Here is a 115,343-nt window from a genome sequence, read left to right as displayed (position 1 = left end):
GTAAGGCGTGATCATGCCGGCGGCAACATGTTATTGAAGCGACTTGATAATCCTCAACTTTCAATGGATCAATACAAGATCACGCGCGTTACCGTCTTATTCCAGGTGGCTAAAAAACACTGGCATAAAGCGCAGAAGGTAAATGTCGTGATGTTGACGCGTAAAGAACCGACGGTCCTGGTTGTAGAAGATGATGTTCTGCTGCGCATGGATATCGTGATGTCGCTAGAGGACCAGGGATTTACCGTTTTCCAGGCGTCAAACGCTGACCAGGCCATCGAAATTCTGGACGTCAACAAGGACATTGTCTTGATGTTCACCGACATCGACATGCCAGGCAGCATGGACGGCCTGAAGCTCGCGATTGCAGTCAGAGACCGTTGGCCGCCGATCAAAATTATCGTAACATCCGGCCACAGCAACCTGAGTGACACACTTTTACCGATCGAGGGCCGGTTTTTCAGCAAACCGTACGATCACGCTCGTGTGGCAAATACAATGCTTGAAATGTTGGCCGCATGACACGGTCGAAAGCGTGCCCAGCATCAAGGATGGTTTCACAGGACGAGATCTCGATCATCGTCTAAGCCAAGTGCACATTACTTGTTCACCCCACGAGTAGGCCCAGTCTCTCTCACGCTTCCGCTGCAGCACCGTTCGATACGACATTGCGACTGCCTAGAGGTTCGAGGGAACAGGCTTGCCCGCTGTCCTTGCAAAATACCTGCGGCCCATCCAGAGCGCCATCTGCACCAGCAAGATCAGGACCGGCACCTCGACCAGCGGACCGATCACGGCGGCGAACGCGACCGGTGAAGCCAGACCAAACGCCGCGATCGCGACCGCAATCGCCAGCTCGAAATTATTGCCGGCAGCGGTGAAGGCAACGGCTGTTGTGCGTGGGTAATCGGTGCCGACAGACTTTGCCATCCAGAAGCTGACGAGGAACATGACGAGAAAATAGATCGTCAGCGGTATGGCGATCATCACTACATCGCCCGGAAGCCGCACCACATCGCCCCCCTTGAGGCTGAACATGGCAACGATCGTGAAAAGCAAGGCCGCCAGTGTGATCGGGCTGATCTTCGGCAGGAAAACGTTCTCGTACCAGTCCCGACCTTTGGTCGCCGTCAGGATGCGGCGCGACAGATAGCCGGCCAGGAACGGAATGCCGAGATAGATCAGAACGGCTTCGGCAATGGTCCAGACCGATACGTCGATGACGCTGCCTTCGAGGCCCAACAGCGGCGGCAGGAAGGTCAGGAAGAACCAGGCGTAGACGCTGAAAAACAGGATCTGGAAAATGGAATTGAAGGCGACCAGCCCGGCGACATATTGGTTGTCGCCTCTGGCGAGCTGGTTCCACACAAGAACCATGGCGATACAGCGCGCAAGGCCGATCAGGATCAGGCCGGTCATGTATTCAGGATAGTCGCGCAGAAAAATGACGGCGAGGGCAAACATCAGCACCGGGCCGATGATCCAGTTCTGCAGCAGCGATATGGCCAGAACGCGCTTGTCGGCAAACACCTGTGGCAGTTCATCGAAGCGGACTTTGGCCAGAGGTGGATACATCATCAGGATCAGGCCGATGGCGATCGGGATATTGGTCGATCCGACCGAAAGGCTGTTCAGCGCTGCAGGCAGACCGGTGAATACGGTGCCCAGTAGTACGCCAATGGCCATGGCTGCAAATATCCACAGCGTCAGGTATCGATCGAGGAAGGACAGACGCAGGATTGGTTCTTCGGGACGCATGGCGCTCTCCTTGGCAAAGACACATCGTCCGCAGTCGTGTCGTAAAGACTGCGGTGACACGGATGCCTTTTGTAAACGTTCGACTAGATGATGCGGCGACCGGCTTGATCGACAACGGCCTCGCCATCTTCCTTGGTGAAGGCCGCCTGTTGTTCCGACGGCAGGATATCGAGCACGGCCTCCGACGGCCGGCACAGCTTGACGCCGAGGGGGGTGACGACGATCGGGCGATTGATCAGGATCGGATGCTCCATCATCGCATCCAGCAATTGGCCATCGCTCAGGGATGCCTCGCCGAGGCCAAGTTCGCCAAAGGGAGTACCCTTTTCGCGAAGAAGGTCGCGCACTGGCATGTCCATGCGAACAATCAACTGCTCCAGCAACGCTCGCGACGGCGGCGTCTTGAGATATTCCACAACATGCGGCTCAATGCCGGCGTTGCGGATCATCGCCAGCGTATTGCGCGAGGTTCCGCATTCGGGATTGTGATAAATGACGATATCGATGGGATGGCTCATGCGACGTCCGGCCTCCGGTTCGTCGAGCCTTCCATCTGACCGATATCGTGAAGTTTGGCCGTCAGGCTGAGGCGCTCAAGGCTTTCGACAGGCAGGGCAGCAAAAGCGGCGATACGAAGCTTCATGTAGCGCAGTGTCGTGGCAAATGCGACGCGCTTCTCGGCGTCGCTGCCCTCAACCGCAGCCGGGTCCTCGACGCCCCAATGCGCCGTCATCGGCTGCCCCGGCCAGACCGGGCATGCTTCACCCGCGGCGTTGTCGCAAACCGTAAAGACGAAATCGAGCTCGGGCGCACCAGGGGCTGCAAATTCATCCCAGCTTTTCGAGCGCAGCCCATCGACCGGATAGCCGTGACCTGACAGCGTCTCAAGCGCGAACGGATTGACCTCGCCCTTGGGATAGCTGCCCGCCGAGAATGCATTGAATTTACCGCCACCATCCTTACGCAGCACACTTTCGGCAATGATCGATCGGGCAGAGTTTCCGGTGCAGAGAAACATCACGCTGAACGTCGTCTTGGTCATGGCAAACCTTTTCAGCCTAACAGCAGGGTTCAAGCTCGGCGATCAGCGGAGCACATAATTCAGCATTTCCACCGCAGCAATCCTTGATCAGGAACAGCGTGAGGTCACTGACACGGGTAATTTCCGCACGATAGACAACAACGCGACTGCGACGTTCGGAGGTGACGAGACCGGCGCGAGACAGAATGTTCAGATGCGTGGACATCGTGTTCTGCGGCACATCAATCGCACGCGCGATATCGCCCGAGGGAAGTCCGTCGGGCGCATGGCGAACAAGCAGGCGGAACGTCTCCAGGCGAGTAGACTGCGCAAGAGCGGACAGGGCGAGGATGGCGTTTTCTTGATCCATAAATCTAGATTACTGGAAATATAGAAATCGTCAAGCACGCTTGTTGCACTTGCCTTTCACTCCATTACGTCACGGGGACCGAGGCATTGTACTGCGCTTCGGAGATGGCCTGCGCTGCCACCACCGATTTGCCCCGAATACGGGCGGCCATACGGTAGGAACGCGGCGTCAGCCCGGTTTCCAGCCTGAAGTAGCGGTTGAAATTTGACAGGTTGTTGAACCCGGCCTCGAAGCAGATATCGGTAATAGAGATCTCGGATTCCGCAAGCAGCGTGCGTGCGCGCCACACCCTGACCGAGCGGCTATAGCTGGAAAAATTCATTCCCGTCATTCTGCGAAAAGCCCTGGAAAATGCCGATGGCTCCAGCCCTACAAGCTGGGCTACCTCGTGCATCTGGGTGCCGGGGCTGGACTGCATGATCTGGATTGCCTTGTCGATGCGCCGATGACGCCGGTCGGAAACCTGATTGTATGAGGAAATGAAGTGCTCGCTGGCAAGGAGCCGCTTCTGCGGTGCGGTTTCGATGTCTTCGAGAATCTCGATAAAGCGGCCGAGACCGCCAGCACTCTTTTGATTGTGCAGGTCCAGGATCTTGCGACCGATCTCGAGTGCCTCCGGGCCCAATATTTCAACGCCGCGCTGGGCAAGATCTTTGAGACGGTGAAGAACGTCAAATTCCCGGCAGACGGCTCGCACGCCGATCAAAGCCTCGGCATCGAACTGCAGTACAAGATCACGGCCTTTGAGTTGGGGCGCGCCCGGCGTGATCCAATTATGGGGCAGGTTTGTGCCGGTCAGCACCAGGTGCCCCGGCTTGAAGGGGCCAATGAAATCGCCGACATAAGCGAAACCCTGAGCGTCCGGAATAAAATGGATTTCCCATTCCGGATGATAGTTCCAGATACAGATGGGATTGGGGTAGTCATCCCGCCTGATGAGGTAGGACATCCCCCCCGGCAGAATAATCTGCTCGCGAGTGGCCGTGTAGGTGTCGGAAATCGATTGCGGAAAATCCGATGCAATTCGCATAGCTATCTCCATCCCAAGGATCAGTTTTGTCAAAATAGTATCAGTTCTGTGTCGATGGCAATCTAGTTCTTACCGGGTCGGCGCGCAGAATGGTGTCCGTAGACGGCAAGGGAGTTTTGCCGTTCGAGGGAGGAAATCATGACAAATTACACGCTCCGCGCTGGCTGCGCGGTGATCGCATTGCTTGCAGCATCCAATGCATTTGCGGCTGCCCAATGCAGCGAAGACCTGCGCATCTTGGCGCAGCCCCGAGACGGGCTGACCCTGCTCGAAGGCTATGTCGACGAGTTCGAAAAACTGTCCGGCGCAGGTTTTGAAATCAGCTATCTGAATGAAAACGATCGCCGGGCAAAATCTCAGGCAGATGCATCCACGGTGGGCAGTTTTCAGGTCTATTACGTCGACGAGGCCAATCTTGCCCTGTTCGCCTCCTCCGGCTGGATCGTTCCGCTGGATAGTTATTACCCGGCCGACTACGACTACGATGACTTTGATGCCGGCATGCGTGCCGCAGCCACCTATGATGGGAAGCAGTGGTTCGCACCGGTCCAGGGCGGCGGCGATCTTATGGTCTACAGAACGGATCTTCTTGAAAAGGCGGGCATCGCGCCACCGAAGACATGGGATGAGTATCTGGAGGCCGTCAAGAAGCTGCATGACCCTGACAACGGCGTCTACGGCACAGCTTTGCGCGGCCAACGCGGATCTGGCGCCAATGTCTGGCGTTGGATGCCGCTGTTCAAGGCAAATGGCGGAGAATGGTTCAAGGACGGTCAACCCGCCTTCAATTCAGAGGCGGCAGTAAAGGCGACCCAGGCCTATCTTGACCTGTTCAAATACTCCGCTCCGGGCACGCAGACCGGATCGTGGGATGAATCGACCGGCGCCTTCCGGGCTGGCAAGGTTGCGATCATCGTCGAATCCGCGCCGCTTGGCGGCATGTCTGTCGACAAGGCGCAGAGCCAGGTGGCTGACAAGGTCGCCTTCTCCGTTCCGCCGACGCCCCTGCCAGGTGGTGGTTATGCCCACGGCTTCGCCATTGCAGCCAAGGCAAATGCAACGGAGGAAGACAAGGCCTGCGCTGGTCTGTTCGTCGCCTGGGCAACCTCGAAAGAGCAGGAAGCCCGTCGTCTCGCCGCTGGCCAGCCCGGCGAATTGACCCGTACCAGCACCTACCAGAGCCCCGAATATGCCGCGACATTCGGCCAGAATCTGGCCGATGCGATGGCAGCCACCGGTAGCCACACCCAGGTGACCTTCTGGCAGGATCCGCGCTGGCAGGAACTGGGCAACCAGTGGGGCATCATGCTGGAAGAACTGATCACCGGCAGCCGCACGGACATCAAGGCGACGCTCGGCGAGCTCGAGGCTTTCGCCCGCAAGCTCTGAATCCCGTCAGTGATCACCGGGCGCGCCTGCGGGCGCGCCCATCCTACCATTTGAGGAACTTGCCATGCGCCGCGGACGCTCGCTTCCATACGTCTTTCTCGGCCCCACTCTGGGGATCCTGATTGTTCTGGCACTGGTCCCGACGATCTATGCGATCAACATATCGCTACAGAACCGAACGCTGTCACAACCAGCCGCGGACTATGTCTGGTTCGCAAACTACGCTGCCCTGTTGACCGATGCCCGATTTTTGAACGCTCTATGGGTCTCTTTCAAATGGGAAATCCTCAGCGTCACAGCCACAATGCTGACCGGGATCGGGCTCGGGATTGCGATGTTCGAAGCTGCCGGTACAAGACTGCGCAACATTCTGTGCGTGTTGTTTATCATCCCGGTCCTGCTGCCGCGCGTCTGCGCTGCCTTCGTCTGGAAGTTTTCATTCCATCCACTGTATGGAACCTTGACCTGGCCTGTGCGGGAACTGACCGGCAGCACACCCGATATATTGTCCACGCCCCTTGGAGCCCTCTTCGCCGTTGCTTTCGTCGACGTCTGGCAATGGGGCCTGTTCTTCGCGGTGATCATCCTGAAACTGCTGGAATCATTGCCGCCCCAGCCGCTCGAGGCAGCTCGGATCGACCGCGCCACGCGCTTCGAAGTCCATCGATATGTCACGCTTCCAATGTTGAAGGCACCGCTGATCAGCCTGCTCCTGGTCAAGGCTATCGAAAGCCTGCGATCCTTCGATCTGGTCTATGTGATGACCCGTGGGGGACCAGGCATCTCAACTGAGACCCTCGACATGTATGCCTATTCTCAAGGCTTCATCGAATCCGGGAAGATCTCCTATGCCTCGTCCATGGCCGTCATCATGATGGTGCTGACCATCGTGACCTTCACCTTCACCTGGAAGAGGCTGAACCGATGAAAGTCTCCACTCTGTTGCTTCGGTGCATCCTGGTGCTTGCCGCCGCGCTTGTGGTATTGCCCCTGCTGTGGACCTTGCTCAATGCCTTCAAGACCAATGCCGATCTCCTGGTCAGCACTCCAAAGCTGTTTTTCCAGCCGGTCTGGGACAATATGAGCTATGTGCTCAACCGAAGATCGGTTGCCCGCGCGCTGACCAATTCAATCATCATCTGCACGTGTGCGGTGGTTATCGGTGCCGTCATCGGCGTTCCCGCCGCCTATGTCATAGCCAGATTCAAGAACCGGCTGACGGCTGAGGCACAGTTCTTCGTCCTTTCGCTGCGCTTCCTGCCACCGGTCGCGATCGCCATACCGATGCTGGTCATCTGGCTCGGGCTGGATCTTTACGACACCCGCCTCTCGCTGATCGTCACTTATCTGATCGTGACCGCCTCGATCACCATCTGGCTTTCGGTACCCGCCTTTGAACGGGTCAGCCTTCATGTTGAAGAAGCGGCCCGCGTCGACGGCCTGGGACCCTATGCAACCTTCTTCCGCATCGCGCTGCCGATCGCCCGATTTCAGATCTTTGGTGCCATTGCCTTCTCCTTCGTCCTCGTCTGGAACGAGTTCCTCCTGGCGATGATGCTCACCACATCCAAGGCAAAGACATTGCCGATCATCGCATCTGAAATGTCCCAGCTGGGCATGAACGTCCCCTGGGGCATTCTCAACGCCGCCGTCGTTCTGCTTTCGTTGCCTCCGCTGATCCTGCTCGGCGTCATGGCGGGAGGTCTCAATGCCGCATTCTCAAAGAAAACTGATCAAGGTTGAACCCATGAAAGCACTAGTCCTGGAACGCGTCGGCGATTTGAAGCTGCGTGATATCGATTTACCGCAGCACATTGGCCCGGATGATGTGCGCATCCGGCTCCATACCGTGGGCGTCTGCGGCAGCGATGTTCACTATTATACCCACGGCCGCATTGGTGATTTCGTTCTCAACGCGCCAATGGTGCTCGGCCACGAGGGTGCTGGCACGATCGTCGAAGTCGGCACAAACGTGATGCATCTCAAAGCGGGCGACCGGGTATGCATGGAACCTGGCATTCCCGACCCGCTGTCACGGGCTTCGCGACTGGGCATTTACAATGTCGATCCGGCTGTCAGCTTTTGGGCGACGCCACCTGTGCATGGCATCCTTTGCCCCGAGACCGTGCATCCCGCCGGCTTCACCTACAAACTGCCCGACAATGTGTCGTTCGCCGAAGGCGCAATGGTCGAACCGTTCGCAGTCGGCATGCAGGCCGCGGCCCGCGCCCGCATCACGCCCGGAGATACAGCGGTTGTTACGGGCTGCGGCACCATCGGCATCATGGTGGCGCTAGCGGCACTTGCCGGTGGGTGTTCTCGTGTGCTGATTTCGGATCTATCAGAGACGAAGCTGAAGCTGGCCGAGACCTATGATGGCATAACCGGTGTAAATCTGCGCCAGACCGACATCGTCAGCGCAGTCACTGAAGCAACCAATGGCTGGGGTGCAGATATCGTGTTCGAATGCTCCGGCGCGCCAGCAGCGGTGCGGGACCTGTTCAAAGTGGTCCGCCCCGGTGGCACTGTGGTGCTGGTCGGTTTGCCGCCGGAACCGGTGCCAGTCGACATCGCCGCTGCCTGCTCGCGCGAGTGCCGCATTGAGACAGTATTCCGTTACGCCAACGTCTTCGATCGTGCTCTGGCACTGATCGCGGCGGGTAAGGTCGACCTGAAGCCGCTGGTCTCGAAGACATACAAATTCGATGATTCCATCGCCGCGTTCGAACGAGCCGCTGAGGGTCGACCTGAGGACGTGAAACTGCAGATCACGATGGTCGGGGAGGATAACTGATGGCAACTGTAGAATGCCGCTCCATCCGGAAGGTGTATGGCGCGCTTGAGGTCATGCGCGATTTCAATCTTCAGGTCGACAATCATGAGTTCGTCGTTTTTCTCGGACCGTCGGGCTGCGGAAAGTCGACAATGCTGCGCATGATCGCAGGCCTGGAAGACATTTCGGGCGGCGATCTGCTGATTGGCGGCCAGCGCGTGAACGAACGCGACCCCGGTGATCGCGGCATTGCCATGGTCTTTCAGAACTACGCCCTATATCCCCATATGACTGTGCGGGAAAACATCACCTTCGGACTTGAGCGGGCTGGTATTGCAAAGGCCGCGATCGCTGATCGACTTGCGCCGGTCGTCGAGGCGCTTGGCCTCGGTGTCTACCTGTCTCGCAAGCCGACAGAACTTTCCGGCGGCCAGCAGCAGCGCGTTGCAATCGCCCGAGCCATGATCAAAACTCCGGAAGTCTTCCTGTTCGATGAACCGCTTTCAAACCTCGACGCCAAGCTTCGAGGTAATCTGCGTGTCGAGATTGCGCGTCTGCACCGGGACCTGAAGACGACGAGCATCTATGTCACGCACGATCAGCTCGAAGCCATGACACTGGCAGATCGAATTGTGCTGATGAAGGAGGGCCGGATCGAGCAGATGGGAACACCGGAGGAAATTTACCAGGAGCCGGCCACTCTGTTTGCGGCAGGATTCATTGGTACACCCAACATGAATTTTATCGAACTCGACGCTTCCGACGGCATGCTCCAGGACCACTCGATCAAGCTCGCCGCCCCGTTTGCCTTAAAATCGGGACCTGTCACGGTCGGAATTCGCCCCGGCGCCATGAGGCTAAACCAGACCGGGGGTGCGTTGCGCGGCCAAGTCGAACGAAACGAGTTTCATGGCGAAACGCGGCTTGTAACGATCCGAACTGTCAAACACGAGATCAATGTGGCCGTGCCTGCGTCAACGAGGGTACATGAGGGTGAAACCATCGGCATCGACGTCGACAGCTGCAACCTCCACCTGTTTGATCCCAAATTGGAAACCCGCCTGAGGCAATGAGCAATCCCATGGGGGCAGAATGCCTTAGTCTAGGCATGCGGCGATCAGGTAATGACTAAGCGAAGAAGCGCCGGACGCAAAACGTCCGGCGCTTCTTCGACATTAAGGTTTTAGATCGTCGGGCAACCTCTTACATTTGCGAACGTCACTCGTTCGATACGACCGCGGCGGTTGACACCCTCGACGGTGATGCGTCGTGGAGTTTCCCGGATAATTTCGGCTTGACGAAGCCCCTCATCGCGGGCTGCCGCCCGAGCTTCACGTGAACTGCAGCCGCGCTGCCGATCGCGCTCGTGAGCACGGGGGTCTCGAATGACAGGACGTACGCCATCGGGACCGAGCCTGAGCTCAAGTTCCTGCGCTGCGACCGGCACGACGCCGCCAGTGAAAACAGTAGCTGCAATAGCCAGCACTAACGATGTAGCAATAAGTCGGGACATTAAACCTCCGGGATCGTTGTGAACGGCATTTGCCGTTGGTCCCCTACAACGAAGAGCGGCTCGTTAAGTTCCGTAGGGTCTGAGGTGCTGCTCCTTTGATCGATACAGACCCGACGTTCAATCGGCATGACGATCCGCAAAGCCTCCGCCAACCTGCCCGCATTCAGCGGTATCCACCACATCAACGGGCAGGAAGCGGGATCGTAAAAGCCTGGGCTTTTAGACTACACCGGACACCACAAATACCAGCCAGGCGATAATTGGGCCGATGATGGCGATCAGAGCGCTATAGATGAGCAACTGCCGTAACACCTGTTCACGACGGTCATCCGGCGCATTGGCGACGACAAGAGCACCATTGGTGGAAAACGGACTGGTATCGACGATGGTCGTCGAGATCGCAATCGCCGCCACCACGCCGATGGCGCTGACATGCCCTTGCTGGAGGAATGGTACAGCCAGGGGGATAATCGCCCCGAGCAATGCTGTCGAGGACGCAAAAGCCGAAACGATCGCACCGGTAAAGCAAAGCAGGAGCGCCACCAACAGCGGCATGCCGAGGCTTGATATCGCATCCGCCACATAAGTGACCGTACCAGCCTTCTCCATGACGCCAACATAGGTGATGATGCCGGCGATCAGCAAAACAGTCGACCAGCTTACCTTGTCGATCGCGGCCTTCTGCGTCTTCGGGGACAGCAAGGCGAGGGCGACAGCCACGGTCATTGCAACAAGCCCGACGTTGAACTTGAAAACGAGGGCACCAATTCCGAGCGCTGTAAGGCCGACCAGGGTGACAATCCTCTCGTTGTTCAGGCGAAGCGTGGAAGCGGTATCCGCGGCCGTGCCGTAAGCGTGCTGCCTGATTGCTTTTGCCGGCGTCCCACCATGACCTCGGATCGACTCGGTCACGCCCTCGGGATGAAGTTCGGGCAATGGCCCGAAGGAGGCGGCTTCCTGCTTCCCTACCTTTGCGCCGCCAAAAACAAAGAATACCAAGACGGAAATCGCCAGGTTGAAGAAGAAGCTTGAGAGAAAAAGGGATGTCGGTGCAAAAGGCAGGCCTGCCTTCTCGACGATTTGGTTGGTTATGCCGCCATAGACGCTGATTGGCGAAAATCCCCCTGCCTGCGCACCATGGATCACCATCAGGCCCATCATGACCGGGTGAATCCGGTATTGCACGGCGAAGCTCAATGCGACCGGTGCAAGAATTGCGACCGCAGCAGGCCCGAGTGCACCAAAACCTGTGATAACTGCGGCCACCAGGAACATGACCCAGGGGATCAAACCGATGCGTCCGCGCACCAGACGGACTGCACACTCGACGAGCCAGTCGATCGTCCCATTGATCTGCGCTATGGCGAAGAGGTAGGTCACGGCGACAAGCGTCAGGAACAGATCGCTCGGAAATCCGGCAAATATGTCGCTGGTTTTCATCCCGATGATCAGAGACCCGAGCACGAAGGCGCCAGCAAACGCCAAAGCCCCCATGTTAATTGGCTGGATCGTCGCAATGATGAACATGGCAACGAGCAGCCCGATGGACAGCAGTTCAATAGACATGATTCCCCTCCCTCCGACGCCTCCAGCGCCGTAGTTGTTGTCAAACTCGATTTAGGAAGTGCGCGCCTCCTCCCAGAGGGCACGGTTGATTTAACTCGTGGTGTAGAGGTCGGCATACTGCTGGCGAAGGACGTTCTTCTGAACCTTGCCCATCGTATTGCGCGGCAAATCATCGACGAAAATTATGCGTTTGGGTTGTTTGTAGCGCGCGAGGCGATCCTGGAGTGCGTCGACAATGGTCTTTTCATTCAGTGCGGCGCCCGTCTTACGCACGACGATGGCCGTCACACCTTCTCCGAAATCGGGATGCTGCACACCGATGACCGCACTCTCGACGACACCCTCGATCTGGTCGATCTCACCCTCGACCTCCTTCGGATAGATGTTGTATCCACCCGAAATCACAAGGTCCTTACCGCGACCGACGATATGCACATAGCCGTCGCAGTCGATTTTCCCGAGATCACCGCTGATGAAAAAACCGTCGGCGGTGAATTCCGCCAAGGTCTTTTCCGGCATTCTCCAGTAGCCCTTGAAGACATTTGGTCCCTTGATTTCAATCATTCCGGTCTCGTCAGGCGCAAGTGCAAGCCCGGTCACTGGATCGGTAACGCGTATGGTCACACCCGGCAGCGGAAAACCTACCGTTCCGGCAACCCGCTGGCCTTCATAAGGATTAGACGTGTTCATATTGGTTTCCGTCATACCGTATCGCTCGAGGATCGCATGACCTGTGCGGGCCTGGAACTGGGTGTGCGTTTCGGCAAGCAGGGGAGCCGAACCGGAGATGAACAGGCGGATGTTGGCAACGGCTTCTCGGTTTAGGCGTGCACTTTGCAGGAGGCGCACATAGAAGGTCGGCACGCCCATCAACATCGTTGCCTGCGGCATCAACGAAATCACCTCTTCGGCGTCAAATCTCGACAGCAGGAACATCGAGGCGCCGGCGAGCATTGTGACATTGGTGGCAACAAAAAGCCCATGCGTGTGGAAGATCGGCAAAGCATGGATCAGTCGGTCACCGGCCTCAACACGCCAATAGTCGCGCAAGGTGAGCGCGTTCGAGAGCAGGTTTCCATGTGTGAGCATTGCCCCCTTGGAACGCCCCGTGGTGCCCGATGTATAGAGGATCGCGGCAAGATCGTCTGCGCTGCGAGAGGCATCAACAAAGTCGGCAGGCTCGTCACGGGCAAGCTCCAGGAGCGACCCTCCACCGTCCACATCAAGCGTTTCGACGATAGCACCATGAGGCTTCGCTATCTTCTCTATCCCTTCGCGCGCACTCGGCGCGACGATCACCAGACGCGGCTCGGCATCGCCGATGAAATAGTCGAGTTCTGCCAGCGTGTAAGCGGTATTGAGCGGCAGATACACCGCTCCGCTTCGCAGACAGGCGAGGTAGAGTATCAAAGCCTCCGCGCTTTTCTCGACCTGCACCGCCACCCTGTCGCCCGGACGAATACCGAGCGTATCCATCGCGCTCGCTATCCGGCCGGAAAGCGCGAATGCGTCATTGTATGTCAAGATTCGGCTGCCATCGATCCGCAGAAAAGCTGCGTCACCCGATGCGGCAGCCTTTATCGCGTCAAAAAGATGATTGCTCATTTGCGCCCTCCTCCAAGCGTTGAACTGATAATCTGCCCGAACTTCCGTGAGCCATCTGGTCGATGGCCGCGGCTTTCGTCTTTCTTCTTCAGAAGGCTCCGGACACCGGTCGAGGCGATCACCTCGCCGCGCTGCGCCAGTGCCTCGTGGTTCGCAATGATATCTTCGAGTTCGTAGAGATAGTTGACCATCAAACCATGCGCCTGATGCATTGCCTTGCTGGACCGATCGCCACGGAAATTCAGTCTTTCGAGGCGTGCGCCATTGCCGAGATGGAAGCGCGCGACCGGATCGAGCGGGCGACCTTCCGGCGTTCGTTCGACAAGAAAGTAACGCGCTGCAAGCGGCAACAGTATGCGCTCGACTTCGGTCGCCGCATCCTCGTTCGCAGCCCAGTCCGGATCGTCCAGCAGTCGTAGCGTTTCGAGTTCCTCGTCTCCCAATGCCCCGTCTGCACCAACACCGCGCACTCTGGAAAGCCAACGGGCGAATCCCGGTACTGGAGACAGCGTGACGAAATTTTTAAGACCGGGAAAATCTCGGCGCAGATCATCGACAACCTGCTTGATCAGGAAGTTGCCAAATGAAATTCCGCGCAAGCCATCCTGGCAGTTGGAAATTGAATAGAAGACAGCGGTGGTCGCTTGGTCAGCACTGATCTGCTCCCTGCCCTCATCCAGGACATCAGCAATCGCTCGCGGCATAGATCGTGTCAGCGCCACCTCGACGAACACCAATGGCTCGTCGGCCAAGCGCGGATGGAAGAACGCAAAGCAACGCCGGTCGGCCGGGGCCAAGCGACGGCGCAGTTCCTCCCAACCGGCGATCTCATGCACGGCCTCGTATTGAATGATCTTTTCAAGGATGGATGCCGGCGTCGACCAATCGATTGGACGCAGCGTCAGGAAACCGCGATTAAACCACGAGCCGAATAAATGGGTGAAATCGGCATCAAGCGCGTGATAACCTTCGGACCGATCTGACGAGGCAAGCAAATGCTCGCGCATGCGGACAAGTTTCGCGGTGCCGTTGGGGGCGTGGTTCAATCGGCGCAGAAGTTCCTGGCGGCGTGATTCCGCTGCCTGATGGAGCTTAATGATGGAAGCGGAGCTTTTGTCAGACCTATATATCTCGATCGCCTGGTCAAGTCGGCCAGTGTCAGGACCGAATTTCTCATGAAGCATGCGGAAAAATGCCTGTTGGCCATCGCCGCCGAGGGTGCTCCAGCGATCGAAGATTTCGGCAGCGAGCGCCATGCCCGAGGCTTCGCCCCGGCTTGATAGCAGCATTTCACAGAGAGTGTGGAGATCCGCTTCGGCTGCAATCTGCGGCATGCGCGAGCCGGAAAACAGAAGTTGGCGTCCGCGATCTGTGATGCTCTGAAGCATGTCGGTAAAGTACGAAACGTCTGATATGCCCTTTCCTCCCCTGATCTCTCGCACGCGGTGCGCGATCGAATTCGGCCGGTGCTTCCCTTTAATGCGCCTCAGCTATAGCATAGAGAATGACATCTTTCGTACACGTGGTCAACTTTCGTGTATACAAGATCAACAACTACGTATGCTATAGGTGGCGGATATGTCTGACAATGTTGGCCGATGGCTTCGAGATGAAATAGAAAACTCCATTCTTTCCAACGAGTTCTTGCCGGGAGAGCGGCTGGATGAAATGGCGCTCGCAACGCGATTTGGGGTTTCTCGCACGCCAGTGCGCGAAGCATTGATGCAGCTTGATGCGATTGGTCTTATCGAAATCAGACCGCGCAGAGGCGCCATCGTCATCGACCCAGGGCCGCATCGGGTCTATGAGATGTTCGAAGTCATGGCGGAACTTGAGGGGTTAGCGGGGTCTCTCGCCGCACGTCGGCTCGACGGGGCTTCCCGGGAGGCAATTACGGAGACGCACAGCCGCTGCGAACATTCCGCCAGCGCCGGTGACAGCGATGCCTATTATTATGACAACGAAGATTTTCACAAAGCGATCTATGCGGCCAGCCGTAGCGAATTTCTTCAGGAACAATGCGCCCAGCTGCATCGGCGCCTGCGCCCCTATCGTCGGCTGCAACTGCGCGTGCGCAACCGTTTGTCGACATCCTTCTCAGAACATTGCGCAATCGTCGACGCAATCTTTGCTGGAGACGGTGACGAAGCGCGTCGGCTATTGCGGGGACATGTCGGCATTCAGGGCGAAAGGTTCAGCGATCTCGTTGCGAACATGGCGGCCAGATGATTTCAGGTGCAGGAAGAAAAGGGATCAGCCTCGAAACCGCTGTGCGCGACGAGCGCCACGGGTACCTTTTCGACAAAAAGCACCACGCGAGCAGACTTTTTTCATGCATGCGTGTATCGGCGGCGGTGGAGATATCCCGACATACGCTTTGCTACACCCATCGGCCTTTCCGGATCAGCGATGCTCGACTCTGCGAGTAGTTCCTCATCCGCGGTTAGCTCCCGCATTGCCACCGCCACCAGACCACGTCCATGCGCATTGTTGAGCACTTCAATGGCCTTGATCAGCGAACCATGCTTTTCGACTTCACTCTCTATGTCGGATGGCTCACAGCCGAGGTGTTCGGCAATCAATGCGTTTCGATGCGCCAGGATAGCTTGGGATATGGCGTCTCCCTTGTGCAGCGCCTCGATCACGATATCGCATTCCGTATCATAGCCCATCGAGCGGTTGTTCAGATTTGCCGAGCCCAGCTTGAGAATACGGTCGTCGGCGATCATGATCTTGGCATGCACATAAATTGATGTACGTGCGGAATTGACCGGATAAAAAATCCTGAAGCGTCCATCCCGATCCGCGTCTCGCACGAGTTTCATCAGCCGGATGCGCGCCGAGTCCATGAATTTTGCTTCAAGCCATCCGTCTGCCCCCTCGGGATTGATCAACACGACCTCGGGTCCGTCCTTCTCGGCCAGCCTCTCGGCGATCGCTTCAGCAATCACCCTCGTGGCGAAATACTGGCTTTCAATGTAGATCGTCTCTCGGGCTGCCGCGATCATGGCCAGTTTTGCGGCCTGGATTTCACAAACTTGACGTTGCTCCAGATATTCCGGCTGGGTCCGTGCGATACCGATCCTTATATTCCTGAAATCCACGTCCAGTTCGTCGGGCCAAGGATCGGACGGAATGTCGACAGGATCGAGCACCTCGCCAGTCGCTGCCTGCCAGCGCATACGGGCAAGCGCACCGATCGCCGCCGCCGCGGGTCCAGACACGCAGGTTGTCGCATCGTGCCACGGACCTTGCGCAAAGCCCATCGGCGAGCGCCGCCGCTTGTCTTTTTCAACATGGTCGCGAGTATCCCAGCGTCCGACTGTCATGTCGATACCCCCGCAGAAGGCGAGGTGGTCGTCGATCACCAGAAGTTTCATATGATGGGCGGAAAGCGAAGGATGCGCACCATCAAGCTTCAAATGCACGCGCTTTGAAAACATCCACGACAAAATGTAGAACGGCGTTTCACCCCGAGTGACCGAGTTAATCAGCCCAATGTCCCATTTGAGAATTCGCACATCGATTTCATTTCGACGATTTGAAAGCCAGTTGAGAAAGTCGCCGAGCTTTTCCGGCGCGCCATCGTTCGCGTCGCCAGGCACAAGATCAATTCGCGTATCGAAATCCCAGCCAACCATAAAGATGGAGCGCTTCGCCTTCAACATCGCGCTCCGGGCATGCTTGAAGAAGTCAGCCGCATCGACAATAACGGCCGCCCGATCGGCCTCTTCAATGCGCCAGCACGTTTCGCCCTCGACAAGTATCGACTTCACCGGATCACCTCGCATTTTACTAAGTGCGATATAGGGCATCGCCAGGCTGGATCGAGATGTCATCGAAAGCCGATTTGACGAAAGGCTCAGACGTCTGGCAGCTGATCGAAAGCACCAACGCCGACATTCGGCGCCACCTCTCGATACAATCGCAATCCGTGGACAGGCCTGGCGGCCAGCGCCACGACACGTGCGACGCAGCCCCCCCGCTGCGACACGTTTCAGCTCTGAAATCCGCTACTCAAAGGGTGGCAAACCCCTGTCTTATCGAACAGCGGCCTTAAGCCCGCCCTGAAGCTCCGCCTCATCGGCCACAATTGCGGCTGCTTCATTCTTCAGGACATCCTTGGCCTGCTCGCGGGTCTTCTCAAGCGCGATATCAGCGCCAAGGCTGCGTTCATTGGCCTGAAGCCCGTCATCTTCGCCACCAATAAAGGCGCCATTTGTCTGCGGCCGATTCTTGAGGCGGTCCGCAAGCGCAGTAAGTTCGTTTCGCCTTTCCTTTTCATTCAGGGAGATAGACGTTTTGTCCCGCTGCGCCTTCAGCGCCGCCACATCTTCTTCGAAACGTTGGTAATCCGGATCGGATGTTACTCGAGCCTTATGGCGGCTCTGCAACTGCGGCAGCAACTCATCTCTGTGTCCGACAACCGCATACTTCGCCGGCTTGATTTTGTCCCAGGGCAAGGCATTGTCGTAGCTCGCCTCGCCAAGGGTCTTGGGGTCCGACAGGCCAGGCAAGGCGATGTCCGGCGTGACACCGCGGAGCTGGGTCGTCCCGCCGTCGATACGAAAGAACTGGGCAATCGTCAGCTTAAGTTGGCCAAATTTCGGTTTGCTGTTGCGAGCCACTTCATCAAGGTCGACGACTGTTTGTACGGTACCTTTGCCGAAGCTCGGTTCACCGACGATCACGCCGCGTCCATAGTCCTGTATGGCCGCGGCAAAAATCTCGGACGCTGACGCTGAACCGCGATTGATCAATACGCCGACAGGGCCCGACCAGGCTGGCTTGGAGAGGTCGTCACTTTCAATCCTGATCTTGCCTTTGGCATTGCGTTGCTGAACCACCGGGCCTTTCCCGACGAACAGACCGGTCAGATCAATTGCCTCGTCCAGCGATCCGCCACCATTGTCGCGCAAATCCATCAGCACGCCATCAACATCCTCAGCTTTAAGTTCGCCGAGAAGCGCCGCAACGTCACGACTTGCGCTCCGGTAATCCTTTTCGCCCTTTCGACGCGCGTTGAAGTCCTCGTAGAACGCTGGAAGCGCAATGACACCGATCTTGCGCGCCGTCTCCCCGCTTCCGACTGTCACTATGGTCTTTTTGGCAGCCTGCTTCTCGAGGCTAATTTTATCCCGCACCAAACTGATGACGCGATTGCCTGCGCTTTCTCCCGCGTCTTTAGGCATGATGTTCAAGCGCACCACGGAATTTTTCTCGCCGCGGATCAACTGCACGACTTCATCCAAACGATTGCCAACGACGTCCTTGACCGAGCCATCATCACCTTGACCGACACCAATGATGCGATCGCCAACCGTCAACTTTCCGGAGAGTTGCGCCGGGCCGCCGGGCACGAGCTCCCGGATCGTCGTGTAACCATCGCGTTCCTGCAGAACCGCACCGATACCAACGAGCGATAGCTTCATCGAAATGTCGAAGTCTGCGGATGCCGCTGCGCCAAAATAGTCGGTGTGCGGGTCAACTGATGTCGTGTAGGCAGCCATGAATGACTGGAAAACGTCGTCACTCTTGTATTTGTAGACACGATCCAGGACTGCCTTATAGCGCTTGTCGAGTGTCACGCGAATTTCCGCGTCCGCCTGCCCCGCCAGCTTCAACCGCAACCAGTCGCTTTTGACGCGCTTTCGCCAAAGGTCTTCAACCTCCGGCTCGGATTGCGGCCAAGGCTCCGTGTCACGCGCCAGGGAATAATTCTCCTGGACATCGAAACTGAAATTTTGCTTGAGCAGCGCGCGCGCATACGCAATGCGGTCCACTGCGCGCTGCGAATAAGTGTTGAATACGGCGAACGGCAGCTCCAGATCTTTCTGGAGTATCGCATCATCAATCTTGGCGCTGTCCGCCATGAACGTGTCGATATCGGCCTTCAAAAAGAAAATCCGGTCCGGATCAAGCGACTCAATGAACCGCGTCATGATCTTCTCAGACAATACATCATCAAGCGGTACAGGCTTGTAAGCAAATTCGGTCAGCAACTGGGCACTTAGATTGGCAGCTTGCTCCTGCTGCTGCAACGGCGACAAGACCGGGGGCCGGAGTTCCAGCGAATAAGCCGAAGGGGCAACGGCAAGAAAAATACCCAAGACACTGTAGCGGATGCGCATTTTGACTCTGATCCCATTTGCTTCTTCCAACACTGCGTAACGTTGGTGGAGCAATTATGGCCACATGGCAACGAGATGTATACTTTTCCCGGACGATCACTCCATCACGTTACTGTAGGGCGCGCTACAATCCACGTGGCGGGACGCGGCGATCGCCGATTTGGCCGCAGCGGATGATCGACATCCATTCGAGTTTCGCGAAAACGGCACTCCACGGACCGTCAAAGCAAGGGACATCCCAAAGAGCTTTCAGGTCTCTTTTCCTTCAGAAGCCACGCGGACAAGCCTGCCTTCCTCGGCCTTGTAAAAATACTGGCTTGCGACCAGCAGGCCCTTAATCGGCCGCAGCGGCGGAATGCATGTGAGCGCCATGAATGGCAGCGTCGTCAAAAAATGAACCCACCATGCCGGCTGGAAAGCAACTTCGATCCATACGCCGAGCAGAAAGCTTGGCACGCAAGCAAAACACATGACGAAGAAAGCGGGGCCATCTGCTGGATCAGCAAATGAGTAGTCGAGACCACAGGCCTCGCATTTCGGCTTGAGCGTCAGAAAGCCATTAAAAAGGTGTCCTCTTCCGCATCTGGGGCAACGGCCCCGCAGACCGGTCTGGAAAGGAGTGAGGGAAGGCCATTGCTCGTTCATGCCGGTATCCTTACGATAGATACAATCCGATCATTGATTGCATTCAACATGTAAAGAAATCCGATCAATTCGTCGATCAGCCAGAATGACGCAGGTACGGCCATTATAAAAGCGGCGCCACGAAAGCCTGTCAGAAGAATGACGCCGATAACTCAGGCGGACCTTCTAGCGCATGGCCCATGAATTCCAGGGCTCCTTGCAGTTTCGCGCGGCCGATCGGTCCGCCCAAACACACCCGCACCGCCTCCTCCGCCGGACCGTCGACAGTGAAGGCATCGCTTGCCACAACTCCGATGCCAGAGCTTTGCATGTGACTGCCGAAGGTCGAGCGCGTCCAGCCTTGCCTTAAGGGCAGCCAGATGTTGAAACTGATCGGATCACCGCGATAACTTCCAGTGGGCAAAATCCTCGCCACCATCTCCTGACGCGCCGTCGCTTCCTTGCGGATAAAACGCAGGATGGAATCGGCCGTGCCGTCCTCGATCCAGCGGGTCGCCAGCGCCATATTCAGGGGCGACGCCATGACATTATTTGCTCGCATCGCGCTGACAAACGGCCATATCGCCTTGGTATCGGGTGCGACGACATAGGCAAGCCGAAGTCCGGCACCGATGCACTTGGCAAGACCGCCAATATGCCAGGTCAAATCGGGAGCCATTGCCGCAAACGGGGCCGGTCCATCCAGAGGAATGAAACCATATGCATCGTCCTCGACGATCGGCACATGATATTTGCGGGCAACAGCACAAATCTCTTCCCGGCGCTGTGCTGGGATGGTCAAGGTCATCGGATTTTGCAAGGTTGGATTGAGGTAAAGACCTTTGGGTTTAAGGCGCTCGCAGGCCGCCGCAAAGGCGTCGGGAAGAATTCCGTCATCATCCAACGGCAGGCCTGAAAGATTGAGCCTCAACTGCGCGGCAATGGACCGGATACCTGGATAGGTGATATTTTCAGACAGTATCGTTTCGCCGGGTTTGGCCAGCAAGCCGCATATCGCCAAAAGCGCGGGGTGGGCGCCGGGGGTAACGAACACGCGCTCCAGCGAGGGCACAACCCCCCGTCGGCTAAGCCAAGCGGCAGCCGCCTCCTTATCGATCACCGACCCACCGAAAGCCTGGTACCTCAGCAGCGGAATAAGATTTGATGCGACCGCTGACATACCTTCACGCATCCGCGCGATCAAATCCGCGTCTTCGGGTTCAGGCGGCATATTCATCGACAAGTCGATTGCGGCAACACGGCGCGGATCTGATGCCGCGTCGGAGACAATGCCCCGCGGCTCGCGATCAAGACCACCTGTTACAAATGTGCCCCGCCCGACATGAGAAACGACCAGCCCGCGCTTCTGGGCCTCGACATAGCCTCGAGCGACGGTGGTAAAATCCACATTCAGCCGCTTGGCCAGCTCTCGCTGCGGCGGCAATCGATCGCCCACCACGAGGTGGCCACTGCGCAGGTCCATTTCGATCAAGTCGGCAATCGCCATGTAGCGAGGGCTGCTGCTGCGGCTAAGATCAGGGTGCCAGTTATTCATTCCGCTCTTTCAGTTGGTCCGAATTCTCCCGATTGACTGTATATTGTTGCAAATCGGAGCTGTCATCCGGAAAGCAACCCACCTGCCTCCATCTACGGTCGGCGTCAGACCGTGGCGCGCGATCGCGAAGGGCCCCCGCGCGCTGTTTCGGTGACACACTGGACGCACACGATCCACGGTTCGGCAAGCCGCGTGCAAATACCTGACAGCCGAGGAAACTTGCAGCCAGCGCGAGCAACACGCCTTCCGTTCCCTCGATGGACGTATCGTTTCCTTTTTTGAAAACCATTTGACTAAATAGAATGGCGCTGTCACTCTTCTGTCATACGGAGGCGTTGGCATGGCATTGCGCGGCACCAATCAGGAATCGGGAAGGCCTTACAACAGGCGTATTGTCCTGGAATCGATCCGTCTGCATGGTCCGACCACGCGCGGCGAGATTGCCGAACGCGTACACCTCACCGTGCAAACTGTCTCCACAATCGTCCGGGAACTCGAAGACCAAGGGCTCATACTGTCGGTGCGAGAAGAGCCCCGGGGCCGAGGTATTCCACCATCAATGCTGACCGTCAATCCGGAGGGTGGACATGCCGTCGGCATTCACCTGACACCGCTTGGTATCGAGGTTGCGCTGGTCAACCTTCGCGGGGACGTGGTGGAAAGCCGTCACCGATATACGTCGAACCCGATGCCGGACCAAGCATTTGCGCTGATCCGCGAGATGGTTGAGGAACTGAAATCCAGCCCCCGCTGCGGCCGACTTCTGGGTGCTGGCCTGGCACTTCCGGGGCCATTCGACATCGAATCCATGAGCTTCGTCGGCCCGACCACCATGACGGGTTGGAAGAATGTCGACATCAGCGCACGCCTCGCTGACGCAACGGGCCTTCCTGCCTTCATGGAAAACGACATGGCTGCCGCCGCACTCGGCGAACAGCTTTACGGCCTCGGGCAGCAGTTGTCCGACTATTACTACCTCTTCTTCAGCGTCGGCCTCGGCGGCACGATGATGACAGACGGCGTGGTCATGAGCGGAGCCTGGGGCAATGCCGGGGAAATCGGCCATATCCCCGCCGTTCCGGACGGAGAATTTTGCCCTTGCGGAAACCGCGGCTGCCTTGAGCGGTATCTTTCTCTTGATGCCTTCAGACGGCGCGGCCTATCGGAAGCCAATTGGGTACGTGAGATCACGCCGATATTCTGCAACGCCATCCGCACAATCGAGAACCTTTTCGATCCCGAGACTGTCGTGCTCGGTGGGTTGGCGCCACAGTCTTTGATCGAGCAGCTTGCCACACTTGCCGACGGTCTGAGCAATTCGGTGTCCGCCCGCGCCAACCGCACCCATCCACGTGTTGTCGTCGCCAGTGACTGCCAGCATTCGGCACTCCGCGGCGCGGCAGCGCTGGCAGTCTTCGGTGTCTTGTCGCCACGCTTCGGCCAGATGTTCGAAACTTCAGAGAAAGGGACTGTGGAATGACCGAGAAATTGCTTGTCCTGGATGACATCCGTAAGAATTTCGGCGCGATCGAGGCGCTCAAGGGCATCAGTTTCTCGATCGGAAAGGGCGAAGTCGTCGCCCTTCTCGGCGACAATGGCGCAGGAAAATCTACGCTTGTGAAGATCATCTCCGGCGGTCTGCAGCCCACGTCGGGCCAGATGATCTTCGAAGGCGAAGCGTTCGAGGCTAAGACACCTGCCGAGGCCAAGGCAGCCGGCATCGAGACCGTCTACCAGGATCTGTCGCTCTGCACCAATGTCGACGTGGTCGGAAATTTTTTCATGGGCCGCGAAATCACTCGAAAGGTCGCGGGCATCCCCTTCCTCGACGAGCGCGCGATGGAGGAAATCACGACCAAGGCGCTGACCAGCGCCGGAACCCGCATTCCCTCGATGCGCACCAAGGTCGAGCATCTGTCCGGCGGCCAACGCCAGGCGATCGAACTCAACCGGTTCGCTCATTGGGGCGGAAAACTGCTTTTGCTTGACGAGCCGTTCGCCGCCCTCGGCGTCGAGCAGACGCGACGCGGACTGGATATGATCCGCCATGTCGCCAGCCAAGGCATCGGCGTCGTCATCATCACGCATATCATGCAGCAGGCCTTTCAGGTCGCAGATCGCATCGTCGTCATCCGCCATGGCGTTGTCGCCGGCGATGTCGAGAGAGCCAAGACAAGCCCGGATGCAGTGATCGAAATGATCACAGGGCAAACCCTCACCGGAGCCGGAGCGGTGGGCAAATAATGACAAGGGGTCCGGCTTAAACTGGAGAGAACGACCATGAAACGATTAATGCTAAGCTTGCTGAGCGTTCTAGTGCTCGGCCTTTCGATGCTGACAACGGCGGCCGCACAGTCCAAGGGCACGGTTTATTATCTCGTGCCGACACTGCTCGACGAGTTCCAGACCGGCTCGGTCAGTGCCCTGGAAATGTTCCTGAAGCAGACCGGCTACGAGATGAAGACACTCAACGCCGACAACAAAACGGACGCACAGCAGTCGCAGATGAACGACGTCATCGCCTTGAAGCCGGCTGCGATCATCCTGGCGGCCGTCGACTTCAACGCGCTGAAGCCATCTATCGAGGCCGCCCGTGCTGCCGGCATTCCGGTCGTCGAGTTCGACCGCCAGGTCACCTCGACCATGTCCGACTTCACCTCGGTCGCCGGAACGATCGAGATCGGTTATGTCGCCGCAGAGCAGGCTGAAGCCATGCTCAAGGCCAAGCATGGCGATGTGAAGGGCAAGATCCTGCAGGTTCTCGGCGACCCGGGCGATCCCTACACGCTCGATATCCAGAAGGGTTTCGAGGAGAAGATGAAGGCCTTCCCGGGCGTCACCATCGTCTCTGTGCCCGCCATGCAGTGGGAAGCCAGCAATGCCGGAACGATTGTTTCCGACCAAATGCTCGCCAACCCCGATATCGACCTCATCTTCCTGCACGCCGCCCATCTTTCGGTCGCAGCCGTCGCCTCGCTCGAGGCCGCCGGCAAGAAGCCGGGCGACGTGATGATGATGAGCTCGAACGGCGCCCCCGTCGGCCTCGACTTGATCCGCAAGGGTTGGCTCAACACCGAAGTCGAGCAGCCGCTCTATGCCCAGGCAGCAGCGGTTGCCATGTTCATGGACAAGATCGCCGGCAAGCAGGAAATAAAGGCTGGCGAATATGACATCCTCGGCCTGAAGGGTGTGGTGACGATCGAAGCCTGGGGTCCGAACATCAAGATCCCGGGTGCCGCGATCACCAAGGAGAATGTCGACGACCCGGCATTCTGGGGCAATCTGAAGCCGCCGACGGCATCGGTCGAATCCATCAAGTAATCGGGTTTTCCTCCGGGGCCTGCGGGCCCCGGTTTCCTCCCTCAAATCCGGATTTGCCGCATGACGCCCCGTACGCGCAAAACTCTCGAATTCGTGCTCGACAATCTCGTCTGGTTCATGCTCATCGTCGTGCTCGCCCTGTTTTCAGCGCTGATCCCGAACTATTTCCAGTTGGGTATCTTCACCAACATCATCGAGGCGTCGAGCGTGCTCGGCGTCATGTCGATCGGCCTTGCTCTGGTGATCATCGCCGGCCACATGGACCTCTCGGTTGAATCCGTTGCCGCTTTGTCGGCCATGGCTGTCGGCATCCTATTCTGCTCGGCAGGGATCGGCCTGGGAATCAAGCTTTCACCGGAATGGCTGATGATACCCGCGTCATTGCTCGTTGCATGCGCCATCGGAGGGTTGATTGGCCTCTTCAATGGCTTCCTCGTCGTGAAACTGAAGATGAGCGCTTTCATCATCACGCTTGCCTCCTTCATCTGGGTGCGCGGCATCGTGCTTGCCGTCTCCGGCGGGCGCTCTGCGCAGGATCTCGCACCGGCCATCCGGTGGTTTGCGATCGAGCGCTTTCTCGGCATCCCGCTGTCGGCTTGGATTGCGATTGCCTGCTTCCTGGTCTTCTCCATCATGATGGCAAAGACGCCCTTCGGGCGGCACCTGGTGATGATTGGCGGCAACGAAACCGCGACGTTCCGTGCCGGCATCCGTGTCACCCGCAACCTGATCATCGCCTTCGTACTGGCCGGCGCCATAGCCGGACTTGCCGGCTGGCTTCTGGCGATCCGCACGTCGGGCGCAACAGCAAACCTCGGCGTTGGACTGTTGTTCAATGCCTTTGCGGCAGTCGTGATCGGCGGTGTCAGCCTCAAGGGCGGTGTCGGGGCGCTGCCGGGCGTCTATGCCGGCGTGCTGCTGCTGTCTTCCATCAACACAGCGATCAACCTGATGGGTCTGCCTGCGAACTATACCCAGGTCATCCATGGCTTCCTGGTGCTCGCAGCCGTCCTTCTCGACACGTTCAAACAAAGGCTCCGCCAGAGGCTCGCATGACAGACAGATTGAAAGACAAAGTTGCGCTGGTGATCGGTGCATCGCGCGGCATCGGTAAAGCGATTGCGGTCCGCTTCAAGGAGGAAGGGGCAAAACTGGTCCTCGCCGATTTCGACGCAGACGAAGGCAAGGCGTCGGCCGATGAACTCGGTATCGACTTCGTCCATACCGACATCTCGAAGATGGAGGACGCGGTCGCGGCCGTCGCACTCACCCTCGAACGCTACGGCCGGCTCGACATCATCGTCCAGAATGCCGGCATCTATCCGTGGCAGCTGATCGAGAATACGTCCCCGGAAGACTGGGACAACGTGATGGCGGTCAATCTGCGCGGCTGCTTCAATGCCGCACGCGCCGCTCTGACGCCAATGAAACAGCAGGGCTCGGGGCGTATCCTCTTCACCTCGTCCATCACCGGGCCGCATGTCACCAGTCCGGGTCATGGCCATTATGCGGCGAGCAAGGCCGGGATCAACGGCTTCATCCGCTCCGCGGCACTGGAATTCTCGTCCTACGGCATCAATGTCAATGGTGTCGAGCCAGGCAATATTCTGACCGAGGCGATCCAGTTGCATCGCAGCGCCGCCTTCATCAAGAACATGGAAGACGCGATCCCGCTGGCGCGCCTTGGATCACCGCGCGACGTCGCCAATGCCTTCCTGTTTCTCGCCTCCGACGATGCGAGCTATGTGACCGGCACCACCATCATCGTCGATGGAGGGCAACTTCTTCCCGAAGGTGCCGATTTCAGATTGTTGCCGACCTGAGCTTGACGTCGGCAACGTGTACTTCTGATCGAGAACGTGGACACGACTGAAGTTCCTAAGTCATGTGGACCGGTATGAATATCGAATGCTGATTCACATGACACGGCTGGAAGGCCGATACCCGTTCCAGCGGTCTGATAGAGATCGTCCTGCTCCGCATCGCCACCGTTCTCAGCACTACGTCCACGAGGTTAGCCGCGTGCGCAGCAGTCACCGCACGCCGGTCAAAGCCGTGTGTCCAACCGGCGGAAGCCGAGTAACACGTGAATTGCGTCACATGTTATGGATGCCGTTGCGGGGCCAGCGCCATCGTTTGCGCGTAAGCGAGTGGCGAGCGGTTACCCGGCATGTTTTCATCCAAAACCAGCGTCTTGAGATCATCGGAACGCACGTCGAGAGCCACGACGCGTTCCAGCTTATCGATCTGCCAGACGACATAACCGAGTTCGGGCACATAGCCGCAATCACATCCGCAATCGCCGCCTTTGATCACATGCGCCTCCTCGGGCAAATACATGATCTGCGGTTTTGGCAACGTGTAGCAATGGCCCTCGTAGGCATATCCGTAAATCACGCCAATGCTCTTTATATAATGGCCGTCATCACCTCGAAAATTCTTCGATGGAACGCCGATATCGACGGGCAGTTGCTGGAGCTTGAGATTGTGATCGACAATAGCCAAAACGATCTGCTGATTAACCACCCCGAATATTTCATCACTGGTAATTTTGAGGACAGCCACGTCTTTGACGGCCTCTATTATTCTGCGCATATCGGCACGTTCGACCGAAAGGCCCTCCAATTTTTGAGATATTTGCTCGCTAATCGTCTCATCCGACAGCTTGAAAATTGGCCGGTGGATGGCCGGCCTGCCATAGAGGCGCACTTCGCTCGGATTGTAAGATCGGTAATCCGGCTCAGACAAACCTTCCAGCAACGGTCCCACTCCGGGATGACTGCCACAATCGCTCATCACTTTCTCCTTTTGTAGTTCACCTCGTTCCGATGATTTCACGCCACGCAAAATTCTCTTCCAGCATGTCAGCCGTCGCCCCGTCCGCGGCCGCAATAACGGCACGCGCCGCCTGATCGATCCGTAGCCTGCTCGGATCCAGCGCTTTCAACGATGCTGCCAGCGCCGTGCCCACCGCGTCGCGCGCGGCAATCAGTGCCTGTTTGAAGTACAATGGCCGGGTATTGAACGCGTCTGCGGTCGCCTGGCGAAACGTATCAAATTCATCCGACGCCAGTTTCCGCAGGTCGAGATCCAGAAGCCGGCTGTCGGCACAACCCTTTGCCACCAGATCGCGATGATAAAGCGCAACGACAGTGTCGAAGATCGCACCCACAAATGGCAGGGCGCGGTCGTGCACCTCGCGCGTCACAGCCGACATGCGCCGGAAATTGGTTGCCAGGCGAATCTGCGTCTCCGGGCTCGTTTCCGCAAAGCGGTTCAGTTCATTATACAAAAGCAGATTGCCCCTCGTGCGGCGCAGCAATCGGTCGATTGCGGAATCGAAATGCAGGAAAGAGATTAGGGAAACACAATCCGAAAATGCTTCGGAGAACGAGAAGAAATCGCTGTCGGCCGATGTTGCGGCTGGAATGCCCGTCTCCGACAGCATGACAAGATGTCCGACTTCATGCGCGATCGTGTCAAAATTCAACGCGTAGGGCCTTATGACGCCATCAATGTCGGAACAACCCAATTCTAGAAAGCCGTAGCCAGCCTGTGCATTGTCCCAATCGACGAACGGAATAATTTCAAGCCGTGGATAGGTCTGGCCGAAGAACCAGCGGACCCGCCGCCCGAGATAGCTCTGCCAGATGTCGAGAACGAAACGCACGCAGGCATAGGCGTGAACGGCGAGAAATGGACGCGAGGTTGGATCGATATTGTCGAAGTGACGGTCCGGACCCGGCCTTATTGGCGCCCGCCGTGCCCCGCCGAAAGGCGGCAAACTTGCAAAGCCATAAGGCTGCTTTTGATACAGCGGGTCCGCGACATACATGGAGAGGTCGCTCGGGCCATCGCCGATTTCGTCGCGCTGAATAGACAGCCACACACGATCGGGCTGCTCGTATCCGGGTATGAAAGGGGGTTGCGGGTAGATCCAGAAGCGCGTGCCGACACGCGCATTTCCGGAGTCGAGGGAATCGTCCCGAAGCAGGCGCATGATACATATGCCCCCTCGATTGAAAATCTCGCATCTAGGAATTCAATCTATAAGTGTTCACTAATCTTGAGTCAATGCCACCAGCCTCAAGATCCCTGACAAAGGTATTGGTTGCAACCCACGCGACGCTTCCACGATTGGCATTGGCCTGCAAAAGAGATCGTGCGTTTCGTAGCGCAAGGAGTGCATCCAGTTTTTTCTGTCCTACCAGCTCGTGCCTCAGGTCTTTGACCCTTTCCTCCCGGCAGCCTGCCGCCCGAATGATCGCCTCGAGCCGGCGCTCTCGAAAATTCATATTTCGCGCGGTTGTTGTCAGTAGCTCTCGCTCGGCAGCGGTGACCAGTTTCCGGCGGGCCAAGTTCGCGAATGTCCGCTGAAGATCGACCATTGCCTGCGTCAAAGGTAGAAAATCGAGCTCCGGCGGCCCGGAAAGAACGGCGACTGCATCATCGGGAGTAAACGGCCAGCGTCGGTACCACCTGTATATCAGGCCGACACCGATCATGCCGAATTGGCTCAGTTCCGCCGCCCTGAGCGCGCCCATGCTAGCCGCACCTATCACGACGATCCCCTGCGCCATCGCCCAGAGGATTTCCTTGTGCCGAACGGCCGGACGGTCCTCGAATTGCCCATCGATGATGACCATCGCTCGCGGGCGGTAGGCATGCGCGGCAAGAAGAACGTCGCCTTGTGCAGCCGGTTGCATGTAGACCGCATCAAGAACCCGCGCGGCTTCGGACAGTCGAAGCGTCGGACCAAGGAACACCACGATCGGTCCATCAATACTCATGTCGGTCATGGGCGCACTCACCGTAGGATCGAAAAGGGCCTGGCTCCGGGAAGGATGGTTCTTACGCAATGAACACCTGCATTGCTGTCCGCTGCTAACGGGACAGCCAAAATAGGCCCCATACCAGCAGCAATAACCCTGTCGATGAGTGCGCCGAGATCCGACACTTCCAAATCCGGTGGCGGCAATGCGGACGCGTCCATAAGGATAAGCTGGCGGGCCCTGGCGACAATTGAGTCGGTACTGCGTCTGTAATGTTTTCGGGTTTGATCGTCGCGCGCGCCAGATATTGCACCAGCCCGGGCTGACAGCGCTTCCAGCATCGCGCTCGCCGCTGCAACCGCGATGCATGATCCTGCGGCGTAACCCTCGGTCGGTAGAGCAAGGATAGGTTCGCCAGGGCCAGTCTCGATCGTCTGGCACCAGACCACAGGGACCAGCGCCGGCGAAGGGGCAAGCCAAAACCCGAAGAAAATAGGGTTCCCGCCCATAGCCGACATTATGTGATCAACTCGACCGCCCAACCCACGTGAAGACATGCGCATTCGATCAAAGAAACCATGGGTAGCAAAAGCGCGAGCGATAGCGTCCCGCTCAATGCATTCGAACAGTCCGTGCAACAACGCATCACGCTCAGTCACATGACATGCAAGACCTGTGGTCGTGCGGATGAACAACCCATCAGAGGCGAGCGGCGGATCCGTGTAGCAGGTGTGAACCAGTTCCAGGGGTACCGGCTGCGGGAGACCCGTTGCGATGTCGATGCCGGTGATCCATGGTATCGTCCTTGCACGCCAGTCGCCGCAATGACCAGGTGCCAAAAGGGTCTCAAACAGGCCGTCAGCAATACAGAGTTCGTTTGCCGTCGCCTGGACTGTCCTCTGGGAGGGAATCGCTTCAGCGTAAAACCGCTCTAGCGATTCCATGATGGCACCCACGGCCGCGCTGGCTTTGGCAAAGCCGCGTCCGAGCGACGTGACTTCGGACAAGGCGGCAGGCCGAACCGCTTGAACCACAGGCAATCCGATCCGGTCTAGCCCGGTCAGGTCACCCAGCCGGGTTATGCCCGCGCCGCGGCAGAGCGGCAATATTCTCCGCAGGCATTGATCGTCCTCATTTGGCTCCTCGGCTGACAGGGGACTCTGAAGGCCGATGGCAATGGCGCCGCGAAAGGCAGCAAGCGTCTCATCGACATCCAGGGGAACGTGAGCTTTCACGCGTGGTGACTCAACACTGACTGGCAAAGCCAAGCTCCTGGATTGAACGTCTCGCACGCCTTACAAGCGCCTTTGCCTCTTGGCTTTCGGCAATCTCCATCGCAGAGCGCAGGTCGGCGATGATGGGATCCGGATCGGTGCTGACCTGCGCCTGAAGAACGGCGCGGCAGCGGTGTAGCTCGGCGAGCCAATAGGCGTGACCGGTTTCCCTAGCCTTTTCTATTGCTTCATTTGTGACCTGGACCGCAAATCCATATTTGCCGGCAAGTCCGAGCAGCGTGGCATGCATGTAAAGATAGATCGGAAGATCCGCGACGGCGCCAAGGCTCTTCAGAAGCGTCAGGCCCTCGCGAAACATCGCATGCCCGCCCGCGAGACTGTCGAAATGCGCCCGCGCCCAGCCGGCAAACAGCATCGACAAACCGGACAGTGACTGCATTTCATGCAGCTTCGCAAAATCTGCCATCCGTTGTGATATATTGGCGAGACGCTCAAAATCATCGCGGTAGAATGCCGAAACGGCTTCCGTATCCAGCGAATGTGCCTTGCTCGGCGGATGCGAAATCCGGTCAACGAAAGCGACCATTTTAGACAGCGCCGTGTCGGAAGCTTTCGATTGCCCTGTCAGCCACAGCGAAAGGGCCAGTTGCCCAAGACCGCACACTTTCGCGTCATGGCCACCAAATATCGTCCGGCTGGTTTTTGCCGACTGCTCCTCGTAGAGCGCAAGGCCTGCCTTGATCGCGTCCTGCGTCGCGCGATGATTTCCAAGGTTGAAATCAATAGCCCAGATGCAATGGTTGACCTGGAGCTTGATCTCGGGATCTTCTGCCCCGGCCAGCATGGAGCGCACTTGCAGGGCGCGATCGTGCATGACGCGAAAATCAGATCCTGTGAGCCACCACCCCCAATAGATAGGAAACCAGCTGGATTGAGCTTCTGTCGGTTGCCGACGAGCGATGGCAACGCCGTCTTCATAGAGCTTGCGTGCCGGCGGCGAATTCTGTCCAACCAAGCCCGTCAAGATCGGACCGAGTGAAATCAGTGCTGACAGGCGAAGCGCGTCAGTCGCAGGTTGCTCGCCCATTCGATCGCAAAGCACCAAGGCGTGCTCCAAATAGTGGCGCGCCTCTACCATTGCCGCCCGGCTGGAGCTTTCCTTGCCTGCTGCCGTATAAAGCGCGATTGCGCTATCGATCAGCCCTGCTCGTTCCGCATGCTCAGCCAAAGTGCCGGTATCGACCCAAGCGGCAGCTCGGCGATTTTCACTGACAGCGAGATAAAATCGCCTATGCAATGCCTGCCGATGCTTGCGCAGGAGAGCTTTGTAGATCGTTTCCTGGATCAGGACATGCCGGAAACCGTAAGCGATGGGTCCGCGCGTCCTTATCCGCAACAGAAACCCTGCGTCGATCAGGCTATCGGCGGCCTTGACCAAAGATTTCTTGCCAAGTCCTGGCAGCAGGGCCCGAAGCACCGATAACGTGAACTGGGTGCCCGCTACGGCGCCCGCTCGCGCCACGTCTCTCGCCGTACCCAGACGGTTAAGACGGGCATCCAATATTTCCTCAAAGGCAGACACATGGTTGGGCTTGACGTTCTCAGACAAGTTCATCGTCTCAGCGGCAACGTTTTCTGATACCCATTGGCCGATCTGTTCTATGAACAGCGGAACGCCACCGGATACCCGCTCGATAACGTCATAGAGTTCGGGCAGCAAGGCCTTCCTGCCCTCAGGCCATCTTGCCTCGATTGCTTGTCGTGTTTCGTGTCGATCAAGCGGAAGCAGGGTCAGACGTGTGGGCGTAGCCGCATCCAGCCAACCCGTGGCAAGCCCGAGGCGAGAGGTCGCGACCAATAGAATCGGCAGTTGTCGCGCCACCCGAGCAGCCTCCATCAACAGGTCCTGGGAGGTCGGATCGATCCAGTGAATGTCTTCAACGGCCAACACAATAGGCCCATTGGCGCACAAAGCTGCAAGCGCGCGAAACACAGAGCGACGAGCCTTATCACGGACCACTTTGGGGTCGATATCGGCGAGGCGTTGATTTCGGCCTGACGCACCCAGCAAATGTGAAAACGTTTCAACAATCTCTGCGTCGCGAATGCCGTTTCGTTCGAAAGCCGCCACCACGGCAGAGGCCGACACACCCTGTTGACCGTCTTGACCCGATACGGCGCCGGCAAAGCTGTTCACCAGAGGATGCAATGTAGCGCGAAGCCCCCCGGGCAGGCACTGAAAGACGAACAGCCCGGTTCGTCGGTCGCGAGTAAGCTTTCTTACTTCGCGCAGCAGGCGCGACTTTCCGATGCCTGCATCTCCTTCGAGCACAAGGACTTCGCCGCCCTTTGCCGATACCCTTTCCCAACAGTTGCCGATGGTTCGCAACTCGTCTTCGCGGCCAATAAAAGGGCCCCCAAGGTTACCGAATGCGTAAAACCGGTTGACATCGATCCTGTGTCCGAGCGCCCGCCATACCTTCTCCGGCACTGTGAAGCCCTTGAGCGTCCTTGCACCTTCAAAGACGAAAGCATGCGACCTACCAGCGAGGTCGCGCGTATGATCCGACACAAAAACGGAATCTGGAAAGGCCAGCTCCTGCAAGCGGGTGGCGATTGCCAATGCCGCCGACGCAACCGGTTCCGCCTGCTTCTCAGTGATGAGCGCAACGGATGTTGCGATACCGACGCGAACGTGCAGGTCATCACGCGCTGCTTCACGGCCAACTCGCGCGCACCCTTCCACGACGCCAAGACCGGCACGAATGGCGAGAGATGCTGCATCCTTCGCACCCATCTCATTCGGGAAGAGCGCCACACCGCCATCGCCGGCCTCAAGCAGCATGACACCCGAATGAGCCGTTATGGACTCCTTCGCGGCGTTCTGAAATGCGACCATCAACTCCTGATAGTCCTCTATTTCGAGCAGATGGAGAAGCCTGGTGGACCCGACGAGATCGAAACAAAGAGCGGTAACGATCCGCCGCTCGCCGCCATGGTCAAAAGCGGCACCCCTGCGACGCGAAGGATTCCTCAATTGGCGCGGTTTATTGACCCGACCCTCGAGCATCCGCCACTCCTGCAGCTCGCTGTACTTGTTGGATCCAGAAATTATAACATAGGCGAGCGATATTTGGGATGACAACTGCCGCGTTGGCGCCACTTTTTCGCAGCCTCCAACCTGACGCTGGGAAACCGAGACCTAATTAAGCAAATGCGTCGATAATGTGCATGCCTGCACCCCACTATGCCCCGCACGGTCGGTGTCGCAGCCATATGTCTAAAGTTGAGCTCCGCGCAGTTTGATTTCTGCCGAGCGTCGTCGCGCGGCCGGATAAAAATTAGCCTTTCTTGACAGTACCTGCTACCTCAATGCCACGGGCGACGCGGAAATTCCTGCGATCAAACGGTTGGTCCGTTTGGCTTGGCGATTATCGGCAGTCGATCATCGTGCTCCCGAATAGACAAATATCGAACTTTACTGGAGAACGTATCATGGGTTGGAAAACACCGAAAATCGAATACGTGAACGGTTACAAGATTGTTGAGGTCGATGGGCCAATCTTCAAAGTCTATGAGGGCGACCGTCAGCTCGGCGATGATTTCCCCTACTCCGGCGAAGCAGCCGCCCACGCAAAGTCTCTGCCCAAGTTACCTTCTGCACGGGATTGAGCGGGTCAACTGCTCCAGCCATCGGCCTTTCCGTCCGTCAGGCCTCTTTCCAAAGAGGCGACAAAATAGAAATGGCAGCGTCGCCAGGATGGCATGCAGTGAATTGATGGACGAAGCGTACAGTCTACTCAACGGGCAACGGTAAGCTCAGCGAGCCGCTGCCCCAGAAGACACTCGGAATCACCCAGTTCAAGTACCACGCTCATATGGTTGAGGCTCGAAACAGCCAGCAGTTCAACCGGCTTGCCCGCATCAGAAAGCGTGGCATGCAGGGCGACCGCTTGCTCATGAAAGGGTCGCGTTTCGTCGGCCCCATAGGCAATTATACGCTTCGGCCCATCATGATGGACGGAACGAAGCGGGCTCCATCCGGATGCTTCTCCCGGTGTCATCTTCGCTTCATGCTTCAGAAAGCTGTCGGGAATGCCGGAGAGGTCGTAGATCCCGCTCACCAGCAGCATGCCGGCAAGCCGCGGTAGCCTTGGCTGCGAGGTTTCGGCGGGGGCCATCGCGCAAAGATAGGATGCCAGATGTGCGCCGGCCGAATGGCCACTGACGGTTATGCGCGCCTTATCAACGCCAAAATCCCCGGCATGATCCTGAAGCCACAGCACGGCGCGGCGAACCTGGTTTACCAGCACAGGCAGCCTTTCCCCCGGCATCAGATCATATTCCACCAGGGCGGCCACGCCGCCGACGGCCAGCACCGGCTCTGCAACAAAGCGATAGTTCTCCTTTTCGCCGGAACGCCAATAGCCGCCATGCACGAAGACATGCAGCGGTGCCCCAGCCACCGGGTTTTCCGGAAAGATCAAATCCAGCGTTTCCCGCGCGCGCCCACCATAGGCGACATCGGCCTTTATCGTCGCGCGGGCCGACAAGGCGCGGCTTCTGCCCGAGAACTCCGCTGCGATCGCGTCAAAGTCTGGCACAAAATCGCGGATGCGATAAAGGTCCGGTTCTATCATCTGCACCTCCTGCTAAAACCCGATCAGAATTCCACCGCGAAATACTTCGCCTCCATGAATTCCAGAATGCCGGTCACGCCACCCTCGCGACCGAGGCCGCTCTGTTTCACGCCGCCGAAGGGCGCTGCGGGATCGGACATGAGGCCACGATTGATCCCCACCATCCCTGTCTCGATACCCTTGCCAACACGCATCGCACGCTTCATGTCGCGCGTATAGACATAAGCTGCCAACCCATATTCCGTGTTGTTGGCAAGTTCGATCACCTGGTCTTCGGTCTCGAACTTGTACACCGGTGCGACTGGGCCAAAGATTTCCTCTCGCGCAATGGCCGAATTAACATCAACATTATCGAGTACCGTCGGTGGATAGAAATAACCATCGCCCACCAACGGCGCGCCACCTGTCGTGGCCCGCGCACCCAATTCGATCGCGTTGCTCACGAGATGGTCGATCTTCTGCACTGCTCTTGGTGTGATCATCGGGCCGCATTGCGTGGCCGGGTCATAACCCGGGCCGATCTTCAGGGCCGCCATCCGGGCGGTCAGGCCGTTGACGAAGGCATCGTGAATACCTGCCTGTACGTAGAAGCGGTTGGCTGCGGTGCAGGCTTCGCCAGCATTACGCATTTTCGCGATCATCGCACCGTCCAGCGCCGCCTCGAGATCGGCATCATCAAAAACCACGAATGGTGCATTGCCGCCCAGTTCCATAGAGCAGCTCACGACCGTCTTGGCGGCTTCTGCGAGAAGCTGGCGCCCCACGCCGGTGGAGCCGGTGAAGGAAAGTTTTCGGACGCGCGGATCGGCGAGCATCGCATTGGTCACTCCGGCCGGATTGGTGGTCGTCAGCACGTTGACAACACCAGGCGGCACTCCTGCCTCTTCGCCAAGACGCGCCATGGCATAGGCAGTGAGGGGAGTTTCTGACGCTGGCTTCAAAATCACGGTGCAGCCCGCAGCCAGCGCCGGTCCGATCTTACGAGTGGCCATGGCAGCGGGAAAATTCCACGGGGTAATCAGGACGGAAATACCGATCGGCTCATGATCGACGAGAATATTGTGGGCGCCCGACGGCGTATGGCGATACTCTCCGGGAATACGGGTCGCCTCCTCGGCATACCAGCGAAAGAATTCCGCGGCATAGGCGAGTTCACCGCGCGCATCAGGCAAGGCCTTGCCGTTCTCCAGCGAAATCAACAGCGCCAGTTCCTCACCATGCTGGGTCATCAGTTGAAACCACCGACGCAGGATCTCGGATCGCTGGCGCGGCGGTGTCCGACGCCATCCCGTTGCAGCCGCCTCGGCTGCGTCCACGGCACGGAGCGCGTCATTGACGGATGCATCCGGCACCTCCGCCAGAACCGCACCCGACGATGGATCGATGACTGGAATGCCCGCGCCCTTTTCCCACTTTCCCCCGATATAGAGGCCCTGTGCATGCATGGCGGGGTCGGCGTAGCCGGAAATCGTGGCATGAAACGTCATGGAGGCAATCCTTTGAATATTAGTTGAGACGAGCAAGATCGCCGGCATAGGCCGCCGCGACGAGATTTCGCATGTCAGACAGAGCAAGAGGCCGTGGATTGTTCTGGATAAGGCGCGTGATCCCACAGCTTTGTTCCGACACCCAGTCGATGCGATCCTCAGCCAATCCCAGATCGCGCAAGGTGGCGGGAATACCGATCCTGTCGAACAATGCGGACAGCGCGGGGATCACGGCATCAGGACCCGCCAGTCCTGTTGCCATGGCGATCTGCTCCAGCTCGTCGCGGATCGCCGGAGCATTCCACGCCATTACATAGGGCATCAGGCAGGCGACACCCAAGCCGTGGGCGGTATGGGTCAAAGCGCCGACAGGGTACTGAATGGCATGCGCGGCGGCGGTTCCTGCCACTCCAAATGCCAGTCCCGCAAGTGTGGCGCCCATCATCACACGCTCACGCGCAAGATGATCAGCACCATCGTCACAGGCAGCCTCCAGCCCCTGCCAGAGAAGGCTGATGGCGCGAAGGGCGAAATGGTCCGACAGTTCATTCTTGCCGACGAACACGCGCTCCTGGGCAAGACCCGGCACGGCTTGCCTACGGATTGCAGTAAAGGCTTCGATTGCGTGCGTCAGTGCGTCGGCACCGGCAATGGCTGTGAGCGCACGCGGGCAGGAGATCGTCAGATCCGGATCGCATATCGACGCAGTCGGAATGATAAAGGGACTGGAAATACCAACTTTGAGACTACGCTCCTTATCGGACAGGACCGCCACAGGCGTCACTTCCGAACCTGTGCCTGCGGTGGTCGGAAGAGCGATGAGCGGCATCACTGGACCAGGAATATTGTTCTCGCCGTAATAGTCCTGGGGGCGTCCGCCATGGGTGAGCAGGACCGCCACGCATTTCGCCATGTCGAGGCAGGACCCACCACCAATGCCGACCACCAGATCCGGTGCAAAATCCCGCGCAGCAGCCGCGCTCGCGATCGCGGAATCGACCGGAACGTCGGGCATGGTAGAATCATCTACCCGCACATTCAGACCCGCCTCCTCCAACTGACCGACAATCGCCAGAAAATCCGGATCGGCGGCGAGCCTCGCGTCCGTGACGACCAACGCGCGACTGCCGAGTTTGCTGGCGATACGGGCTAGGGCATGCCGCTGTCCGGAGCCGAAGATGAGCTCCCGCGGCGCCCTGATTGTACCGAATAGGTTCATGCGAATTCATCCTCCAGTTATGTCAGGCAGCCTCGAGGGCCATAAGTTTTTCCAAAAGCGGTGGCGGCAGGTCGATCCCCGAAGTCAGCGCTGCCGTGCGACGTGCACGCGATCCGTCGCCCGGAATGGCAACAGGTCGCTCAGGATCAAGCGGGCGGGAGAGGCGCAGGCGGTCGAGATAGGCACTCAACAAAGCAACATCGCCTGCTCCTGCCGAAGGATCGACTAGGATCAGGATGTCGCCCTTGCTGGCCGGATCGCGGTCATCAAGGGTTCCCCGCACTTCGGGTGCGAGGCAGGACCCAGCCAGCATTGCAACGAGCAGTTCCACCGCAAGGCCAAGGCCATAACCCTTCGCACCCCCAAAAGGTGCAATCGCGCCTGTTTTTGCCTCCTCAGCATCAGTCGTCGCGCGCCCCTGCGCATCCACAGCCCATCCGGCAGGAATAGGGACATTGCGGAGGGCGTGATTGTTGATCTTGCCCATGGAAACAAAGCTCGTTGCAAAGTCGAGAACAAACGGATCCCCACCCGTTGGAATGCCGATGGCGATCGGATTGGTGCCCAGAAGCGCCTCTGTCCCACCATGTGGGTGAACCAGTGCTTCACTTGTGGAAAGCACGATACCGATCAGGCCTTTTTTCGCCGTCGCCTCGGCATAGTAGGCGAGCATTCCGATGTGATTGGCGTTGCGGATCGCTGCAATTGCCAGGCCGGCAGATTTGGCCACGGGCTCCAGTCTCTGCATGGCGGTCATCATCACGACCGGGCCCAGCCCTCTTTCGCCATCGACACTTAGAAAAGTGTCGCGCGTCCATTTTCCCGCACCACTCACCCTAGGGTTAGCGAGCCCTTTGTCGATACGCGAAAGAAGCAGCGGCAATCTCTGCAGACCATGTGAGGGCAAGCCACGCAATTCGGCTTCTATCAAGAGGTGGGCTTGGAGCCGCGACCACTCCGGTGGCGCGCCCCGCCTTTCCAGTTCAGAGATCGCCAATTTCATAAGCCGCTCGGCGGGAACCAACATTACCTAGATCCTATATCAGATCATATACGATATTGTATTTGACATAGGATATCTTATTTGCAACAAATGCGGCGGTGTCAATAAGGCTTCAGGAGAATAAGAGTGGCATTCGCAGCCGAGCGGGAAAGCAAATCAACAGGCATCAGGCCAATCAGCGTGGTCGAAGGCGTCTATGACAGCATCTACCACCGCTTGATGTCGCTTGAGATCGCTCCGGGTGCGCGAATCCCGATCGACGTTCTGGCGCGCGAACTGAATGTGTCGCAAACCCCCATCCGTGAAGCCCTCAGCCGGCTCGAACGCGAAGGGCTCGTTCACAAAGCGCATCTCATCGGCTACAGCGCCGCGCCTCAATGGACACGCAAGCAATTCGAGGACCTCTATGCCTTTCGCCTGCTGATTGAGCCTGAAGGCGCTAGGCTCGCCGCCCAAAACATGACGCCGGAAGCGCTGCAACAACTGGAGAGTTCAGCAGCCGACATGGGCAACGGCGCGCCGCCGGTCGATCGCAACACCCGGTATTCGCGGTTCGCGCGCGCAGACGCCCTCTTTCATGATGAGATCCTCAAAATCGCAGGAAACGAAGTCATCCGGGCAACGCTGTTCAACCAGCATGTTCACTTGCACATCTTCCGACTGATGTTCCATACGCGGGTCACACAGGAAGCGCTGGAAGAACATGAAAGCCTGTTGGCAGCCTTCCGGTCCGGCGATGCCCAGGCTGCCCATGACGCGATGCACGTGCATATCGAACGCTCGCGCGACCGTCTGCTGTCGGCATTCGAATGAACGCGGTCCTGTCGCCAGATGTTGACGGGCAGCCGGTGATGTCTCCGGATGTTGCATTGCAGGCCGATGGCTTGGGCAAGACCTATGGGCCGATCACCGTCCTGTCTGATATCACGCTGGACATCCGCGCCGGTGAGGTGCACGCGATCATCGGTGAAAACGGTGCCGGAAAATCGACACTGATGAAACTTCTATCCGGCCATGTTGCACCGACGGCCGGACACATAAGCATGGATGGACGGCCAGTACAGTTTCGCAATGCTGTGGAAGCCGAGCATGCCGGCATCGTTCTCGTCCATCAGGAAATCCTCCTGGCTGCTGACCTGACCGTCGCGGAAAACCTGTTTCTGGGTCGCGAATTGGGACCTGGGCCGATGGTCAACGACAAGGCGATGAACCGCCGCACGGCGGAATTGCTGCAACGGGTCGGATCTTCTGCGCGGCCCCGAGACCGGGTAGGCGACCTGCCGCTCGCGCAGCGGCAACTGGTGCAAATTGCCCGCGCTCTTCTGGATGAGCGCAAGGTCGTCATTCTCGACGAACCGACCGCTGTGCTGGCAAATGACGAGGTTACAGCCCTTCTGGACATCGTCCGCAACCTGCGCAGTCAAGGCGTTGCGGTTCTCTACATCTCGCACCGCCTCGATGAAGTGCAGGCGCTCGCAGACCGGGTCACCGTGCTTCGTGACGGCTGCATGATCGGCACCTGGTCTGCCGCCACGCTCGGTCAGCGGGACATGGCGGAGCTTATGGTCGGGCGCGAACTCGAAATGCTCTATCCGCACAAGCGCCCTGTCACGACGGCATCGCCGATCCTGGCGGTCAGTGACCTGGCGGTGGATCACGGCACGCAGAAGGTCTCGTTCAGCGTCAGCCCCGGCGAGGTCCTCGGAATTGGCGGCATGATCGGCGCGGGGCGCACCGAGTTGATCGAGGGATTGATGGGACTGCGGCCGTCGCATGCTGCCAAGGTCATGCTGCACGGCAAGGAAATCGGCCAGCGCTCCGTTCGCACATTGATGGACGCCGGGCTCGTATACCTGACCGAGGATCGCAAGGGAAAAGGACTACTCCTGGAGGAGAGACTGGGGCCGAACCTGACTTTGCAGGCGCTGGATACCGTCAATCCGAGTGCGGTGCTCGACAAGCGCGAGGAACTCGCAAATCTTCGCAAGGCCGTTACCGGCTACGACATCCGCGTGCGGTCGCTGATGCTTGAGGCAGGCAAGCTCTCCGGCGGCAATCAGCAGAAGCTGCTGCTGGCAAAAGTGATGATGGCCGATCCGTCGGTTGTCATCATTGACGAGCCGACGCGCGGTATCGACATCGGCAACAAAAGCCAGATCTACGAATTCATCGACGCGATGGTGCGGGCAGGCAAGGCCTGCATCGTTATCTCGTCGGAAATGCAGGAGCTGGTTGGCCTCGCCGACCGGGTTCTTGTGATGCGTGCAGGGAGGATCGTCGCCGAGCTTCGTGGTGACGAAATCAATGAGGAGAACGTCGTCTATGCCGCCACCACAGGCGGACATGGAAACGTTGGGGAGGAACAACATGACCACAGCGACAGCAACCATCGCGACGGCTGACGAAGGATATCGGATTCGTTGGGCCGATCTTGCACCATTCATCGCGCTTGCAGTGATTGTATTGCTTGGGGCGCTGATCAATTCCAATTTCACCTCATCGGCCAACCTGATGAACGTGATCACCCGCAGCGCATTCATTGCAATCATTGCGGTCGGAGCAACCTTCGTGATTGCATCGGGCGGGCTCGATCTGTCAGTCGGATCCATGATGGCATTTGTCACCGGCATCATGATCATGGTGATGAACGACCTCGCTCCGGCTTATGGCAGCTGGGCCATACCGATGGGTGCCGGCGTGGCTATTGTCGTCGGCGGACTTTGCGGCTTGTTTAACGGGCTCATCGTGACTGTCGGAAGAATTGAGCCTTTCATCGTCACGCTTGGCACGATGGGCATATTTCGCGCCTTCATCACATTCATGACCGACGGCGGTTCACTGCCGATCGACCGGGGACTTAGGGATGCCTATCGACCAGTGTATTTCGGCGATTTTCTCGGGGTCCCCTACCCGGTCCTGATCACCTTTGTTGTCGTGCTTCTCGGTGGGTTCGTGCTCTATCGCACCAAATATGGCCGTCGCCTGACCTCTGCCGGCTCCAATGTCGAGGTGGCGCGCTTTTCCGGCGTGAATGTCGGCGTTGTCCGCACCGGTGCCTACGTGATCCAAGGATTGTGCGTGGCCGTGGCTGCCATCTGCTACGTGCCGCGACTGGGCGCTGCGACACCGACAACGGGGCAATTGTGGGAACTACAAGTCATCACAGCTGTGGTGATTGGCGGCACTCTCCTGCGAGGAGGCAGGGGGCGCATAGGGGGCACCGTAGCAGGTGCGCTCATTCTCGAGGTTATCGCCAATGTCATGGTCCTGTCGGACTTGGTGTCGGAATACCTCATCGCGGCCGTGCAGGGCGCAATCATCATCATCGCCATGCTCGCACATCGATTTACCGCAAGCCGTTGAACACGGCTGAAGACTTCAAAAGGAGGAGTGAAACATGAAGTCCATTACACTTAAGGCAAGAATTCTACTCTCAACGGCAGCCATCGTCTTGGCTTTGCCGCTCGGCAGCGCGCAGGCGCAGGACAAGAAGGTCACGATTGCCGTGTCCATTCCCGCGGCAACGCATGGCTGGACCGGCGGCGTCGTCTACCACGCCCAGCAGGCCGAAAAGGAAATCGAAGCCGCATTCCCCAACATCGACGTTGTGGTCTCGACGGCAGCATCGGCCACCGCACAGGTATCTTCCCTGGAAGACCTGTCCGCAACCCGCGCACTTGATGCTCTGGTTATCCTGCCCTTCACCTCGGAGGAACTGACGGGGCCGGTTGAGCAGGTCAAGGCAAAGGGCACCTTCGTTGCCGTGGTCGATCGTGGCCTGGCCGACCCGTCGATCCAAGATCTATACGTTGCTGGCGACAACATTGCCGTGGGCGCCAACACCGCACGCTGGCTGTCGGAAAAGCTGGGCGGCGAAGGCCAGATCGTCGTATTGCGCGGCATCCCGACCGTTATCGATGACGAACGCATCAAGGGTTTTTCGGATGTCATTGCCGGAACCAAGATCAAGATCCTCGACATCCAGTATGCCAACTGGAACCAGGACGAAGCGTTCAAGCTGATGCAGGACTATCTGGCCAAATATCCTCAAATCGATGCTGTTTGGGCCAACGACGACGACATGTTGCTTGGTGTCATTGAAGCCGTCGATCGTGCCGGCCGGACCGACATCAAGTATGCGCTCGGCGGCAATGGCATGAAACAGGTCATCGAGATGGTCAAGGCAGGTGACAAACGCACGCCGATCTCGACGCCCTATCCGCCGTCAATGATCAAGTCTGCCATCTACATGACTGCCGGACAGTTCACCGGACAGGCGCCAATGCGAGGCTCCTTCAAGCTCGACGCACCACTGATCACCCCGGAGAATGCGGACCAGTTCTACTTCCCCGATTCCCCGTTCTGATGATGAGGATGACGCCAGGTTTGGCCCGGCGTCATCCGACTACCATACCAAGAGGAGACACGATATGAACGGCAAGAAAATCCTCATGCTCACCGGCGAGTTCACCGAGGAGTATGAAATCTTTGTATTTCAGCAGGGCATGGAAGCGGTCGGGCACACGGTGCATGTCGTTTGCCCCGACAAGAATGCGGGCGACCGTATCAAGACCTCGTTGCATGATTTCGAGGGTGACCAGACCTATACTGAAAAGCTTGGCCATTATGCCGATATCAACAAGACCTTTTCAGACGTGAAGGTCGAGGACTACGATGCCGTCTACGCAGCAGGTGGTCGCGGGCCGGAATACATCCGCACCGACAAGCGTGTGCAGGCCATGGTTCTCCATTTCCACCAGACCGGCAAACCGATTTTCACGATCTGCCACGGCGTTCAGATCCTGATGGCGGTGCCCGGCGTTCTGAAAGGCAAGAAGGTCGCGGGACTGGGCGCCTGCGAGCCAGAGGTGACGGCTGTCGGTGGCATCTACATCGATGTCAAGCCAACGGAGGCCTATGTCGATGGCAATATGGTCTCCGCCAAAGGTTGGACAGGACTGGCCGCATTCATGCGCGAATGCATGAAGGTACTTGGCACCAAGATCACGCACAGCTGATCGCAGGACATGGTGGTACGCACCGAGCTTTAGTCTTGATTTTGCCCCCGCGCTCATCCGCCGGGGGCAAATTTGTCCAGTGAACGTCAAGCTGCAAAGACGCCGACATGCGGGCATGCTCACATCCGATCAGTCTGAGAATTCGCCGCAAATCCTGATGCCCGTCGACCCAAAACGCCGGTTCGCACATCCAATCCTCGAGCGCCTGTCAATGCGAATAACGTGACTTGCGCATTGCGAAATTAAGGCAGGCAGGGCGCGCCCCAATGTCTGCCATCAGCCTGCCCGATCTGCCCATGATCGACGCGCTTGACGGCAGAGGCCGCCACACAGTTCGTGGCACCAAGTGTGACCAGCAATCCCGTATCCTTGGGAAACTTCGCTCTGCGCGTGGGGGAACTGATCGAAATCTCGGCAGAAATTCACTTACTTGTTTCGTGGTGACGTGCGCGCAGCGAGGTGACGTCCTTGGCTGAGTTTAACGTGATAGAGATTCTCATCTTTCTTGACCTGGATCGCATTTCTGGACAAAGGTAAGGCTGGTTTCCGAAGACGTGCAGGTCACGGAAGACGGGGCGAAAGGCGAGAATTTGACCTATCTACATTCGATGCAGACAGAGACAGACGGCATCCGGGCCGTCCTGCCGGCCAAGTGGCGGTCCCTCGACGGCATTGTCGGCGTCCATTGGGATGCCGAGGGCCACGCGGGCGCTAGCGGATATTACCTGTCTCCAGATCCACGCATCATGTTCTTCTTCAACGACGTAAGCGGTCATATCCAGGTGGCCGATCGACGCGGAGAAGTCGAGCACGGTGAACGCGGATTGGCACGCGCAATCTATGTACCGGCTGGCGTACCCATGTGGACTAGGTTCACGCGCCGCCATCGTTTCTCACATCTGGATCTGCATCTCCACCACGACCGCCTGATGCGCTACGTTGCCCCCGTGATCGGCACTTCCGCAGCCCGCGCGGCCCTGAAAAAGCCTATGGAACTGCACGACCCGGGACCGCTAACCAGTTTGGCGAACCTCGTCGTCGACGAACTCTCCACACATGTCAGGCACCCGGCCTTTGCCGAAAATCTGATCGGCAGCATCGTCACAGGGCTTCTGGATCTGCGGGGTGACGACGCGAATTGCACGGCTTCCGGCGGGCGGCTGACCCAGGCGCAACTGAACCGGCTCTCGGCCTTCTTCGCCAATTGTGGCGGCAGACGTCTGTCAGTGGCCGAAATGGCCGACGTTGTGGGTTTGTCGGAAAGCTGGTTCGGCACCGTCTTTCGGCAGACAACAGGCAAAACACCCTTGCAGTGGCAATTGTCGCGCCGAATCGACCTCGCAAGCAAATTGCTAACCGAGACCACCCTGAGCATTGCGGCGATCAGTGCGCAGCTGGGCTTCACAGACCAAGCCCATATGACCAAGGTCTTCCGGGGCGTGACCGGCGATACACCAGCGGCCTGGCGGCGTAAGCCTCATTCCGATTGAAGGCGCAGGCCCGACCGCCTCTGGTATGCGGTCGGGCCTGCGTTGGTCACCAGGTCTGGCGGATGGTCGCGTAGATCGTGCGGCCAGGGTTGTAGTAGAGCGCGCCACCGTCGTTGTTGGCGACGTGCTTCTCGTCGAACAGATTGCTGGCGTTCAACTGGAAACTCGTATTCTCCTTGATGGCGTAGGTGAAGGACGCATCGAAGATGACTGCCCCGTCCGACTTCCGCGTGTTCGCATTGTCGAAATAGTAGGAGCCGATGAAACGAGCGCCGGCACCGAAGGTCATGTCACCCCGTGCACCCTCGCCTTCCAGCGTATAGGTGCCCCAGAGCGAAGCCATGTGCTGGGGCACTTGGGCAAAACGCTTGCCGTCATAGCTCCCTGCATCAACGATTTTCGAATCAATGTAGGAATAGGCACCGATCAGGTTGACGTTCGACGTCAGTTCGACCTTCGCCTCGAGATCAAAGCCGCGGTGGCGGATTTCCTCAACCGTGTTGGGCAGATAGACCGGTGCCTCGTATGTCGTGATATTTTCCAGCGTCAGGTCATAGATGGAAGCCGTGATCATTGCCGGGAATGCGTCCGGACGATACTTGATCCCTGCCTCATATTGTTTGCCATAAGTCGGCTCATTGCCTGTGCTCGGGGGCGCTACGGATTCGGCATAGCTGACATAGGCTGCGAGCTCCTCGGTGATCTTGTAGCTGAGACCGACGCGCTTGCTCAGCTCACTGTAGTCACCATTGTCCGTCGAATTCGCCAATAGATCGGTGTCATCGAGGTCCAGCCAGTCATTGCGTAGACCGACACTGGCCGTGAGGCGGTCCGAAAAGATCAGGTCCTGCTGGAGATAGATCGCCCGTGTGACCTGCTCCTGTCGCGAACTGCTATAAGGCGACAGAGCACCCGGAGCTCCGGAATAGACCGGGTTTAGCCAATCGATCTGCGGTGCCGCGGTATAGTAGTTTGCCCCGCTGGAATCGAAATTGCTGTAGTCGATGCCGGCCAGCGTGCGGCTTTCGACCTGATCGAACTGCGTCTCATAGAGGAAGTGGGCATCGGCGACAAACTGCTCGGACGAGCGCTCGCTGCCGAAATAACTGCGATCCGCCAGAGTGTCGGACGAACTGCTGGCACCCAAGGAATCCCAGATGTAGGCATAGCCGAAACCAGTATTGGACTTGCTGTGTCGGGCATTCGAGCCGAAGGACAGGCCATTGCCGAAATCATGCTCGAACATCAGCGAATAGGTATTGCGGTTCGTCGTATCGTAGTTGTAGTCCGGCTCTCCGAAGAACCGGTCGCGGTCGAAATCGGTATAAAGCGGATGACCGCCGCCACTTGGGGTGCCATCGCGGCCCAGGTGATCGAAGACGAATGTCAAGGCAGTCATGTCGGTCGGACGCCAGGTCACGCCGCCCTGGATGAAGTTCTCGTCATTCTCCGAAAAGTCGTATTCACCGTCGGCGCGCTGGACTTTGCCTGTCAGACGATAGGAGAGCGTATCGTCCTCTGTGAGGTTGTCACCAAAATCGAAGCCCGCCTCCTTGTGAGCAAAGGAACCGGTGGTGCCATAGACCTCACCGAAGCGCTCGCTACGCGGCATTTTCGTGACATAGTTGATCGCACCGCCCGGATCCGAAACGCCGAAACCGGTGGAGTTCGCGCCCTTCAGGACTTCGAGCCTTTCGAAGGCATAGGGCTCTTCCCTGATACCTGTCCAGGTCCGGCCCACCATGAGACCGTCGCGATAGGTGAAGGGCGTGAAGCCGCGGATCTTGACGTAGTCGAAGCGGTCGTCGGAACCGTAGTAGTCCGTGACGACGCCAGCGGTATACTGCACCACCTTCTCGACGGTATCGGCGGCGCGCTGCTCGATTTCCTTCGACGTGATGACCGACACGGTGGCTGGTGTCGTCAGAATCTCGCCGGGCATCTTGCCCACGGCATTCGACTCGTTAGCAACGATCGACTTGGAATCCGCGTCTCGCTTGCCGGCCCCCTCCACGGTGATGGTCTGGAGCACGGTCGACTCGTTGTCAGCCTGAGCGTCCTGCGCACCCGCAAATGCGGGTATCAATGCGACGAAAGCCGTGCAGCCAAGGAGGATGGCTGTGCGGTGGCGGATGGAAGCTCGGGCTGTGCCTCCGGCGGAAATGACTCTGATCATGTTTTTTCCAGAATTTGACGTTCCGACATTCCGTCTCGATGAACCTCCAGGTTCACCGTCGGGAGCCGACCGACAGCGGAGGCTTGCAACACCCAAGCGTAGGTTCGCTGCAGACTGCAATCGTATCGGTCTGCCCGCCATTAACTGGATAACTTTCATCCAGTATTGTAAATTTCCTTTTTTTGTAAGATTCCCCGGAAAATCAAGAGGGCATGTGGCTCCGCTGTACCAAATTGCTTGACCCGACGAATTGAAGCTGAGAGGGACGGTCAACTTAATCAAGGGATGATTGTGACCATGCGGATCAACTTGAATCACCTGGCGCCCGTTGCAGCAATTCTCCTATGTGTCGCCGGCACCACCGCACAAGCAGACGAGCAAGATCGCTTTCCCGTTGAAATTAAACACGCGCTCGGCACGACGATGGTCGCCGAGAGGCCACAACGAGTGGCGACGGTGGCCTGGGCCAATCACGAAGTCCCCCTCGCCCTTGGGGTCGTCCCGGTCGGCATGGCGGCTGCCAATTTCGGCGATGACGATGGTGACGGCCTGCTGCCATGGGTGGCAGAACGATTGAAGGAACTCGGCGCCGCAGCGCCTAGGCTGTACGATGAAGGCGATGGCATCGATTTCGAAGCTGTCGCCGGAACGCAACCGGACGTCATTCTGGCCGCTTATTCGGGGCTCAGCCAGTCCGACTACGACACCTTGAGCCAGATTGCACCGGTCGTCGCCTATCCCCAGGCGCCCTGGTCGACAGACTGGCGCGAGATGATCCGTTTCGACAGCGCCGGTCTCGGCCTCGCCCAGGAAGGCGAGACGCTGATTGCAGACATCGAGCGCAAGATCGCTACCGAGGTGGCGAAGTATCCGGAACTGAAGGGCAAGACGGCCATGTTCGTCACCCATCTCGACGCCAATGACCTCAGCATCGTCAACTTCTACACGACGCAGGACACACGCGTCCGCTTCTTTGCAGATCTCGGCCTCGCCATGCCGAAAAGCGTCGTTCAGGCATCTTCGACCGGCAGCTTTGCAGGCTCGATCAGTGCCGAACAGATCGATCTCTTCGATGACGTCGACATCCTCGTGACCTATGGCGACCGGGGATTGATCGAGGCGATGAAGGCCAATCCGCTGCTCGCCCACATGCCTGCCGTCAAGCATGACGCAATCGTCATGCTGGGCCGCGACCCGATCGGCACCGCCGCCAATCCCACGCCCCTGTCGATCACCTGGGTGCTGCCCGCCTACGTCGCCATGCTGGCGGAAGCGGCCAGAAAGACGGAATGACGGCGCTCGCGAAACATCAGGCACGCCAGCAATCGTCCGGTCGCGCGGTTAACATGGGACGGGTGGCCTGGTTCGGCACGGTCGTCGCAATCGGCATCGCGGTCGCGATCCTCTCGCTGATGATCGGCACGCGCGATGTGCCGATGGCCGATGTCCTGGCTGCAATCTCTGGCGATACATCGACGCTGGATCGCGCAGCAGTGGCTACCCGCATTCCGCGGACCATCCTTGCCTTGATGGCGGGCGCGACCCTCGGCCTCGCCGGTGCGGTCATGCAGGGCGTCACGCGCAATCCGCTCGCCGATCCCGGCATTCTCGGTATCAATATAGGCGCCTCGCTGGCCGTCGTGGTCGGCGTTGCATGGTTCGGTATCAGTTCCGCCCATACCTTCATCTGGGTCGCGATCGCGGGTGCGGCAGCGACCGCAGTCTTCGTCTATGTCATCGGCTCGATGGGTCGCGGTGGCGCAACGCCGCTGAAGCTCGCGCTGTCAGGTACGGCGACGTCGATTGCGTTTTCCTCGCTCGTCATCGCGGTTGTTCTTCCCCGGGCGGACATTGCCGGCGGCATCCGCTCCTGGCAGATCGGCGGTGTCGGCGGCGCGACGTTCGAACGCATGGAACCGGTCTACGCCTTCCTCTTGGTCGGCTTCGTCCTCTGCCTTCTCTCTGCCCGACGGCTCAACGCGCTGGCTCTCGGGGACGAACTTGCAGCAGGCCTCGGAGAACGCGTCGCGCTTGCCCGGGTAACGGCAACGCTCGGCGCGGTGATGCTCTGCGGCGCGACAACAGCCGTCTGCGGCCCGATCGGCTTTGTCGGGCTTGTCGTTCCCCATGCCTGCCGGCTGCTGGTCGGGGTGGATCACCGCTGGCTGCTGCCGTTTTCTGCCCTTGGAGGCGCCACTCTGCTGACTGCGAGCGACATCCTGGGGCGTCTGGCCGCGCGCCCCTCCGAGTTGGAAGTCGGTGTCGTCACCGCCCTGATCGGCGCGCCCTTCTTCATCTTCATCGTCCGACGACAGAAGGTGAGAGACCTGTGAACGGCCTCCAGATCCCTCCACTGACTGCCGCGATGATCGCGTCGAGCCGAGGGCGCCAATCCCGACGTCGCCATACACTCCTGGCACTCATGTCGGTCCTGGCGACGCTCGGCTTCCTTCTCACGCTGATGGCGGGGCAGACGTTCACGCCCCTTGCCGACGTCATCAGTGTTCTCTCAGGGGAGAGTGTTCCCGGTGCCGACTTCACCGTCGGCCAGTTGCGGCTGCCGCGCGCGGTTCTCGCGGTCGTCGCCGGTGTCAGCTTCGGGCTCGGTGGAGCGGCTTTCCAGACCATGCTGCGCAATCCGCTCGCCAGCCCCGACATCATCGGCATCACGTCCGGAGCGAGCGCCGCAGCGGTCTTCGCAATCGTCATTCTGTCGCTGAGCGGCCCGGCCGTCTCCTTGCTTGCCGTGGGCGCCGGCCTCGCGGTCGCGCTTCTGGTCTATGGCCTCTCGGCGAAAAATGGTGTGGCCGGTTCGCGCCTCATCCTCGTCGGGATCGGCGTTTCGGCCATGCTGGAAAGCATGATTGCCTATGTGCTCTCCCGCGCCCCCGCCTTCACCCTGCAGGAAGCCATGCGCTGGCTGACCGGCAGCCTCAACGGGGCAAAGCTTGAGCAGAGCCTCCCCGTGATGGCATCCCTTCTTGTCTTCGGCGCGCTCATTCTCTTCAAGGGCCGCGATCTGGAAGCCATGCGAACCGGTGACGAGACGGCAACAGCCCTTGGGGTGAACGTACCAGCGACGCGCCTCATCGTGATGATTTCAGCCGTCGGATTGATCGCGACGGCCACCGCCGTCACCGGCCCGATCGCCTTCGTCGCGTTTCTTGCAGGGCCGATCGCCACCGGCATGTTCGGGCGACGCAGTTCGATCCTTCTGCCGGCGGGCATGGTCGGCGCCCTGCTGGTTCTGATCGGGGACTTCGTCGGTCAGTTCCTGCTTCCCGGCCGCTACCCGGTCGGTGTCGTCACCGGCGCCCTCGGCGCGCCCTATCTCATCATACTGATCATCCGGAACAACCGTCCAGGAGGTACGCCATGACCGATCCCCGCCTTGAGGCGAAATCGCTTTCGGCCGGCTATGGCGAGAACCTCGTCCTGCAGGAACTGGACCTCATCATTCCCTGCGGCCGGATCACCGCGATCGTCGGTGCCAATGCCTGTGGCAAATCCACCCTGCTCAAGTCCCTGTCACGGCTGATTGCTCCGAAGAGTGGCGAAGTCCTGCTTGATGGCCGGGCAATCCACCGGCTCCCGACCCGTGAGCTCGCCCGGCGGCTCGGCCTGCTTCCGCAGTCCCCCATCGCGCCGGATGGCATCACGGTCATGGATCTCGTCAGTCGGGGCCGACACCCGCATCACGGTCTGTTCGCCTCCTGGACCAAGGCCGACGACAAGGCCATCGCAGACGCGCTTGAGGCCACTCAGACCGCAGACCTCGCAGAGCGTCCGGTGGACGAACTCTCCGGCGGTCAACGACAGCGGGCATGGATTGCCATGGCACTGGCGCAGGAGACCGAAATCCTGCTTCTCGATGAACCGACGACCTTCCTTGACATCAGCCACCAGATCGACGTGCTCGACCTGCTGACGGATCTCAATCGGTCCCGCGGCACGACCATCGTCATGGTCCTGCACGACCTGAACCTCGCTGCCCGATATGCAGACCATCTCGTCGCCATGTTCGACGGTAGTCCGATCCGCACGGGGGACCCTCGGTCCGTGCTCACCGAGGACATGGTGCGCCGTGTATTTGGCCTCGAAAGCAGGATCCTCATCGACCCGACCTCGGACAGACCGATGATGCTTCCCATCGGGCGTCACCACATGCAGCAGAAACCCCCTCCATCTATCGAGGCAAGATCATGACCGATTTCCATGCCGTTAAACTCTCTGGCATTGCGCACCCCGCCAATGTCACCGCCATGCTTGACGAGATCTGCGAACATTTCCTGGAGCATTCGGACGTCGTCTACAAGGATGGCATCGCCACCCTCAAATCGACGGACTGGACGATCGAAATCGCAACCACGGATGACTTCCTGAATATCGAGATACGATCGGAAAATGACGAGGCGCTGGCAGCAACTCGGACGATGTTTGCCGAGCATCTTTTCTATTTCGCGGGAGAACAGCCATTCTCCCTCGAATGGTCGACGCCCGCCCCGAAGGTTAGGCCGCCCGGCTTCTTCGAGGCAACGGTCGTGTCCGCGGAAGACGTGACGCCGCGCATGCGACGCGTCACCCTGTCGCTCGCCGATGTGTCGCCATTCATCGGGGGCAGCATGCACGTTCGGCTGCTCGTGCCGCCGAGGGGCCGAACACCGGTCTGGCCGAATCTTGAAGCAAATGGCCGGATCGGCTGGCCCGAAGGCGAGGACGAACTGATTGTGCGGGTTTACACGATCCGTAGCGTCGACCTTGAAAGCAATCGTGTTTGCATCGACTTCCTGCAGCATCCTGCCGAAGGGGTCGCCACGCCTGGCGCTGACTTTGCGCGAGACACAATGGCCGGAGAGCAGGTGGCGCTTATGGGGCCCGGAGGAGGAGGTTTGCCACAAGCAGACGTAATTTTCTTTGCTGGTGATGAAAGCGCGCTTCCGGCAATCGCGCGCATGGTGGAAGAAGCGCCACCAGGCGTGACGATGACTGCGCTCATCGAAGTCGAGAATGCCGGCGAGGAGCAAGCACTTCGCACTCAAGGTCGACTATATACAGAGTGGCTTCATCGGGCGTCCTATGCCGCGGATGGCGCCAAAACTCTGGTTGGCCGGGTGAAGGCCGCGCTTGAGAATGTCGGTGACGACACCTTCGTCTGGTTCGCGGCCGAAAAATCCGATGTGCGCGCCATCAAACGCTCTCTGGCTGACCGGAAGCGCGATCGCAAGCGGCAATACGTGGCCTGGTATTGGGACAAAGAGAGCTGACGACAGAGGTCAACCAACGTGACGGCGCTCGCCAGCGGCGGGGAACACCGATGACGCCGATCCCGGAGAGAGGCGCCCCCCGACGGCTGTGCAACGAATGGTGCTGCGACGTCTTATGTCAAGATCAGTACCACGGCAGTTGTTCGCCGTTGGTTTTGCAGCGACGCTTGCAAATTGACCTTGCCCGATCTGTCTGCATCAACGAAGTGAAAGCATGATGGACAAGCTCAGATTCCCTTGACCAAACACCGTGCCGCCCTGGCTTCCAGAAAACCGTATTTCCATGATGACAAGACAATCGAATGATGTAGGCTAGCGTCCAAACAAGTATTCGTTCTTGTAGCCTCGGGATTTCTATCCTTGGTGAAGACATTTTAAAGACCTGAAAACTCACTCTTTCAGGTACCTCAGCTTGTCTCACAATCATGCGCATTACCACATCGACGTAAATTCGAGCTTGATCAAGTGTTACTCAATTGAACCAACACATTCGTGCAACCGCCCGATGAATAGTGCTTGGTGCTCTTTCGGAGTTTACAAATGCGACGACACCAGTGGATTGCGGCATTGTTGCTTTTCTGCGCAGGTCTGTGCGCAACCTCCTCCCTTGCACAGGAACAGCCCAAGGCAGCGGTCACGGTGGCCAAGCCCGTCGTCCGCGACGTTATCGATAGCGATGAGTTCATCGGCCGGTTCGAGGCCGTGGACGAAGTGACGCTCCGCTCGCGGGTCGGCGGCTATCTTGATCAGGTCGATTTCACCGATGGTGCTATGGTGAACAAGGGCGACAAACTCTTCGTCATTGACCAGCGGCCATTTCAGACCGCACTGGACATCGCCACCTCGTCGCAGGAAGTCGCGAGGTCGACGCTGACCTTCGCCGAAGCCGAATTTTCCCGCACGGAATCACTGGTGCAAAAGGGAACGCTTTCCGTCTCCACCCTTGATGACCGTCGTCGCGAGCTTCAATCCGCACAGGCCAACCTACGTGGAACCGAGGCAAGCCTCGCCCGTGCAAAACTCGACATGGAATATACGATTATCAAGGCACCGCTTAGCGGACGCATTGATCGACGTCTGATCTCAGTCGGAAATCTCGTGCAAGCGGATCAGACTGCGCTGACGACAATTGTTTCGCTTGATCCGATCGACTTCTACTTCGATGTCGATGAGCGCCGTCTTTTGAGCTACGCGCGCGTTGCCCGCGAGCAGGGGCGTAATCTGCAGGAAGGCGGCGGTTCGTTGGCGGTGACCGTGACAATAGCGGATTCCGCCGAAAAGCCGTTCGCCGGCAAGCTTGATTTCGCAGAAAACCGGGTCGATCGAGAAACCGGCACAATGCGTGTGCGGGCCCGCTTCGACAATCCCAAATTTATCCTGCAGCCCGGTTTGTTCGGCCGTGTCGAGGTTGCTGCTTCCAATACGTATCAGGGCATTCTTGTGCCTGATGAAGCAATTGGCTCCGATCAGGATCAACGGATCGTCTATGTCGTTGCCGAAGACGGCAGCGTTTCAACGAAGCAGGTGCGGCTTGGACCGAGGCTTTATGGCTACCGCGTCATTCGCGAGGGTTTGACCGGGAACGAGACGATCGTCGTCAACGGCCTGATGCGCTTACGTCCCGGCGTGATCGTGGATCCGACGCTCGTGGTGCTGCCCCCCGAGGCAGCGACGACGGAGAGCGACCAATGAGATTTGCCCATTTCTTCGTGGACAGGCCGATCTTTGCGTCGGTCTTGTCAATCTTTCTGGTGATCATCGGCAGTATCGCCTACTTCCAGCTCCCAGTCGCCCAATATCCCGAAATCGCACCGCCCACCATTGTCATCCGCACCGCCTATCCGGGCGCCGATGCGGAAACGATCGCCGACACGGTATCGACGCCACTCGAACAGGAGATCAACGGCGTCGAGGACATGCTCTATATGTCCTCCTATTCGACAGCCGACGGCTCAATGGCGCTTACCGTCACCTTCAAGCTTGGCACGGACCTAGACAAGGCGCAGGTCCTGGTCCAGAACCGTGTTGCAATCGCCGAGCCGCGCCTGCCGGAAGAAGTCCGCCGCATCGGCGTGACGACGGCCAAGAGTTCGCCTGACCTGATGATGGTCGTGCACCTGATCTCGCCCAACGACCGCTATGACCAGCTCTATGTCTCCAACTATGCCCGCAGCCGTGCCCGCGATCTGCTTGTGAGACTGGACGGCGTGGGAGACGTCGTCCTGTTCGGCGAACGCGAATATGCGCTGCGCATCTGGCTCGACCCCGAAAAACTTGCATCTTACGGCATGACGTCAAGCGACGTCGTACAGTCGTTGCGTGACCAAAACGTGCAGGTCTCCGGTGGATCAATCGGTGGGCCGCCAAACGCTGGCGCCAATGCCTTCCAGTATACCGTGACAACCGAGGGCCGGTTCAGTGACGCCCGACAGTTCCGATACGTCATCGTGAAAGCGACGGAGAGCGGCCGGCTGGTGCAGTTGCAAGACATTGCTCGTATCGAGTTAGGCGCTAAGGATTACGCCACGAATAGTTATCTGGACGGCAAAGTCGCCGTCGCGCTCGGCATCTTTTCGAGGCCAGGCACCAATGCACTCGAAGCTGCCGAGCAAATCAGGGCGACGATGGAAACCTTGAAGAAGGATTTCCCGCCTGGCCTCGAATACACCATTGTCTACGATCCGACCGAATTCATCTCGGAATCCATCACCGAGGTCTACAAAACAATCTTCGAAGCTGCCCTTCTCGTCGCCATCGTGGTTCTGGTGTTCCTGCAGTCCTGGCGCACGGCTCTGATCCCAATCATTGCCATCCCCGTTTCATTGATCGGGTGTTTTGCATTTTTGCTCGCCTTCGGATTCTCTCTGAATATGCTCACCCTGTTCGGTCTGGTGCTGGCCATTGGCATCGTCGTCGATGACGCGATCGTGGTCGTGGAGAATGTGGAGCGCAATCTGGCCAGGGGCATGACCCCTAAACAGGCGGCGCATGTGACAATGGACGAAGTCGGCACCGCTATCATCGCGATCTCACTTGTGCTCATCGCCGTCTTCGTACCAACGGCTTTCATTCCTGGCATATCAGGGCAGTTCTATCTCCAGTTCGCCGCAACGATTTCGGTGGCTACTGCCATTTCGGCGCTGAACTCGCTCACGCTGTCGCCGGCACTTGCAGCCCTGCTGCTTCGGCCTCACGAGGAGCACCATGAAACGCGCAACCCATTCACGCGCGTTGCCCGGGCTTTCGCCAACGCCTTTAACAATGGTTTCGGCCGCATGACAGAGGGCTATGCCTGGGTTATCGGCCATCTGGTCTCGACACGGATCGGGCTCGGCGCCACCATTACTGTCTTTGTAGGCCTTCTGGCAGCCACCTGGTACATGGGCAAGACGGTACCCAGCGGCTTTGTACCGACGATGGACCAGGGCTATGCAATTGTTGTCGTGCAGCTTCCCGACGGTGCCTCGCTCGCCCGCACCGACGCGGTGATTAAACGCGCCTCCGAGACCATCCTCAGCGTTCCTGGCGTCAAGAACGCTGTGGCATTCTCCGGCTTCAATGGAGCGACCTTCACCAACGCGTCGAATTCAGGCGTGGTGTTTGCCGCCTTTGATACTTTCGAGGAAAGGTTGAAACATGGTCACAGCGCCGACCAGATAATCGGTCAGATCTACGGAACGCTGCAAGGCATCCAGGACGCTTTCATCATCGCCGTGCCGCCGCCCTCCATCCGTGGGGTCGGTAATTCTGGGGGTTTCAAGATGCAGATCATCGATCGCGACAGCTCCGATATGCGCCGCGTGCTAGGCCTTGCCTACCAAATGATGGGTGCCGCCAGCCGGACGAAAAGTCTGACAGGGGTGTTCACCACCTTTTCCGCTTCCAGCCCGCAATATTTCCTGGCAATCGACCGCGAAAAGGCCCGCGCTTTGAGCGTTCCAATCCCCAATATCTTCGAGACGCTCTCCATCAATCTGGGCACGTCCTATGTCAATGACTTCAATGCGTTCGGTCGCGTCTACCAGGTACGGGCGCAGGCGGACCAGCAGTATCGGCTGGAGCGCGAGGATATTCTCTCGCTCAAGGTCCGCTCCTCCACCGGCGCCTTGGTGCCGCTCGGAACATTGGTCGATATCCAGGACACTACCGGACCATCCCTTGTCCAGCGATACAACATGTATGTCTCCGTTCCGATCCAGGGCAACCCGGGTCCCGGCGTATCCACCGGCACCGCGCTCGACGAAATGGAAACGCTGGCCGCCGAGATCCTGCCGCCCGGCACCGCATTCGAGTGGACCGACCTGGCCTTCCAGGAGCGCAACACCGGCAATACGGCAATCTTCATATTCGCGCTGTCGGTCGTCTTTGTCTTTCTGGCTTTATCGGCCCAATATGAAAGCTGGGTCCTGCCGCTTGCTATTATCCTCGTCGTGCCAATGGCTGTGCTTGCAGCTCTGGTCGGGGTGTTCTTGCGAGGACAGGACAATAACATCCTGACGCAAATCGGACTGATCGTGCTGATCGGCCTGGCGGCGAAGAACGCTATTCTGATCGTCGAGTTTGCACGCCAGGCCCAAGAGGACGGCGCCACTCCGGCCCAGGCAGCCACAGAGGCCAGCCGCCTCCGCTTGAGGCCGATCCTGATGACCGCATTCGCCTTTATCCTGGGTGTAGTGCCACTCATGATCGCGACAGGCCCTGGCGCTGAAATGCGCCAATCGCTCGGCACTGCAGTGTTCTCAGGCATGCTCGGGGTAACCATTCTAGGTCTTTTCCTGACACCGGTCTTCTACGTTGCGCTGCGATCGGTCGGCTACAAGCCACGAGAGAACAAAGTTGCGGAGGAAGCTGGATCGATCTGATCAATGTCGTGAGCTCCCCAGCTGCGTTTGCGTCTAGACAAAATCTGGAGCGAAAACGAAATGCGTCGTTCTGCAGCTCACATCACAGGGCAGCTCTGTCGTCGTGCCGCTCCCTTTTAGAACTTGTCCCATCGCGAAGCCCTCCAAGCTGACGAGAGTGTTGCACCATCAAAGTCCGGAACTAAACACCTAATAGCCCGACTTGATCTTCTCAAACTCCGCGATCATGCGCTGACGCTGTTCCGTCGGCATCGGCGACTGGAACAACGTGTTGGCGGTGAACTTGTCGACATCGGCAAATCCCTTATCGGCCAGGATCTTCGCATCGACTGCCGCCATGCCCTTGGCATTGGAATGTCCGTAACCCCAGCTCTCCACCATGTAGCTGCTGACGGCTGGATCGGTAATGGCGTTCAGAAAACCATATTGCTGCTCCTCGCTGCCGGCACCGCCCTTGAGACGTACATAGCCGCAGACCCAGGTCGAAATGCCTTCCTTCGTGTCTTTCTTCATGACAACGGGCACACCGTCTGCGGCAAGCGTCGTCGCCGTCTCGTTCCAGGCCCAGGCGAGATCGACTTCGCCGCCGGCTATTGCCTGGCTGAGATCGGTATTGTCCGTCCAGTAAAGCCGGACATTCTGGTGTACGGCGCGCAAAAAGTCGGACGCCTGCTTGAACTGTTCGTCCGTCAGCTTAGTCCAGTCCTTCACGCCGATCGCAAGGCTCGCCAGCGCATAGGCGTCGTCGACATTGTCGCCGATCGACACGCGATCCTTGAACTTGGGATCAGCAAAAGCCTTCAGTGAGGTGACATCCTCCGGCTTCACCGTGTCGGTCCGATAGGTGAGAACGGTATTCCCCCATTCGAAGGGCAGGAAGTAGGCAGTGCCATCCTCGGCGGTCATCAACCCCTTCATCGCCTTGATGCCGGGCAGGACATCGTTCCAGCTCGCGAGTTTTGAGGTGTCGAGCGGCTCCAGCAGGCCGGCATCACGCCATTTCGACACGCTTTGCGAACAGGGATGCGCCAAGTCTGCCGTGAAACCGGAGCGCAGTTTCTGGAAGGCCTCTTCCTCATCGCCGAAGAAGGAAAAGTCGGGCTCGCCGCCAAACTTCTCCGTATAGCTGGGATGGAAAGCGGGATCTTCGTAGCCGGCCCAGTCGAACACCACTATGTTGTCGGCCGCAGTGGCCGGGGGAGCGACGCTGGCCAGGAAACCGGAAAGCAGGACGGACAGTCGAAATGCAGTTTTGGGCTTCATGGCCGGTCTCCTTGGTCTGGGTTGCTATGTCGGGTTGGGCCCATCGCGGGTCATGTGCCGCGGGAAAAGCACGACGAGAAATTCGATGGCTGCCGCATGCGCGCCCTCGCGCGTCAGGCCGTCATTCATCATGAGACGCCACCACAAACCCTCGAGTGTGGCGCACAAGGCAAGCGTCGTCGCCTGAGGCTCGAACGAATAGCCAGCTTCCGCCTTGAGTGCCGTGATGAGATCCTCGAACAACTGCTGGTAACGGGCGTCCCGGGCGCCGCACAGAGCCTGATAGGTCGGCCGGGACTTTGCCTCGCCCCAGAAGGCACACCAGGCCGCAAGCTTTCGCCGCGTGGTAAGCTTGCGGTCGAAATCTGCCGCGACGAGCGCCCAGAGCTTGGCCGCGGGTGACGGATCGGCTTTCTCATAGGCCACCATCCAGTGGCCGGCATATTCATCCGCCATGAATTGCAGGGTGGCAATCAGCAGCCGCTCCTTGCTTTCGAAATGGAAATTGACAATGCCGCGCGACAGACCGGCTCCATCGGCGACATTGGCGAGCGTCGTTTCGGCATAGCCTCGCTTCGCCAACGAATCGATCGTCGCTTCGATGAGCTGTTGCTGGCGGGCTTCCTTGGAGGCCTTGCGGCCCTTCCTGTCGCCGGGAATTCCCGCATCCGGGAGGGCGTTTATCGACTTCATGCTCTGGGTCCAATTCCGAAGGTGTCCGTGCTCAGCCATCATCGCCGCGCACCCGGTTTATCAGCCCTGAGATGAGTGGACAGCAGCCTCCGGTGTCAAGAACCTTCTTGCTGGTCATGCGCATGGATAGGGGCCGCAACACCGAACCACCCGGCCTGCGCTTTTCCCGTGAGTGCCCAGCGAAACCCTCAGCCATTCTGACCGTCCTTCCGTCCGCAGCAGACTATTCCATTTCACGGACTTTGCAACAAACTTGCTGAATGTTCATTCAATACGGATGGACAAGCATACGTTTTTCATCCATTTTTGGAGAAACGCATGATTGGGGACAGCATGAAAACCCATGACGTTGTGATGATCGGTGGGGGCCATAATGGCCTTGTCGCGGCCTGCTATCTGCAGAAGGCCGGCCTCGATGTCCTGGTGCTCGAAAAGAACGACTGGGTTGGGGGGGCTGCCACCAGCCGCGAGCTCATGCCCGGGTTTTTCTATTCCAATTGCTCCTATGTCTGCTCCCTCTTCCGGCCGGAGATCATGCGTGATCTGGAGCTGCCGAAACACGGGTTGCAGGTCATTTCCTACGAAGGCGGGGCCGTCTTCACCCGTGATGGCGACTACCTCGCCTCCTACCGGGATCATGACAGCCACCGGCGCGACTTCGCCCGCTGGTCGAAGCGCGATGCCGAAGCCTATGAGCGCTACGCCCGCGACGTGACACGCCAGTGCCGCTTCATCCAGCCGCTTCTCATGCGCACGGCACCGGATCCCTTTTCCTTCAAGCCGCGCGACGTCAGTGAACTGCTCTTCCTCGCAAAACGCTTCGGCGATTTTTCCGCCGCCGAAATGGCCGCAACGCTCCGCTTCTGGACCATGTCGATCTCGGATTTTCTCGACGAATACTTCGAGACCGATGTGGTGAAGGCCTATCTCGCGCTGTCCGGCATCATCGGCACGGCACTCGGCCCGATGTCGCCCGGCACGGCTTATGTGCTGCTGCACCACTATATGGGCGAAGTCGACGGATCGGTCGGCGCCTGGGGTTATGCCCGCGGCGGCATGGGCGCGATCAGCCGGGCCTTGGCAAGTTCCTTCCAGGCGGCAGGCGGAACGATCCGCACCGGCGCCGATGTCGAAAAGGTGCTTACACGCGCCGGGGAGGCAACCGGTGTGGTACTGGCCCATGGCGAAGAAGTACGCGGCCGCACCATCGTCTCAAATGCCGATGTGAAACGAACCTTCCTCAAACTCGTCGAGGAAAGGGACCTGCCCGAACGCTTCGTTCACCGGGTGCGCCATTTCAAGATGCGCGGCTCGTCGGGCAAGCTCAACATCGCGCTCGACAGCCTGCCGGAGTTTCCGGCCCTGCCGCAAGGCTCCACCTGCATTCGCGGCGACATGCATTTCACCGACAGCGTGGAGCGCATGGAACGGGCCTATGACGACTGGAAGGACGGGCGCTGGTCAGCCGACCCCTTCATCGACATGATGATCCCGACCACGCTCGACCCGACTATGGCGCCGCCGGGCAAACATTTCATGAGCTGCTTCGTGCAATATTGCCCACCCAAGGTCGACGGGCGCGACTGGATGGATGCCGATCGCGACGCCTTCGCCGAAACGGTGGTGAGCCAGATCGCGGAATACTCGCCGGGCTTCCGGGATCGCATCCTGCACATAGAAGTGCGCACCCCGCGCGAAATCGAAGCGGAGGTCGGACTGACAGAAGGCAATATCTTCCAGGGCGAACTGACCTTCGACCAGCTTCTCTTCAACCGGCCGGTCCCCGGTTATGCACAGTATCGGAGCCCCGTCAAAGGCCTCTACATCTGCGGGTCCTCGACGCATCCCGGAGGCGGCGTGATGGGCGCACCGGGCCGCAACGCCGCCCGGGAGATCCTGCGCGACCTCAAGCGGGATCAGCACCATATGAGTGAAGCCCATGACGTCATTTGATGCCATCGTGATCGGGGGCGGCCACAACGGGCTGACCGCAGCGACCGCCCTCTCCCGCAGCGGTCGCAAGGTGGTGGTCCTGGAAGCGCATCGGGAGGCCGGCGGCGCCTTGCGGGGAGACACCTTCCATCCCGGCTTCCGGGCGAACGGTCCGGCCCAGACCATCAACCGGCTCGATCCTGATGTCGCGAAACTGATGGCCTTGCCGGCACACCTCGCCGGAGGCCGGGAGCTTTCGACCACCGTGCTGTCCGGCTCCGAAGCACCGGTTATCCTGGAAGGCGCCTATGGCGACCGGATCACCGGTGTTTCGCCCGAGGAAGCCGAGCGTTTCCGGACACTGCGCGACAAGCTGATCTTCCAGGCCGGCATCCTGCGTTGCTTCCTCAAGCGCACACCGCCACCGCTCGAGAAGATTGGCATGGGCGATCTCGCCACACTCGGTACGGCGGGCCTTGCCCTGTTATTCAAGGGGCGAGAAGAGGGGCGCGATTTCCTGCGCATGCTCCTGATGAATGTCGCCGATGTCGCCGACGAATACCTCACCGACGATCGCCTGAAGGCCCTTGTTGCCTTTGATGCGACGCTCGGCATCCAGCTCGGCCCGCGCTCGCCCACCTCACTGCTCGGCCTTTACTACCGCCTGACCGGAGAAGCGAATGGACGCATTGGTGGCCAGTTCGTGCCCGAAGGCGGAATGGCCGCGCTCGGCGAAGCCTTCGTCGCCGGTGCGCTGAAGGCAGGTGTGACGCTCAGAACCGGAGCTGCCGTCGGTCGGATTCTGGCAGATCGTGGCGCCGTGAGCGGCGTCGTCCTGGAAAGCGGCGAGACGCTCACGGCACCGATCATCGTCTCTGCCGTTCATCCGAAGACAACATTCGTTGCGCTCGTCGACGCAGCCGAGATCGGCACCGGCTTCCGGCGTGCCATCGGCAATATCCGCTCGAACGGCAATGTCGCCCGGCTCGATCTCGCCCTTGATGCACCGCCAAACTTCAACGGCGTTCCAGAGGATGCGCTGACCGGCCGACTGGTGATCAGCCGGTCGATGCAGCATGTCGAAACCGCCTTCAATCCCTCGAAATACGGCGAGCTTCCGGCCGACCCCGTCATGGAGGTGATGCTGCCGAGCCTGTCACAGCCTGCGCTCGCTCCATCAGGTGCCGCGACACTCTCTGCCCTGATCCCCTTCGTGCCCTACACCTTAAAGGAAGGCTGGGAGAGCGGGAGGGATCAGCTCCGAGCGTCCGCCCTCGCCGTTCTCGAACGCCATGCGCCGGGCATAGGCCGCAGCGTGCAGGCCGCCCGTATCGTGGCACCGCCGGATATCGAGGCCGCCTACCGTATGCCCGGCGGGCACTGGCACCACGGCGAGCTGCAGGCCGACCAGCTTCTAGTGAATCGCCCCGTGCACGCTGCGTCGCGCTTCTCCACGCCGATTAAGGGGCTATTCCTCGCCAGCGCCGGCTCACATCCGGGCGGCGGCATCTCGGGCCTGCCGGGTCTGCTTGCGGCGCGCCACATTCTTGCCGGAGAGAAACGATGAACCTCGATCCCGCCCAGCGCCGCGCCAGCCAGATCCACATAGCCACACCGCGCCTCGAAACGCCGTTCCATTCCCGCATCGCGGCGCTGTCGACCACCAATGACTGGTATTCCTGGGCCGGTTACAAGGCGCCGCATTCGGTCTTCGACGACGAACTCGAATATTTCGCCATTCGCTCGACGTGCGCCCTTTTCGACATCTCGCCGATGGTGAAATACCGCATCCGTGGCGTCGATTCCGAACGTTTCCTCAATCGCCTGGCGCTGCGCGACGTGCGCAAGCTGAAGTCCGGCCGGGTGCAGTACACCGCCTGGTGCGACGATCACGGCCATGTGCTGGATGACGGCACGCTCTTCCGCCTGGCGGAAGCCGATTTCCGCCTGTGCTGCCAGGAACGTCACCTGCCCTGGCTGGCTGACAGCGCCGATGGTTTTAACGTCACGATCGAGGAAGAGACGGAAACACTCGCCGCCGTCGCACTTCAGGGACCGACCAGCTTTTCGGTGCTTGATGCTGCCGGATTTGCCGGTATCGAGACGCTCAAGCCTTTTCAGATTTCGACATTCCAGCATGTGGGGCACGAGATTCTGATCTCCCGGACCGGCTTCACCGGCGACCTCGGCTACGAGCTCTTTGCCCCCACCGAGATCGCCTTGTCGCTCTGGGATCGGATCTGGGATGCCGGGCAATTGTTCGGCCTGCAGGCCATCGGCTACGGCGCGCTCAACCGCGCCCGCATAGAGGCCGGCTTCATCGTCGCCAATACAGATTTCACGACTGCGGAGACGGCATTGCGGCCCGACCGCGAGCGGCTTCCCGACGAAATCGGGCTCGACTGGCTCGTCGACCCAGACAAGCCCTATTTCAACGGACGCGACGCCATTCTCAAGGCGCGGCGAACGAAATCGCTGAAATACATCCTGGTCGGGCTTGAGATCGAAGGCAACGTCCCCGCAGAGCACGCGCTGGTCTACCATCAGAAAAGCCGCGAAGCCGGCATCGTCACCGCCGGCATCTGGTCGCCGACGGCCAAGCGCAACATCGCCATCGCAACGCTCGCACGCCCCTATGGCGAACAGATCCTCGGCGATCTGTGGGTGGAAATCTATGCGCTGCGCGAGTTGCAGTACCAGAAGTTGATGAAACGGGCCAAGATCGTGCCGCGCCCTTTCGTCAAGCTGCCGCGCCGCACGGCGACGCCGCCGGGCCGGTTCTGAGGCCGCGTGATGGCCGCCGACCCCGAAAGCGAGACCCGGGCGCAATGGAAGCTCGTCACCCTGCCGCCAGGGATCGAGTGGTCAGGACGCGCACGCTATGCGGCGGCCATGTATTTTTACATGCAGGGCGACATGGATGCCCAGACGCTCGAAGTCTACCGCTATCTCGCGCGCCTGGACGAGGAAGATCCCGCTGACGTCTTGCGGCGCTACCGCATCGGCGCCGACTGGCTCGACAAGCTGTCCCGCTTCCTCGCCGGGTAGATCAACCAATCTTCCGAATACGATCCTCGGCCTCGTCATCGGCCAGCGCCACGAAAGCCTCCGGGTCATAGGCCAGCCGGATCGATGCCCCGATCGGCAGATCGTCAGCACCATATGTATTGGTCTCGATCATCGACAGCGGTTTCTCCAGACCATCGACCCGGACCGAGAGGTGGGTGGTCTCGCCGAAATAGGCCCGATCCGTCACGTTGCCCTGCAACTCATGATCGACATGCTCGCCATCCCACAGAAGTCGCAGGCGTTCGGGACGGATGCCAAGCGTGATACGATCACCGGGGCGACCGCCGCAGGCGGCAGCGGCCAGCCGCAACTGTCCGAAACGTTCGGTTTCGACAGACAGCATGTCGCCGACACTCTCCGCCACCTTGCCGGAGAGGAAGTTCATGCCGCCGAGGAAATCCGCCGTCATGCGTGTAAGGGGATGCTGGTAGAGTTCCTTCGGCGTCGCCACCTGGGCGATTCGCCCGCCGAACATGACTGCGATCCGGTCGGACAGCGCCAGCGCCTCATACTGGTCGTGGGTGACGAGGACGAAGGTGATGCCGACCGCCTTCTGCAGAGCCCGCAATTCGGACTGCATCTCCTCGCGCAGCTTCTTGTCGAGCGCCGAGAGCGGCTCGTCGAGCAGCAACACCTTGGGGCGCAACACCAGCGCCCGGGCAAGGGCCACGCGCTGCCGCTGGCCGCCGGAAAGTTCGTGGCCACGACGCTTGCCGAGATGGCCAAGGCGCACTTGATCCAGCGCATCGCCAACGCGCCGACGCTCCTCCGCCACCCCCAGCTTCAGACGCTTCAGGCCGTAGCAGACATTCTCCTCGACATTCAGATGCGGGAAGATCGCGTAGCTCTGGAAGACCATGTTGGTGGGACGGCGGTTTGGCGGGACCCCGATCATCGACTGGCCGTCGATGCGGATATCGCCGGAACTCGGCGTCTCGAAACCCGCGATCGACCGCAGCAGCGTGGTCTTGCCGCAGCCGGACGGGCCGAGAAGCGAGAAGAATTCGCCCGAGGCGATGTCAAGCGAGACATCGGTCAGCGCCTTGTAGATCCCGTAGAACTTGTTCACGCCCGAAATCGTGATCATCGGCATGTCAGACATGGGCAAAGGCTCCCGCAGATAGCTGCCGCTCGGCGCGCCGACGCAAAAGCTCGGCGATGACAAGCAGGCCAATGGACAAGGCGAGCATGATGCTGCCGAGCGCGAGAACGCCAGGAAGCTTGGCGGCGAAACGCAATTGCCCCCAGATGTAGACGGGCAGTGTTGGTTCGGTGCCCGACAGGAAAAAGGCAAGCAGGAACTCGTCGAGCGAGATGGTGAAGGAGACCAGCAGGCTGGACAGGATGGCCGGCGCCACCACCGGCAGGGTCACACGTCTGAACGTACCGAAGGCGGTTTCACCCAGATCAAGCGAAGCCTCTTCCAGCGACCGGTCGAAGCCGTCGAAACCGGCTGTCAGCACCGCCATGGAATAGGGCAGGCAGAAGACCACCTGTCCCAGGATGACGGTCAGAAGCGAGAGTTGCACCCCGATCTGAAGCACGATCATCAGCAATGAGACGGCAACGATGATTTCGGGCAGGAAGAGCGGCGCCATGATCAGGCCGTTCGCAGCACGGCGGCCCCGGAAGCGATAACGGGTCACCGCACGGGCGGCACAGATCGCCAGCCCCGTCGACAGAACCGACACGCAGATACCAACCATAAGGCTGTTGAAGGCCGCATCCAGCATTTCGCGGTTGCCCCAGAGAGAGGCGTACCACTTGGTCGTGAAGCCGGCGAGCGGGAAGCGCGTGGCAGCGGCATCGTTGAAGGAGAAGACCGGAAGCAGCAGGATCGGCAGATAGAGAAAGGCGAGATAGAGGGCCATGTAGACCGGCAGCAACCGCCAGCGAGAAGGGTTCAGCAGGCTCATCGGATCCGCCTCGCCGCAAACTTGAGAAGAAGCGCGCAGGCGCCGGCCATGACGGAGACGATTGCCATGGTGGTGACCGACAACGCGGCACCGAGCGGCCAGTTGGCCGCCTTGCCGAATTGCGCCTGAATGGCGGTCGCAATCATCACCCCGTCTTTGCCACCAACGAGACGTGGCGTGACATAGTCGCCGACGGTCGGGATCATGACGATGAGCAGCGCGGACACGACCCCCGGCATGGAGAGCGGCAGCACGACACGCAGGAAGCTGCGCACTGGCCCGTCACCCAGATCACGTCCCGCTTCGACCAGGGAACGGTCGATCTTTTCGAGCGACACGTAAATCGGCAGGATCGCGAAGGCAGCCCAGCTGTGGACCAGCGTAATCGCCACAGCGTTGGAATTGTAGAGAAGCGAAGCGATCGGTTCGCTCGTAATGCCGAGCGACATCAGCCCTGTGTTCAGGACCCCCTGATAGCCGAGGATCATCTTCCAGGACATGACCCTGAGCAGGTAACTCGTCCAGCATGGCACGGTGATCAGGAAGAGCAGCAGGTTCTTGTGGCGCCCTCCATGAAAGGAGATGAACCAGGCGACCGGATAGGAAACGACGACCGTCACAACTGACACGACGAGGGAGATGGCCAGGGAGCGCAGCAGCAGATCTCGGTAGATCGGTTCCGTCAGGGCGACGCGGTAATTCTCGAAGGTGAAGCTGCGATCGATCTCCAGGTAGTTCTGCGTCCAGAAACTGTAGGCGAAGACGGTGAGGATCGGGATGCCCAGCAGGAGAAGGGCATAAAGGGCCGGCGGGGAAATGAGGGAGAGCCCGGCCGCCTCTTCGCCACGCAGCCATGACGGCCTTGCAGGCAGGCCTTTTTCCGCCGCAGAGGCTGATCGATCCACAGCCATCGCCATCAGCGCCCCTCCCCGGGGTTCGCGTGACAACAGGCGTAATGCAGCAAGCGACGCATGGCAGCCCTCCGGCTTTCCGCCTCTTCCGTTCCGTTTCGCATGATGAGCGTAATTGTTGACGGAATGCAAGCACCCCTCATCCGAATCTGATTGAACGTCCATTCAATATGGTGCTATTCTTCGATCAAATTCAGACGCTTGAAGCGATACAAAAAGAGGTTCGCAATGGCAGCTATCCGCAATGTCGAGATCATGTCTGCAACCGAACGCCTAGACTTCGCCGATATGGCCAAAGGGCACCTGATCCAGCCCTGGCCGGTCGCCGGCGAAATCGGTGCGGAGGCACGCGGCGGCATCATCGCTGGCGATGGTATCTATGTCACCGACATTGAGGGACGCAGGCTCATCGACGGCCCCGCCGGCATGTGGTGCACCAATGTCGGCCATGGCTGCGAGCCGATTGCCCGAACCCTATACGAACAGGCGATGGCGCTCTCCTACAATTCGCCCTGGTATACGGCGAGCGAACCCTCGGTTCGCCTGTCAGCGCGGCTTGCCGCTCACGCCCCAGGCGATCTCGACCACGTCTTCTACACCACCGGCGGCTCGTCGGCCGTGGAGACAGCGCTGCGCTTCATGCAGTTCTCCAACAATGTGTTTGGCCGCCCAACCAAGAAGAGGATCGTCGCCCGCCAGGGCGGCTATCACGGCTCCACCTATCTCTCAGCCTCGCTGAACGGTCGCCCGCGCGACCATGACTGGATGGACAGCGCCAGCGATCATGTGGTCAAGCTCTCCTGCCCCAACCCGTTCCGTCGTCTAGCCGGCCAAACGGTCGAGGCCTTCTGTGACATGCTGGTTGACGAATTCCGCACAACGATCGAAACTCTGGGGGCAGAGACCATCGGCGCCTTCGTCGCGGAACCGATCATGGCCTCCGGCGGGGTGATCGTGCCGCCACCCGGCTACCTTTCCCGCATGCGCGAATTGTGCCGCGAAAACGATATCCTGTTCATCGCGGACGAGGTCGTCACCGCCTTCGGGCGTCTCGGCAATGTCTTTGCCTCGAAGGAAGTCTTCGGCATCGACCCTGACATCATCACCTTTGCCAAGGGCGTCACCTCCGGCTACTTTCCGCTCGGCGGCGCGATGATCTCGTCCGCCCTTTTGGAGCGGTTGCGTCACTCCAATCATTCGGACGCGATGTTCGCGCATGGCCTGACCTATAGCAGCCACCCGATCGGCTGTGCCGTGGCTGAAACCAATCTCGATCTCCTGGAAGGCGGCCTTCTCGCCCATGCCCGGGACATCGCGCCCTATTTCCAAGCGCAGCTGAAGACACTCGAGGATCTGCCGCTCGTCGGCGAGGTTCGCGGTCTTGGACTGATGGCCTGCGTCGAATGCGTCGCCGACAGGGAGAGCAACAACCCGCTGGCATTGGACCTCGAGGTCGGCAAGAGGATTGACGACCATTGCCAGCAGCTCGGCCTCCTGGTGCGGCCGCTCATCCATATGTGCGTGATGTCACCACCGCTGACGATTTCCAGACCGCAGATCGACGACCTCGTCTCCATCCTGCGCCAGGGCATAGTCCTCACACAGGACGAGCTGGTCCGCGAAGGTCTCTGGAAGGACTGAAGGCAAATCCGGAATATCAGAAGCCGGCGACAAGCCTTTGCCGCCGGCTTCTCCTGTCGCGCCGATGAAATGCGCAGCCCCTCAAATCTTGTTCGACATCCGTGCATTCACCTCAGCCATGCGCTCCTCATCTGGTGCGTCATCGAGGGTCATCACAGGCAGCACCGCACGCAGATGGTCGTGATGGGTGCGCACCCCATATTCAAGATCGGAGAGGTAGAACCCGGCAAAGGCCCGCGAAGTCATCGCCTCGTTCGACCAGACGGTGAGTTGCACGTCTTCGGCCATGGTATCCCTGTCTATGCGGGCGGCGAGATATCGCGCGAGACGCTGCGCCCGGCCCTCGTCGCGGTACCGATAGATCGCGCCGCGAAGCTGCGTTTTTCTCCGTGTGATCGGAAACTCCTGGTAGAACTGCACGCTTTCCGGCGTCAAGGCGATCACATTGTTCGGAAACAATCCGTAATAGATCCAGGAATGCCGCAACTCCGGTGGCAGATGCGTGGCCTCCGGCGCGACGGCGCGATATTGGCGCACGCTCCATCGCCGACCCGCATGCGGATTGTAAGTGGCGAATGACCGGCAGATCCCACTGACAAAGGGCTCGTCGTAATAGCTGGAGCCATAGAGGTCCTGCAGCGAAGGATGCGCCATGGCGACATGATAACCCTCGTTGTCGACATCACGGACCGATTTCCAGTTGACCGGCGATTCATGCCCCCAGAAGCCAGTGGTCGGAATCATCTCACGGGTCCGGTAATGCGAAAGCTCCGCCTCGAACGGTTTCATGAGGTCCGCGACTGCGGGCTGAGGACCTGGTTTGAGGCGGATGAAAACGAAGCCGAGCCAGATCTCCGTCTCGATGCGGGCCAGGGAAAATTCATCCTTGTCTAGGGGTGGAAAACTGTCCGGTCGCGACGGGCCTCGCAACGTGCCGTCCAGATTGTAGACCCACCCATGAAACGGACAGACCAGCGCACCGCGGCAATGCCCGGCCTCCGCCGTCACCAGCCGCGAGCCGCGATGCCGGCAGACATTGTTGAAGGTGCGGACATCACCCGCCTTGTCGCGCAGCACGAGGATCCGCTCTCCTACAATGTCGAGCGTGACATAGCTGCCCGGTTCCGGCACGTCTGAGACATGGCAGGCGATCTGCCAATGGCTGCGAAAGACATGCTCGTTCTCAAGCTCCAGAAGCGCATCCGAATGGTAACACCAACCCGGAAGTCCCCGGCGATCCCAGTTGTCAGGCACGGAGAGATCACGAACAAGCTCGTTCATGGCAGCCTCATTCTTGCTGAACGTTCATTCAATATAAGCATGAATTGGGCTTCAAGGGAAGGGTGAGAGCTGGCTAGGCTTGATGAAACAGTTCAGGCGGATTGTTGCGTGCATTTCCGCCTCAATTTTGCTGCCTCCAGCCAGTCCCAGCCTTCGAGATAAGCTTGGTCCGGTCCCAAGAGCCGCGGCACCGCTTAATCGGCACGATGAACTTGCATGGGGCAAGTCCGGGCAGACTGACACGCAGGAGAAACGCATAATGCTCCTCAAACCTCACTCCCATGAGTTTTATTGCTGGGCGGGATTGCAAGTTTTGGTGGCACCACTATATCTGCAGCAGTGACAGCCATTGCACGGGCACTGTTACTTTCTGGGCGGCACGCACCCTGGCCCCAAAAAAGGAGGACATCATGTCTTCCGACGATCTCTACCGATCCATCGAAATCAGCGCTTGGAAACAGATAGTTGATGTGCGCGCAGGCGCAGGTTTCAGGTATACCGCACCCCCGGCCGAAAGCGTCGGGGAAACAGCAAGTTTCGTCGCCGCACAATACCGACACGGCGGAGGCAACCTAGAAGCTACGCGGTCGGTTCCGGCGCATCTTGCTCGATTGGCCGCTCGTCGGCCAGCGCGTTCCTGCGAGGCTGGCGCATGACCCTCTCATTCCCCAACCCATCCCGTAGCTACGATGAGGGCCGGCACCGTGTGCGTTTCGTTGGGCATGACGGCCTGATGCAGATCAGATTTTTCCTGCCGGTCTCCATCCTAACAGACGATCTGAGCGTACGGATGCCGACGGAAACCGACTATCTTTCGGCGTTCGACGGCATGCGCAAACGCATCTTCGAGGTGGCACGCAAGGCCTACGAGTCGCGGCGCCGGGACATGATCGAGCTCGACCATGCTAACTTCGGTCGTGGCGCATGATAGGTGAGCCGGGGACTGTTTCAGAACAGTTTGCCACCCATCTCTCCCAGGCATGGAACCGCATGTCTTGCGACACCAGGGGTCGAGGTCGCCCTTAAAGAGCCACGGGGAGATTTAATGAAAAGGCACCGGACACCGGCCGACGAGAGCGGTCCGTGCAATCCAGCTGTTGCCTATTTTCTGGCGGCTGTTTCGACACACTGATGGAAATGGCGGATATCCGTGGTGCTCGCTGATTTCAAACGCAACACGTTACGTCTGGCGAAGGAACGAGGCGAAGTGATCCCTTTTCTGTCTAGGCCCAGCCAATAAACTCCTAGGGATACCGGCCTTGCAATCATCTCCGAACGCCCCGTCACGCGGGACGGACAGGACATCTCGTGCAGCGCAGGCAGGCACGGCCATCGCGCAAAAAAATTCTTGAGAAAGCTCGGCCCATGTTCACGCGAACCAAAACACGCACCATCCATTTCGACCGTCCCTTTGCCCTGCTCGGTCTCGAAGGGCTCCAGCCTGCGGGCGATTATCAGGTGCTGGACGACGAAGAGCAGATCACCGGGATTTCCTGGCTGGCCTACAGACGGATCGCGACCGTCATCGAGATCCACGCCGGGCAGACGACACGTCGCATCACCGTAGACGGCGAGGAACTGGACGCGGCAGTGGCGCGGGACCAGGCCGACACCAGCCCCTCGCACTGAGGGCTCGACCAACCGTCGCGGCAATCGCAGGCCGCGCCGAGACATCATTCCACGATCACGGTCGCATGTTCCCCGTGGGGAAGGTCGGGCATTTTCGACCTGCGACGACACTGTTCTGAAGGGAACCCTTGATGACCAAGTCCAGGCGTATCGCGTTCATCGGCAACTCGCTGCCACGTCAGTGCGGGATAGCAACCTTCACCACGGATCTCAGCCATGCGCTAGCCGCATCCGATCGCGACGTCGAGACGCGCATCATCGCCATGACCGACGACAGGATCGCTTACGCCTATCCGGATGATGTCGTGTTCGAGATTCGCGACGGTGAGATCGAGGACTATGTGACCGCCGCCCGCATCCTCAACAACGGCGGTTATGACGCGGTCTCGCTGCAGCACGAATTCGGCATCTTCGGCGGCGCCGACGGCGAATTCATCCTGACGCTCCTGTCGCAGTTGCGCATTCCCATTGTAACGACCCTGCACACCATCCTGGCCGAACCGACAGCGAACCAGTTGCGGATACTGCAAAAGGTTGCCGGTGCCTCGAGCAGGGTGGTCGCGATGGCACAGAAGGGCCGCGCGCTGCTCGAAAGCGTCTACGGCGTGGACCCTGCCAAGATTGACGTCATCGCCCACGGCATTCCGGACCGGGCATTTCACAACCCGGAAAAGGCCAAGGCCAGCCATGGCTATGCCGGCAGACCGGTTATCCTCACATTTGGCCTGCTGTCGCCCAACAAGGGCATCGAAGTCGTCATTGATGCCATGCCGACAATCCTGGCGCAGTGCCCGGATGCGCTCTACGTTGTGCTCGGCGCCACCCATCCAAATCTCCTGCGCCAGGAGGGCGAGAGCTATCGCGACAGTCTTTACGCGCGAGCCCAGCAAATCGGGGTTGGCCCGTCGGTCGTCTTCCTCAACCAGTTTGTCGACGTACCGACACTTCTGGAGTTCATCGCCATGTGCGATGTCTATGTTACGCCCTACCTCGATGAGGCGCAGATGACGTCGGGCACGCTGGCCTATAGTTTCGGCATGGGCAGCGCGGTCGTGTCCACGCCATACTGGCATGCTCAGGAACTACTCGATCAAGGGCGCGGTACACTGGTGCCCTTTGGCGACGCGGACGCGACGGGCCAGGCGATCGCCTCCCTGCTCGGCGACGATGACAGGCGCATGGCCATGCGCCACGCCGCCTACACTGCCGGACGGTCGATGATCTGGTCGCAGATTGCATCGCTTTACTTGGACAGTGTGGAAAAGGCACGCAGCACCTTTAGGCCACGCCTGGTCAGTGACGTGGTGGCGCAGCGGATCGCTCGCCCCCCGCAGCTGACATCGCTGAAGCTCGGGCATTTCAACGCCATGTGCGACGATACCGGTATCTTCCAGCATGCGGTCTATTCGGTGCCCGACCGCGCCCATGGCTACTGCGTGGACGACAATGCCAGAGCGCTGATCCTTGCCACCCATCTGGCAGCAGCCGCAGAAACCGGCATTTCCGAGCGAAGGACGGGGTCCTTTGCGAGCTTCATCCAGCATGCCTGGAACCCGGATCTCCAACGCTTCCGCAACTTCATGAGCTTCGACCGCCGCTGGCTCGAGGAACAGGGTTCGGAGGATAGCCATGGCCGCACGCTCTGGGCGCTCGGCATCTGCGCATTGTCCGACAATGACCGGCCTCGACGTCGCTGGGCAGGCACGCTCTTTGCTCGGGCAATGACGACGGTGCTCGGCTTTCATTCGCCCCGCGCGTGGGCCTTCGCGCTGATCGGGCTCGACGCCTATTGCAGGGCTTGCCCGGAAGACAAGTCCGCGCGGACCTTGCGATTGCAACTGGCCGAGCGGCTGGTCGATCTGGCGCGACGCGTGTCCAGCGGCAACCGTCACTGGTTCGAGGAAGGCCTTTCCTACGAGAATGCCCGCATTCCGCAGGCACTGATCCTGACTGGCGTGGCGACCGGAAATCCGCAAATCATCGACACCGGTCTGAAGACCTTGCGCTGGCTGATGACGCAGCAGACCGGCGAGAATGGCCAGTTCCGCCCGGTCGGCACCGACGGCTTCTTCGACAGGGGGCAAGCACCGAAGCTGTTCGACCAACAACCGGTCGAAGCGACTGCGACCATTTCGGCCTGCCTCGCCGCAGATGCGGCGACCGCAGACAAGTCGTGGCTCGAAACGGCGTTCCGTACCTTCAACTGGTTCACCGGCAGCAATGACCACGGCGTCTCGCTCATCGATCCGGAAACAGGAAGTTGCCGCGACGGGTTGCATCCGGACCGCCCGAACGAGAATCGCGGTGCCGAATCCGTACTCTGCTACCTGATCTCCTGTGCCGAGATCAGCGTAGCCGCACGTTTGATGCGCCCGGTGCCCCAGCCCTTAGAACTGCGTCAATTGTCATGACCGGTCGTGTGCTCTCCGACCAACCCGAAGGATCGTCCTTGCCCCAATCAAGCATTCTCAATCGACAGGCCCTCTATCTCAAACCCGATGCTACACGGGTAATTGTTAGACCATTCAAGCCCTCGACTGAGCCGCGCCATCTCCATCCCCGCGACAAGACGCGGGCGAACGAGATCGTCGACCGGGTTTTGACGCTGGATGCCGCGGCAACCAACGATCAGTTGCGCGACATCCTAGATAATTTCGAAGGTCGGCATCGCAACCTACTGCGCCAGTTCGAGCTGCGAGCCGACGCAATGGAGGACGCATTTGCTCATCACCAGGCCTTCAGCCAGCAGCAAAGACAGCTGATCGGCGCCTATTTCATGAACGAATATTCGTTTGAATCGTCAGCCCTGTTCAATCCCAGCATCGTGCCACATCCCGACCAGACCGGGGTCGATCCTGGCAGCCGAAGGGTGATCCTCAGCCTGCGGGCCGTCGGCGAAGGGCATATCTCATCGCTGACTTTCCGCACCGGCATGATCGACGTACAGGGCGCCGTGACGATCGATCCGCCCGTGCGGCTGGCCGGGCTTCCGGACATTCATGCGACTGACGGCCTGGCGCCGGCTGGCTGCATCGGTATCAGCTTCAAGAGCGAGAGCGACCTCAGCGAGCGCGTGATTTTTCCGGTGACGGAGGCGCAGTCCAACGGAATCGAGGACGCGCGTTTCGTCGCCTTTGAAGATGAGGGCACGACGATCTATTATGCGACCTACACCGCCTATAACGGCGCATCCATCCGGTCGGAACTGCTGGAAACGCAGGATTTTCTGAACTACACCCTGACACCACTGCATGGGTCGGCAGCCCGCAACAAGGGCATGGCGCTGTTTCCGAGACGGATCAACGGGCGTTTTGCGATGATCGCGCGTCAGGACAGCGAAAACCTCTTCCTGCTCTACTCGGACAACCTGCACAGCTGGGACGAGGGACAGCTGTTGATGAAGCCCGAGTTCGCATGGCAATTCGTGCAGATCGGCAACTGCGGCTCACCGGTCGAGATCGACGAGGGCTGGCTTCTCTTCACCCACGGAGTGGGGCCAATGCGCCGCTATTCGATCGGGGTGTCGCTGCTTGACAAGGACGATCCGAGCATCATCCTCGCCCGCACCGTCGAGCCCCTGCTCCAGCCGGAACCGACAGAACGCGAGGGCTATGTGCCGAATGTCGTCTATTCCTGCGGCGCCATGCGACATGGTGATCTCATCGCGCTGCCCTATGCCGTGTCGGATACCTATTCAAACTTCACGACGATGAAGATCAGCATGCTTCTGGATACGATGCAGCCGACAGGACATCGCGCATGACCAACCGCTGGTTCAGCCCCCGAGAACGGCCGGGGCTCCCGGCATGAGCCTGGATCAGCTCAAGGCCTTGTTCCTTGAAACCATCCTGCCAACCTGGAGTGTAAGCGGCTTTGACGCGGAACACGGCCAGTTCATCGAGTATTTAGAACTCGACGGGCGGCCGCAACGGGACGGCGCCGTTCGAACCCGCACGGTTGCCCGGCAAATCTATGTGCATGCCCATGCCAGCACCTTGGGCGTCGCGCCGCCATCATCGCTTGCAATAGCCGAGAGCGCTTTCGACAACCTTCACCGCATTGCCTGGGTGAACGGCACGCGGTCAGGCTATGCCAGGTGCTTCGATCGATCGACAGGACTGGTGACCGATCCGGTGCGGGATCTCTATGACAACGCCTGCGTGCTGCTGGCCCTGTCATGGTTGCAGTCGGCGACTGGCAAGGATGGATATCGGCGGCAGATCGAGCAAACCATGGCAGCGATCGACAGGACGCTGAAGGATCCGTTTGGCGGATGGGCCGAAGACAGCAACGGCACCCTGCCACGTCGCCAGAACCCCCACATGCACTACCTCGAGGCCACGCTTGCCTTATGCGAAATCAGCAGGACACAAACCTATCGACCAGTCGAAAAGAAGGTATTTTCGCTACTGCGATCCCATTTTCTTGTCGGTCAACATGGCCCTCTGCACGAACACTTCGGACCACGCTGGGAAATCGCCGACGCCTACGGATCAAAGATGCTGGAGCCAGGACACATGTGCGAATGGGTGTGGCTGACCGGACGCCACGAAACACTGACCCAGACCTGCCACAACGAGGTCCGCGCTGATCTACTCGCAAACGCCCTACGAATAGGACGGTCAAGCGGATCCCCGTTCCTCGTTGACCAGGCCCTGTCGTCGGGGGTGCCAGTCCTGCAGTCGAGGCGACTCTGGCCGCAGGTCGAGATGCTGAAGGCGCTGTTGACGCAACATCGCCTCCTCGATGGCGGTAGCTATTCGGCCCAGGCTGAGATTCTGTGTTCCGACATCCTGACGTCTTATTTCCACGATGTGCCAACGGGCTGCTGGCATGATCGCCTGGATTTCGGCAACCGACCGATCGGCAAAACCATCCCGGCCAGCTCACTTTACCACCTTTGGACGGCAGTCGCCGACATGGTCGTCGACGAGGGCATTCTACCGAAAACAAGATCGCCATCGCTGCAGTAGGATTTTCCATTCTACATTAAGCTTTCTCTACCGGGAGGTCGGGGCCGAGGCCGGCATAGGCGTTGCAATCGCCGCAGGGGACGGTAAAAACCTCAGGCGATCATCTCCCCAAGCTGCTTCATATCGCCCTCGACACTCAATATTGCCAGGTGCGCTATGTTCATGACTTTCTGAGTCACCTCAACCAGAGGATAGGCTGCCCCTCGCTCACAGTTTTCAGGCAACGGCCGGAGGTGATCACCTGGTTTTCCTTATCCGTTTCAGCTTGATCGTCTCACGACTATGCTACAGGGCAATTTCCGCACGCCGCCGCTGAACGTCTGCCCCTTGGACAGAGCGAGAATGGCAAGTCCCGCCTGTCGTCCGAGTTCCTTCAGCTCCATATCGATCGTTGTCAGCGCCGGACGCGTCTGCTCCGCCACGACATCCCAGTTGTCGAATCCGACGACGGACACTTCGCCGGGAATCGAAATGTTGCGGTCCCTGAGGGCATCGATCACGCCGCGTGCGATCTGGTCATTGCCGCAGAACAGGCCGTCCGGCGGCTCCCTGTCGCGCGACCAGAGCTGCTTGACGGCCTCATGTCCCCATTCCTCGGTCCAGTAGCCATAGAGAACCGGTTCCGCGTCGCCACATATGCGCCGATAGGCTTCGGCACGAAAACGGGCCGCCCTATAGTCGCTTGGGCCGGTGATGTGGGCAATATGTCTGCGCCCGCGCGCAATCAGGTGTTCGACCGCAAGCCTGGCGCCCTGATCGTCATCGGGCAGCAGCGCGACACTCCCCGTCGGCCCCTCGGCAAAGGCATAGACGACCGGAACCGACAGGCGCGACAGATCGATCGGTGGGCGCCGATCCAGCCGCGTGGCGGAAAAGATAATGCCATCGACCTGCTTGTCCAGAAGCGCGTCGATATGCCTGCGCGTCAGTTCCTGATCGTCATTTGTGGCGCATAGGAAAACCGAAACACCGTGATCGACTAGCGCTTCAGACACGCCGGACATCATCGGCAAAGAAAAGCGGCCATAGGTATCATTTGTCAAAAGGCCAATGGAAAAGCTACGTTTGCCGAGAAGGCTGCGCGCCAGCGCGTTTGGGCGAAATTGCAGATCGTCGGCGACTTTTCGGATGCGCTCGCGCGTCTCGGCCTGCATGCGCCCGGTGTCGTTGAGCGCTTTCGACACGGTCGAAATGCTGACGCCTGCAGCGGACGCGACATCGTGGATCGTGGTCCGGGGTTTCTTCATGGAAGGTATCCGCATCGCTTCAGACGAAAGAGAAAACCTTTTATCAAGAAAAATCAACCGTGAGAAAACCTTTTCTCATTTTCTCACTTTTTCCCAGCCCCTCCCCGGTCGACAGCACAGGCTTTCTTTCATAGCGTTTCCCCAGGCCCACCGCTTTCATCGGCCTTCAGAATACAAAAAAGGGGAATTCCATGTTCAAAGCAAAGTCGCTCGTCGCGACACTAGCGTTCCTTGCATCGACATCCGCCGCAAGCGCTGAAGAGGTCGATCTGTGGGTCCGCACATCATCGGGGGCCGTGCTGCAGGCGCTGGCTGAGCAATACAACGCCAAGCACGAGGACAAGGTTACCGTAACGCAGATCACCGCGGAACAGATGGTGCCCAAGCTCGGTGCCGCGATCGCCGGCGGAGCGCCACCGGATGGTGCCGTCCTCGATCTGATCTACCTGCCGACATTCGCGGCCAACGACGCGCTCGAAGACATCACCGATTTCGTCAAGGGTCTTCCCTACGCCGATGCCCTCAGCCCGTCGCATATCCGACTTGGCACCTATGACGGCAAGATCTATGGCGTGCCGGCACTGCCGGATGCCTCGATCATCGCCTACAATACCGATCTCTTCGAAAAGGCCGGGCTCGACCCCAAGAAGGCTCCGGCCTCGCTGGAGGAGATTGCCGCGGATGCCAAGAAAATCCGGGCGCTCGGGGACGACACCTACGGTTTCTACTTCGTGGCAAATTCCGGAAGCTGGCTGATCTACGACTTTCTGCCGCATCTCTGGGCCGCCGGCACCGATATCCTGAGCGAGGACGGCCGACAGGCAACCGTGGATACGCCGGCGCTCCGAGAGACCTTTGCCGCCTATCGTGACATGTGGTCGGCCGGAGCCGTTCATCCAACCTCCCGCTCGGGCAACGGCAACAATGCCGTCGAGGCCTTCGCGTCAGGCAAGGTCGGCGTGCTGATGACCGGTTCCTACATCGTCAACCTGCTCACCAGCAAATATCCCGATGTCAACTTCGAGGTCGCGGCCATTCCGGGTGCCAAGGGTGGTCAGTCGAGCTTCGCCGGCGGCGACTCCCTTGCCCTGATCAAGGGTATCAGCGACGAGAAGAAGAAGGTTCTTCTCGACTTCGTCGACTTCTACATGGAGCCGGAGCAACAGGTCTTCATCACCAAGGAATCCGGCATGCCGTCGCGCACAGACCTTGCGGAACAGGCCTATGCGCAGTTCGACAAGCGCAACCTCGTCGCCTACGATGTGCTCGCCAAGGCGCGTACGCCCTATACCTTCTCGTCGGATGAGCTCTTTGTCAGCCGCACCGGTCCGTTCTTGAACCTGATCCAGGGCGCAATCTTCGGCGAGGATGTCGACGGTTCGATCAAGAAGGCGCAGGACGAGTTCACCAAGATCCTCGACCGCACCAATCCCTGATGCAAGTCCGAGGGGCGACAGGTTTCGCCCCTCCACCGTCGCGCTGGCGACCCCGGGACCGACATGGGTTTTGCGGGCTACGTATCGCCAACCGATACTCATTGCTGAAAAGAAGGACCGACGACCTTGGTGCCCAAGCCCGAGATAGATGAATCGCGCATCGTTCCGATAAGAGCCCTGGCCCCCGAGTCCCATGGCTGGCTCGGACTTGCCTTCATTGCGCCGAGCATGGTCTTCATCATCGGATTGTTCGTGATCCCGCTGGCGATGACCGTCTGGATGAGCTTTTACCACTGGCCGCTGCTCGGCCGGCGGAAGTTTATCGGGCTCGAAAACTATCACGAGCTGTTCGCCGATACCCAGCTCTGGCAATCGATGGGCTTTACCCTGCTCTATACCGGGCTGGTCACGGCGGCCATCCTTGCCGTGGCGTTTCCACTGGCGCTTCTGGTCGACCGGCCGCTGAAGATCGCAGGCTTCTTCCGCACCCTGTTCTTCATGCCCGTGGTCATCGGCTTTGGCGCGGCTTCGACATTGTGGATGTGGCTGCTCAATCCCGATAGCGGCGTCTTCTCCCGCCTCCTGCTCGCCCTCGGTCTTGTGGATTCGGCGCCCCGGCCATTGGAAAGCTTCTGGACGGCACTGGCGGTCATTATTCTCATGGTGGTCTGGAAGACAGCCGGCTTTACCATGGTGATCCTTTTGACCGGTCTCCAGAGCATACCGACAGACATCGTCGAAGCAGCGAAGATCGATGGGGCCAGCGCCTTTTCAAGGTTCCGCCGCATCACCCTCCCCCTGATGCGCAATTCCCTGCTGCTGGCTCTGGTTCTCAACGTCACCTCTTCGATGCTGGCGTTCGACCAGTTCTTCATCGTCACCCAGGGCGGTCCGGAAAACAGCACGATCTCGGCGGTGTTTTCTATCTACCTCGCCTCCTTCTCGTCCTATCGGCTCGGCTACGGCTCGGCGCTTTCATTCGCCCTTCTGGTGGTTCTTGTCGCCATCAGCTCCATCCAGCTCAGCTTCATGCGCCAACGTCCGGAGGAAGGTCGATGAGCAGTTCCAATCCCGGCCGTTCGACCGCTGACCGGGTCGGTCACGTCACCTTTGTTCTGGTGTCCTTGTTGCTGGCAATCTTCTTCCTGATGCCGATCATCTGGTCCTTCGCCAATTCCTTCAAGCCGGCGGCCGAAGCCCTCGCCAATCCGGTTGCTTTGTTTTCCAAGGCGTTCTCGCTGGAAAACTATCGCCGCCTCGAGAATGTCGGTGCGGGCTGGTACGTCTATGCCGGCAATTCCGTGCTGATTGCGCTCGGTACCATCGCGCTGACCGTGGGCGTCTCGGTCCCGGCCGGCTACGGATTTTCCAAGTTCCGCTTTCCCGGCCAGTCGCTGATCTTCGTGGTGGTCATGGCGACGATGATGATCCCGTTCCAGTCGATCCTCACACCGCTCTTCCTGATCCTGAAGTTCCTGGGATTGCAGAACAATCTGCTCGGACTGGTGCTTGTCTACACCACGTTCCAGCTGCCGTTCTCGATCTTCATGATGCGCAATGCCTTCGACTCCATACCCGGCGCACTGATCGAGGCGGCCCGTATCGATGGTGCATCGCAATGGACGCTGATGCGCCGGATCATGATGCCGCTGGCGCTGCCGGGTGTTGCGACAGTTGCCATGTTCGCCTTCCTCAATTCCTGGAACGAATTCCTGGCGGCGCTGATCTTCCTGTCGGACCAGAATAAATTCACCCTGCCGATCATGCTCGTGAACGTGTCTTCCGGCATCTACGGCATCATCGACTGGGGTGCGCTCCAGGCGGGCATCACCGTCACCATGGTGCCCTGCATCCTGCTGTTCCTCACCTTGCAACGTTACTACGTGCGCGGCCTGACCGCTGGCGCCGTGAAATAATCCGCAGATTCTGCAAAGGAGTTCTTATGTCTTCGTCCCTGAAAAAGGCGGACGGCAGCGTGACGCGTCATTTCGAACGCTACGTTCCCGCCGACCATGCCCGGGTATCTTTCGAGGCCGGCTTCTGGAAAAGCTGGTCGCAAACCGTGCGCGACGTCACCATTCCGACCCAGCATATGCGTCTGGAAGAGGAGGGGTTTCTCGATGTGCTCGACTTCGACAAGCCGGCCGGGCCGCTGGCCCGACCGATCCAGCCGAGCGGCCTATCGATGCAGCATTTCTTCGATTCCGACTTCGGCAAATGGATCGAGGCCGCCAGCTACACGCTGAAGAACAACCCCAACCCGGATATCGAAGCCAAGATCGACGCGATCGTCGCGAAGCTTGAGCACGGTCAGATGGCCGACGGCTATCTCAACAGCTGGTTCATCCGTCGCGAGCCGGGAAAACGCTGGACCAACCTGCGCGACCTGCACGAAATGTACTCGATGGGCCATCTGCTCGAAGGAGCGATCGCCTATTTCGAGGCCACCGGCAAAAGACGGTTTCTGGATGTGATGATCCGCGCGGTCGATCATATCATCGACACGTTCGGTACGGAGCCGGGCAAGCTGCGCGGTTACGACGCCCACGAGGAGATCGAACTGGCGCTCGTCAAGCTCTATCGGCTCACGGGAGACAGCCGTTACCTCGATCTCGCGACCTATTTCGTTGAAGAACGCGGGCGTATGCCTTCGTATTTCGATGAGGAAGCCCGCCATCGCGGCGAAGATCCGGCAGATTACGTCTATTCGACCTATGCCTATAGCCAGGCGCATATGCCGGTGCGCGAACAGACCGAAGTCGTGGGGCATGCCGTGCGTGCGATGTATCTGTTCTCGGCGATGACCGATCTTGCCTTTGAAAACGATGATCCGAGCCTGAAGACTGCCTGCGATCGACTGTTCGACAACCTGACCGGCCGGCAGCTCTATGTCACCGGCGGACTTGGACCCTCGGCATCGAACGAAGGCTTCACCCGCGCCTTCGACCTGCCAAACGAGACCGCCTATGCAGAGACCTGCGCGGCAGTTGCGCTCGGCTTCTGGGGGCATCGCATGGCCCAGATCGACCTCGACGCAAAATTCACCGACGCACTGGAGACCGTGCTGTTTAATGGCGCGCTCTCGGGCATATCCCGCGACGGAGAGCATTATTTCTACGAGAATGTGCTCGAAAGTCACGGGCAGAACCGGCGTTGGAAATGGCACAACTGCCCATGCTGCCCCACCAATATCGCCCGTATGATCACCTCGCTCGGCCAGTATTTCTATTCGGCCAAGGGCCGCGACATTGCCGTCCATCTCTACGGTGCCAACACGGCCGAACTTGAGGTCGAAGGTGAGTTCGTGCGCCTGCGCCAGGATACCGTCTACCCTTGGGAGGGCGATGTCCGCCTGTCCATCGGGCTCTCGGCTCCGGCCTTGCTGACCTTCCGCTTGCGCAATCCGGGCTGGTGCCGCACCACCCGGATCTGTGTGAACGGCGAGGAGATCGATTGGGCCGCGTCGATCGACAAGGGCTATGTCGCGATCACGCGTGAATGGACGGATGGCGACGAGATCCGTCTGTCCTTCGCCATGCCGGTCGACCGGCTCTATGCCCATCCGGCGGTCGGAGAAGATGCGCATCGTGTTGCCTTCAAGCGCGGTCCGGTGGTCTACTGCGTCGAAGAGACGGATATCGGCACGGAACCGCAACGGCTGCGCATCGCCCCCGAGGCGCCCATTGAACCGCGCTTCGACGCCGGACTGCTCGGTGGTGCCGTCGTGCTGGAAGGCAAGGCGATGGAAGCAGATGCGGCGGACTGGGCAGGCGTGCTCTATCGTAACGCACCGCCCGTGTTGAAGCCGAGGGAATTCAAGGCCATTCCCTATCACCTCTGGGCCAATCGTGACCACGGCGCGATGCAGGTCTGGCTTTTGGAAGAATAGGAAACCGACATGGCAAGACTGGTACTCAAGGACGTGGTCAAGTCCTACGGCATCTACGAGGCCGTGCGCGGGGTCAGCCTCGAAATTGAAGACAAGGAGTTCGTTGTCTTTGTCGGGCCGTCGGGTTGCGGCAAGTCGACCACTTTGCGGATGATTGCCGGCCTCGAACACATTTCCGATGGCCAGATCATCATCGGCGACAAGGTCGTCAACACGCTCGGGCCCGGCAAGCGCGACATCGCCATGGTGTTCCAGAACTATGCGCTCTATCCACACATGACGGTGCGCGAGAACATCTCCTTCTGCCTGGAACAGCAGAGCCTGCCCAAAGCCGAGATCGACAAGCGGATCGCGATGGCCGTCGAGACCCTGCACATAACCGAGTTGCTGGATCGTCGCCCCGGCCAGCTTTCCGGTGGCCAGCGCCAGCGTGTCGCCATGGGGCGCGCCATCGTCCGCAATCCGAAGGTGTTCCTGTTCGACGAGCCGCTGTCGAACCTCGACGCAAAGCTCCGGGTGAAGATGCGCACCGAGATCAAGCGCCTTCATCAACTGCTGCCGACGACGACCGTCTACGTCACCCACGACCAGGTGGAAGCGATGACCATGGCGGATCGCGTCGTAGTGATGAACCAGGGCATCGTCGAACAGATGGGCGAGCCGCAGGAGCTCTACCGCAATCCGGTCAGCAAGTTCGTCGCCGGCTTCATCGGATCGCCGTCGATGAATTTCCTGCCGGCGCAGTTGATCGCCGAAGGCGAAGAGCTTTTTGTCGTACTGGAAAACGGCATACGCCTGCCCGTGCCGTCGGCAAGGGCGGCGGTGTTTCGCCCGCATGCCGGCTGCCAGGTCACGTTCGGCATCAGGCCTGAATCGATCTCCTGCCGACAAGACCGCGCCGGCTGGATGCCGCTCGATGCGCCGGTCGACCTGGTGGAGCCGCTCGGTGCGACGACCATGGTCTATTTCAACATAGGCTCGAACGGCATCTGCGCCAGCATCGAACCGGACACCGCGCTGAGGGCGGGAACGATCATGCCTTTGTCGATCAACATGAACCAGATGCACCTGTTCGACTGCGATACCGAGCGTTCGCTGGCGATCTGACACGCGGCCGGCGGTCTGTTGCGGACCTTAACGCGATGGGCTACTTGGCGGCACATTCATTGCGGTGATGCGCAGCGATCCTCGCCGAAATGACCCGCCTTCAGGGACAAACGACAAAGGACAGATCTGTGGCCGTTTCCGAATACATCATTCCGGGTCTTCTTGTTCGCGACCGGCTGATCCCCGTCCCGCTCGACTGGTCGAAACCAGATGGCCAAAGCATCGAAGTCTTCGTCCGCGAAATCTGTGATCCCGTCCGACGCGCAGAAGACCTGCCACTGCTCGCCTTCCTGCAGGGCGGCCCGGGTGGCAAGTCACCGCGGCCGGTGAATGGCGGGCCGTCCTGGCTGTTTGAAGCGATCCGCACCCACCGCGTCATTCTTATCGACCAGCGTGGCACCGGACGCAGTACGCGCATCGAGACCGCAACGATGGATCGGTTCGCACAGGATGGCGAGGCCGCCGCGGACTATCTGCTGCAGTTTCGCGCCGACAGTATCGTTTCGGATTTCGAGCATGTCCGCAAAACCGTCTATGGCGGCAAGCGCTGGGAAACACTTGGCCAGAGCTATGGCGGCTTCCTGACATTGACCTATCTCTCGACGGCACCGGAAGGACTTGCTGCCTGCTACGTCACCGGAGGGCTTGCCGGACTGACGGCAACAGCCGAGGACGTCTATCGCCGCACCTACCCGCGAGTGGCCGCCAAAACCAAACGATATTACGAGCGCTATCCGCAGGACCGGGAACGGATCGCGCAGATCGCAGATTTCATCGCCGCCAACCACGTGATCCTCCCCGATGGCGACCGCCTGTCGGTGCGGCGGCTGCAATCTGCCGGCATCGATTTCGGCATGGCGCCGGGCTTTGAAAACATTCACTGGCTCGTCGACGAAGCCTTCTCGATCAGTACCGAAGACCGGCTGTCGGACACGTTCCTGGCCTCGGTGATGGCGGCGACCTCCTACGACGGCAATCCGCTGTTCGCGGTCTTGCAGGAAAGCATTTACGGGCAAGGCGTCGGCGCCACCGGCTGGGCGGCAGACCGCATTCGCGCCGAGTTTCCCGAGTTTCACGAGACGCGCAGACCATTGCCGTTCACCGGCGAAATGATGTTTCCGTGGATGTTCGAGGAAATACGGTCCCTGCGGCCATTCCGGGCGGGTGCGACGGCACTGGCGGCACGCGATGGCTACGGGCCCTTGTACGATCTGTCGCGCTTGGCCGAGAACGAGGTGCCGGTGGCCGCCGCCGTCTACTTCGACGACATGTATGTGGATGCCGAATTATCGCTCGACACGGCCGCGCGTGTTGGCAATGTCGAAAGCTGGGTGACAAACGAATACGAACACGATGGCGTACGCCAGTCGCCACGCGTCTTCCGCCGCCTCGCCGACATGGTCAAGGAGCGTGGTGGTCCGCGCGGCTGATCCAGCCATCAACCCGGCTCTTAGCGCAAACCAGGCGGTCGATATCACATAGTCGATAGGGCAAGCATAGACCGAAGCGATGCTGTTGCGCAGAGATGAATTGTGTGTGAGCTCCAGGACAATCCACCGACAGCGTTGCCGTTGCCCTATGCTCCGCTCAAAAAACCATGCAGCTGTGTAGCGCCTGGACGGCCGCACGCAGCACTACTGGCGTGGCAAGTTTGACATCGACGGTCACCTCGCTGCCGCCCACCCGGCGCCAGTTCCGAACCGTGAGACATGCGGCCAATCGGCGCGATCTTTCCCAGATTGCCGCTCATGGCGACGCTTTCCCCTACACAGCTAAGAAGAAGCCTCGCAGCCTTCATTTTGCCCGCTTCTTAAGAGCTTGTTAAGAATTCATTCCTGTCGGAGGTCTCCATGGCGCTTGGCGCAACGCATCGCTTGCAGGACGGCGTCGTCGCCGTCGAAACCATGACGCGCTTTGCGCTTGCAGTCCTGGCCCTCGCCTCCGGCGTCTATACCTATCTCGGGGTCCGTAGCCTCCTCGACGGCTCACCGACGGCAGTCTTCTTTGCCGCCATCATCTACGCGGCTTCGGTGTCAGTCGCGATCTACGCCTTCTGGTCCTACATGGCGCGCTTCTACCCGCATGTCACAGGCGCCGCGGCGCGCGGTGCCATGATCGGCGTGATGGCGCTCGGCTGCGCCATGATCATCGCCATGTCGAGCTGGTTGAATGCGGCTGCCCTTGCCGGCTCTGCGGCGCTCGAACAGCATCTGGCAGAGACGGTGCAGGACTATACGGCCGACCTCGACCAGGCCCATCAGAACGCGCTCGCCGCACAAAGCCTGCTGCCGGACATCCAGCGCACATCGGAGCGCTTTTCAAGGCTTGCCGAGGACGAACGCCAGAGCGGAGCACTGACGGGAACGACAGGGTCCGGCAGCGTCGTACAGCTTCTATCGCAGATGTCGTCGCAGCTGAACGAACTGGAAACCGGCATCACCGCCTCCCGCGAGCGGGTGACGACACTCTTCGACCAGGGGCGCAGCCATCTGGAAACAATGCGTACTTTGGTCTCGGCGCCAGGGGCGGTGGCACCGCGTAGCGACGAGTTCTCCGCCGAGGTCGTGGCTCTCTCGGGCGTCATCACGTCTCTGCAACAGACCTCGATCGCCCCCTCCGTCAAGCGCGCGGCCGAAGATCTGTCGCTCGGCTTCATCGCGCCGGTCGCCGACGGCCAGGCGGCCGATCTAGCCGACCGCCAGGACCAGGTGATGCAGACGATCCGCGCGTCGGTCTCCGCCCAATCGCAGGTTCTTTCGCAAGCCGCAGACGACATCCTGGCACGAGAGCCGGTGGCGGAGCGTCGCTTCGTGCCCCTGTCCTCCGCGGAAGCCGTCCTGCGCTATGCCGCCGATTTCATCCCGGCCTGGGCCGGCGCAATCTCCATCGACCTGCTGCCCGCCGTTCTCGTCTTCATCCTGACAATCGTTCACGGTGCGATCCGGCGTCAGGATGAGCGGCTGCCCTTTGCCCAGCGGATAACCGCGGCAGAACTCTTGGAAGCGCTAGAGGTGCAGCGCGCGCTTGGCCGGCAGGGCATCTCCGTGGAGCAGGCCTTGCAGACAACGGAAACCGAGGACGAGCGCGCGCGGGCGGATTCCAACATCACCAGTCTCGACACATCGGCCAAGGCGCCGCGAAAGGGTCCGCCCGCGTGAACCGCTCCTCGCTTGCCCTGCGCCTGAAGACTGCCTTTCTCAGCGCCGACGACGGCCTGCTGATGCGCGGTGCATTCTTCGGGCTTCTCGCGGCGGCGGGGACATTCCTCTTCGTCGACCTGCGCGAAATGAGCCTCGCCAATGCGGCACGTCCCGGCCACGATCCGATGGCGACCGACGCGCCCGTGCTTCCGCCTGCTCTCACCGAAGGCGTACCTGGGGCACCGCCGATGGAACCGGAAACGTCTCGCGAAATCCTCCGTCGACCGATACGCTTCGAACTCCTGCCCGGCGGCATGCTGAAGGCGGAAGGATCGATCGACCCGGGAGCCGCCGACCGCTTCGCCGAGGAAATAGCGGCGCGGGGCGAATATGTGAAGGCGGTGACGCTCAATTCGCCGGGCGGCTCGGTCGAGGATGCGCTGACCATGTCGAAACTGATCCGGGAGAAGGGCCTGAACACGAAGGTTGCGACCAAGGCGCTCTGCGCGTCTTCCTGCCCCCTGGTGTTTGCCGGCGGCGTGGCGCGCGAAGCGGAAGAGAACGCCATCCTAGGCGTGCATCAGGTCTTCAATGCCGGCGAGGTGCGGCGGCCCTCTCCAGAACAGGCCATGTCCGGTGCCCAGAGCACGACCGCGCGCATTGCCCGACATCTGGATGAGATGGGCATCGGCAACGGGCTCTGGATCCACGCGCTCGAAACACCCCCGGACCGGCTCTACTACCTGACGCCGGAGGAGATGGCGGCGTTCAAGCTGATTACCACACCGGGGGCGACGGCAAAGCGGGCGGACTAGGTCCTGTTGGCCATGCCGCGACGGACCCCGCCATTGTGGGACGGCTCAGGGCAAGGCGCTGACGATCCGCAGCACACCGCCTTAGCATGCTGAGGCATATGATCGAGCGCTTATCAGAGTTCACCTCAATCATCGGTCTCGCGCTGTCCACATTCTCAATGCAGTCCGAACAGCCTCAGCAACTCCTCACGCTGACGGACAAAGCCGGGGGCGCTGCGATCGCGGGGGCGTGGAAGGTCGATGTCGATGAGCCTGGGTTCGCCGCCCTTTTCGCGTGGCAGGATCAAAATCCGGTCTGCGAGGAAGATCGCTTCTTCGAGATCATGGGTGACGAGCACAGTCGTCACGTCCTCCTCCTTCCAGATGCGCGCGAGTTCCTGCTGCATGCCGATCTTGGTCATGGCATCGAGCGCACCCAAGGGTTCGTCAAGCAGCAGAATCTCCGGCTGGACAGCGAGCGCGCGGGCAATGCCGACCCTTTGTGCCATGCCGCCAGATAGCTGGCGCGGATAGGCTGTCTCGAAGCCCTTCAGGCCAACGAGATCGACATAACGCTGGGAAACGAAACGCGACTCGTCGCGTGACAGGCCTCTTGCTTCCAAGCCAAAGCCGATATTGTCTATGACGGTCAGCCAGGGCAGCAGGCGTGGCTCCTGGAAGATGACCGCGCGCTCGGCGCCGACGCCACGGATACGGCGCCCGTCGATCAGTACGTCACCGCTGTCGGCGTCTTCGAGGCCGGCCAGGATCCGGAGAAGTGTCGTCTTGCCCGAGCCACTGGCTCCGACGATCGCCAGGCTCTCGCCGGAGCGGATGGTGAGATTGAGATCTTTCAGGACCGGTAGCGGCTGTCCGTTAAGGGTGAAGGTCTTGGAGAGGTGACGGATCGTCACCTCTCCTCGAATGCTGTTGGACTGAGCGAGCGCCATGTCTCAGTTGCTCGCCGTCTCGGAGGAATAGAGAATATCGTTGGCCGACAGTTGGCCTTCCTTCAGCTTGCCTTCGCGCACCAGAACGTCGATCCAGAACTGCAGGTCGCGCTCGACCGCCTTGCCGCCCGGACGCACACCATAACCTCGGAAATACTGGGCGATATCAGCGTTCTCGCCGCGCGTCGCCAGCGCCTTGGCGAAGATCACCCTGGTTTCCTCAGGATGCTCGCGCGCATAGTCAAGGGCGCGTTCGGACTGCTCGACGAAGACCTTGGCGGCTTCAGGATGTTTTTCGATGAAGTCGCGGCGCAGCACGATGAAGCCACCGGCGATTTCGCCCAGAACATCAGTGTCGTCGAAGATCGCACGGAGCCCACCCTTCTGCTTCGCCTCACCCTCGAAGGTCGTCTGCCAGTAGCCGAAGGCGGATACGTCGACCTGGCCCGAGCGCAAGACCTGTTCGAGCTGCGGGCCAGGGACGACGATCTGGTTGGCGGCGTCCGTTGGCAAACCGACAGAGTGCAGCGCTTCCCGGATCGTGTAGTCGAGATGGGCACCGAGCGTGTTGACCGCGACGGTCTTGCCGGCAATATCCTTGATGTCGCGGATGGGGCTGTCTTCCAGCACGTAGAAGATCGACTGGACCTCGTCGTTAATGCCGTTCGACGGATAGGCCGCAACGAAATCGTTGCCGCCGACGATGGAGTTCAAGACAGCAGACGTGGCAGCACTCCCGATTTCAACATCGCCCGAGGCGAGCGCGATGAGGGAGGCCGGGCCGCCGGTGGCATAGCCGACATTCTCGATGGTGATGCCGGTGCCATCGAAATAGCCGAGTTCGGCGGCGAGCTCATGGGCGGACAAGCCGCCCTGGCTGGCGAGATAACGGAACTTGGCCTCTTCGGCGGCGAAGGCGGAACCTGAGAGGACAAAGGTGAGCGCGGCCGAGAGGAGAAGTTTGCGGGAATGAAAGGTCATGGGAGTTTCCTTTGAAAGACGAGAAGCGAGGGAAGAATGCGATGCATGTCAGGCCCAGCGGCATAGGCGCCGCTGCAGGAGGACGAGAGCGGCATTGGCGGCGAGGCCGAGCAGTGCGAGAAGCAGGATTGCTGCAAACATCAGCGGAATCTGGAAGTTGTATTGGGCATTCATCACCTGGAAGCCGATACCCTTGTTGGCACCGATCATCTCGGCGGCGATGAGGAGCAGCAGCGCCGTTGTCGCGGAAAGGCGCAGCCCTACGAAGATCGCGGGGACCGATGCCGGCAGAACCACGCGGCGGAAGATCTGTAGAGAACCGGCACCATAGGTGCGGGCCATCTCGACCAGCTTGCGATCCACCTCCTTTACGCCGCCAATGGTCGACAAAAGGACTGGGAATAGCGTGGCCCAGAAGATCACGAAGATTTTGGACGTTTCACCCAGACCGAGTAGGAGGATGAAGACGGGATAGAGTGCGAGTGCCGAGGTCTGGCGGAAGAACTGCAGGAGGGGATCGAGCGCCCGCTCGACGGCCCTCACCTGCCCCATGAAGAGCCCGAGCGGGATGCCGAGCCCGACGGCTGAGACGAAGGCAATGCCCGATCGCTGCAGGCTGATGGCGATGTCGTCGACGAAAGCCCCTGAAGCGATTGCGGTCCACAAGGCACTGATGATCCGATCAAGCGGCGGAAAGACCGATGGGTTGACCCATCCAAAGGTGGAGGATGCCTGCCAGAGCGCCAGGAAGGTGATGACGATACCGTAGCGAGACAGAAACGGCGTGATAGTCGATGCCGCCTGGCTCAGCCAGCGCGGCGCGCGCGCCGCATCCGGGGAGAGGTCAAGGCCATAGGCCGTTCCGTGATGGATGTCTTCGTAGGACATGGGGGACCTCATTCGGCAGCCTGCACAACCGAGCGGTCAGCAGTGTAGCGGTTGATCGGGAACGGCAGACCGAGGTTTTCCCGCAGCGTTCGGCCCTCATAGGCGGTGCGGAACAGGCCCCGGCGCTGCAGTTCGGGGATGACGAGATCGACGAAATCGTCGAGGCCCGTCGGGAGCCAGGGCGGCAGGATGTTGAAGCCGTCAGCCGCTTCATTCTCGAACCATTGCTGCAGCGTATCGGCAATCTGCACGGGCGTTCCGACGATGGTGAAGTGACCGCGTGCCGATGCGACCCACTGGTAGAGCTGGCGGATCGAGAAATTGTTCTCGTCAGCAATCTGGCGGATCAGCGCCTGGCGGCTCTTCATTCCCTCTGTCGGCGGAGCCGGCGGAAGCGGGCCGTCGAGATCATAGCCCCTCAGATCGAGCGTTCCCCCCGTCAGGCCGTTGAGCAGGCCGATGCCGTCTTCCTCCAGGATGAGAGAGGTCAGGCGATCGTATTTCTCGCGCGCCTCTTCCTCCGTGCGGCCGACAAAGGGCGAAACACCGGGCATGACCAGCACGTGGTCAGGATTGCGGCCGAGGCCACGGGCGCGGTTCTTGATGTCGCGGTAAAATTCCTGCGCCGTCTCGATGTGCTGGTGCGCTGTGAAGATCACCTCTGCCGTTGCTGCTGCCAGGCCGCGACCGTCATCGGACTGACCGGCCTGCACAATGACCGGATGCCCCTGCCTGGAGCGCGAGACGTTGAGCGGTCCCTTGACCTTGAAATGCTCGCCCTTGTGATCGGTGTCGTGAAGCTTGGCGGGGTTGAAGAAGACGCCGGCGTCCTTGTCGCGGATGAAGGCATCGTCCTCAAAACTGTCCCAGAGCTTCTTTACGACATGGACATGCTCGGCAGCACGCTTGTAGCGGTCGGCATGCGGGAGCTGCTGATCACGGTTGAAATTCTGCGCCGTAGCATCGCCAGTAGTCGTCACCACATTCCATCCGGCCCGACCGTCCGAGATAAGATCGAGGGAGGCGAATTTACGCGCCGTGTTGTAAGGCTCCTCGTAGGTCGTCGAAGCCGTCGCAATGAAACCGAGATGGGTAGTGAACGGGGCAAGCGCGGAAAACAGCGTAACGGGCTCGAAGCCGGCGACCCTTGCATTGCCGCCTTCCCGCGCGCCGCCGAAGCCGACGGCCAGACCGTCGGCAAGGAAGTAGGCGTCGAACAATCCCCTCTCGGCCGTCAGAGCCAACTGCTTGTGAAACTCGAAGCTGACGGCACCGTCGACCGGCTGATCCGGATGCCGCCAGGAGGCGACATGCTGTCCGCCGCCGGGAAGGAATGCGCCCAATCTGATCTTGCGTGTCATGGCTGGTCCTCTCTCAGTCGATGATCGAATGCAAGCAACCTACATTGTCTATAATAAATATAGAGAAATAGGATTGCGAAGATTTAGCCGCTTGGCGAATGGATTTTCGAATGTGACGCCGATGTAAGGCATCTGCGACGCTGACCCCAAAAAGCTGAGGCCGTTCGCTAACCCAGATCCGGAAACGGCTTGAACGCTTACTTCATAAAAACTATGTACGATAAGCAAAATTACCCTCAGGGCCTTCGGCCGGATATCTCCGCAATGCTCACCAACAAAGGCAAATATGGTCTGAAAGCGCTGGTCGACCTCGCAGGTCTGGAACCAGGACAGACGGCATTCGTGACCGACATCGCGACGCGCAACAATATCCCGAAGAAATTTCTCGACACGATCCTCTTGGAACTGCGCAACAACGGCTTCCTGCGCTCGAAAAAGGGTCCCAATGGCGGCTACGCGCTGTCAAAGCCCGCCGATGAGATCATGATCGGCCAGGTCATCCGCGCCCTTGACGGGCCGCTTGCGCCGATCCGTTGCGCCAGTCGCACGGCATTCGAAGCCTGTGACGACTGCCGGGACCCGGCATCATGCCAGATCCGGATTTCCATGACGCAGGTTCGTGATGCGATGGCCGCCGTTCTCGACACAATGTCGCTCACGCAATTCGTGGCATCCGAACAGCCTGGTCAGGATCAGGTCGCTGGCGAATGATCGCCAGAACAGCGCAAACGCGCCGTGTCCAGCGCGAGGCAAAACCGATCGATCTGCGCAAAGTCGATCGGGGGATCGTCAACCTGAATGCCATCGATAAGCGAGGCTGCCTTCTGGATCATCGCGTCCAAAAGTTCGAGCTCGATTGCGACAGAGGGATCTGCCGCAGTGGTCTGCGTCATCGCCCCGACTTTACCGCGGGCGGAAGCGGCCATCAGAAATGCCGTCATCAGACGCGCGAGACTTTCTGCGTTTTCTCCAAGGGAAAGAATGAAGTCGGGGTGGACAGTCAGTTCCGTCTTAGCATCTTCATCACGCAATGACACCCGCGTCTGATCCAGGATGGCGGCCACCGGTTCGGAACCGGCACCAAATGCTCTCACGATTTGCCAGTCAGCCGAAGTGATCGCGCGATCCGATCCACCACCAGGCTCCAGAGCAAAGGCCAGACCCGACTGCACCAGCCTCGGTGGCAAAGAGCCTTCTCGTTGGAATGCGAACTCGAAGACGTCGCCCAGCACGACACGTCCGTAGATCGCCTTGCGCTGCTCTGTCGATCCGCTGGTCCGAACCAGTTCCAGGGCAACGAGATGCCTGAGAAGTCGCTCCGCCGCTGCAGTGCTCCAAGTTACGAGCCGGCTGACGGCCTCGGCAACAATCAGGTTTGAGATGTCCGCTCCCCCAAAGCTCGCGGGAATGGACATGGCGAGAAGCCCACTTGCGGGAAGAATCGAGGCCTGGTCCGAATGGGCGCCAATCGCCAACTCTCCCAGGCGCTCGAGTGCGGCCACGACGTCCCCCTCCCTATTCAGCGCAGGTGGAACAGGTCGCAATCGATCAGCCGTCGATACCATCATGCAGGCGCTCCTCCACTAGAAGATCGATGTCACGTCACCGTGTGGTACTTGCCATTCTGATACAGCAATGAACTGCCACCGCTGAGGCGTATCGAAAGCACTCGGCCAATCAGGATAACATGGCTGTGTCGCTCGATCGCCTCCTCGACCTCGCAGTCGAGTGCTGCAATCGCATCTTCCAGGACTGGCGCTCCGCTGGCAAGGGTGGTCCATTCGGCCCCGACATAACGCTCAGGCCCTCTCAAGCCCCCGACGCCGGCAAAACGGTTTGCTAAGTCCTGATGATCGGCACCGATCACATTGACCGCGAAATGACGAAAGCGCTCAATGACGGGCCAGGTCGAGGAGGATCTGTTGAGCGACACCAACATGCACGGAGGATCGACAGACAGGGCTGTCGCAGACGTGACAGTCGCTCCGGAGCGCTCTGCGCCCTCTCCTGCCGTGATCACACTGACGCCGCCGCCCAGCGTTCTCAAAGCTTCCTTTAAACCAGCCGCGTCGGCTGGACGATCGGACACAGGGCGAATGCGGGCTTCACTGAACTCGCTCGCGATAAAAACGTTCATCTGGCTTCTCCGTGCAGACTGCCTCTGAGCAATGGGTAACAGCCGGGGAACTCAATCAGTAGACAAGCGTTTTTAATCTACATATATTTTATAGAAAATATGCCCAGTTCTGCCCCCCCGCGAAACGGAAGGAAGACTGCCATGTTGAAGATCAGGATATCCTCACCGAGACTGCAGGCGCGAGCCACACGCCCCGCCTCCCGCATCGCGATCATCGGCGGCGGATATACCGGCGCCATCATTGCCAAGCTTCTGGTCGAGCGTGGGCTGCGAGATGTCGAAGAGATTACCGTCTTCGAGCCTCGCGATCAGCTCGGATGTGGCCTCGCCTATGATGCCCAAAACAACGATGTCCGCCTCAACGTCGCAGCACACAGAATGCGCGCTATCCCCGGCGCGCCGACTGCCTTTCTCGACTGGCTTCAAACGAGTGGAACACTCACAGTCGACCCTCAGGCGATCACGCAGGAAGGCATCTTCGCGCGCCGCAGAGATTTTGGGCGGTTCATGCAGGCACAATTGGCGCCTTTTCTGGACAGTGGTGCGATCTGCCACGTGCGACAAGCCGTTCGGACTGTTGATCGCCAGAACGAGCAGTGGCGGATCACATGCTCCAGCGTCGACACGACCCTGGCCGATATCCTGATCCTCGCCACAGGGCATCCTCCCGCATCAAGGTCGGCCGTGCTAGACCGACTTAATCCTGTAACCGCGGCTCGTGTAAGCGATGTCTTTGCTCTTAATGCATTCAATGGCATTGGAAATTCCGATCCCATCCTGATCGTCGGTTCGGGCCTGACGGCTATCGATGCCCTTTCCCGCCTAAACGCCATCGGCCACAACGGCAATGTCACGCTTCTCTCTCGCACTGGCCTAACCCCAAGACCGCACGCCGGCGGCGGGTTTTCACCGTTCGGTGACTTTCGCAGCACCGAGCTGACCTCTGCCAGAAAGCTCCTGGCAAAGGTGCGGGCGACAATTGCAGATGCACAAGCGCAGGGCATTCCCTGGCAATCCGTTTTCGATGCGCTGCGACAGCATGCGCAGGAACTCTGGCAAGGTCTGCCGACGGGTGAGCGACAAAAATTTCTGCGACGCCTTCGACGCTTCTACGACGTCCACCGCTATCGTATGCCGCCACAGGGAGCCGCCATCCTGGAATTGGGCCTCGATACAGGCCGCGTCAGGGTGGAGAGGGGTGATCTAACATCCATTGCCCAAGATGGGCAAAGCCTCCTCGCCGCGATCGAAACCCGCAACGGCAGGACTGAGGTTCGCTGTCGCCGCATCCTTCTGGCAACGGGGCCGGAATCCCGGAGCTATGCAATCCACCAGAGGTTTCTGCTCGGCATGAATCGGGATGGCCTCATACAGTCGGACCAGTTCGGCCTGGGCTTGGCCTGCGACACGGTGGGCAGGACGCTCACCGTTTCAGGCGCGCCAAACACAAGCCTCTTCATCGCCGGTCCTCCCGCCCGGCCCGCGTTGGGAGAGCTTACTGGCGTGCCCGAGATTGCGGCCCAGGCTGTGAACATGGTGGACCGGATCATCCACTGTTGTGCACGCGAGACGAGGACCATCGTAATCAGCCCATCGGTGTGATCGGCTACCGTTTGATAACAATGTATGGGATCGTGAAGAAACAATTTGGAGCCGGCGGTTACAGCAATGCAAGCGAAATCGTCCGGGCCGCTCCATCGATGCTTGAGGAGAGCGACGCAGCCGGCGAATGTTGGCTGTGGTCGCTATGAAAAACCGGTGGCAAACTCCACGATTGGCTTCCGAGACAGGCCAGTGTCCGCAATGCCGGCGACTATGTTGACGGTGTGCTCGCTTTCATCGCGGCTGAGAGCTCTCCAGACCGAGGTACAGTCCGCGCAGGTCCCGTTCTTGTCGTGTGGGCGTGTGGGCGCGATATCGCCGAAGACGTTCTAGAAGAACGAAACCAATAAATCTCATCATCGGCGGGAAGACACCGCGACCCCGTGTAAGGTGCTTGCCAATGGACGGGCCCACAGAGTATGGAAGGTAAACCTATCGCAAAGCCTTACCAAGGAGCATCGCTTGCAAGTCCTAGTCCGTGATAACAATGTTGATCAGGCGCTACGTGTGCTGAAGAAGCGCCTTCAGCAGGAAGGCGTTTTTCGCGAAATGCGCCTTCGCGAGAGCTATGAAAAGCCATCAGTGAAGCGCGCCCGAGAAAAGGCAGAGGGTATCCGCCGGGTCCGTAAGCTTGCTCAGAAGAAGCTGAACCGTGAACTGGGGATCGTAGCTCCCAAAAAGCCAAGGCCTGCTCCGCGAGCCAAACCCGCGTCGGTTTGAACGATCGGCATAACGGCAACCCTCGACGGCACCACAATGTGGAAGCCGATCATGAGTGTTTCTGCGCCTCGGCAAGCGGTCCGCAGGATACCGGCGCCTGGTAGATAATTCAGGTGCTGGTAAATCTTGCTTTTCCAATTGGAACGCCTTGAACAGATACGAACCGCAGCCCCACCACTCTAAGCCTGCTGCCCTCACAGACTGCAAACATGGCGAAGTACCCGGACCAATTAGATCCGGGCGCCACCCGTCGCATCGATCATCTGGCCCGTCGTCCAACGCGCATCGTTCGATGCGAGAAAGGCGATCACGTCAGCGACGTCCTCCGCTTTTCCGACACGGGAGAAGACCGAGAGAGCTTCGGCGCCGGCGCGCGCATCCGGCGATGCCAGCCACTCGGCATTCATATCCGTCTCCGTCACACCTGGCAGCACGGCGTTGACCGTAATCCCGCGAGCAGCAAATTCAGGTGCCAACGCTAGTGTCAATGTCTCCAGCGCCCCCTTTGAAGCCGCATAGGCCGGATGGGTCGGCGCCGCAATCCGCGTAAAACCAGTGGAGACATTGATGATACGGCCATTGTCACGGATATGGTCAGCCACTGCCTGGATCAGGAAGAACGGCGCCTTGTAGTTGATCGTCATCAATTCGTCGAAAGCAGCTTCGCTCGGCTGCTTCAACGGCAGTGCGGGCGCGATGCCGGCATTGTTCACCAGAATATCGAGAGCGGACGAGCCCGTTTCGATACGCGCGGCTTCGCTGAACTGCGCCCAGAGTTTGTCGGCTGCGTCCTTGCCCTTCCTGAGGTCGGCCTTCACAGCGACGGCCTTGACGCCAAGTGCCTCGATATCACTTATGGTGGCATTGGCCGCATCTGCGTTGGCGGTATAGTGCACGCCAATCAGCGCCGCACCCTCCTTCGCAAACGCAAGAGCAACCGCGCGGCCGATGCCGCGCGAACTTCCAGTGATGAGGGCTATCTTGTTTGCCAGTCTTTGGGACAGGGATCGCTCCGTTGCTAAATTAAATAGTGATCTGTACAATAAGAACTGAAAGCCACCTGTCAACAATTTAATAGGGGTCGATATTTTAATGACAGATCCAGTCCGCAAAAGAGGCAGACCGCGCGTGCTCGATCGCGACGTAGGGCTCGACATCGCGGCACGCTTGTTCTGGGAACGCGGCTACGAAGGAACCTCGACGGCCGACCTCACGAAGGCCATGGGGATCAATCCGCCGACTCTCTATTCGATGTTTGGATCAAAGGAGGAATTGTATCGTCAGGCGCTCGATTTCAGCATTGCCCGTGAAAACAGCCGCCGGTCGGAAACTTTAGCATCCCGCCTTCCCGCTTACGACGCCCTGAGCCTCTACCTCTACGATATCGCCGATGGCGACACACAGCCGGATAAGCCGCGAGGTTGCATGGTCTCGACGGCCGTCCTGCAGCATGCGGAAGAAAACGGATCCGTCGCGCGGATGACAGCGGCCTTGCGCGAAGCGTCGATGCAGACCCTCAAAGCCCGCTTCGACCGGGCCGTCGAGGAAGGCGAATTGCCGGCGCAAACCGATACCGATACGCTCGCGCGCTTCTATGGAGCGATTATCCAGGGCATGTCCGCCCAAGCCTGCGATGGCGCCTGCAATACGCGGCTGAAGCGACTGATTGATCTCGCTCTCACGGCCTGGCCTGGGAAACGTAGCGCCTAAAGGGGAATTAGGGCCGAAGACACGTGACCTCCTGTGTTGACCGCGAACGTCACAGAGTTTTTTCGTTAGTTTGCCCATGGGCGCCGTGAAGGGATCGAAACTTACAAGCCTGTCCGCCACGGCGCTGTTATTACTGGCTATCAGCAATCTCGCACAGCGTGCTCACGGATCAGGTGTATCAATGCCCGCAGCTTTGAGGGCACATGCCGTCGCTGGGAGAAGTAAAGACTGAGGCCTGGATAGGAGGGTGACCAGTCTTCGAGAACTGGAATGAGTTGGCCCGATGCGAGGTGGGGCGCTAGGGCGTGTTCACCAAGGTAGGCGAGCCCGAACCCGGCAAGGGTTGCCTCAAGGATCAGGTCCGACGCATCGAACGTCAGGTGACCCGAGACATCGATTATGTGAGTTTCACCGTGCTTTTCAAACTCCCAGCGATAAAGCCTTCCGCCATTCATGCGCATTTGAATGCAGCGATACTGGGACAGGTCACTGGGCACAACAGGCTTGTCACGACCTTCGAAATAGTGCGGTGATCCGACGACAAAAGATCGCATTTTCGGAATGATCGGCACCGCGACCATGTCGGGGGAAATCGCTTCGGTGAGACGAATGCCGGCATCGAACCCTTTGCCAACAACATCGACCAGCGCATTCTCGGTGACGACTTCCAGTTCCACTTCCGGGTAGCGTCGGGCGTACTCCAGGAGAAGCGGGCGCATCAGGATGCGGGCTGCGCCCGGCGCCATGTTCAGCCGCAACCTTCCCGACGGCCGATCGGCATGTTCCCCGACACTCTCGATAGCTTTTTCCAGCGTCTGCAAGGCCGGCACGATTTCGGACAGGAATTGCTCTCCTGCCGCGGAAAGGGCAACGCTGCGCGTAGTGCGGTTGAACAGCCTAACGGCGAGGCGCTCCTCCAGCGCCGCGATTGCATGGCTCAAAGCCGATGAGGACATGCCGAGTTCTCGCGCAGCAGCCCGGAATCCGCCATGGCGTGCCACAGCGGCGACCGCCTCCAGTTCGACGAGGCTTGCTCTCATTGCGCGATCCAGTTCATCAGCTCGTCCAATTTTGTCCTACTATTCACAACACATATCGCAGGCCATTTTTCCCGTGAAGTCATCGCAGGAGAAACGACATGCATATCATCGATCGCATTTACATTGACGGCGCGTTCGTCGAACCCCATGGCGACCAATGGGCGCCGCTCTTCAATCCGGCAACAGAGGAACAAATCGGGACCGTGCGTCTTGCAAATGCGCACGATGCCGATCGCGCAGTTGCGGCCGCCAAGCGGGCATTTCTGGCCTTTTCCATTACCACCAAGGAAGAACGAATCGATATGCTGCACAGGCTGCATGCCGCCGTGGCTGCCCGTGGAAACGATCTCATTGACGCCATGCGTGAGGAATATGGAGCACCGTCGAACTTCATCGACTTCTCAGCGCCAAGAGCGGGCAACGTCTTCTTGGAAATGGCAAAGACACTTGAAGGCTATGAATTCAGACGCCGTATCGGGACTGCAGAGGTTGAGATGCGGCCCTCCGGTGTCACGGTGGCCATTACCCCCTGGAACAGCAACTATGGCTTTATCTGCGGAAAGCTGTCCGCTGCCATTGCTGCGGGCGCCACCATGGTGATCAAACCTTCGGAGATGAGCGCCGTCCAGACCCAGGTGATCACGGAATGCCTGCATGCGGCCGGTCTGCCCAAAGGGGTCTTCAATATCGTCACCGGCTATGGCGCCGTGGTCGGGTCCGCGCTGACCGCGCACCGCGATGTGTCAAAAATCACCTTCACAGGGTCCACGGCCACAGGCCGTACGATTGTCCGCACGGCCGCGGACACCATGAAGCGTGTGACGATGGAACTTGGCGGCAAGAGCCCCAGCATCATTCTCGACGATGCCGATCTAGACGTCGCAGTCCCGCAAGTGTTGGCAGCCGGCTTCCTCAACAGTGGGCAGGCCTGCATAGCCGGAACCCGCATTCTAGCGCCCGAGAGCAAGTTCAAGGAAACCGAAGCCCGTCTCCGGGAGGCAGTCAAGGAATTCAAGGTGGGCGACCCCAAGGACAAAAGCGTCCGCGTCGGCCCGATGGTCAGCCAGAAACAATGGGAGCGCGTGCAGTCCTATATCAGGCTGGGCCAGGAAGAAGGTGCCAGCCTGCTCGCCGGCGGCGAGGGCCGGCCGGAAGGGCTTTCACGCGGCTGGTTTGTTCGTCCCACCGTCTTTACCGGCGTGAACAACAGCATGCGCATCGCCCGCGAAGAGATCTTCGGACCGGTCCTTTCCCTCATTCCGTACCGCTGTGAGGAAGAGGCCATCACGATCGCAAACGACACCGACTACGGCCTGCAGGCCCAGGTCTTCTCATCGGACATCACCCGGGCACGGCGTGTGGCGGACCGGATCGAGGCCGGTCGCGTCATCCTCAATGGCGCCCCGCACGAACCAATGGCACCGTTTGGCGGCTTCAAGCAATCCGGTTTCGGACGGGAATTCGGCGTCTTCGGCCTTGAGGCCTTTCTTGAACCCCGCGCAGTCCTTGGCTGAGGGGCGAATCCATGACGAAGAAGCCGATTGCGCTGATTACCGGCGCCAACAAGGGACTGGGCAAAGAGGTTGCCCGCCAGCTCGGCAGGCTCGGAATGCGGGTCTATCTTGGCAGCCGTGATGTCGAGCGCGGACAGGTCGCAGCGGACGGGCTAACGAGAGAAGGAGCGGAGGTGGTGGCGATCGCGCTCGACGTCACCGATGACGCAAGCATCGTGGCCGCGGCACGACACATCGAAGACCGGGAAGGACTGCTCGACGTCCTAGTCAACAATGCAGGCGTCCTCCATCGTGTGCCTGCGTTGGAGTCGGACGCGGCCAACATGCTTGCAACCTACGACGTCAACGTCTTTGGCACAGTGCGCACCATCCACGCATTCCAGCCGCTGCTCCAAAGATCGCCGCATCCGAGGATCGTCAACATCACCAGTACCAGCGCCTCCATGACGCTCACTAGCGATCCGGCAACGGCCTTCGGTCAGTCGGACACCATCGTCGCCTACGCCTCGTCCAAAGCCGCCGTGACAATGACAAGCCTGCAATATGCCAATGCCTTCCGGCGGCACCCCTCGCATGAGCATATAAAGATCAATGCGGCGACGCCGGGCCATATCGCAACCGATCTCAACAGTCATGCCGGCACGCGCACGGTGCAACAGGGTGCGAAAATCGTCGTGGACCTGGCGACACTTCCCGACAGTGGCCCCAGCGGGGGCTATGTTAACGAAAATGGACCATTGCCCTGGTGACGATTATTCTTGACTGATCATTCCAGAATAGCTATGTCAACACTCATGGCAAGGATCAAGGAATTCGACAGGGACAAGGCGCTGGAATCAGCAGTGGGTGTATTCCGGGAGCACGGCTTCGACGGGACGTCGACGGAGATGCTGGTTAAGGCCATGAAGATCGGCCGGCAGAGCCTGTACGATACGTTCGGCGACAAATGGGCGCTCTATCGCCTCGCGGTGGAGCGCTATGCATCCGGAGAGACCGAAGCGCACATTCGCGAATTGCGCGGCAGTGGGCGCGCAATTGATGGCATTGCCGCAATGATGGATCGGGTTGTGGCGGAAGCCGACCGGGCATGCCTCGGCGTCAACTCGATCTGCGAATTCGGCCAAAGCCGCCCGGACCTGACAGAGGTGCATCTTGCGGCCGATCATCGGTTGAGACAGGCGGCAAGGGAATGCATCACGCAGGCTCAGGACGCCGGGGATCTGGACCAGTCGGCGTCGCCAGATGCGGTGATTGATTTTCTTATTGCCAGCATCGCCGGCATTCGGATTGCTGCGCGCGGGGGTGCCGGGCCAGAGGTGCTTCAGTCTCTCTCGCGCTTGGCGCTCCGCGCACTCATGCCACGGTAAAAAAATTTACTCATTTCTGGAACGAACAGTCAAGAAAGGGCTGAAAATGAAAGCAGTCGTCATGAACGGCATCGGGAACACCGATGTCATGGAAGTCGTCGAACATCCGGAGCCCGTCGCAGCACCGGGCCATGTTCTCGTCGAGATTGCCGCGGCAGGCGTGAATTTCATGGACATTGGTGTTCGCCAAGGCATGGCCTGGACCGACATTCCAAATCCCAAAATACTTGGCGTCGAAGGCGCAGGGCGCGTTCTCACAGTTGGCGACGGGGTGACGGATTTCTCCGTGGGCGACCGCGTTGCATGGGTCTACGCTCCAGGAAGCTACGCCGAGCGGATCTCGATACCCGTCAGTTCGCTGGTTCGTCTGCCTGATTTCATCGATGACCGGACAGCGGCGGCAATCATGATGCAGGGATTGACGGCCAGTCACTTCGCCACCGATTTCTACCCGGTTCAGCCGGGCGACATTGCACTGGTCCACGCTGCCGCCGGAGGCGTCGGCCTGCTCCTGACGCAGATCATCCGGCTGCGAGGCGGCCGCGTCATCGGGCGCGTTTCTTCCGAAGACAAAGTCGCCATCGCCAAGCAGGCAGGCGCCGAGCATGTCATTGTCGATCGCCAGGGAGACTTCGCGCAGCACGTCCTGAATTTGACGAACGACAGGGGTGTCGACGTTGTCTATGACGGTTCTGGCCCCACGACTTTTCAGGGTTCTCTCGATAGCCTGCGCCGTGCGGGCACCTTTTGCTGGTATGGTCCCGTTCTGGGCGGTCCGGGTCTCATCGACATCATGAGCCTGCCGAAAAGCATCAAGATCGGCTACGCGGTCTTTTCCGATCATGTTTATGCACCGAAACGCCTTCGCGCCCGCGCCACGCAGCTTTTCGACTGGATTCGGGATGGCTCCCTGAAGATCAACATCGGAGGAAGCTATCCTCTTGAAGACGCAGCTTCGGCGCACGCGGACATGGCAAGCCGACGCACGACCGGCAAGCTGCTGCTCTTACCCTAAGGATAACATGATGCCCCCTATACCTCCCAAGAAAACAGCACTCATCTTCGGCGGATCACGTGGGATCGGCGCTGCCATCGCCAGACAGTTGGCCCAGGACGGCTTCTGGGTCGCGATAACCTATGTCTCGCAATCAGAAAAAGCGCGGCAGGTTGTGACCGATATTGAAGCCTCGGACGGTCGCGCGATGGCGATCCAGGCAGATAGCGCCGACCCTGATGCAATACGCCGCGCTGTCAGAGAAACGGTGGACCGATTTGGCAAACTGGATGCGGCAATCGTCAATGCCGGAGTGCTGAAACTAGCCAACATCGAAAATGTCACCCTGGACGACCTCGACGTTTCCCTTGCCATTAATGTTCGCGGCGTATTTCTCGCCATCCAGGCAGCCGCGCTTAACATGAAGGATGGAGGCCGAATCGTAACGATCGGCAGCAACACCGCGGTGCGCACTGGTTCTTCCGGCGGGAGCGTCTATGCGATGACGAAAGCTGCGGTCGCCGCGATGGTCAAGGGCGCGGCCCTGGACCTCGCACCGCGGAGCATCACTGTGAACAACATTCAGCCCGGACCAACGGAAACGGACATGACGGCCAGCATGGTGGCCGGACTGGTAAATGTCATCCCTCTCAAGCGTGTTGGTCAGCCCGATGAAATCGCGGCTCTTGCCTCCTATTTGGTGAGCGATAAGGCAGGGTATATGACGGGTTCGAGCCTCACGATAGATGGCGGGCTCGTACTTTAAATCGGTAGCTCATTGACAACCCGCATCGCTGTCACATTTGCGGGCGGGTTGCTCAACGTAGGTGTCTATCCCGATATTGTCGAGGAAGGCGTCATCGTGGCTGACGATCAAAAGCGCGCCGCCAAAGGCCCTCAGCACGGCTTCCACCGTCTCGACGGACTCGATGTCGAGATAATTGGTCGGTTCATCGAGGATCAGCAGCGTCGGCGGGCTGGAGCCGCCAAGCACGCAGGCGAGGCCGACGCGCAAGATCTGCCCTCCACTTAAAGACTCCACGCGCTGGAGGGCGGCATCCGCACGAAAACGAAAATTGGCCAAAGTGGCCCGGCAGGTGTTTTCAGTTGCGCCGGGGTTCAGTCGCTTGAAATTTTCGAGGATGCTTTTGCCGCGATCGAGAAGGCTGACACTCTGGTCCAGCATCGAGGCAGGGACAGAAACCGTGACCTTGCCGCTGATAGGCGCGATCTCTCCTGCGATCACTTTCAGCAGTGTCGTTTTGCCGGACCCATTTGGACCGGAAACCGCTACACGCTGAGGCCCGACGATGGAAAAGGACAGATTCCGAATAGCGGGATGTTCGTGATCATAGCCCGCCGTAACGTGATCAAACGACAGTACCGCCTTGCCGGCTGGCAGGTTTGTCGCCGGAAGTTGTACGGAGAATGGCTGAAGCACCTCGATCCGAGCCTTGGCGGAAGCAACCGTTTGCAGCGCATCGGCGCGCTGCCGCTCGGCAAGTTCCGTCACCTTGCCTCGGCTGGCCTCCGCCTTGCTCTTGCGCCGACCGAGGAGAATTTTTGGCATGTCTCCCTTGGCTGCTCTGCGTGTACCGGATGCACTCCGCCTGTCCTGTCGTTCCGCAAGGAACTGCGCCTTGCGGTCGATTTCCTCTGCTGTCTTTTCGGCATGCGCCAGGCTCCGTTCGGCGGCCTTCAACTCGATTGCTTTCGTTGCCTGAAAGGCACTCCAGTTGCCGCCGTAGCGTTTCGCCCCAAGCGTGGTCAATTCGACGATAGCATCCATATGTTCAAGCAGTTCGCGATCATGACTGATGACGATGGCTCCACCTTTCCATCTGCCGAGGAGGTCGATGACTGCTTGCCGACCGGCTCTGTCCAAGTTGTTGGTCGGTTCATCGAGAAGAAGAAAATCCGGCGTTTGGAAGAGGGCCGCCGCGAGCGCAGCCCGGGTGCGCTGTCCGCCGGATAAATGGTTGAGCAGAGTAGCCGGCTCGGCAGCCAGCCCAAATCGGACAAGGGACGAGACCATCCGTTCCCTAACTGTCCAATCGGCCTCCGCAAGGTCTTCCAGGCTGGCGGTACCGCTTTCTGCCCGGGCGAGCAACTCGATAGCCTGCCGTGCACCGAAAAGATCGGCCACCGTTTCATGCAGATTCGCATGCAGCATCTGCCGGACGAGCACGACCTTGCCCTCGATGGACAGGGACCCTGTGGATGGTGGTAGGACGCCGGCAATTATGTTCAGGAGGGTCGTTTTGCCCACGCCGTTTCGGCCGATCAAACCGGTCCTCTCCGGTCCGAACGACAGGTCGAGGCCTTGAAATACCTGATCACCGTCCGGTTTGGTCCAGGAAAGTCCTGAAAGCAGGATCGAAGACATGTGAAACCTGTTGCAACATAATTAACGACACGATACCGTGCTGTTATCAAACAATTCAGGTACGGACAATGGTCACCATCAGGATCCTCTCCATTCAACGCTACGAGGCGGTATGAAGTTAGCGCAGCAGCGTCCTGGCGGACGACCGACACGCGAGGGGGCGGCGAACCTCACAAGGCAAATTCTGGACGACGCCCGCGCCGCCTTTGCCAAAAAGGGTGTTGCCAATGCTTCGATGGAAGAAATTGCAGCAAGCCAGGCGATCTCCAAACATACCCTTTATCGGCGACACCTGAACAAGCAAGCGCTACTGGAGGCAGTGGTTGAGCGCGATCTCACCCGATTTCGGGTAGCACTCGCACAAGCGGCAAAGCAGCACGACGAGCCCCTGCTCGCCCTCCATGCCGTCGCGTTCCGCTATTTTCTGTTCGGCACGGACAGGGACTATTCGGCCTTCTACCTGTCAGTCACCGCAGAGGCCGTGCTGTCTGCGTCCCTTCGGGAAAGGCTGGCAATCTGGTCGAGCACTGCGTTGGAACCCATGGTCGGCACGATAATTGCTGCCCAAGCTTCAGGCGCCATCGTCCCGGGTGATGCATCGGAAATATGCGGTGTCCTCGTCGATCTGCTGGAGGGCGCCAACAACCGCATACGCCTTGGTCTGTGCGACGCGCCCGATGATGCTGAATGCCGCCGCGTCTTCGATAGCCGATGGACCATTTTCCAGACTGCCATGACACCGAAATCAAACTGAACGGAGATAAGAAATCGTGACGACAATCAACAATGCCAGCCCCCTGTCGCAGATGCTCAACAATGCGTTTGGAAAATTCGACAAGGACGGAGACGGAAAACTCAACTCTGATGAATTCAAGACTTTCAACGAGATCCTGAAACCCGGTATCGCCACCGATGAGCAGGGAAAGCCAACAGTCGACTACAGCGAACGTATGGACCACGACAGTGACGGATTGGTCAGCCAGGATGAAATGAATTCGACAGGCCTTTTAATGCCGGCCGACCTTTGCGATCCGAGCCTGAAATCGATGCTGGACTACCTTCTTCTCAAGGCCGATCCGTTGGCGGTCGAAGCCGCAAGCCTGCTAAAGGAAGAAGCCGACAAATCCTGACGGCACAAGGGAGCGACTCACCTAAAGCCGCTCCCTCCCCTTTTCCCGGGAAGGCTACCCTTGAAAACCAACCGCCAGAGCGACAGCAGCAAGGGGCGACGGTTCCGGCGACAACACATCATAGATGCAGGGCGCTGCAAAAACGGCAAGCACCAATAAACCGATGATCAGACGTTTCATGATAAAATCCATGACGTTGCTATAGTGCTCAGGCAAGCCTCAGCTCGACCGCGATGTTGCCACGCGTGGCCTTCGAATAGGGGCAGGTACCATGGGCTTCATCGACCAGCACATGCGCCAGTTCGGGATCTAAGCCCGGCAGGCTGATGTTCAAGCGCGCCTGCAGGCCATATGCGTCTCCTGCCATACCGAGATCAACTTCCGCGTCGATGGCGGTCTCTGCCGGCAATCGGATCTTGCGCTTGGCAGCGGCAATGCCCAGGGCGCCGATGAAGCAGGCTGACCAGCCAGCCGCGAACAACTGCTCGGGATTCGTACCGGGCTTGCCGCTGCCCGGAGGCGAAAGCTTTACATTGAGCTGCGCATCGTCACTCAATGCCGCACCGTCGCGTCCGCCGGTGGTATGGGTCTTGGCAGTGTAGAGAACTTTTTCGATCTTGGTCATGGAACACTCCTTCGTTCGTTCGGTCGCAGAGCGCGACGTGATTGACGGATGTGTTTTGCCGCATCCACGTATCCGGCATGTTTTCGAAAATGGTGGAATTGTATCGCAGCGTAGAGGCTGCGCCCCGGTCCTCTTCAGGGCAGCGCTATTTCCGCGGCAAGTCCGCCGCCATCGCGGTTGTAGATCCGCACCGTACCACCGATCGAGACCGAAAGCTGCTGGGCGATCGCCAGTCCAAGCCCCGTGCCTCCTGTGTCCCGATTGCGCGAAGTCTCAACGCGGTAGAAAGGTTGCATGGCGGCCTCCAGCTTGTCGTCGGGAATGCCCGGTCCATCGTCGGTGACCGTAATGACGGTGTTTCCCTCGCCCGATCGTTCGACACTCATCTCAGCAGCACCGCCAAACTTGAGCGCGTTATCGATAAAATTGGTCAGGATACGCCGCAATGCGTGCGGCTTGGTCACGGCAATCCCCTGAACGATACCGGTTACCGAAACAGCCTTTCCGACGTCCTGGTAGTCGTAGGCGATGCTATCGATGAACGACGCAAGGTCGATGCGCACGTTTTTTTCGCCATTGCCGTGTGAACTGCGCGCATAGGCAATTCCGTCCTGCACCAGCCGCTCGATTTCGCGCAGATCGCTGACCAGCTTGTCCTTTTCGGGACTATCGTCCGCCATGTCGGCGCGCAACCGCATGCGCGTGATCGGCGTCTGCAGATCATGTGAGATTGCCGCAAGGATCTGCACACGTTCTTCCAGGTAGTGTGCGATACGATCACGCATGGCGTTGAAGGCCCGTGCCGCGTGGGCAACCTCGCTGGGACCATCTTCGTTCAGGGGAGAACCTTGTCTGCCGGGATCGAGTGCATCGGCAGCAGCGGCGAGAGCGCCAAGCGGACGAATTGCGAGGCGCACCGCAAACCACGTACAGAGGATGAGCAGAACCATCTGGGCTGCGAACACATACGGCAGCCATTCGGCCAAGGGCATCACCCCGCGCGGGGTCACATCGATGGTCAGCGGCGAACCGTCCGACAGCGTCAGATGCCCCTGAAGCCGCATGTGATCGCCCGGAATGGCTTCGACGCGGATCGGAAACCTGTTACCAGCCGCCTGCCCTATCCGGTCCGCGATCTCTGCACCGCGCCCCGACAAATCCGGAACGCCGGGAAGTCCGGGACCAAGAACGAGGCGGTAGCTTCCTCGGCTCAGGCGATCGAGCCAATCGGGTCGCTCGCTGGCGGGAAGACGGTCGAGAACAGCGATCGACGTTGCCAGATCGCTTTCCAACGTTCCGAGCATGACGGCCTTGGCCGACATGTAGCGCTCGGCAAAGAGAATGCTGAAGGACAGACCATAGGCAACCGCCAGTCCCGCAAACAGGATCAGGAACAATCGCGAGCGAAGGGTGCCTGGCCACCAGCCAGAAAGAGACTTGTCGCCCATACTCATGTCCTGGGTACCGAGATTTCGACCGGGACAGAAAACACATAGCCTTCGGCCCGCACCGTCTTGATGTAGGTCGGCTCGCGCGCATCATCGCCAAGCCGCTGGCGAAGGCGGCTGACCAATAGGTCAATCGAGCGGTCGAACAGTTCGGCATCGCGGCCTTGCGTGAGGTTCAGGATCTGATCGCGATTGAGCACGCGTTGCGGATGATCGATAAACACCCGCAGCAGCCGGTATTCGGCGCCGCTCAAGGCTATTTCCGTTCCGTCCCGGTCCAGAAGATGCCGAGCGATGGTGTCGAGCCGCCAATCGCCAAACGTCAACAGTTGCCCGGCCTCGCTGATCTGCAGGTTGGGCGGCAACATACGCGTGCGACGCAGCACCGCCTTGATGCGAGCAAGCAGTTCTCGCGCCGCAAACGGCTTCGGCAGATAGTCGTCGGCGCCCATTTCCAGCCCGATGATACGATCCATCTCGTCGTCGCGCGCCGTGAGCATGATCACCGGCGTTGACTTGTGCTTGCCAGCGCGCAGTTCCCGGCAAAGCACTAAGCCATCATCGCCAGGCATCATCACGTCAAGCACGATCAGGTCCACCGTGCTGGCTTCCAGAAAACTGCGCATCTGCCGGCCGTCGGCGGCAACCGTCGTTCGAAGACCGTTCTTCTTCAGATAGCTCGATACCAGCTCGCGAATTTCGCGGTCGTCATCGACAATCAGAATGTGGTCGACATGCTCCATATCTGGCCTTTCAAACATTCGCACTTACGCGACATTAGTTCCGTGTGGGCCGCCGCGAGTAAAGCGGTTTCTCGCGACGGGCCCCATCATCAGAATTTCGCGACATCGATGATGGCTTGAGCGAATGCCTCCGGCGCTTCCTGCGGCAGATTATGCCCGATGCCCGCAACATCTCGGTGCTCATATCTTCCCGAGAATTTCTTTGCATAGGCCGATGGCTGCGGATGGGGCGCACCATTGGCATCGCCTTCCATGGTGATCGTCGGGATACCAATCACCGGCCCCATCGCGAGTTGCCTCTCGAAAGCGTTGTATTTCTCCTCGCCTTCGGCAAGGCCGAGCCGCCAGCGATAATTATGGATGGTTATGTCCACGTGATCAGAATTGTCGAGGGCGGCGGCCGAGCGGTTGAAAGTCGCGTCGTCGAACGTCCAGGTGGGCGATGCCGTCCGCCAGATGAGCTTTGCAAACTCGTGCGTGTTGGCGGCATAGCCGAGCCGCCCCCGCTCGGTGGCAAAATAGAACTGGTACCACCAGGAGAGTTCCGCGACCGGCGGGAGTGGCTTGCTGTTGGCGGCCTGGCTGCCGATGAGATAGCCGCTGACCGACACCATCGCCTGGCAACGTTCCGGCCAGAGAGCCGCCATAATGTTGACGGTGCGCGCACCCCAGTCATATCCGCCCAGGATCGCCTTTTCGACGCCCAGTGCATCCATGAAGGCTATCATGTCGGCAGCCAGCGCCGCCTGCTGGCCGTTTCGAGGCGTCTCATCCGAAAGAAAACGCGTCGTGCCGTAGCCACGCAGATAGGGAATGAGCACGCGGTAGCCTGCATCGGCCAGGATCGGTGCCACATCGACATAGCTGTAGATGTCGTACGGCCAGCCGTGAACAAGCAGAACAACAGGGCCATCGGCCGGGCCGGCTTCCGCATATCCGATATCCAGCACGCCTGCCTTGATTTGCTTGAGTGCTGCAAACGCAGTGTGCCCTCCTGCCTTGACCGAGGCCGGGGACGCGGCGCTCGTCTGGGCATGGGCGATCGTACGCATACCCAATTGGGTGGCAGCCACGGTCATGGCGGCGATACCGAAGAAGCGGCGGCGCTGATGGCTAAATTGAGGGGACATCGTTCTCTCCATATCGAGTGATCTTGATGTGAAGAAAGCCGACTCCACGTATCTCGCGTGTGTCCCGTCAAGCCCGGAATTGAATGCGGATGTAGCCTCCGGCGCCTTCGATACAGTCTGATACAATTCGCACCACCCGCCGACCGGGCTTGCCACCGATTTGTATCATTCTGTGGTGGATAGCCCGCGTCCTACACTGCGGTACACTTCCGATGGAAGCCCGACACATCCGGGATACGTCGCTCCGAGCAGATTGGCCCTGTTGCTGGTCGCGGCCGATCGCCGTCCAGAACCCGACTAACCGGTTTCAAGGAAACGACGATGACACTTCTCATCATTGCCTATCTCGGAGGGGCGCTGACCATCCTCAGCCCGTGCATCCTTCCCATCCTCCCCTTCGTCTTTGCCCGCGCGGGGCAGCCTTTTCTGCGGAGCACGCTGCCCATGCTAATTGGCATGAGCGTCACCTTTGCATTGGTTGCAACGCTTGCAGCGGTCGGCGGGAGTTGGGCGATCCACGCCAATGAATACGGTCGTCTCGCCGCGATCTTGCTGCTCACCGTCTTCGGGGTCAGTCTGTTGTCGCCACGCATTGCGAGCATCATCACCCAACCCGTCGTCGATTTCGGCAACAGGTTGTTGAACGCCTCGGGCAGGCCTGGCTCCGTGCCGACTGCCGCAAGCTCCTTTATCCTCGGCGTTGCAACCGGGCTCCTTTGGGCTCCCTGCGCCGGGCCAATCCTCGGCCTTCTGCTGACAGGCGCGGCGTTGAATGGCGCCAACCTCCAGACAACGTTTCTGCTCACCGCCTATTCTGCTGGCGCCGCAACATCGCTTGCCATCGCCCTAATTGTTAGTGGTACGGTCTTCAACGGCATGAAACGATCGCTCGGCCTCAGCGAACGTATTCGCCAGGTGCTGGGTGCCGCGGTTCTGGCCGGCGTCGCTGTCATTGCGCTCGGCCTCGACACGGGCCTCCTCGCACGGCTTTCCTATGCGAGCACGACCGCATTCGAGCAGGTCGTACTTGACCAACTGCACCAGAAGCCGGCCGCTGAACCATCCGCCGAGACGGTCAGCAATGACGTCGCGGCCGCCGTCAGCGACCCTGATCGGCCGTTCCGGAGCAACCTTCCCGTGGAGGGTCGCGCACCGTCGTTGAATGGCGCCGTCGAATGGTTGAATTCACCGCCGCTGACGACGGAACAGCTTCGCGGCAAGGTCGTCCTCGTCGATTTCTGGACATACTCCTGCATCAACTGCATCCGAACCGTGCCTTACGTCCGCGCATGGGCTGAGAAATACAAGGATCAAGGTCTCGTCGTCATTGGCGTGCATGCCCCGGAATTCGCCTTCGAGAAGAAGATCGACAATGTCAGAAAGGCGCTCGAAGACTTCAAGATCGGTTATCCGGTTGCGATCGACAACGACTACAAGATCTGGCGCGCCTTCGAGAACAACTACTGGCCAGCGCAATATCTCATCGATGCAAAGGGCCAGATCCGCTACCATCATTTCGGCGAAGGCAACTACCGCCAGTCCGAACAGGCGATCCAGGACCTGTTGCGCGAAGCCGGCAGCGAGATGGCGACGACCACAACGGTGACGCCCGATGCCAAGGGCGCCGAGGCGAGCCCCGACCTCAAGAACATCCGCTCCGGCGAGAGCTATCTCGGCCACAAGCGCGTCGTGGGCTTCGTCTCTCCGGAAGGCCTGCGTGCCGACACCGCCAACGCATATTCTATCTCGCAACCGGGCCTGAATGAATGGGGCCTCTCCGGAACCTGGACGGTTGGCGCCGAACGCGCCGTGCTGGACCAGCCGGACGGCAGCATTGTCTACCGCTTCAGTGCCCGCGACCTGCATCTGGTCCTCGGACCCGGCGCCACCGGCAAACCTGTTCGCTTCCAAGTGACGATCGACGGCAAAGCGCCGGGGCCCGACCATGGCGCGGATACCGATGATGACGGCTACGGCACGGTCACGTCGACCAGGCTCTACCAACTCGTTCGCCAGTCCGGCGACGTGGAGGAACGGACATTTGAAATCCGCTTCCTCGATTCAGGCGTCGAAGCCTACGCCTTCACCTTCGGCTGAGCCCCTCGCTTCTCACCCCCCATGACAACAGGAGTAAAACGCATGAACCGACTACAATCTCGATCCTCGCGCTCGCCTTGACCACCAGTATCATCGCTTTCTCGGCACAGGCCGCCGAGGTCAAGAACATCGTCATCGTCCATGGCGCACTTGCCGACGGTTCCGGCTGGCGCAGGGCATCCGACATCCTCGTCAAGTGCTGTTTCAATGTCACGTGTTGGTTTCCACGCAGAACTGAGCCGGCACATAGTTTCCATTGAGGATTGAGCCATGTGAACCTTCCCCCCAACGCGGTGAGCGACGGGGGCAACGGAGTGATCCACATGGGACTTTTAAACATCATCCGTCGGATGGCACTGCGAGAGAAGCAGTCGATCCGCGAGGTCAGCCGGGGCACTGGGTTGTCGCGCAACACGATCGCGAAGCATTTGAGCGCTGGTACGATCGAGCCGACGTTCACAGTACCGGTACGACCGAGCAAGCTTGATCCTTTTGCCAACAAACTTGCTGGCTGGCTGAAGACCGAGGCCGGGAGGTCGCGCAAGCAGCGCCGAACGCTGAAGTAGCTTCATGCGGATCTGGTGGTTCTCGGCTTTACCGGATCATGTGGCCGCAGGGCCAGCGGTCTAGTTGAAATCGGCAGCCTTGCTTGCCGCTGCGCCGCCAGCTGACTTTGTGACCAGGGCAGAGAAACCGGCTCCACGGAAGCTGGAACGGTCGGCTCGGCATAGCGGCCGGAATTGGCGGCCATCAACGCCTCGAGGCGCCCGACAAGTTCGCGGGCGCGTGAGGACAATCCGAGTTCGCCTTGCTCGGCATGTTTGAAAGTGTTGCGCAGCCGTGTTTCCACCGCCCGCCGAAACTGCGCGATGCGCTCGAACATCTCGCCGATCCTATCGAATGTCGTCTCGATGGACAGAAGATCCCTCACCGCCTTATCCCGCGCCTGCTGGACATCGGACGCGATGCCGATTTCGAAATATCCCTCGGCAATGATCCGCAGAAGCTCCGGCGAATAGGAGATGCGCCGTGCCGCGGTGACGATTTGATCGCGGAAACGATAGGGGTGGTTGAAGGTCAGGATCGCCTGAAAATCCTTCAGGATCAGTTCGCCGATGAAGTCCTCGAAATAGGTCTCCATCTTCTGGCGATGATCCTCAGACTCGATCAGCGATTTTAGGTTGCGTCGGAGATCCGAGAGGATTGCCCGCAATGTCTTGACGAACTGCCCGGCCTGAACGCGCGCCTCGCGAAGCGCGTGCGCCGCATTCGAGCGCGACTTGTCACGGTTTTCCGTCGATAGTTTTTCAACGAGTTCGAGACTGGTCTTGATATGCACCACCAGCCCGCCGAGCCGCTGAGAGACGTCCGATTCAGGCTGGAATGGCGCTGAACCACCAGCAACGCGCCCATCGGCATGTCGACTGTCACCTTCAGCCCATATTCTTCCTCTTCAAGCCAGCCGGTGCGGACCAGCCCCTGACAGACCTGCACCGCCACCTTCAGCGACCGATCGGCCGCCTCGTCTCCATTTCTGGCAAATTTCAACCGGCGACGCTCCTTCGAAACCACCTCCGGCAATCCTTCGACGGGATCCTCCGCATCGGCGAGCAAGTCCGGTCAACGGGAGATGAGATCGTAGATGGCATGCACCAGCTCCTGCGGCATGGGAAACACCGCTCCGCTGGAAAAAAAGCGATCATAGACTTCAAGCAGTGCCGCCTCAAGGTAGCGGTGTTTGCGTGAAAAAATGAGGAAGGCATCGTCACCCAGATAT

General features: G+C 59.4%; 103 protein-coding genes and 3 pseudogenes. 60 read left to right on the top strand and 46 right to left on the bottom strand.

What is annotated here, in order from left to right:
- Window positions 1-27 precede the first annotated feature (27 nt).
- Window positions 28-522 carry a response regulator gene (locus tag LQ231_RS21955; RefSeq protein ID WP_356637196.1) on the top strand — a complete coding sequence of 165 codons (495 nt, stop codon included), beginning with the start codon at window positions 28-30 and terminating at the stop codon, window positions 520-522.
- Between the two features lie 156 nt (window positions 523-678).
- Here LQ231_RS21955 and arsB read toward each other — a convergent pair whose 3' ends face one another.
- The 5 genes from arsB to LQ231_RS21930 form a co-directional block, all read right to left on the bottom strand.
- Complete coding sequence (gene arsB / locus LQ231_RS21950; RefSeq protein WP_230173942.1) at window positions 679-1,758, bottom strand: ACR3 family arsenite efflux transporter; 1,080 nt, start codon at window positions 1,756-1,758, stop codon at window positions 679-681.
- A gap of 83 nt (window positions 1,759-1,841) precedes the next feature.
- Complete coding sequence (gene arsC, locus LQ231_RS21945) at window positions 1,842-2,276, bottom strand: arsenate reductase (glutaredoxin) (protein WP_230173940.1); 435 nt, start codon at window positions 2,274-2,276, stop codon at window positions 1,842-1,844.
- Window positions 2,273-2,800: an arsenate reductase ArsC gene (locus tag LQ231_RS21940; protein WP_230173938.1), complete on the bottom strand. Its 528-nt coding sequence runs from the start codon at window positions 2,798-2,800 to the stop codon at window positions 2,273-2,275. Before LQ231_RS21940 ends, arsC begins: the two co-directional genes overlap by 4 nt.
- A 16-nt stretch (window positions 2,801-2,816) precedes the next feature.
- Window positions 2,817-3,149 carry a metalloregulator ArsR/SmtB family transcription factor gene (locus LQ231_RS21935; protein ID WP_113140002.1) on the bottom strand — a complete coding sequence of 111 codons (333 nt, stop codon included), beginning with the start codon at window positions 3,147-3,149 and terminating at the stop codon, window positions 2,817-2,819.
- 64 nt (window positions 3,150-3,213) lie between these two features.
- Window positions 3,214-4,179 carry an AraC family transcriptional regulator gene (locus LQ231_RS21930; protein ID WP_230173937.1) on the bottom strand — a complete coding sequence of 322 codons (966 nt, stop codon included), beginning with the start codon at window positions 4,177-4,179 and terminating at the stop codon, window positions 3,214-3,216.
- Window positions 4,180-4,317: 138 nt separating this feature from the next.
- Here LQ231_RS21930 and LQ231_RS21925 point away from each other — a divergent pair, with 138 nt between their 5' ends.
- From LQ231_RS21925 to ugpC (LQ231_RS21905), 5 genes are all read left to right on the top strand, one after another.
- Window positions 4,318-5,568 (top strand): sugar ABC transporter substrate-binding protein, encoded by a 1,251-nt coding sequence (locus tag LQ231_RS21925; protein WP_230173936.1) that lies wholly within the window; start codon window positions 4,318-4,320, stop codon window positions 5,566-5,568.
- A 64-nt stretch (window positions 5,569-5,632) separates the two neighbouring features.
- Window positions 5,633-6,496, top strand: a complete 864-nt coding sequence (locus LQ231_RS21920) for a sugar ABC transporter permease (protein WP_230173935.1) — start codon at window positions 5,633-5,635, stop codon at window positions 6,494-6,496.
- Window positions 6,493-7,311, top strand: coding sequence for a carbohydrate ABC transporter permease (locus LQ231_RS21915; RefSeq protein WP_113139998.1), 819 nt, complete (start codon window positions 6,493-6,495; stop codon window positions 7,309-7,311). The genes LQ231_RS21920 and LQ231_RS21915 overlap by 4 nt, the downstream gene beginning before the upstream one ends.
- Before the next feature lie 4 nt (window positions 7,312-7,315).
- Window positions 7,316-8,362 (top strand): NAD(P)-dependent alcohol dehydrogenase, encoded by a 1,047-nt coding sequence (locus tag LQ231_RS21910; protein WP_230173933.1) that lies wholly within the window; start codon window positions 7,316-7,318, stop codon window positions 8,360-8,362.
- Complete coding sequence (gene ugpC, locus LQ231_RS21905; protein ID WP_230173931.1) at window positions 8,362-9,414, top strand: sn-glycerol-3-phosphate ABC transporter ATP-binding protein UgpC; 1,053 nt, start codon at window positions 8,362-8,364, stop codon at window positions 9,412-9,414. The genes LQ231_RS21910 and ugpC (LQ231_RS21905) overlap by 1 nt, the downstream gene beginning before the upstream one ends.
- A gap of 110 nt (window positions 9,415-9,524) precedes the next feature.
- On the opposite strand, the pseudogene LQ231_RS21900 reads toward ugpC (LQ231_RS21905), so the two are convergent.
- The 4 genes and pseudogenes from LQ231_RS21900 to LQ231_RS21885 all read right to left on the bottom strand — a co-directional run.
- Window positions 9,525-9,788: pseudogene (locus tag LQ231_RS21900) on the bottom strand (hypothetical protein); the annotation flags it as partial.
- 285 nt (window positions 9,789-10,073) lie between these two features.
- Window positions 10,074-11,420: an SLC13 family permease gene (locus LQ231_RS21895; protein ID WP_230173930.1), complete on the bottom strand. Its 1,347-nt coding sequence runs from the start codon at window positions 11,418-11,420 to the stop codon at window positions 10,074-10,076.
- A gap of 90 nt (window positions 11,421-11,510) precedes the next feature.
- A complete protein-coding gene (locus LQ231_RS21890; RefSeq protein WP_230173929.1) occupies window positions 11,511-13,025 on the bottom strand; it encodes a malonyl-CoA synthase in 1,515 nt (504 codons plus the stop codon).
- Window positions 13,022-14,440: a malonyl-CoA decarboxylase gene (locus tag LQ231_RS21885; RefSeq protein ID WP_230175013.1), complete on the bottom strand. Its 1,419-nt coding sequence runs from the start codon at window positions 14,438-14,440 to the stop codon at window positions 13,022-13,024. Before LQ231_RS21885 ends, LQ231_RS21890 begins: the two co-directional genes overlap by 4 nt.
- A 163-nt stretch (window positions 14,441-14,603) precedes the next feature.
- Here LQ231_RS21885 and LQ231_RS21880 point away from each other — a divergent pair, with 163 nt between their 5' ends.
- Window positions 14,604-15,254 (top strand): GntR family transcriptional regulator, encoded by a 651-nt coding sequence (locus LQ231_RS21880; protein ID WP_113139991.1) that lies wholly within the window; start codon window positions 14,604-14,606, stop codon window positions 15,252-15,254.
- 101 nt (window positions 15,255-15,355) lie between these two features.
- Here LQ231_RS21880 and LQ231_RS21875 read toward each other — a convergent pair whose 3' ends face one another.
- From LQ231_RS21875 to LQ231_RS21860, 4 genes are all read right to left on the bottom strand, one after another.
- The gene (locus LQ231_RS21875) at window positions 15,356-16,801 is read right to left on the bottom strand and encodes a phospholipase D-like domain-containing protein (RefSeq protein ID WP_230173928.1); all 1,446 of its coding nucleotides are present in this window, start codon (window positions 16,799-16,801) and stop codon (window positions 15,356-15,358) included.
- Between the two features lie 264 nt (window positions 16,802-17,065).
- On the bottom strand, window positions 17,066-19,156 hold the full coding sequence (locus tag LQ231_RS21870) for a carboxy terminal-processing peptidase (RefSeq protein ID WP_230173927.1): 2,091 nt from the start codon (window positions 19,154-19,156) through the stop codon (window positions 17,066-17,068).
- A gap of 249 nt (window positions 19,157-19,405) precedes the next feature.
- Complete coding sequence (locus LQ231_RS21865; RefSeq protein ID WP_230173926.1) at window positions 19,406-19,801, bottom strand: DUF983 domain-containing protein; 396 nt, start codon at window positions 19,799-19,801, stop codon at window positions 19,406-19,408.
- 130 nt (window positions 19,802-19,931) lie between these two features.
- Entirely contained in the window at window positions 19,932-21,335 is a 1,404-nt protein-coding gene (locus LQ231_RS21860; RefSeq protein ID WP_230173925.1) for a PLP-dependent aminotransferase family protein, read from the bottom strand.
- 340 nt (window positions 21,336-21,675) lie between these two features.
- On the opposite strand from LQ231_RS21860, the gene LQ231_RS21855 reads away from it, so the two are divergent.
- Genes LQ231_RS21855 through LQ231_RS21835 form a run of 5 tightly spaced genes read left to right on the top strand, consistent with a single transcriptional unit; the run spans window position 21,676 to window position 26,479 of the window.
- Window positions 21,676-22,815, top strand: a complete 1,140-nt coding sequence (locus tag LQ231_RS21855) for an ROK family transcriptional regulator (RefSeq protein ID WP_230173924.1) — start codon at window positions 21,676-21,678, stop codon at window positions 22,813-22,815.
- Window positions 22,812-23,579 (top strand): ATP-binding cassette domain-containing protein, encoded by a 768-nt coding sequence (locus tag LQ231_RS21850; RefSeq protein ID WP_230173922.1) that lies wholly within the window; start codon window positions 22,812-22,814, stop codon window positions 23,577-23,579. Before LQ231_RS21855 ends, LQ231_RS21850 begins: the two co-directional genes overlap by 4 nt.
- 36 nt (window positions 23,580-23,615) lie before the next feature.
- Entirely contained in the window at window positions 23,616-24,656 is a 1,041-nt protein-coding gene (locus LQ231_RS21845) for a sugar ABC transporter substrate-binding protein (RefSeq protein WP_113139986.1), read from the top strand.
- A gap of 60 nt (window positions 24,657-24,716) precedes the next feature.
- On the top strand, window positions 24,717-25,712 hold the full coding sequence (locus LQ231_RS21840; RefSeq protein WP_230173920.1) for an ABC transporter permease: 996 nt from the start codon (window positions 24,717-24,719) through the stop codon (window positions 25,710-25,712).
- Entirely contained in the window at window positions 25,709-26,479 is a 771-nt protein-coding gene (locus LQ231_RS21835; protein ID WP_230173918.1) for an SDR family oxidoreductase, read from the top strand. Before LQ231_RS21840 ends, LQ231_RS21835 begins: the two co-directional genes overlap by 4 nt.
- Window positions 26,480-26,759: 280 nt before the next feature.
- On the opposite strand, the gene LQ231_RS21830 is transcribed toward LQ231_RS21835, so the two are convergent.
- The 5 genes from LQ231_RS21830 to LQ231_RS21810 all read right to left on the bottom strand — a co-directional run bounded on the left by LQ231_RS21830 (window position 26,760) and on the right by LQ231_RS21810 (window position 33,748).
- Window positions 26,760-27,452, bottom strand: coding sequence for a hypothetical protein (locus LQ231_RS21830; protein ID WP_230173916.1), 693 nt, complete (start codon window positions 27,450-27,452; stop codon window positions 26,760-26,762).
- Window positions 27,453-27,471: 19 nt separating this feature from the next.
- Window positions 27,472-28,656, bottom strand: a complete 1,185-nt coding sequence (locus LQ231_RS21825; protein WP_230173914.1) for a hypothetical protein — start codon at window positions 28,654-28,656, stop codon at window positions 27,472-27,474.
- A gap of 34 nt (window positions 28,657-28,690) precedes the next feature.
- Window positions 28,691-29,446 carry a TfuA-like protein gene (locus tag LQ231_RS21820; RefSeq protein WP_230175011.1) on the bottom strand — a complete coding sequence of 252 codons (756 nt, stop codon included), beginning with the start codon at window positions 29,444-29,446 and terminating at the stop codon, window positions 28,691-28,693.
- Window positions 29,447-29,463: 17 nt separating this feature from the next.
- Window positions 29,464-30,600, bottom strand: a complete 1,137-nt coding sequence (locus LQ231_RS21815) for a YcaO-like family protein (RefSeq protein ID WP_230175010.1) — start codon at window positions 30,598-30,600, stop codon at window positions 29,464-29,466.
- 73 nt (window positions 30,601-30,673) lie between these two features.
- Window positions 30,674-33,748 carry an AAA family ATPase gene (locus tag LQ231_RS21810; RefSeq protein WP_230175009.1) on the bottom strand — a complete coding sequence of 1,025 codons (3,075 nt, stop codon included), beginning with the start codon at window positions 33,746-33,748 and terminating at the stop codon, window positions 30,674-30,676.
- Window positions 33,749-34,158: 410 nt separating this feature from the next.
- Between LQ231_RS21810 and LQ231_RS21805 the strand changes: the two genes are divergently transcribed.
- Complete coding sequence (locus tag LQ231_RS21805) at window positions 34,159-34,335, top strand: hypothetical protein (RefSeq protein ID WP_230173912.1); 177 nt, start codon at window positions 34,159-34,161, stop codon at window positions 34,333-34,335.
- A gap of 128 nt (window positions 34,336-34,463) precedes the next feature.
- Here the strand turns inward: LQ231_RS21805 and LQ231_RS21800 are convergent, their stop codons facing one another.
- Genes LQ231_RS21800 through LQ231_RS21785 form a run of 4 tightly spaced genes read right to left on the bottom strand, consistent with a single transcriptional unit; the run spans window position 34,464 to window position 39,036 of the window.
- Window positions 34,464-35,303: an alpha/beta hydrolase gene (locus tag LQ231_RS21800; RefSeq protein ID WP_230173910.1), complete on the bottom strand. Its 840-nt coding sequence runs from the start codon at window positions 35,301-35,303 to the stop codon at window positions 34,464-34,466.
- Window positions 35,304-35,326: 23 nt separating this feature from the next.
- A complete protein-coding gene (locus tag LQ231_RS21795; RefSeq protein ID WP_230173908.1) occupies window positions 35,327-36,790 on the bottom strand; it encodes an NAD-dependent succinate-semialdehyde dehydrogenase in 1,464 nt (487 codons plus the stop codon).
- A 19-nt stretch (window positions 36,791-36,809) separates the two neighbouring features.
- The gene (locus LQ231_RS21790) at window positions 36,810-38,009 is read right to left on the bottom strand and encodes an iron-containing alcohol dehydrogenase (protein WP_230173906.1); all 1,200 of its coding nucleotides are present in this window, start codon (window positions 38,007-38,009) and stop codon (window positions 36,810-36,812) included.
- A gap of 22 nt (window positions 38,010-38,031) precedes the next feature.
- Window positions 38,032-39,036 (bottom strand): Ldh family oxidoreductase, encoded by a 1,005-nt coding sequence (locus LQ231_RS21785; RefSeq protein ID WP_356637172.1) that lies wholly within the window; start codon window positions 39,034-39,036, stop codon window positions 38,032-38,034.
- A gap of 96 nt (window positions 39,037-39,132) precedes the next feature.
- Between LQ231_RS21785 and LQ231_RS21780 the strand changes: the two genes are divergently transcribed.
- The 6 genes from LQ231_RS21780 (at window position 39,133) to LQ231_RS21755 (ending at window position 45,520) form a co-directional block, all read left to right on the top strand.
- Window positions 39,133-39,825: a GntR family transcriptional regulator gene (locus LQ231_RS21780; protein WP_230175007.1), complete on the top strand. Its 693-nt coding sequence runs from the start codon at window positions 39,133-39,135 to the stop codon at window positions 39,823-39,825.
- Between the two features lie 38 nt (window positions 39,826-39,863).
- Window positions 39,864-41,414: a sugar ABC transporter ATP-binding protein gene (locus LQ231_RS21775; RefSeq protein WP_230173904.1), complete on the top strand. Its 1,551-nt coding sequence runs from the start codon at window positions 39,864-39,866 to the stop codon at window positions 41,412-41,414.
- Window positions 41,380-42,375: an ABC transporter permease gene (locus LQ231_RS21770; RefSeq protein WP_230173903.1), complete on the top strand. Its 996-nt coding sequence runs from the start codon at window positions 41,380-41,382 to the stop codon at window positions 42,373-42,375. Before LQ231_RS21775 ends, LQ231_RS21770 begins: the two co-directional genes overlap by 35 nt.
- A gap of 34 nt (window positions 42,376-42,409) precedes the next feature.
- Entirely contained in the window at window positions 42,410-43,378 is a 969-nt protein-coding gene (locus tag LQ231_RS21765) for a substrate-binding domain-containing protein (RefSeq protein ID WP_230173901.1), read from the top strand.
- A 64-nt stretch (window positions 43,379-43,442) separates the two neighbouring features.
- The gene (locus LQ231_RS21760; RefSeq protein WP_230173899.1) at window positions 43,443-44,030 is read left to right on the top strand and encodes a DJ-1/PfpI family protein; all 588 of its coding nucleotides are present in this window, start codon (window positions 43,443-43,445) and stop codon (window positions 44,028-44,030) included.
- A gap of 590 nt (window positions 44,031-44,620) precedes the next feature.
- Window positions 44,621-45,520: a helix-turn-helix transcriptional regulator gene (locus LQ231_RS21755; protein ID WP_230173897.1), complete on the top strand. Its 900-nt coding sequence runs from the start codon at window positions 44,621-44,623 to the stop codon at window positions 45,518-45,520.
- Window positions 45,521-45,566: 46 nt separating this feature from the next.
- Here the strand turns inward: LQ231_RS21755 and LQ231_RS21750 are convergent, their stop codons facing one another.
- Window positions 45,567-47,696 (bottom strand): TonB-dependent siderophore receptor, encoded by a 2,130-nt coding sequence (locus LQ231_RS21750; protein WP_230173895.1) that lies wholly within the window; start codon window positions 47,694-47,696, stop codon window positions 45,567-45,569.
- A gap of 297 nt (window positions 47,697-47,993) precedes the next feature.
- Here LQ231_RS21750 and LQ231_RS21745 point away from each other — a divergent pair, with 297 nt between their 5' ends.
- The 7 genes from LQ231_RS21745 to LQ231_RS21715 all read left to right on the top strand — a co-directional run bounded on the left by LQ231_RS21745 (window position 47,994) and on the right by LQ231_RS21715 (window position 57,822).
- The gene (locus tag LQ231_RS21745; RefSeq protein ID WP_230173894.1) at window positions 47,994-48,989 is read left to right on the top strand and encodes an iron-siderophore ABC transporter substrate-binding protein; all 996 of its coding nucleotides are present in this window, start codon (window positions 47,994-47,996) and stop codon (window positions 48,987-48,989) included.
- A 53-nt stretch (window positions 48,990-49,042) separates the two neighbouring features.
- Window positions 49,043-50,029 carry an iron ABC transporter permease gene (locus LQ231_RS21740; RefSeq protein ID WP_230175006.1) on the top strand — a complete coding sequence of 329 codons (987 nt, stop codon included), beginning with the start codon at window positions 49,043-49,045 and terminating at the stop codon, window positions 50,027-50,029.
- A 32-nt stretch (window positions 50,030-50,061) separates the two neighbouring features.
- Window positions 50,062-51,075 carry an iron ABC transporter permease gene (locus LQ231_RS21735; RefSeq protein ID WP_230175005.1) on the top strand — a complete coding sequence of 338 codons (1,014 nt, stop codon included), beginning with the start codon at window positions 50,062-50,064 and terminating at the stop codon, window positions 51,073-51,075.
- The gene (locus LQ231_RS21730; RefSeq protein ID WP_230173893.1) at window positions 51,072-51,902 is read left to right on the top strand and encodes an ABC transporter ATP-binding protein; all 831 of its coding nucleotides are present in this window, start codon (window positions 51,072-51,074) and stop codon (window positions 51,900-51,902) included. Before LQ231_RS21735 ends, LQ231_RS21730 begins: the two co-directional genes overlap by 4 nt.
- Window positions 51,899-52,960: a DUF2218 domain-containing protein gene (locus LQ231_RS21725; RefSeq protein WP_230173892.1), complete on the top strand. Its 1,062-nt coding sequence runs from the start codon at window positions 51,899-51,901 to the stop codon at window positions 52,958-52,960. The genes LQ231_RS21730 and LQ231_RS21725 overlap by 4 nt, the downstream gene beginning before the upstream one ends.
- 540 nt (window positions 52,961-53,500) lie before the next feature.
- On the top strand, window positions 53,501-54,652 hold the full coding sequence (locus LQ231_RS21720) for an efflux RND transporter periplasmic adaptor subunit (RefSeq protein ID WP_230173891.1): 1,152 nt from the start codon (window positions 53,501-53,503) through the stop codon (window positions 54,650-54,652).
- Complete coding sequence (locus LQ231_RS21715; protein ID WP_230173890.1) at window positions 54,649-57,822, top strand: multidrug efflux RND transporter permease subunit; 3,174 nt, start codon at window positions 54,649-54,651, stop codon at window positions 57,820-57,822. The genes LQ231_RS21720 and LQ231_RS21715 overlap by 4 nt, the downstream gene beginning before the upstream one ends.
- A 189-nt stretch (window positions 57,823-58,011) precedes the next feature.
- Here the strand turns inward: LQ231_RS21715 and LQ231_RS21710 are convergent, their stop codons facing one another.
- Together LQ231_RS21710 and LQ231_RS21705 are read right to left on the bottom strand one after the other, a co-directional pair.
- Window positions 58,012-59,085, bottom strand: a complete 1,074-nt coding sequence (locus tag LQ231_RS21710; RefSeq protein ID WP_230173889.1) for an ABC transporter substrate-binding protein — start codon at window positions 59,083-59,085, stop codon at window positions 58,012-58,014.
- Between the two features lie 24 nt (window positions 59,086-59,109).
- The gene (locus tag LQ231_RS21705; RefSeq protein ID WP_230173888.1) at window positions 59,110-59,778 is read right to left on the bottom strand and encodes a TetR family transcriptional regulator C-terminal domain-containing protein; all 669 of its coding nucleotides are present in this window, start codon (window positions 59,776-59,778) and stop codon (window positions 59,110-59,112) included.
- A gap of 333 nt (window positions 59,779-60,111) precedes the next feature.
- Here LQ231_RS21705 and LQ231_RS21700 point away from each other — a divergent pair, with 333 nt between their 5' ends.
- From LQ231_RS21700 to LQ231_RS21685, 4 genes are read left to right on the top strand one after another with little or no spacing between them, the layout of a single operon-like run.
- The gene (locus tag LQ231_RS21700) at window positions 60,112-61,731 is read left to right on the top strand and encodes an NAD(P)/FAD-dependent oxidoreductase (RefSeq protein ID WP_356637622.1); all 1,620 of its coding nucleotides are present in this window, start codon (window positions 60,112-60,114) and stop codon (window positions 61,729-61,731) included.
- Window positions 61,718-63,277 (top strand): NAD(P)/FAD-dependent oxidoreductase, encoded by a 1,560-nt coding sequence (locus tag LQ231_RS21695; protein ID WP_230173884.1) that lies wholly within the window; start codon window positions 61,718-61,720, stop codon window positions 63,275-63,277. The genes LQ231_RS21700 and LQ231_RS21695 overlap by 14 nt, the downstream gene beginning before the upstream one ends.
- Window positions 63,274-64,494 (top strand): aminomethyltransferase family protein, encoded by a 1,221-nt coding sequence (locus LQ231_RS21690; protein WP_230173882.1) that lies wholly within the window; start codon window positions 63,274-63,276, stop codon window positions 64,492-64,494. The genes LQ231_RS21695 and LQ231_RS21690 overlap by 4 nt, the downstream gene beginning before the upstream one ends.
- A gap of 9 nt (window positions 64,495-64,503) precedes the next feature.
- A complete protein-coding gene (locus tag LQ231_RS21685; RefSeq protein ID WP_230173880.1) occupies window positions 64,504-64,758 on the top strand; it encodes a hypothetical protein in 255 nt (84 codons plus the stop codon).
- A gap of 1 nt (window position 64,759) precedes the next feature.
- Here LQ231_RS21685 and LQ231_RS21680 read toward each other — a convergent pair whose 3' ends face one another.
- From LQ231_RS21680 to LQ231_RS21670, 3 genes are read right to left on the bottom strand one after another with little or no spacing between them, the layout of a single operon-like run.
- Window positions 64,760-65,866 (bottom strand): ABC transporter ATP-binding protein, encoded by a 1,107-nt coding sequence (locus tag LQ231_RS21680; protein ID WP_230175004.1) that lies wholly within the window; start codon window positions 65,864-65,866, stop codon window positions 64,760-64,762.
- Between the two features lie 7 nt (window positions 65,867-65,873).
- Entirely contained in the window at window positions 65,874-66,695 is an 822-nt protein-coding gene (locus tag LQ231_RS21675; protein ID WP_230173878.1) for an ABC transporter permease, read from the bottom strand.
- Window positions 66,692-67,612, bottom strand: a complete 921-nt coding sequence (locus tag LQ231_RS21670; protein WP_230173876.1) for an ABC transporter permease — start codon at window positions 67,610-67,612, stop codon at window positions 66,692-66,694. The genes LQ231_RS21675 and LQ231_RS21670 overlap by 4 nt, the downstream gene beginning before the upstream one ends.
- A 222-nt stretch (window positions 67,613-67,834) precedes the next feature.
- On the opposite strand from LQ231_RS21670, the gene LQ231_RS21665 reads away from it, so the two are divergent.
- On the top strand, window positions 67,835-69,247 hold the full coding sequence (locus LQ231_RS21665) for an aminotransferase (protein ID WP_230173874.1): 1,413 nt from the start codon (window positions 67,835-67,837) through the stop codon (window positions 69,245-69,247).
- Window positions 69,248-69,328: 81 nt separating this feature from the next.
- Here LQ231_RS21665 and LQ231_RS21660 read toward each other — a convergent pair whose 3' ends face one another.
- Window positions 69,329-70,528 carry an aromatic ring-hydroxylating dioxygenase subunit alpha gene (locus tag LQ231_RS21660; RefSeq protein ID WP_230173872.1) on the bottom strand — a complete coding sequence of 400 codons (1,200 nt, stop codon included), beginning with the start codon at window positions 70,526-70,528 and terminating at the stop codon, window positions 69,329-69,331.
- Window positions 70,529-71,180: 652 nt separating this feature from the next.
- Here LQ231_RS21660 and LQ231_RS21655 point away from each other — a divergent pair.
- From LQ231_RS21655 to LQ231_RS21635, 5 genes are all read left to right on the top strand, one after another.
- Entirely contained in the window at window positions 71,181-71,456 is a 276-nt protein-coding gene (locus tag LQ231_RS21655; RefSeq protein WP_230173871.1) for a DUF1488 domain-containing protein, read from the top strand.
- Between the two features lie 437 nt (window positions 71,457-71,893).
- Window positions 71,894-72,157: a hypothetical protein gene (locus tag LQ231_RS21650; protein ID WP_230173870.1), complete on the top strand. Its 264-nt coding sequence runs from the start codon at window positions 71,894-71,896 to the stop codon at window positions 72,155-72,157.
- Between the two features lie 131 nt (window positions 72,158-72,288).
- Window positions 72,289-74,568: a glycosyltransferase family 4 protein gene (locus LQ231_RS21645; RefSeq protein ID WP_230173869.1), complete on the top strand. Its 2,280-nt coding sequence runs from the start codon at window positions 72,289-72,291 to the stop codon at window positions 74,566-74,568.
- A gap of 38 nt (window positions 74,569-74,606) precedes the next feature.
- Complete coding sequence (locus LQ231_RS21640) at window positions 74,607-75,920, top strand: glycoside hydrolase family 130 protein (protein ID WP_230173868.1); 1,314 nt, start codon at window positions 74,607-74,609, stop codon at window positions 75,918-75,920.
- Between the two features lie 43 nt (window positions 75,921-75,963).
- Entirely contained in the window at window positions 75,964-77,130 is a 1,167-nt protein-coding gene (locus tag LQ231_RS21635) for an AGE family epimerase/isomerase (protein WP_230173867.1), read from the top strand.
- Window positions 77,131-77,390: 260 nt separating this feature from the next.
- Here the strand turns inward: LQ231_RS21635 and LQ231_RS21630 are convergent, their stop codons facing one another.
- Window positions 77,391-78,392, bottom strand: coding sequence for a LacI family DNA-binding transcriptional regulator (locus LQ231_RS21630; protein WP_230173866.1), 1,002 nt, complete (start codon window positions 78,390-78,392; stop codon window positions 77,391-77,393).
- Here LQ231_RS21630 and LQ231_RS21625 point away from each other — a divergent pair.
- The 9 genes from LQ231_RS21625 (at window position 78,376) to LQ231_RS21585 (ending at window position 88,764) form a co-directional block, all read left to right on the top strand.
- Window positions 78,376-78,636 carry a hypothetical protein gene (locus LQ231_RS21625; protein ID WP_230173864.1) on the top strand — a complete coding sequence of 87 codons (261 nt, stop codon included), beginning with the start codon at window positions 78,376-78,378 and terminating at the stop codon, window positions 78,634-78,636. The genes LQ231_RS21630 and LQ231_RS21625 overlap by 17 nt on opposite strands.
- Entirely contained in the window at window positions 78,569-79,813 is a 1,245-nt protein-coding gene (locus LQ231_RS21620) for a sugar ABC transporter substrate-binding protein (RefSeq protein WP_230173862.1), read from the top strand. Before LQ231_RS21625 ends, LQ231_RS21620 begins: the two co-directional genes overlap by 68 nt.
- A gap of 144 nt (window positions 79,814-79,957) precedes the next feature.
- A complete protein-coding gene (locus tag LQ231_RS21615) occupies window positions 79,958-80,872 on the top strand; it encodes a sugar ABC transporter permease (RefSeq protein WP_230175003.1) in 915 nt (304 codons plus the stop codon).
- Window positions 80,869-81,729, top strand: coding sequence for a carbohydrate ABC transporter permease (locus LQ231_RS21610; protein WP_230173861.1), 861 nt, complete (start codon window positions 80,869-80,871; stop codon window positions 81,727-81,729). Before LQ231_RS21615 ends, LQ231_RS21610 begins: the two co-directional genes overlap by 4 nt.
- 26 nt (window positions 81,730-81,755) lie before the next feature.
- Window positions 81,756-83,702: a beta-L-arabinofuranosidase domain-containing protein gene (locus LQ231_RS21605; RefSeq protein ID WP_230173860.1), complete on the top strand. Its 1,947-nt coding sequence runs from the start codon at window positions 81,756-81,758 to the stop codon at window positions 83,700-83,702.
- A 9-nt stretch (window positions 83,703-83,711) separates the two neighbouring features.
- Window positions 83,712-84,809, top strand: coding sequence for a sn-glycerol-3-phosphate ABC transporter ATP-binding protein UgpC (gene ugpC / locus LQ231_RS21600; protein WP_230173859.1), 1,098 nt, complete (start codon window positions 83,712-83,714; stop codon window positions 84,807-84,809).
- A 128-nt stretch (window positions 84,810-84,937) separates the two neighbouring features.
- Entirely contained in the window at window positions 84,938-86,239 is a 1,302-nt protein-coding gene (locus LQ231_RS21595; protein WP_230173858.1) for an alpha/beta fold hydrolase, read from the top strand.
- 420 nt (window positions 86,240-86,659) lie between these two features.
- A complete protein-coding gene (locus LQ231_RS21590) occupies window positions 86,660-87,967 on the top strand; it encodes a hypothetical protein (protein WP_230173857.1) in 1,308 nt (435 codons plus the stop codon).
- 62 nt (window positions 87,968-88,029) lie between these two features.
- Window positions 88,030-88,764: a hypothetical protein gene (locus LQ231_RS21585; protein ID WP_230175002.1), complete on the top strand. Its 735-nt coding sequence runs from the start codon at window positions 88,030-88,032 to the stop codon at window positions 88,762-88,764.
- A 155-nt stretch (window positions 88,765-88,919) separates the two neighbouring features.
- Here the strand turns inward: LQ231_RS21585 and LQ231_RS21580 are convergent, their stop codons facing one another.
- From LQ231_RS21580 to LQ231_RS21565, 4 genes are read right to left on the bottom strand one after another with little or no spacing between them, the layout of a single operon-like run.
- A complete protein-coding gene (locus LQ231_RS21580) occupies window positions 88,920-89,693 on the bottom strand; it encodes an ABC transporter ATP-binding protein (RefSeq protein ID WP_230173856.1) in 774 nt (257 codons plus the stop codon).
- A 3-nt stretch (window positions 89,694-89,696) separates the two neighbouring features.
- Window positions 89,697-90,674: an ABC transporter substrate-binding protein gene (locus LQ231_RS21575; protein WP_230173855.1), complete on the bottom strand. Its 978-nt coding sequence runs from the start codon at window positions 90,672-90,674 to the stop codon at window positions 89,697-89,699.
- A gap of 48 nt (window positions 90,675-90,722) precedes the next feature.
- Window positions 90,723-91,562: an ABC transporter permease gene (locus LQ231_RS21570; protein WP_230173853.1), complete on the bottom strand. Its 840-nt coding sequence runs from the start codon at window positions 91,560-91,562 to the stop codon at window positions 90,723-90,725.
- 8 nt (window positions 91,563-91,570) lie between these two features.
- The gene (locus tag LQ231_RS21565; RefSeq protein WP_230173851.1) at window positions 91,571-92,923 is read right to left on the bottom strand and encodes an LLM class flavin-dependent oxidoreductase; all 1,353 of its coding nucleotides are present in this window, start codon (window positions 92,921-92,923) and stop codon (window positions 91,571-91,573) included.
- Between the two features lie 264 nt (window positions 92,924-93,187).
- Between LQ231_RS21565 and LQ231_RS21560 the strand changes: the two genes are divergently transcribed.
- Window positions 93,188-93,634 (top strand): Rrf2 family transcriptional regulator, encoded by a 447-nt coding sequence (locus LQ231_RS21560; RefSeq protein WP_230173850.1) that lies wholly within the window; start codon window positions 93,188-93,190, stop codon window positions 93,632-93,634.
- Here LQ231_RS21560 and LQ231_RS21555 read toward each other — a convergent pair.
- The 3 genes from LQ231_RS21555 to LQ231_RS21545 form a co-directional block, all read right to left on the bottom strand.
- On the bottom strand, window positions 93,616-94,425 hold the full coding sequence (locus LQ231_RS21555) for a hypothetical protein (protein WP_230173848.1): 810 nt from the start codon (window positions 94,423-94,425) through the stop codon (window positions 93,616-93,618). The genes LQ231_RS21560 and LQ231_RS21555 overlap by 19 nt on opposite strands.
- A 95-nt stretch (window positions 94,426-94,520) precedes the next feature.
- Complete coding sequence (locus LQ231_RS21550; RefSeq protein ID WP_230173846.1) at window positions 94,521-95,060, bottom strand: flavin reductase family protein; 540 nt, start codon at window positions 95,058-95,060, stop codon at window positions 94,521-94,523.
- A gap of 162 nt (window positions 95,061-95,222) precedes the next feature.
- Window positions 95,223-95,402, bottom strand: a complete 180-nt coding sequence (locus LQ231_RS21545) for a hypothetical protein (RefSeq protein ID WP_230175087.1) — start codon at window positions 95,400-95,402, stop codon at window positions 95,223-95,225.
- Here LQ231_RS21545 and LQ231_RS21540 point away from each other — a divergent pair.
- Together LQ231_RS21540 and rpsU are read left to right on the top strand one after the other, a co-directional pair.
- Entirely contained in the window at window positions 95,328-96,662 is a 1,335-nt protein-coding gene (locus tag LQ231_RS21540; protein ID WP_230175001.1) for an FAD/NAD(P)-binding protein, read from the top strand. The genes LQ231_RS21545 and LQ231_RS21540 overlap by 75 nt on opposite strands.
- A gap of 462 nt (window positions 96,663-97,124) precedes the next feature.
- Window positions 97,125-97,382, top strand: a complete 258-nt coding sequence (rpsU, locus tag LQ231_RS21535; protein ID WP_113139936.1) for a 30S ribosomal protein S21 — start codon at window positions 97,125-97,127, stop codon at window positions 97,380-97,382.
- 230 nt (window positions 97,383-97,612) lie between these two features.
- Here the strand turns inward: rpsU and LQ231_RS21530 are convergent, their stop codons facing one another.
- Window positions 97,613-98,386 (bottom strand): SDR family oxidoreductase, encoded by a 774-nt coding sequence (locus LQ231_RS21530; RefSeq protein WP_230175000.1) that lies wholly within the window; start codon window positions 98,384-98,386, stop codon window positions 97,613-97,615.
- 88 nt (window positions 98,387-98,474) lie between these two features.
- Between LQ231_RS21530 and LQ231_RS21525 the strand changes: the two genes are divergently transcribed.
- Window positions 98,475-99,092 carry a TetR/AcrR family transcriptional regulator gene (locus tag LQ231_RS21525; RefSeq protein ID WP_230173844.1) on the top strand — a complete coding sequence of 206 codons (618 nt, stop codon included), beginning with the start codon at window positions 98,475-98,477 and terminating at the stop codon, window positions 99,090-99,092.
- A gap of 140 nt (window positions 99,093-99,232) precedes the next feature.
- Here LQ231_RS21525 and LQ231_RS21520 read toward each other — a convergent pair whose 3' ends face one another.
- Window positions 99,233-100,132 (bottom strand): LysR family transcriptional regulator, encoded by a 900-nt coding sequence (locus LQ231_RS21520; protein ID WP_230173843.1) that lies wholly within the window; start codon window positions 100,130-100,132, stop codon window positions 99,233-99,235.
- A gap of 98 nt (window positions 100,133-100,230) precedes the next feature.
- Here LQ231_RS21520 and LQ231_RS21515 point away from each other — a divergent pair, with 98 nt between their 5' ends.
- The 5 genes from LQ231_RS21515 to LQ231_RS21495 are packed head-to-tail and all read left to right on the top strand — an operon-like array spanning window position 100,231 to window position 104,773.
- Window positions 100,231-101,646 (top strand): aldehyde dehydrogenase family protein, encoded by a 1,416-nt coding sequence (locus LQ231_RS21515; RefSeq protein WP_230173842.1) that lies wholly within the window; start codon window positions 100,231-100,233, stop codon window positions 101,644-101,646.
- An 11-nt stretch (window positions 101,647-101,657) separates the two neighbouring features.
- Window positions 101,658-102,395 carry an SDR family oxidoreductase gene (locus LQ231_RS21510; protein WP_230173841.1) on the top strand — a complete coding sequence of 246 codons (738 nt, stop codon included), beginning with the start codon at window positions 101,658-101,660 and terminating at the stop codon, window positions 102,393-102,395.
- A 45-nt stretch (window positions 102,396-102,440) separates the two neighbouring features.
- Entirely contained in the window at window positions 102,441-103,013 is a 573-nt protein-coding gene (locus LQ231_RS21505) for a TetR/AcrR family transcriptional regulator (protein WP_230174999.1), read from the top strand.
- 46 nt (window positions 103,014-103,059) lie between these two features.
- Window positions 103,060-104,028: a quinone oxidoreductase gene (locus tag LQ231_RS21500; protein ID WP_230173840.1), complete on the top strand. Its 969-nt coding sequence runs from the start codon at window positions 103,060-103,062 to the stop codon at window positions 104,026-104,028.
- A 7-nt stretch (window positions 104,029-104,035) separates the two neighbouring features.
- The gene (locus LQ231_RS21495; RefSeq protein WP_230173839.1) at window positions 104,036-104,773 is read left to right on the top strand and encodes an SDR family oxidoreductase; all 738 of its coding nucleotides are present in this window, start codon (window positions 104,036-104,038) and stop codon (window positions 104,771-104,773) included.
- Between the two features lie 9 nt (window positions 104,774-104,782).
- On the opposite strand, the gene LQ231_RS21490 is transcribed toward LQ231_RS21495, so the two are convergent.
- Window positions 104,783-106,393: an ABC-F family ATP-binding cassette domain-containing protein gene (locus LQ231_RS21490; protein WP_230173838.1), complete on the bottom strand. Its 1,611-nt coding sequence runs from the start codon at window positions 106,391-106,393 to the stop codon at window positions 104,783-104,785.
- Between the two features lie 112 nt (window positions 106,394-106,505).
- On the opposite strand from LQ231_RS21490, the gene LQ231_RS21485 reads away from it, so the two are divergent.
- Complete coding sequence (locus LQ231_RS21485) at window positions 106,506-107,147, top strand: TetR/AcrR family transcriptional regulator (RefSeq protein ID WP_230173837.1); 642 nt, start codon at window positions 106,506-106,508, stop codon at window positions 107,145-107,147.
- Window positions 107,148-107,163: 16 nt separating this feature from the next.
- The gene (locus tag LQ231_RS21480; protein ID WP_230173836.1) at window positions 107,164-107,523 is read left to right on the top strand and encodes an EF-hand domain-containing protein; all 360 of its coding nucleotides are present in this window, start codon (window positions 107,164-107,166) and stop codon (window positions 107,521-107,523) included.
- Between the two features lie 54 nt (window positions 107,524-107,577).
- Here LQ231_RS21480 and LQ231_RS27235 read toward each other — a convergent pair whose 3' ends face one another.
- From LQ231_RS27235 to LQ231_RS21460, 5 genes are all read right to left on the bottom strand, one after another.
- Entirely contained in the window at window positions 107,578-107,703 is a 126-nt protein-coding gene (locus LQ231_RS27235; RefSeq protein ID WP_290371381.1) for a hypothetical protein, read from the bottom strand.
- Between the two features lie 28 nt (window positions 107,704-107,731).
- Window positions 107,732-108,148, bottom strand: a complete 417-nt coding sequence (locus LQ231_RS21475) for an organic hydroperoxide resistance protein (RefSeq protein ID WP_113143664.1) — start codon at window positions 108,146-108,148, stop codon at window positions 107,732-107,734.
- A gap of 134 nt (window positions 108,149-108,282) precedes the next feature.
- On the bottom strand, window positions 108,283-109,596 hold the full coding sequence (locus LQ231_RS21470) for a HAMP domain-containing sensor histidine kinase (protein WP_230173835.1): 1,314 nt from the start codon (window positions 109,594-109,596) through the stop codon (window positions 108,283-108,285).
- A 2-nt stretch (window positions 109,597-109,598) separates the two neighbouring features.
- A complete protein-coding gene (locus tag LQ231_RS21465) occupies window positions 109,599-110,339 on the bottom strand; it encodes a response regulator (protein ID WP_230174998.1) in 741 nt (246 codons plus the stop codon).
- A gap of 89 nt (window positions 110,340-110,428) precedes the next feature.
- A complete protein-coding gene (locus tag LQ231_RS21460) occupies window positions 110,429-111,469 on the bottom strand; it encodes an alpha/beta hydrolase (RefSeq protein WP_230173834.1) in 1,041 nt (346 codons plus the stop codon).
- 321 nt (window positions 111,470-111,790) lie between these two features.
- On the opposite strand from LQ231_RS21460, the gene LQ231_RS21455 reads away from it, so the two are divergent.
- The 3 genes and pseudogenes from LQ231_RS21455 to LQ231_RS21445 form a co-directional block, all read left to right on the top strand.
- The gene (locus LQ231_RS21455; RefSeq protein WP_230173833.1) at window positions 111,791-113,566 is read left to right on the top strand and encodes a cytochrome c biogenesis protein DipZ; all 1,776 of its coding nucleotides are present in this window, start codon (window positions 111,791-111,793) and stop codon (window positions 113,564-113,566) included.
- A gap of 56 nt (window positions 113,567-113,622) precedes the next feature.
- Window positions 113,623-113,781 (top strand): annotated as a pseudogene (locus LQ231_RS21450) (alpha/beta hydrolase); the annotation flags it as partial.
- A gap of 108 nt (window positions 113,782-113,889) precedes the next feature.
- Window positions 113,890-114,129, top strand: a pseudogene (locus LQ231_RS21445) (IS21 family transposase); the annotation flags it as partial.
- 5 nt (window positions 114,130-114,134) lie between these two features.
- Here the strand turns inward: LQ231_RS21445 and LQ231_RS21440 are convergent.
- Window positions 114,135-115,010, bottom strand: coding sequence for a Wadjet anti-phage system protein JetA family protein (locus LQ231_RS21440; RefSeq protein ID WP_290371390.1), 876 nt, complete (start codon window positions 115,008-115,010; stop codon window positions 114,135-114,137).
- Between LQ231_RS21440 and LQ231_RS21435 the strand changes: the two genes are divergently transcribed.
- Window positions 114,950-115,312 carry a hypothetical protein gene (locus LQ231_RS21435; protein ID WP_230173831.1) on the top strand — a complete coding sequence of 121 codons (363 nt, stop codon included), beginning with the start codon at window positions 114,950-114,952 and terminating at the stop codon, window positions 115,310-115,312. The two genes, LQ231_RS21440 and LQ231_RS21435, sit on opposite strands and share 61 nt — an antisense overlap.
- Window positions 115,313-115,343 lie beyond the last annotated feature (31 nt).

The organism is Rhizobium sp. CECT 9324, from assembly GCF_918741265.1.
Taxonomy (GTDB): domain Bacteria; phylum Pseudomonadota; class Alphaproteobacteria; order Rhizobiales; family Rhizobiaceae; genus Allorhizobium.
Note: the sequence above shows the minus strand (reverse complement) of the source record. Positions and strands in the feature narration are given on the sequence as shown.

Bases quoted from the DNA above. Each gene is read 5' to 3' on its own strand.
- LQ231_RS21955 (WP_356637196.1), top strand. From the start codon at position 28: ATGTTATTGAAGCGACTTGATAATCCTCAACTTTCAATGGATCAATAC.
- arsB (WP_230173942.1), bottom strand. From the start codon at position 1,758: ATGCGTCCCGAAGAACCAATCCTGCGTCTGTCCTTCCTCGATCGATAC.
- arsC (WP_230173940.1), bottom strand. From the start codon at position 2,276: ATGAGCCATCCCATCGATATCGTCATTTATCACAATCCCGAATGCGGA.
- LQ231_RS21940 (WP_230173938.1), bottom strand. From the start codon at position 2,800: ATGACCAAGACGACGTTCAGCGTGATGTTTCTCTGCACCGGAAACTCT.
- LQ231_RS21935 (WP_113140002.1), bottom strand. From the start codon at position 3,149: ATGGATCAAGAAAACGCCATCCTCGCCCTGTCCGCTCTTGCGCAGTCT.
- LQ231_RS21930 (WP_230173937.1), bottom strand. From the start codon at position 4,179: ATGCGAATTGCATCGGATTTTCCGCAATCGATTTCCGACACCTACACG.
- LQ231_RS21925 (WP_230173936.1), top strand. From the start codon at position 4,318: ATGACAAATTACACGCTCCGCGCTGGCTGCGCGGTGATCGCATTGCTT.
- LQ231_RS21920 (WP_230173935.1), top strand. From the start codon at position 5,633: ATGCGCCGCGGACGCTCGCTTCCATACGTCTTTCTCGGCCCCACTCTG.
- LQ231_RS21915 (WP_113139998.1), top strand. From the start codon at position 6,493: ATGAAAGTCTCCACTCTGTTGCTTCGGTGCATCCTGGTGCTTGCCGCC.
- LQ231_RS21910 (WP_230173933.1), top strand. From the start codon at position 7,316: ATGAAAGCACTAGTCCTGGAACGCGTCGGCGATTTGAAGCTGCGTGAT.
- ugpC (WP_230173931.1), top strand. From the start codon at position 8,362: ATGGCAACTGTAGAATGCCGCTCCATCCGGAAGGTGTATGGCGCGCTT.
- LQ231_RS21895 (WP_230173930.1), bottom strand. From the start codon at position 11,420: ATGTCTATTGAACTGCTGTCCATCGGGCTGCTCGTTGCCATGTTCATC.
- LQ231_RS21890 (WP_230173929.1), bottom strand. From the start codon at position 13,025: ATGAGCAATCATCTTTTTGACGCGATAAAGGCTGCCGCATCGGGTGAC.
- LQ231_RS21880 (WP_113139991.1), top strand. From the start codon at position 14,604: ATGTCTGACAATGTTGGCCGATGGCTTCGAGATGAAATAGAAAACTCC.
- LQ231_RS21870 (WP_230173927.1), bottom strand. From the start codon at position 19,156: ATGCGCATCCGCTACAGTGTCTTGGGTATTTTTCTTGCCGTTGCCCCT.
- LQ231_RS21865 (WP_230173926.1), bottom strand. From the start codon at position 19,801: ATGAACGAGCAATGGCCTTCCCTCACTCCTTTCCAGACCGGTCTGCGG.
- LQ231_RS21860 (WP_230173925.1), bottom strand. From the start codon at position 21,335: ATGAATAACTGGCACCCTGATCTTAGCCGCAGCAGCAGCCCTCGCTAC.
- LQ231_RS21855 (WP_230173924.1), top strand. From the start codon at position 21,676: ATGGCATTGCGCGGCACCAATCAGGAATCGGGAAGGCCTTACAACAGG.
- LQ231_RS21850 (WP_230173922.1), top strand. From the start codon at position 22,812: ATGACCGAGAAATTGCTTGTCCTGGATGACATCCGTAAGAATTTCGGC.
- LQ231_RS21845 (WP_113139986.1), top strand. From the start codon at position 23,616: ATGAAACGATTAATGCTAAGCTTGCTGAGCGTTCTAGTGCTCGGCCTT.
- LQ231_RS21840 (WP_230173920.1), top strand. From the start codon at position 24,717: ATGACGCCCCGTACGCGCAAAACTCTCGAATTCGTGCTCGACAATCTC.
- LQ231_RS21835 (WP_230173918.1), top strand. From the start codon at position 25,709: ATGACAGACAGATTGAAAGACAAAGTTGCGCTGGTGATCGGTGCATCG.
- LQ231_RS21830 (WP_230173916.1), bottom strand. From the start codon at position 27,452: ATGAGCGATTGTGGCAGTCATCCCGGAGTGGGACCGTTGCTGGAAGGT.
- LQ231_RS21825 (WP_230173914.1), bottom strand. From the start codon at position 28,656: ATGCGCCTGCTTCGGGACGATTCCCTCGACTCCGGAAATGCGCGTGTC.
- LQ231_RS21820 (WP_230175011.1), bottom strand. From the start codon at position 29,446: ATGAGTATTGATGGACCGATCGTGGTGTTCCTTGGTCCGACGCTTCGA.
- LQ231_RS21805 (WP_230173912.1), top strand. From the start codon at position 34,159: ATGGGTTGGAAAACACCGAAAATCGAATACGTGAACGGTTACAAGATT.
- LQ231_RS21800 (WP_230173910.1), bottom strand. From the start codon at position 35,303: ATGATAGAACCGGACCTTTATCGCATCCGCGATTTTGTGCCAGACTTT.
- LQ231_RS21795 (WP_230173908.1), bottom strand. From the start codon at position 36,790: ATGACGTTTCATGCCACGATTTCCGGCTACGCCGACCCCGCCATGCAT.
- LQ231_RS21790 (WP_230173906.1), bottom strand. From the start codon at position 38,009: ATGAACCTATTCGGTACAATCAGGGCGCCGCGGGAGCTCATCTTCGGC.
- LQ231_RS21785 (WP_356637172.1), bottom strand. From the start codon at position 39,036: ATGTTGGTTCCCGCCGAGCGGCTTATGAAATTGGCGATCTCTGAACTG.
- LQ231_RS21775 (WP_230173904.1), top strand. From the start codon at position 39,864: ATGTCTCCGGATGTTGCATTGCAGGCCGATGGCTTGGGCAAGACCTAT.
- LQ231_RS21770 (WP_230173903.1), top strand. From the start codon at position 41,380: ATGACCACAGCGACAGCAACCATCGCGACGGCTGACGAAGGATATCGG.
- LQ231_RS21765 (WP_230173901.1), top strand. From the start codon at position 42,410: ATGAAGTCCATTACACTTAAGGCAAGAATTCTACTCTCAACGGCAGCC.
- LQ231_RS21760 (WP_230173899.1), top strand. From the start codon at position 43,443: ATGAACGGCAAGAAAATCCTCATGCTCACCGGCGAGTTCACCGAGGAG.
- LQ231_RS21750 (WP_230173895.1), bottom strand. From the start codon at position 47,696: ATGATCAGAGTCATTTCCGCCGGAGGCACAGCCCGAGCTTCCATCCGC.
- LQ231_RS21745 (WP_230173894.1), top strand. From the start codon at position 47,994: ATGCGGATCAACTTGAATCACCTGGCGCCCGTTGCAGCAATTCTCCTA.
- LQ231_RS21740 (WP_230175006.1), top strand. From the start codon at position 49,043: ATGGGACGGGTGGCCTGGTTCGGCACGGTCGTCGCAATCGGCATCGCG.
- LQ231_RS21735 (WP_230175005.1), top strand. From the start codon at position 50,062: ATGATCGCGTCGAGCCGAGGGCGCCAATCCCGACGTCGCCATACACTC.
- LQ231_RS21730 (WP_230173893.1), top strand. From the start codon at position 51,072: ATGACCGATCCCCGCCTTGAGGCGAAATCGCTTTCGGCCGGCTATGGC.
- LQ231_RS21725 (WP_230173892.1), top strand. From the start codon at position 51,899: ATGACCGATTTCCATGCCGTTAAACTCTCTGGCATTGCGCACCCCGCC.
- LQ231_RS21720 (WP_230173891.1), top strand. From the start codon at position 53,501: ATGCGACGACACCAGTGGATTGCGGCATTGTTGCTTTTCTGCGCAGGT.
- LQ231_RS21715 (WP_230173890.1), top strand. From the start codon at position 54,649: ATGAGATTTGCCCATTTCTTCGTGGACAGGCCGATCTTTGCGTCGGTC.
- LQ231_RS21710 (WP_230173889.1), bottom strand. From the start codon at position 59,085: ATGAAGCCCAAAACTGCATTTCGACTGTCCGTCCTGCTTTCCGGTTTC.
- LQ231_RS21705 (WP_230173888.1), bottom strand. From the start codon at position 59,778: ATGAAGTCGATAAACGCCCTCCCGGATGCGGGAATTCCCGGCGACAGG.
- LQ231_RS21700 (WP_356637622.1), top strand. From the start codon at position 60,112: ATGAAAACCCATGACGTTGTGATGATCGGTGGGGGCCATAATGGCCTT.
- LQ231_RS21695 (WP_230173884.1), top strand. From the start codon at position 61,718: ATGACGTCATTTGATGCCATCGTGATCGGGGGCGGCCACAACGGGCTG.
- LQ231_RS21690 (WP_230173882.1), top strand. From the start codon at position 63,274: ATGAACCTCGATCCCGCCCAGCGCCGCGCCAGCCAGATCCACATAGCC.
- LQ231_RS21685 (WP_230173880.1), top strand. From the start codon at position 64,504: ATGGCCGCCGACCCCGAAAGCGAGACCCGGGCGCAATGGAAGCTCGTC.
- LQ231_RS21680 (WP_230175004.1), bottom strand. From the start codon at position 65,866: ATGATCACGATTTCGGGCGTGAACAAGTTCTACGGGATCTACAAGGCG.
- LQ231_RS21675 (WP_230173878.1), bottom strand. From the start codon at position 66,695: ATGAGCCTGCTGAACCCTTCTCGCTGGCGGTTGCTGCCGGTCTACATG.
- LQ231_RS21670 (WP_230173876.1), bottom strand. From the start codon at position 67,612: ATGGCGATGGCTGTGGATCGATCAGCCTCTGCGGCGGAAAAAGGCCTG.
- LQ231_RS21665 (WP_230173874.1), top strand. From the start codon at position 67,835: ATGGCAGCTATCCGCAATGTCGAGATCATGTCTGCAACCGAACGCCTA.
- LQ231_RS21660 (WP_230173872.1), bottom strand. From the start codon at position 70,528: ATGAACGAGCTTGTTCGTGATCTCTCCGTGCCTGACAACTGGGATCGC.
- LQ231_RS21655 (WP_230173871.1), top strand. From the start codon at position 71,181: ATGACCCTCTCATTCCCCAACCCATCCCGTAGCTACGATGAGGGCCGG.
- LQ231_RS21650 (WP_230173870.1), top strand. From the start codon at position 71,894: ATGTTCACGCGAACCAAAACACGCACCATCCATTTCGACCGTCCCTTT.
- LQ231_RS21645 (WP_230173869.1), top strand. From the start codon at position 72,289: ATGACCAAGTCCAGGCGTATCGCGTTCATCGGCAACTCGCTGCCACGT.
- LQ231_RS21635 (WP_230173867.1), top strand. From the start codon at position 75,964: ATGAGCCTGGATCAGCTCAAGGCCTTGTTCCTTGAAACCATCCTGCCA.
- LQ231_RS21625 (WP_230173864.1), top strand. From the start codon at position 78,376: ATGGAAGGTATCCGCATCGCTTCAGACGAAAGAGAAAACCTTTTATCA.
- LQ231_RS21630 (WP_230173866.1), bottom strand. From the start codon at position 78,392: ATGCGGATACCTTCCATGAAGAAACCCCGGACCACGATCCACGATGTC.
- LQ231_RS21620 (WP_230173862.1), top strand. From the start codon at position 78,569: ATGTTCAAAGCAAAGTCGCTCGTCGCGACACTAGCGTTCCTTGCATCG.
- LQ231_RS21610 (WP_230173861.1), top strand. From the start codon at position 80,869: ATGAGCAGTTCCAATCCCGGCCGTTCGACCGCTGACCGGGTCGGTCAC.
- LQ231_RS21605 (WP_230173860.1), top strand. From the start codon at position 81,756: ATGTCTTCGTCCCTGAAAAAGGCGGACGGCAGCGTGACGCGTCATTTC.
- ugpC (WP_230173859.1), top strand. From the start codon at position 83,712: ATGGCAAGACTGGTACTCAAGGACGTGGTCAAGTCCTACGGCATCTAC.
- LQ231_RS21590 (WP_230173857.1), top strand. From the start codon at position 86,660: ATGGCGCTTGGCGCAACGCATCGCTTGCAGGACGGCGTCGTCGCCGTC.
- LQ231_RS21585 (WP_230175002.1), top strand. From the start codon at position 88,030: ATGCGCGGTGCATTCTTCGGGCTTCTCGCGGCGGCGGGGACATTCCTC.
- LQ231_RS21580 (WP_230173856.1), bottom strand. From the start codon at position 89,693: ATGGCGCTCGCTCAGTCCAACAGCATTCGAGGAGAGGTGACGATCCGT.
- LQ231_RS21575 (WP_230173855.1), bottom strand. From the start codon at position 90,674: ATGACCTTTCATTCCCGCAAACTTCTCCTCTCGGCCGCGCTCACCTTT.
- LQ231_RS21570 (WP_230173853.1), bottom strand. From the start codon at position 91,562: ATGTCCTACGAAGACATCCATCACGGAACGGCCTATGGCCTTGACCTC.
- LQ231_RS21565 (WP_230173851.1), bottom strand. From the start codon at position 92,923: ATGACACGCAAGATCAGATTGGGCGCATTCCTTCCCGGCGGCGGACAG.
- LQ231_RS21560 (WP_230173850.1), top strand. From the start codon at position 93,188: ATGCTCACCAACAAAGGCAAATATGGTCTGAAAGCGCTGGTCGACCTC.
- LQ231_RS21550 (WP_230173846.1), bottom strand. From the start codon at position 95,060: ATGAACGTTTTTATCGCGAGCGAGTTCAGTGAAGCCCGCATTCGCCCT.
- LQ231_RS21525 (WP_230173844.1), top strand. From the start codon at position 98,475: ATGACAGATCCAGTCCGCAAAAGAGGCAGACCGCGCGTGCTCGATCGC.
- LQ231_RS21520 (WP_230173843.1), bottom strand. From the start codon at position 100,132: ATGAGAGCAAGCCTCGTCGAACTGGAGGCGGTCGCCGCTGTGGCACGC.
- LQ231_RS21515 (WP_230173842.1), top strand. From the start codon at position 100,231: ATGCATATCATCGATCGCATTTACATTGACGGCGCGTTCGTCGAACCC.
- LQ231_RS21510 (WP_230173841.1), top strand. From the start codon at position 101,658: ATGACGAAGAAGCCGATTGCGCTGATTACCGGCGCCAACAAGGGACTG.
- LQ231_RS21505 (WP_230174999.1), top strand. From the start codon at position 102,441: ATGGCAAGGATCAAGGAATTCGACAGGGACAAGGCGCTGGAATCAGCA.
- LQ231_RS21500 (WP_230173840.1), top strand. From the start codon at position 103,060: ATGAAAGCAGTCGTCATGAACGGCATCGGGAACACCGATGTCATGGAA.
- LQ231_RS21495 (WP_230173839.1), top strand. From the start codon at position 104,036: ATGATGCCCCCTATACCTCCCAAGAAAACAGCACTCATCTTCGGCGGA.
- LQ231_RS21490 (WP_230173838.1), bottom strand. From the start codon at position 106,393: ATGTCTTCGATCCTGCTTTCAGGACTTTCCTGGACCAAACCGGACGGT.
- LQ231_RS21485 (WP_230173837.1), top strand. From the start codon at position 106,506: ATGAAGTTAGCGCAGCAGCGTCCTGGCGGACGACCGACACGCGAGGGG.
- LQ231_RS27235 (WP_290371381.1), bottom strand. From the start codon at position 107,703: ATGAAACGTCTGATCATCGGTTTATTGGTGCTTGCCGTTTTTGCAGCG.
- LQ231_RS21475 (WP_113143664.1), bottom strand. From the start codon at position 108,148: ATGACCAAGATCGAAAAAGTTCTCTACACTGCCAAGACCCATACCACC.
- LQ231_RS21470 (WP_230173835.1), bottom strand. From the start codon at position 109,596: ATGGGCGACAAGTCTCTTTCTGGCTGGTGGCCAGGCACCCTTCGCTCG.
- LQ231_RS21465 (WP_230174998.1), bottom strand. From the start codon at position 110,339: ATGGAGCATGTCGACCACATTCTGATTGTCGATGACGACCGCGAAATT.
- LQ231_RS21460 (WP_230173834.1), bottom strand. From the start codon at position 111,469: ATGTCCCCTCAATTTAGCCATCAGCGCCGCCGCTTCTTCGGTATCGCC.
- LQ231_RS21455 (WP_230173833.1), top strand. From the start codon at position 111,791: ATGACACTTCTCATCATTGCCTATCTCGGAGGGGCGCTGACCATCCTC.
- LQ231_RS21435 (WP_230173831.1), top strand. From the start codon at position 114,950: ATGGCGCTGAACCACCAGCAACGCGCCCATCGGCATGTCGACTGTCAC.